The organism is Chimaeribacter sp. YP20170169 (genome assembly GCF_056739715.1).
Genome location: NZ_CP176824.1, coordinates 173,015 through 286,356, shown reverse-complemented (window position 1 = coordinate 286,356; position 113,342 = coordinate 173,015). Strand labels below are relative to the sequence as shown.

Here is a 113,342-nt window from a genome sequence, read left to right as displayed (position 1 = left end):
CCGCCCTGCTCTGGTTTGGCTTCTTTATGCCGATGAACAGCAAAATCGTCACGCTGGAAAAACACATTGCTAGCCAACAGAGCAACCTCGACTGGATGCTGGCACAGGCTGAGGCATTGCCCCCGCCACTTGGTCCCAAGCCCAGTAAAGAGGCGTTGAGCGGCATCGTCACCCAATCGGCGGCCCGTAGCGGCATTACCGTGACACAACAGAATGCCACGGCAGAGGGACTCACTGTGACCCTGAACCCTGTCAGCTTCCCCACCCTGTTGCGCTGGCTTGGGCAGTTGGCCACAGAGCAGCACGTTGAAGTCGTGAAAATTAATCTTGAGGCGGGCGACCGTGCGAACCAACAGGTCAACGTGCGCCAGCTGACGCTACGGTAAAGGCATTCACAGTATGATGAGCACAGCACTTCTCTCTGCCCTGCCGGGCTGGTATCTCCACGGTGGCGTGGTCCTGCTGGGGCTGCTGCTGGGGAGTTTTATGAATGCGGTGATCTACCGCCTGCCGCTGATGATTACCCAACCGGAACAAAACCCGACGCTTAATCTGGCGTTCCCTGGCTCCCACTGCCCCACCTGTCAGGCACCACTGCGTGCTTGGCACAACATCCCCGTATTGAGCTGGATTTTGCTGCGCGGACACTGCCACGCCTGCGGCATCCGCATCCCTGCGCGCTACCCTTGCGTCGAATTGCTCTGTGGCCTGCTATTTTTGGGCGCATCCTACCTGTTCTATACGCCCTTCGACCTGCTCTGCGCACTGGCGGTCATCTGGTTTCTGCTGGCGTTAAGCCTGATTGATATCAGCACTTACTTGCTGCCAGATACCCTGACCCTGCCATTGCTGTGGCTGGGCCTGCTCGCCCATTCGGTTGGCGGCACCCTGCCTTTACAAGATGCTCTCTATGGCGCGGTGGCGGGTTATCTGGCGCTATGGCTACTCTATTGGGGCTTCAAACTGACGACAGGCAGAGAGGGGATGGGCTATGGCGATTTCAAACTGCTGGCAGCGCTGGGAGCTTGGCTGGGCTGGCAGGTACTGCCTATGCTCTGCCTGCTGGCGGCACTGGTCGGGATAGCCGCGGCGCTGGCGTGCCGTCTACTACAGGGTAAGACCGGCATCTTACCGTTTGGCCCCTGTCTGGCGCTGGCGGGCATGGTTATCTATATCTGCCAGGCAGGCAGCGCCTGACTGGCGTTTTGCTGAAAGATTACTGGGCTTCTTCGCGGATTTGGGATTGGATGTAATTTTGGATACCGACACGATTAATCAGATCCAGCTCGGTCTCCAGCCAATCGATGTGATGCTCCTCATCCGTCAGGATCTCAATCATCATATCGCGACTGACATAATCATGGATGGAGTCGGCATAGTTGATGGCTTCACGTAGGTCATGGGCGCCATCCAGTTCCAGCTTGAGATCAGATCGCAGCATCTCTTCGACATCTTCACCAATGTTCAGCCGGCCAAGATCCTGCAAATTGGGCAACCCTTCCAAAAACAGGATGCGCTCAATATAGCGATCGGCATGTTTCATTTCGTCGATGGATTCGTGGTATTCCACATCATTGAGGCGCATCAGGCCCCAGTTTTTGAACATGCGGGCATGCAGGAAATATTGGTTAATCGCAACTAGTTCATTGCCAAGAAGTTTATTAAGGTGGGTAATGATCTTTGCATCGCCTTTCATAGTGAACTCCTCCATTCCAGTATCTAAAGCGTAGATCCGGGATAGAGTAAGTCAACGCACTGGCGCTTATTTAGGCGATATTTTCAAATTCTGGGATCGATTGCAGCTCGTCCTCCATAATTTGCCTGGCTACGCGAACACACTTGCCGCACTGGGTACCGACCGGAACCAGGGTCTTAAGTTGTTGGAATGTGCGGGGCTGGTATCGACGAACCGCTTGGCGAATCGTCTTATCACTGACCGCATTACACAAACATACGTACATAAAAACCACTCAATGAACACTCTTTGATCATATCGTAAATGCGAATCGTTATTATTGCAAATTCGTTTTTGCCGTATAGCTCATAAACTTATCATTGTATTTAGTGAGGTTTTTGGCGAAAAGGGAGAGGGAAATGCGGGGAAAAGTGATATCAACTCAAGGTGGCAGGTAAGAGAATAGCCATAAAAAAAGGGTGCCGAAGCACCCTTTTTCTTGCAGAAAATTATCAGCGATTAAGCGATAACTTTAGCAACAACGCCCGCACCAACAGTACGGCCGCCTTCACGGATTGCGAAACGCAGACCGTCGTCCATCGCGATCGGGTGGATCAGGGTAACAACCATCTGAATGTTGTCGCCCGGCATTACCATCTCAACGCCTTCCGGCAGTTCGATGGTACCAGTCACGTCAGTAGTACGGAAGTAGAACTGCGGACGGTAGCCTTTGAAGAACGGAGTGTGACGACCGCCTTCTTCTTTGGACAGGATGTACACTTCAGATTCGAACTTGGTGTGCGGCTTGATGGTGCCCGGCTTAGCCAGTACCTGACCACGTTCGATCTCTTCACGTTTGATACCACGCAGCAGAACACCTACGTTCTCGCCTGCACGGCCTTCGTCCAGCAGTTTGCGGAACATTTCAACGCCGGTACAAGTGGATTTCGCGGTGTCTTTGATACCAACGATTTCAACTTCTTCACCCACTTTGATGATGCCGCGCTCTACACGACCGGTCACAACGGTACCACGACCGGAGATGGAGAACACGTCTTCGATCGGCAGCAGGAACGGCTTGTCAATCGCACGCTCTGGTTCCGGGATGTAGCTGTCCAGTGCTTCGGCCAGTTCTACAATCTTGTCTTCCCACTCTGCTTCGCCTTCCAGCGCTTTCAGAGCAGAACCACGGATTACCGGAGTGTCGTCGCCCGGGAAGTCGTACTGAGACAGCAGCTCACGCACTTCCATCTCAACCAGTTCCAGCAGCTCTTCGTCATCAACCATGTCACATTTGTTCAGGAACACGATGATGAAAGGAACGCCTACCTGACGACCCAGCAGGATGTGCTCACGGGTCTGCGGCATCGGGCCGTCAGTCGCAGCAACAACCAGGATCGCGCCGTCCATCTGAGCAGCACCGGTGATCATGTTTTTCACGTAGTCGGCGTGCCCTGGGCAGTCAACGTGTGCGTAGTGACGGCTCGGGGTATCGTACTCAACGTGAGAGGTGTTGATGGTGATACCACGTGCTTTTTCTTCCGGCGCGTTATCGATCTGGTCGAAAGCACGAGCCTGGCCACCGAATTTCTTAGCCAGTACGTTGGTGATTGCAGCAGTCAGGGTAGTTTTACCGTGGTCAACGTGGCCGATAGTACCAACGTTAACGTGCGGTTTTTTACGTTCAAATTTTTCTTTAGACACGGCTATATTCCTTAATCTTGTGCTCTCCCTCGGGGGAGAGCACGGGATCATTGTGTTAAACCCGAAGGCTTATTTACCACGGGCTTCGATAACGGCCTGAGCGACGTTGTTCGGTGCATCATCATACTTCAGGAATTCCATGGTGTATGATGCGCGACCTTTGGTCAGAGAACGCAGCTGAGTTGCATATCCGAACATTTCAGACAGCGGTACTTCAGCGTGGATCTTAACGCCAGTAACTTCGGATTCTTGACCGCGCAGCATACCGCGACGACGGCTCAAGTCACCAATCACGTCACCAGTGTTCTCTTCCGGCGTTTCTACCTCAACCTTCATGATTGGCTCAAGCAGAACTGGTTTTGCTTTCTTAAAGCCATCTTTAAAGGCGATAGACGCAGCCAGTTTAAACGCCAGCTCAGAGGAGTCAACGTCATGGTAAGAACCGAAGTGCAGACGGATACCCATGTCAACAACCGGATAGCCAGCCAGCGGGCCTGCTTTCAGCTGTTCCTGGATGCCTTTATCAACGGCAGGGATGTATTCGCCAGGAATTACACCACCTTTGATATCGTTGACAAACTCGTAGCCTTTCGGGTTGGAACCCGGCTCCAGCGGGTACATGTCGATAACAACATGACCGTACTGACCGCGACCACCAGACTGCTTGGCGTGTTTACCTTCGATATCGGTAACTTTGCTGCGAATCGCTTCGCGGTAAGCAACCTGAGGTTTACCGACGTTCGCTTCAACGTTGAATTCACGCTTCATGCGGTCAACGATGATGTCGAGGTGCAGCTCACCCATACCGGCGATAATGGTCTGGTTAGATTCTTCGTCAGTCCATACGCGGAAGGACGGGTCTTCTTTCGCCAGACGGCCCAGAGCCAGACCCATTTTTTCTTGGTCAGCTTTGGTTTTCGGTTCTACTGCGATGGAGATTACCGGCTCAGGGAATTCCATACGCTCCAGAATGATCGGCGACTCTGGGTCACACAGGGTGTCACCAGTAGTTACGTCTTTCAGACCGATAGCAGCGGCGATGTCGCCCGCACGAACTTCTTTGATCTCTTCACGTTTGTTAGCGTGCATCTGAACGATACGACCGAAACGCTCACGTGCAGATTTCACGGAGTTCAGTACAGTATCACCAGAGTTAACCACACCGGAGTACACACGGAAGAAGGTCAAGTTACCCACGAACGGGTCGGTAGCAATTTTGAACGCCAGTGCAGAGAAAGGCTCATCATCGCTAGCGTGACGCTCAGCCGGGGTGTCCTTGCCGTCGTCCAGCATGCCGTTGATGGCAGGAACGTCGGTCGGAGCCGGCAGGTAGTCAACTACCGCGTCCAGCATCGCCTGAACACCTTTGTTCTTGAATGCAGAACCACAGGTAACCAGGATGATTTCGTTGTTCAGCACGCGCTGACGCAGAGCAGCCTTGATCTCTTCCTCGGTCAGCTCTTCGCCGCCCAGGTATTTTTCCATCAGCTCTTCAGATGCTTCAGCTGCGGATTCGATCAGGTTCTGGTGCCATTCGTCAGCCAGGTCCTGCATGTCGGCCGGGATGTCTTCGTATTCGAAGGTCACGCCCTGGTCTTCATCGTTCCAGTTGATGGCTTTCATTTTCACCAGGTCAACAACACCGGTGAAGTTCTCTTCAGCACCAATCGCCAGCTGCAGCGGAACCGGGTTCGCGCCCAGACGGGATTTGATCTGACCAACAACTTTCAGGAAGTTAGCGCCCATGCGGTCCATTTTGTTAACGAACGCGATGCGCGGAACTTTATATTTGTTAGCCTGACGCCATACGGTTTCAGACTGCGGCTGAACACCACCGACCGCACAGTAAACCATTACCGCGCCATCAAGAACACGCATGGAACGTTCTACTTCGATGGTGAAGTCAACGTGTCCCGGGGTGTCGATGATGTTGATACGGTGAGCATCAAATTGCTTCGCCATACCAGACCAGAAAGCGGTCGTTGCCGCAGAAGTGATGGTAATACCACGCTCCTGCTCCTGAGCCATCCAGTCCATGGTAGCGGCGCCGTCATGAACTTCACCGATCTTATGGTTTACACCGGTGTAGAACAGAATACGTTCGGTAGTCGTGGTTTTACCGGCGTCGATGTGAGCACTGATACCGATGTTACGATAGCGTGCAATGGGTGTTGTACGAGCCATTTGATTCCTCTATCACTAGGACGTTCAAGTTTAGTTAACCCAAGCGGGTTGGCTTCTTGAAGCGCCCGCTTGGTTAGCATAACTACTGCGTGGTGATTACCAGCGGTAGTGGGCGAACGCCTTGTTGGCTTCTGCCATACGGTGAACGTCTTCACGTTTCTTCACAGCAGTACCTTTGTTTTCTGCTGCGTCAGAGAGTTCGTTCGCCAGGCGGAGAGCCATGGATTTATCACCGCGTTTACGAGCAGCTTCAACGATCCAACGCATTGCCAGGGCATTACGACGAACCGGACGGACTTCAACTGGTACCTGATAAGTAGAACCACCAACGCGGCGAGACTTAACTTCTACAGTCGGGCGCACGTTGTCCAGAGCTACTTCGAAAGCTTCCAGGTGGCCTTTACCAGAACGCTGAGCCAGGGTCTCCAGCGCGGTATAGACGATTGCTTCAGCAGTAGATTTCTTACCATCTACCATCAGGATGTTTACAAATTTGGCCAGCAGCTCAGATCCGAACTTAGGATCCGGCAGAATTTTACGTTGACCAATGACGCGACGACGTGGCATGGAATAGCTCCGTTGTTAATTCAGGATTGTCCAAAACTCTACGAGTTTATTTTGACATTAAAGTTAAAAATGTTTGGCCTTACTTAACGGAGAACCATTAAGCCTTTGGCTTCTTAACGCCGTACTTAGAACGAGCTTGCTTACGGTCTTTAACACCGGAGCAGTCGAGCGCACCGCGAACGGTGTGGTAACGCACACCTGGCAAGTCTTTAACACGACCGCCACGGATCAGGATCACGGAGTGCTCCTGCAGGTTGTGACCTTCACCGCCGATGTAGGAGGTGACTTCAAAACCGTTAGTCAGACGAACACGGCACACTTTACGCAGTGCGGAGTTCGGTTTTTTCGGGGTGGTGGTATATACGCGGGTACATACACCACGTTTTTGCGGGCAGGCTTCCAGCGCCGGAACGTTGCTTTTCGCAGCCTTCACAGAGCGTGGTTTGCGTACCAGCTGGTTAATCGTTGCCATTAAAAAAGCTCCTGGGTTTGCTTCGTAAACACGTAATAAATCGCCTCGTATGCCAGAAGGCAAAGTACGAGGACGCAGAATTTTATTGCTGACTAAGAAAGGTGTCAAGAAATATACAGTGCCACCCGCAATCACCCTGCGATTTGCTGAACGTGTTTAACGGTCAGTGTGACGAAAATAGTATAGTCGACGAGCGCGATTTTGTCTGAAATTTGACCAGTCAGCCCGCGGGCTTCCACATCCTCTTTCAGTGCAAAGAGGGAGATGGGGGCGGCCAGCAGCAAATCAAGGGCAGCACTGCCCGTTAACCCGGCCAGCACGCCATCCTGCATCAGCAGCAGGTCATCACCCTCGCCTGCCAGCCGCAGCAGCGCTGGCACATCAGTGTGGAACGGGGAGTGGGAGAGAGTCAACAGCATGGGGCATCCGTTAAAAAGTCATCACAACATCGTAACTGGCCAGCCGCTCGCGCAGCGCATCCGGCGGCAGAACCTCGGCCTCCAGCACCCACGGCAGGTCAGGCGCGATGCCGCGCGCCTGCAGTGAGGCTTCACACAGGTAGCAGTGCTCCACGTCATACAGCGGCAGCACGCCAAAGGTGGCGATGTAGTTACGCGCCAGGATCTTCTCCGGCGCCTGATTGGGTAGCAGTTGCAGTACGCCATCGGCGATGAAAAAGACGCCGATCTGCTCACTCAGGGCCGAGGCCGCCAGCAGCGCATCCAGCCCCTCACGTCCGGCAGCATTGCCGTGCGGCCCTTGGGTAAAAATAAAGGCGACGCGTTTCATCTCATCCATCAAAATTGTACCATCCGGTCGCAGCGCAGGGAGGCCTCTGCCAGCGCGCCCAGACCGCTCAGGGTAAAGCCACTCTGCAAATTGGCATGGCCGAGCGACAACTGCCGCGCCTCGTTCTCATCCGTCACGCCACGGCGCAGCGCCGCTGCCACACAGACATTCAACGCCACCTGATGCTCAACGGCCAGCCGTTGCCAGGCGCGCACCAGATCGAACTCATCACTGGCCGGTGCGGTCAGCTGATTGGCGTTCAACACCCCTTCACGGTAGAAGAAGATGCTCTCCAGATGGTGGCCCGCCGCCAGAAGCGCACGGGCGAACTGGTAGGCGGCACTGGCCTGCTGGGTGCCGTAGGCTGGCCCGGTGACCAAAAGGGCATAACGCAGCATCAACGGTCACTTCCCAACAGGTCGCCGCTTTTGAACTGGCGGATGTAGAGATAGACCGTATGCTTAGAGATATTCAGCCGGTCAGCCACCTGGTTGATGGCGTCCTTGATGTCGAAGATCCCCTTCTCATACAGGTTCAGCACCACCTGCCGGTTTTTGGCGTTGTTGGAGACATTGCGATCCGCATTGACCTCCTCAATGGTGAACTCCAGCGTCTGCGCCACCAGATCATCCACCGAAGAGGCAAAGTTCACGGAAGAGCTAATCTCATGCGCCTCGGGCGGGATAAAGGTCTGGATAATCTGCGAAAACGGCACGTCGAGGTTCATGTTGATACAGAGTAGGCCAATCACCCGCTGCTCATGGTTGCGAATGGCGATGGTGACGGATTTCATCAGCACGCCGCTCTTCGCCCGCGTAAAGTATGCTTTGGAGACGCTGCTGTCAGCGCCAGCCATATCGTGCAGCATCCGCAGCGCCAGATCGGTAATCGGCGAGCCGATCTTACGGCCGGTATGCTCGCCATTGGCAATGCGCACCGCCGAGCACTTGAGATCCTCAAGCGAGTGCAGGACGATCTCGCAATGCCCGCCAATCAGCATTGCCAAGCCATCCACCACTGCCTCATAGGATTTCAGGATCTCGTGGTCCGTGGCGGTGAAGGGCCGTTGTTCCAGCAAATCAAGGTCGCTGATTTCGCCAGGTAAGAGCGAATTAGACATCGAAGATACCATCCTCTGCGTAGAGAGAGCCGGGCCGGCGCGGGGCCAGCAGACTCATCACTCACTATCTTTAGGTCGTCAGTCTAGCAAATCTGCCGGGGTAACGAGCCTGGAATTGCTAAAGACGTTATGACGGGGAGCGAAAGGCGTCAAGTTATCCTGGCACCCAATGGCGGGCGGTGGAAAAAAGGCATAAAAAAACCGCCGCCAGTAGGCGACGGTTCTATGGCGCAGCGGGAAGGCTTACTGGCCTTTCGCGCCTGCGGCGGCAGCGTCTTCTGCCTTGTCTGCGCCAGCGTCATTTTTTGGCGCGGCTTTCACGTCCAGCAGCTCAACGTCAAACACCAGCGTGGAGTTCGCCGGGATGCCCGGAACGCCCGTTTTGCCGTAAGCCAGCTCCGGTGGGATGACCAGCTTGATCTTGCCGCCTTTCTTGATGTGCTTCAGGCCTTCGGTCCAGCCTGGGATCACACCGTCCAGACGGAAGGAGAGCGGCTCGCCACGGGTGTAGGAGTTATCGAACTCGGTGCCATCGGTCAGGGTGCCCTTGTAGTTCACCACTACGGTGTCGCTGTCTTTCGGCGCATCACCGGCACCCGGTTTCTCTACTTGGTAGAGCAGGCCGGATTCAGTTTTCTTCACGCCCTTCTCTTTGGCGAACTTATCGCGGTAAGTCTGCCCCTTGGTGGCATTCTCCTGCGCGTCTTTCTCCATCTTCGCCTGAGCGGAAGCCTTCACGCGGGCCTCGAATGCCTGCAGGGTCTGCTCGATCTCCTGGTCAGAGAGCTTGCTCTTGTCAGCAAAGGCGTCCTGCACACCGGCGATCAGCTGCGCTTTGTCCAGCGCGATACCCAGCTTCTCTTGCTCTTTCAGGGAGTTGTCCATGTAACGGCCGAGGGAGGCACCCAGCGCGTAAGCGGACTGTTGGTCCTCATTTTTGAAGGCGCCGTTGACGGCCGGTGCGGCGGACGCAGCCGGGGCCGCGGTATCCGTTGCTTTTGCCGCTTCCGCAGCCATCACCTGGGTAGCGCTCAGTGCCATTGCCATCGTTGTAGCCAACAGCGTTACTTTAAAAAGTGATTTCATCCATTTCTCCAATGGCTTAGGGAGTCTGGCCCCAAGCAACGATTACCAAAATTCTTTTGCTACTATAACTGTCTGCGCAACGGCAAAACAATCTCTATACTCAGCAAATGCGTTATATTCCGACCTTATTTGCGTCAGGAAGTTTCGTTGCCTGCTGACTATTCTTCCCGCCGGCAACCGTGCAAACCAAGCAATGTGCCGCCGATGGCGGTAGAATCCGGCCCTTTCGCCTTCCGCCGGATTGGCGAGTTACAGAGGATAGCAATATGGAACAGAACGCGTTCGAACAGCGGCTGGAGATGCTGGAGAGCCGCCTGGCCTTTCAGGAAGTGACGATTGAGGAGCTCAACCTGATTGTCACTGAGCACCAGATGGCGCTGAGCAAGCTGCGCGAGCACCTGCGTCTGCTAACCGACAAGCTGCGCGCTGCCCAGCCCTCCGCCGTCGCCCACCCATCTGAAGAGACGCCACCGCCGCACTACTGATCGACGGGCGCAAAAAAGGCGGCCCAAGGCCGCCTTTTTACCACGAGGGTTGGGCTTAGTGGCAGCCGCAGCCGCCGGTGCCGCAACCACCTTTACCGTGGTCATGGTCGTGGTCATGGCCACCGCAGCAGCTGTCGCCGTGCTCATGGTGATGGTGGTCGTGCTCGCCGTGAACGTGGCCGTGGGCCAGTTCGTCAGCGGTGGCTTCACGGATGGCAACCACTTCCACGTTGAAGTTCAGGTTCTGGCCCGCCAGCATATGGTTGCCGTCCACGGTCACGTGGTCGTCTTCCACTTCGGTGATCTCCACCGGGACCTGGCCCTGATCGGTATCCGCGATGAAGCGCATGCCAACTTGCAGTTCGTCCACGCCCATGAAGACGTCTTTCGGTACGCGCTGCACCAGGTTCTCGTCATAGGTGCCGTAAGCTTCGTTCGCGCCAACGTGCACGTCAAAGCGGTCGCCCACGTCGTGGCCTTCCAGCGCCTTTTCCAGACCTGCGATCAGGGAGCCATGACCATGCAGATAGTCCAGCGGCGCACTCACCGGAGACTCATCAACCAATACACCGTCTTCTGTACGTACCTGGTAAGCCAGGCTGACCACCAGGTCTTTTGCTACTTTCATGATATCTCCTACCGTTGGAAAGCAAATTGGCGCAGATTGTAGCGGAAATCTGCGGCTCTGTACGCATCAGCATAAAAAAACGCAACGCGCCGCGTCACTCTGGGTGGAAAATGCCGATCACCTGCTCCTGCGGGCGGACATGCTGCTGGACCTGCTCTTCCGTCTGGCGTTGGTGGTGGCCGCACTTCACGCACTCCACCACTTCCACCTGGTCCTCGCGCCATAACATCAGGCTATCCAGCGCCTTGCACTGTGGGCAGACCGCCCCGGCAATGAAACGCTTACGTGTTGCTGACATGCTGTTGACTCCAGAATGAGTACCGCACCATCCGCTCTGTTTTCACTACCCGGATGAACCACGGCCGGAAAGGGATCTTTCCAATGAATAAAGCGCCAGGCTCACGCCTGACGCTTCGCGCTTTCTACCAGTCTAGAACGGATGGGCGCTCACCTCAATCGCAGTGTGGCTACTCATGCTCATCCCAGCCATCCAGCCGGCGGCTTTCGTTGTGCATCTCCCGCTCGAAGATCTCCTCCAGCTCGCGCCGCGCCTCACGGATGCGGGAACTTTGCGCCACTTCGCCCTGCCGCTGTGGCATCAGCTCGCGCAGCATTCGCATATCGAGCCGGCGGAAGTGGTGCTGCGCCCGGTAGGCCTGATGCGGATGCATACCGAGGGTGGTCAGCGCCTTGCGCCCCAGCTCCAGTGCGCTGGAGAAGGTCTCACGGGAGAAGTGGGCGACGCCCGCCTGCAACAGCTCATGCGCCTCCACCCTGCCGCGCGCGCGCGCCAAAATTTCCAGATGGGGGAAGTGTTGCTGGCAGAGCCGCACCACCGCCATCGTATCCTCCGGCTCATTGCAGGTGATGACGATGGTGCGCGCCCGCTCCGCACCGGCGGCACGCAGCAGCTCCAGCTCCGTCGCGTCGCCATAGTAGACGTGGTAACCGTAGCTGCGCATCAGGCTGACAACGCTGATGTCGCGCTCCAGCACGGTGATGCGTGCCTTGTTGGCCATCAGCAAACGACCAATTACCTGGCCGAAACGGCCGAAGCCCACCACGATCACCCGTGGCTCGTCATCCTCGACGTGGTGCTCCTCATGCCCCTCCTCCGAGGTGTTGTAGCGCCGCGCCAACAGGCGGTCGATGCCCTGCATCAGCAGCGGCGTGGTCACCATCGACATGGTGACCACCACCAGCAGCAGCGACAGCTGGTCAGGCGTAATGACCCGCTGCGCCGCGGCGGCAGAGAAGATCACAAAGGCAAACTCGCCACCCTGACTCAGCACGCCAGCAAACTGCAACCGCACCGAGCGGCGCAGGCCAAACAGCCGCGCCAGTCCATACAAAATGGCGCTCTTAACAAAGACCAGCGTCGCCACGCCCGCCAGTACCATCAGCAGGTTGGTGTAAAGCACGCCGAGGTTGAGGGCCATGCCGACCGAAATAAAGAACAACCCGAGCAGCAGCCCCTTGAACGGCTCGACGGCGATCTCCAGCTCATGCCGGTACTCGCTCTCCGCCAGCAGCACGCCGGCAATAAAGGTGCCGAGTGCCATCGAGAAGCCGAGCGCATCCATGAATAGCGCCGCGCCCAGCACGGTCAGCAGCGCGGCGGCGGTGAAGATCTCCCGCACCCCGGCCGCGACGATAAAGCGCAGCAGCGGCCGCAGCAGGTAGCGCCCGCCAATCAACATGCCGCCGAAGGCCACGATCTTCATGCCGATCTTGGCCCAGTCCGTCTCCGCCTCACCGCCGACGCCCGCCAGCAGCGGGATCAGCGCCAGCGCCGGGATCACTGCCATATCCTGGAACAGCAGCACCGAGAAGCCAAGCTGACCGCCCTCGTTGCGCTTCATCCCTTTGTCTTTCATCAATTGCAGCGCCATCGCCGTCGAGGACATCGCCAGACCAATGCCGCCGACCACCGCCGCCTGCCAGGCGAAGTCCGACAGGTAGAGCAGCGCGAACAGCACCGCCGCTGTCAGCCCCACCTGCCCGGCACCGACGCCAAAGATCGAGCGCCGCAACTGCCACAGCTTGGCCGGATTCAGCTCCAGACCAATCAGGAACATCAGGAACACTACCCCCAGCTCGGAGAAGTGCAAAATCTCCTGCACGTCGCGGATCACGCCAAAACCCCACGGGCCGATGGCGATGCCAGCGATCAGGTAGCCGAGCACCGCACCGAGACCCAGCCGTTGGGCGATCGGCACCGCTACCACGGCAGCGCACAGGAACACCAGCGCCGCCCCTAAAATGTTCGATGCTTCCATTCACCCTCCTTCCTGTGGCAACGGCGTCCGCAACCAGTCGCGATAGGCGTCGGCATAGCTGGCCATCACCTCTGTCGACTGGCGGCGCGCCCAGTAGATCACCATCGGCGACATCCAGTGCATCCGGCACATGGCGGCGGTCAGCTCAAACGGCCGCAGGATCTCCGCCATCGGGTAGCGGTTGTAGCCCTGCTTGCCGTAGGCGCCCTCCGGTTCGCCGGTGGTGAGCACCGTGCGCCAATACTTGCCGGCCAGCGCGTTGCCGCCGATGCCGCTGGCGAAACCGCGCGCCAGCACGCGATCCATCCACTCCTTCAGCAGCGCCGGGCAGCTGTAGGTATAGAAAGGGTGTTGAAACACAATGACGCTGTGCTCGCGCAGCAACTGCTGCTCGTATTGGATATCAATGAAGAAATCTGGATAGTGTGCGTAGAGATCGTGCACGGTGACATGCTCCAACCCGGCCGCAGAGGCGAGCAGCCTCCGGTTGGCCACCGAGTCCTGGGCTTCAGGGTGGGCATACAACAGCAAAACCTTGGGCGGCGGCGACATCATTCCCTCCAAAGCGTCGTCAGGGTGCGGATTTTCCGTTACCATGCTCCGCAAGATTCAAGGACGCCAGGCGTCTGGTGACTTAACGTTTTGGCCATCTTAGTTGTCGTCAATTTAACATATTCTGAACATACGGCGCTTTATGATTGTTTTCTCCTCGCTACAAATACGACGCGGTACGCAAGTCCTGCTGGATAACACCTCCGCGACGGTGAACCCAGGCCAGAAAGTCGGGCTGGTGGGCAAGAACGGCTGCGGTAAATCTACCCTGCTTTCGTTGCTGAAAAGTGAAATGAGCGCCGATGCCGGCAGCGTCAATTTCCCCGGCAACTGGGCGCTGGCCTGGGTCAACCAGGAGACGCCGGCGCTGGATGTACCCGCGCTGGAGTATGTGATTGACGGCGACCGCGAGTTCCGCCAGCTAGAGGCCGACCTGCGCGCCGCTGACGCGCGCAACGACGGCAACGCCATCGCGCTGGTGCACGGCAAGCTGGACGCCATTCAGGCCTGGACCATTCAGGCGCGCGCCTCCAGCTTGCTGCACGGCCTTGGCTTCTCGCAGGGCCAGCTCCAGCAGCCGGTGAAAGATTTTTCCGGTGGCTGGCGGATGCGCCTTAACCTGGCACAGGCACTGATCTGCCGCTCCGATCTGCTGCTGCTCGATGAGCCAACTAACCACCTCGATCTGGACGCGGTGATCTGGCTGGAGAAGTGGCTGAAGGGTTATCCCGGCACGCTGATCCTGATCTCGCACGATCGCGACTTCCTCGACCCGATCGTCGACAAAATCCTGCATATTGAGCAGCAGTCGTTGAACGAGTACACCGGCAACTACTCCTCCTTCGAGCGCCAGCGCGCCACCAAACTGGCGCAACAGCAGTCGCTCTACCAGAGCCAGCAGGAGAAAGTGGCCCACCTGCAAAGCTACATCGATCGCTTCCGTGCCAAGGCCAGCAAGGCCAAGCAGGCGCAGAGCCGCATCAAGATGCTCGAGCGGATGGAGCTGATCGCCCCAGCGCACGTCGATAACCCGTTCCACTTCAGCTTCCGTGCGCCAGAGGCGCTGCCCGATCCGCTGCTGCGCATGGAGAAGGTGAGCGCTGGCTATGGCGATCGCACCATCCTCGACGCTATCAAGCTGAATCTGGTGCCCGGCTCGCGCATTGGCCTGCTGGGGCGCAATGGTGCTGGCAAATCGACGCTGATCAAGCTGCTGGCCGGCACCCTCGCGCCGCAGCAGGGCGAGATTGGTCTGGCGAAGGACGTCAAGCTGGGGTACTTCGCCCAGCACCAGCTGGAGTTTTTGCGCGCCGACGAGTCGCCGCTCCAGCACCTGAGCCGGCTGGCGCCGCGCGAGCTGGAGCAACAGCTGCGCGACTATCTGGGTGGCTTCGGTTTCCAGGGCGACAAAGTGACCGAGCAGACCGCCCGCTTCTCCGGCGGCGAAAAGGCGCGGCTGGTGCTGGCGCTGATTGTCTGGCAGCGCCCCAACCTGCTGCTGCTCGATGAGCCGACCAACCACCTGGATCTCGACATGCGTCAAGCGCTAACCGAAGCGCTGATCGACTTCGAGGGCGCGCTGGTGGTGGTCTCGCACGATCGCCACCTGTTGCGCTCCACCACGGACGATCTCTATCTGGTGCACGACGGCAAAGTCGAGCCTTTCGAGGGCGATCTGGAGGATTACCAGCAGTGGCTGAGCGACCTGCAAAAGCAGGAGAGCCAGCAGGACGCACCTGCCAAAGAGTTGGGCAGCAATAGCGCGCAGGCACGTAAAGACCAGAAGCGGCGCGAGGCGGAACTGCGTAGCCAGACCCAGCCACTGCGCAAGAAGTTGCAGCAACTGGAGAAGCAGATGGAGAGCTACAGCGCGCAGTTGGCGGAGGCGGAAACCACGCTCGGTGACACCGCACTCTACGATCCGGCCCGCAAGGCCGACCTGACCGCCTGCCTGCAAAAACAGGCGCAGGCCAAGGCCGGGCTGGAAGAGGCTGAGATGGCGTGGCTGGAGATCCAGGAGCAGCTTGAGCAGTTCAGCGCCGAGTGATGTACGGGTGGGCCTCCCCGGCCCGCCCTGTTGCGCATGGCGAGAAATAAACCCGGTTCCTTTGGCCGGGGCACTTCCCGCCCCGGCGTTGTGCGATATGATAATCTTCACCCAGCCGCTGACGGCGTGATAACCCCCACTGTCCATCCTGACCCATGAAGAAAACGATGTCCGCCATGCACGATACTTTTCAGGCCATGCGCGGGGCGCGTAACCCGCACCTGCAAACGCTGCTGCCCCGCCTCTACCGGCGGCAGGCGCGTCTCCAGCCGCACTGGCAGCGGCTGGAACTGCCGGATGGCGATTTCGTCGATCTGGCCTGGAGCGAACCGCCCGAACAGGCGGTCGGTAAGCCGCGCGTGGTGCTGTTCCACGGGCTGGAGGGGAGTTTCTACAGCCCCTATGCCCACGGCCTGCTCCACGCTTGGCAGCAGCGCGGCTGGCTGGGCGTGGTGATGCACTTCCGAGGCTGCAGCGGCGAGGCCAATCGCCTGCAACGCATCTACCACTCCGGCGAAACCGAGGATGCGCGCTTCTTCCTGCGCTGGCTGGAGGAGCAGCACGGCCCGGTGCCAACGGCGGCGGTGGGCGTCTCGCTCGGCGGCAATATGCTGGCCTGCTATCTGGGCGAGGAGGGTGAGCGCGCGCGGCTGGCCGCGGCGGTGGTGGTCTCGGCACCGCTGATGCTGGAGCCTTGCTCACAGCGACTGGAGCAGGGCTTTTCACGCGTTTACCAGCGCTATCTGCTGGAGCAGCTCAAGCGCAACGCCGCCCGCAAGCTTCAAGCCTATCCCAATACCCTGCCGGTCAACCTCCAGCAGCTGAAGGGCCTGAAGCGGCTGCGCGATTTTGATGACGCCATCACCGCGCGCGCCCACGGTTTTGACGACGCGCTTGACTACTACCGCCGTTGCAGCGCGATGCCGCTGCTGCCGCGCATCACCACCCCCTTGCTGATCATCCATGCCAAGGATGATCCCTTTATGACCGACGCGGTGATCCCCGATGCCGGCCAGCTCCCTGCCAACGTCCAGTACCAGTTGACGGAGCATGGCGGCCATGTCGGTTTTGTCAGCGGCACCCTGAAGCGGCCGCAAATGTGGCTGGAGCACCGTATCCCGGCCTGGCTGTCCCCCTATCTGGAGCCTGAAGCATGATTATTCCTTGGAAAGAACTCGACAGCGACACCCTGAGCAACCTGATTGAGGCGTTCGTCCTGCGCGAGGGCACTGATTACGGCGAACATGAACGGACGCTGGAGCAGAAGGTCGAAGATGTACGCCGCCAGTTGAAAAGTGGTGAAGTGGTGCTGGTATGGTCGGAGCTGCATGAGTCGGTCAATATCATGCCGCGCAACCAGTTCCGTGGCGATCGGGGCGAGCAGGCCGAGTGACCAAGGCTGAGTGGCCGAGGGCCTGCCCCTAGGCGCGTCCGCATAATTATGGTAACTCTATAATTAATTATGCTGATTGCACGGTATGCAGGCATCACCTCTCATGGAGTCTTGAAACTATGTCAGCCCAACACCCGGTCATCGCCGTCACTGGCTCCAGCGGAGCCGGCACCACCACCACCAGCCTGGCGTTCCGCAAAATTTTCCAGCAACTGAACATCCGCGCCGCCGAGGTGGAGGGCGACAGCTTCCACCGCTACACCCGACCTGAGATGGACATGGCGATCCGCAAGGCGCGCGACCTGGGCCGGCATGTCAGCTACTTTGGCCCAGAGGCCAATGACTTCGGTTTGCTGGAGCAGACCTTCATCCAGTATGGGCGTGAGGGCAACGGGCAGGCGCGCAAGTACCTCCACACCTATGACGAGGCAGTGCCCTACAATCAGGTGCCGGGCACCTTCACCCCCTGGCACCCGCTGCCGGAGGAGACCGACGTGCTGTTCTACGAAGGGCTGCATGGCGGGGTAGTGACCGAGCACCACGACGTGGCGCGGCATGTGGATCTGCTGGTCGGCGTGGTGCCGATCGTCAATCTGGAGTGGATCCAGAAGCTGATCCGCGACACCAATGAGCGCGGCCACTCGCGCGAGGCTGTGATGGACTCGGTGGTGCGGTCGATGGAGGATTACATCAACTACATCACGCCGCAGTTCTCCCGCACCCATATCAACTTCCAGCGCGTGCCGACGGTGGACACCTCCAACCCGTTTGCCGCCAAGGCGATCCCATCGCTGGATGAGAGCTTTGTGGTGATCCACTTCCGCGGGCTGGGGGCGATCGATTTCCCCTATCTGCTAGCTATGCTGCAAGGCTCATTTATCTCTCATATCAATACATTGGTGGTGCCGGGCGGCAAAATGGGGCTGGCGATGGAGTTGATCATGGCACCGCTAGTGCAGCGGCTGCTGGAGGGGAAAATCATCAAGTAAGCGGGGACGGCGGGCCGCCCCCTGGGCGTCACTCGACGCTGACAATCTCAAAGCTGTGGGTCACTGACGCGGCCTTGCCGATCATCAGTGACACCGAGCAGTACTTCTCTGCCGAGAGGTTGACGGCGCGTTCCACACTCTTCTCCGTCAGCCCCTTGCCGCTCACCACAAAGTGTAGGTTGATGTGCGTAAAGGTGCGCGGCACCTCGTCGCGGCGCTCTGAGGTCAGGCGCACCTCACAGTCGCGCACATCCTGCCGCGCCTTCTGTAGGATGGAGACCACATCAATCGCGCTACAGCCGCCCACGGACATCAGCACCATCTCCATCGGGCTGGGTGCCTTGTCACCGGCATTGCCATCCATCAAGATCTGGTGGCCCGATGCGGACTCCCCCAGAAACGTCAGCCCTTCCACCCACTTTACCCGTGCCTGCATAGCCTCATCCTCCGATTATTTTCTGAAAATAGCCTAACCCCTCGCAGCCAAACAGGCAATCGGGCCGATCTTCATCATGCTGAAGCGAGACAACAGAAGACACTCGGTTCAGGCTGTGATAAAACAAACCCGAAACAAAATGTTCTGTATGGAGCAAGGTCAGGTTTTCAATGGAACGACGAGGCCGCCGTTTGGCGACTTTTCAGCCTCCGCCTTGCAGCATTATCAGACAGTTAATACTCTTGAAAGAGGCGTATTTTCAAAACGCCGTACAGGGAACTCTGAGCCCTGTGATTTTGGGCAGCGATTACAACAGAGGATAAAAGCAAATGGTTCTCGGCAAACCGCAAACAGACCCTACTCTCGAATGGTTCCTGTCTCACTGCCATATTCATAAATACCCTTCCAAAAGTACGCTGATTCACCAGGGTGAAAAGGCTGAAACGCTCTACTACATCGTGAAAGGTTCGGTCGCCGTGCTGATCAAGGATGAAGAGGGCAAAGAGATGATCCTCTCCTACCTCAACCAAGGGGATTTCATCGGCGAACTTGGCCTGTTCGAAGAGGGCCAGGAGCGCAGCGCGTGGGTACGCGCCAAAACGGCTTGTGAAGTGGCGGAGATCTCCTACAAGAAATTCCGTCAGCTGATCCAGGTCAACCCGGACATCCTGATGCGCCTCTCCTCCCAGATGGCGCGCCGCCTGCAAGTTACCTCCGAAAAGGTGGGCAACCTTGCCTTCCTGGATGTGACTGGCCGTATCGCCCAGACCCTGCTCAATCTGGCGAAACAGCCTGATGCCATGACCCACCCCGATGGTATGCAGATCAAGATTACCCGCCAGGAGATTGGTCAAATCGTAGGTTGCTCCCGCGAAACCGTCGGCCGCATCCTGAAAATGCTGGAAGATCAGAACCTGATCTCCGCCCACGGCAAAACGATTGTCGTCTACGGCACTCGTTAATCCCGGATCAACACGGCGCAGCTGCGGCCCCCCCGCACTGCGCCGTTCTTCCCTGATTGAACATGTGGCGCCGTCTTATTTACCATCCTGAAGTCAACTACGCCCTGCGGCAAACGCTGGTGCTCTGCCTGCCCGCGGCCATCGCGCTGCCGTTCGGCCAGCTCCAGGTCGGCTTGCTCTTCTCACTGGTGCCCGCCTGCTGCAACATCGCCGGTCTCGACACGCCCCATCGGCGCTATGTAAAACGTCTGGCCATTGGCGGTACGCTGTTCGCCGGATGCAGCCTGATACTGCAACTGCTCTTGCTCTACGCCCACTGTCCGCTGCCGCTGATTTTGCTGGCGCTGGCGCTGCTGCTCGGCGTGACAGGCGAGATCAGCCCGCTGCATGGCCGGCTGCTCAACGGCACGCTGGTGGCGGCCATCTTTACCCTTAGCATGGCTGGCACCACGCCGCTCTGGCAGGCACCGGGGCTGTTCGTGCTCGGCACGCTCTGGTATGGGCTGTTTACCTGGGGCTGGTTCCGGCTGTGGAAAGAGCAGCCAATGCGTGAATCGCTCAGTCTGCTCTACCGCGAACTGGGTGACTACGTTGATGCCAAGTACAGCCTGCTGACCCAGCATCTAGATCCAGACACTGCCCTGCCCCCGCTGCTCAAGCGCCAGCAGAAGGTGATGGAGTTGATTGTGCAGGTCTATCAGCAACTGCATATGCTCTCCGGCGAGCGCCACCCGCACTATCGGCGGCTGTTCCGCGCCTTCCAGGTGGCGCTCGATCTCCAGGAGCACATTACCGTCAGCCTGCACCAGCCAGAGGAGGTGCAGAAACTGGTGGCGCAGAGCCAAGCAGAGGCGATTATCCGCCGCAATGCGGAGGTGATCGCCAAGCGGCTGCGGATGATTGCCGATGACCTGCTCTACCACCGCCGCTCCGCCCGCTTTGAGATGGGCGGCGAACTGGCAGCGCTGGAGAAGATTGCCAACCGCTACCCTGATAACCCGGTCGGCCAGTTCTGCTACTACCACTTCAACCGCATCGCGCGCCTGTTGCATACCCAGCGGCCGCTCTATCGCCGTAACCTGATGGAGAGCCGCAACCGCCTGCCCTTCTGGCCAGCGCTGAAGCGCTATCTCTCCTGGCGATCGATGTCGCTGCGCAACGCCGCACGCGTCGGCGTGATGCTGGCGCTCGGCAGCTCGATTGGCCTGTTCTTTGACCTGCCGAAACCCTATTGGGTGCTGCTCACCGCGCTGCTGGTGATCCAGAACGGCTACAACGCCACGCGCGTGCGTATCCAGCACCGCGCCATCGGCACGTTGGCCGGGCTGGTGCTGGCCGCTGGCGTGCTGCACCTGCAACTGCCGCAAGCCGCGATGCTGGGCCTGTTGGTGTTGATCATGCTGGCCGCCTATCTGGTGCTGCGCAATAACTACGGGCTGGGCATGGTGGGGCTGACCATCACTGCGGTCTACACGCTGCAACTGGTGACGCAAAATGGCGCTAACTTCCTGATTCCACGGTTAGTAGACACGCTGATTGGTTGCGCGCTGGCCTTTGGCAGCACCATCTGGCTCTGGCCACAGTGGCAGAGCGGCAAGCTGCGCGACAACGCCTGGCAGGCGTTGGAAGCCTATCAGGAGGCGATCCGCCTGCTGCTCAGCGCCAACCCAGATCCGGCAAAGCTGGCCTATACCCGCATCATGGCCAATCAGACGCACAACACCCTCTACACCGCCCTCAATCAGGCGATGCAGGAGCCGGGCTTCAACTCCCACTACCTGGCTGACATGCGGCTCTGGGTGATGCACAGCCAGTCAATTGTTGAGCACCTGAACGCGATGACTATCCTGGCACGCGATCACTACATGCTGACCCCGGCGCTGGCGCAGGAGTATTTGGAGACCTGTGAGATTGCGCTCCAGAGCTGCCAGCAGCGGCTGATGTATGACGGCCCGGCCGACGGCAACCCCTCGTCAGACCCGATGTTCCGCGCGCCGGACAGCGCGCCGGAGATGCCAGTGACCGAGATGGAGCGCCCGTTGCGCCGCATCCTCTCGCACCTCAACGCGATGAACACCATCTCCAGCCTGGCCTGGCGACAGCGCCCGCACCACGGCATCTGGCTGGCGCGCCGCGTGAAGCGCGATCAAAAAAGCCGCCCGGAGGCGGCTTCAGAGTAGCGGGGACTTTAGCCCGCCAGCGTGGCGATGGCCTTCTCCAGCCGCGCCATGCCCTCATGGATGTCATCAAACTCGATCACCAGCGACGGCGCAAAACGCAGCACATTCGGCCCGGCGTTGAGCATCATCAGCCCCTGCTCCGCCGCGGCCGTCAGTACATCGCGGGCCCTGTTCTGGTACGGCTCGCTTAGCTCCGCGCCCAGCAACAGCCCCATGCCGCGCACCTCTTTGAAGATCGCATACTTCTGGTTGATCGTCTCCAGCGCCTTCAGGAAGTGCTGGCGACGCTCCTCAATGCCCGCCAACACCTGCGGGGTGTTGATGGTATCCAGTGCCGCCTCGGCCACCGCACAGGCCAGCGGGTTGCCGCCGTAGGTGGTGCCGTGGGTGCCGACCGTCATTGCCGAAGCGATCTCCTCGGTGGTCAGCATCGCGCTGACCGGGAAACCGCCCCCCAGCGCCTTGGCGGTGGTCAGGATGTCCGGCGTCACGCCGTAGTGCATGTAGCTAAAGAGCTGGCCGCTCCGGCCCATGCCACTCTGCACCTCATCAAACACCAGCAGTGCCTGATGCTGGTCACAGAGCGCGCGCAGCCCTTGCAGGAACGCGGCGTCCGCGGGCGTCACACCGCCCTCGCCCTGAATCGGCTCCACCACGATGGCGCAGGTGTGGTCATCAATGACCGCTTTTACCGCATCGAGATCGTTGTAAGGCACATGGACGATGTCCGCCGGTTTCGGGCCAAAGCCGTCGGAGTACTTGGGCTGGCCGCCCACCGACACGGTAAACAGCGTGCGGCCGTGGAACGCGTTATGGAACGCGATGATCTTGCTCTTATAGGGGCTGTGGCGGTGGGAGGCGTAGTAGCGCGCCAGCTTGAAGGCAGCCTCGTTGGCCTCTGCCCCGGAGTTGGCGAAGAAAACGCGCTCGGCAAAGGTGGCGTCAATCAGCTTCTGCGCCAGACGCAGCGCCGGCTCATTGGTGAAGACGTTGCTGACGTGCCAGAGCGTTTCGCCCTGCTGGTGCAGCGCCGCCACCAGCGCCGGGTGGCAGTGGCCAAGCGCGGTCACCGCGATGCCGCCAGCGAAGTCCACATACTCCTTGCCCTGCTGATCCCAGACCCGGCTGCCCTTGCCCTTCACCGGAATGAACTGTGCCGGTGCATAAACAGGCAAAATCACCTGATCAAACGTGTCACGACCCACTGCTGATTTATCTGTCATACCGCTCTCCCTCTGCCATCAGACCAGCCGCCACGACCCGATGCCGCCACAGCTCATGAAATTATAATCAGGAAATATGCATAATAAATCATTTGCAGGCAACCGGAAATCGCCTGCGATGGCAAATTGTTGCCGTCAGCGGGCGAGGAAGTTGCCCAGCAGCTGCAAACCCTGTTCGCTCAGGATGCTCTCTGGGTGGAACTGCACCCCCTCCAGCGGCAGCGTGCGGTGGCGGATGCCCATGATCTCATCCTGCGCGCCGTCGCGCTCCGTCCAGGCGGTGACGCGGAAGCAGTCGGGCAGGCTCGGTGGATCAATCACCAGCGAGTGGTAGCGGGTAACGGTCAACGGCTGGTTGAGCGACTGGAACACCCCTTCGCCATCATGGCGGATGGACGAGGTCTTGCCATGCATCACCTGCCGGGCGCGGACAATGCGCGCGCCGAAGCTCTGGGCCATCGCCTGATGCCCGAGGCAGACGCCCAGAATCGGCAGCTTGCCGGCAAAGTGGCGGATGGCGGCTAGCGAAATGCCCGCCTCATCCGGCGTGCAGGGGCCGGGCGAGATCACCAACTGCGCGGGTGCCAGCCGGGCGATGCCATCCAGGTCAATGTGGTCGTTGCGGATAACCTGTACCTCAGCGCCAAGCTGGCAGAAATATTGGTACAGGTTATAGGTGAAGGAGTCGTAGTTATCGATCAACAGCAGCATGGGCAGATCCGGCAGAACATCACCAGGCAATTCTACTCATTTTCGCCGGGTTCGCTCACGACTTTATTGAAAATGGCGGTCAAATCGCTGAGATCACCAAACGCTGCCTTCTCATTGGCCGCTACCCAGCCCTCATGATCCGCGCGCGACCAGTCAATGACATAACCGGCGTGAATCACCAATTGCTCGAAGAAGATGCGTTGCGCCCGGCCATTACCCTCGCGGAACGGGTGCAGCACGTTCAACTCGCAGTAGTAGTACGCCAGCCGCTCCACCAGTTTGTCACGTGGCAGGTCAGTCAGGTACTCCTCATCCTCCAGCGCCTGCATCAGCGCGTTGCCCTCTTTCTCAATGTAGGCGAAGTGACAGAAGCGGGTATCCTGCTTATAGATATCCATTTCGCGCAACTCGCCAGCCCACTCATAGAGATCCTGGAACAGCGTCTGGTGGATGGCGCAGAGGTGCGGCAGCCCACACTCGCGCGGCCCGAGCGGGATGGTCGCGGCGCGCAGTGGCGTCAGCGCCAGTTCCGCCTCCAGCAGGATGGCGGCCTTGCGGATGCCCAGCTTGTTTTTTAATACCTGGGAATTGGCATAGAGATAGGGATCGGCACCATCGCCAAATTTATCGTTCATAGTTGGCCCTCACTTCCTCCAGACGCGCCAGTGCCTCGTCGGCGGGCAGCGTAACCGCCTTAATCTGGTGGCCATCAAGGGCCGTGCTTGCCTGAAAATTGGCATTTTTCCGCTGATCAAACAGCTTCTCTTTTTGCCTGAGCGTCATCTTTTTCGCCACGGTAGACCTCCTTTTGGCCGGTTAATGCGTCCGGTAAGGACAGGCACTGTTTCGCCTGCCTGCGGCTAAGTATAGACATTGGCATTCGGGACGCAGGGCGACGGATAAAAGGTCGGGGCGAAACGGGGCCAGCCACGGCTGGCCCCGTGCGGGTTAAGGCAGGATTTTGGCGGAAAGCAGAGTGATTGGTTTGGAAGGCACGTTCTGGTAAGGGCCGACGTTTTCGGTCTTCACCTGGGAGATCTTGTCTACCACCTCTATCCCCTTGACCACCTTGCCAAATACGGCGTAGCCAAAATCGCGCTGGCCATGATCCAGGAAGGCGTTGTCCGCCACGTTGATAAAGAATTGGCTGGTGGCGCTGTCTTTATCGGCGGTACGCGCCATGGCGATGGTGCCGCGCAGGTTGCGCAGGCCGTTGTCCGCTTCATTCTTGATCGGGGCGTTGGTGATCTTCTGCTGCATGTCAGCGGTAAAGCCGCCGCCCTGAACCATAAAACCTGGGATCACGCGATGAAAAAGGGTGTTGTTATAGTAACCACTCTGGACGTAATCGACGAAATTCTTCACGGAAACCGGGGCTTTCTGGCTGTCCAGCTCCAGCTCAATATTTCCCGCTGACGTGGTAAGCATGACGTGTGTCTCGCCTGCGGCCTGCGCCAATGGGGCAAGCGCCGTCAGGGAAAACAGCGTGGCAAAAGCCACTAAAGTACGTTTGAACATGAACGGGTTCCTTTTTCCGGGTACAAACAACACAAACGCGTTGATTCTAAAGAGGCCCCCAAAGGGGCGCCAGCGCTTTACCTTTATTTACTTTAACAAAAGGTGACGGCTAACGTGTCGCCGCCTGACACGACCAGCTGGGAACCGATGCAGGGTTATCGTTTGCCTGCACAAAATTGGCGACATTTGGCAAATCTTTGCCATTTATTGCAGCTATTACACAATAAGTAAGATATGCATCACAAATAATTCGCTGCCCTGTGTTACGATTCTGCGCTTCACGCCTGATCTCTCAGGCGGATTGCCAGTTCCCCCCATATTTTTACGTTTAACTGACAACCAGGCACGTCTATGACTAACAGCAATCGAATCAGGCTCACATGGATTAGTTTCTTCTCCTACGCGCTTACTGGCGCATTGGTAATTGTCACCGGGATGGTGATGGGAAATATCGCGCAGTATTTCAACCTGCCGGTTTCCAGCATGAGTAACACCTTCACCTTCTTAAACGCCGGTATCCTGGTATCCATTTTCCTCAACGCCTGGCTGATGGAGATCATCGCCCTGAAGCGCCAGCTGATCTTCGGCTTTGTGCTGATGCTGGTGGCGATTGTCGGCCTGATGAACAGCCATAGCCTGGCGGTCTTCTCCGGCTGCATGTTTATCCTTGGCGTGGTCAGCGGCATCACCATGTCGATCGGCACCTTCCTGATCACCCACCTGTATGAGGGTCGCCAGCGCGGTTCGCGCCTGCTGTTCACCGACTCCTTCTTCAGCATGGCTGGCACCCTGTTCCCAATCATCGCCGCCGCCCTGCTGGCGCGCAGCATTGCCTGGTACTGGGTCTACGCCTGCATCGGCGTGCTCTATATCGCCATTTTCATCCTGACGCTGGTGTCGGAGTTCCCGAAACTGGGCAACGACGCGCCGAAGTCCGTGCAATCCGTGAAGAAAGAGAAGTGGGGCATTGGCGTGCTGTTCCTCTCCATCGCCGCCCTGTGTTACATCCTTGGCCAGCTTGGCTTTATCCAGTGGGTACCGACCTACGCCGCCAAGCAGTTCAATATGGACATCACCCAAGCCGGCAGTCTGGTGAGCAACTTCTGGACGGCGTACATGGTGGGCATGTGGGTCTTCAGCGTGGTGCTGCGCTTCTTTGATCTGCAACGCATCGTCACCGTGTTGGCGGGTGCCTCGACCCTGCTGATGTACCTGTTCATCAGCACCTCCGACGCCTCGATGCTGCACTACACCATTCTGGGTCTGGGCTTTGTCTCCAGTGCCATCTACACCACGCTGATCACTCTCGGCTCCCAGCAGACCAAGGTGTCATCGCCGAAACTGGTGAACTTCATCCTGACCTGCGGCACCATCGGCACCATGCTGACCTTCGTGGTGACCGGCCCGATCGTTGCCAAGAGCGGCGAGCACGCGGCACTGGCGACCGCCAACAGCCTCTATCTGGTGGTCTTCGTGATGTGCCTGCTGCTTGGTTTCGTGACCAAGCACCGCCTGCACGGCCACACGGCGGAAGCCAGCCACTAAGGCCGTCGCTTCCCCAGCAAGGGCGCCCCAGGGCGCCCTTTTCTATTTTGCGGACATAAAAAAACCGCCGGAAGCGGCGGTTTTCAGCAGACGGGCCAGTTACGGCTGGGCGACAAAGCCGATGGCGTCATAGACGCGCGTCAGCGTCTCCTGCGCACGGGCGCGCGCCTTGGCTGCGCCATCACGCATGATCTGTTGCAGCAGCGCCTCGTTGTCGCGGAAGTGGTGATAGCGCGCCTGCAGGTCAGTCAGCATCCCGGAGACAGCATCCGCCACCGCACCCTTCAGATGGCCATACATCAGCCCCTCAAACTCCTTCTCCAGCTCAGCCACCGGCTTGCCGGTCACGCCAGAGAGAATGTCTAGCAGGTTGGAGACACCCGCCTTGTTAGCAACGTCATAACGCACCACTGGCGGCTCATCGGAGTCGGTCATCGCACGCTTGATCTTCTTCGCCACGGCTTTCGGGTCTTCCAGCAGGCCGATGACGTTGTTGCGGTTGTCATCTGACTTGGACATCTTCTTGGTCGGCTCCTGCAACGACATTACGCGCGCGCCAGATTTCGGAATGAACGGCTCCGGCACCTTGAAGATATCGCCATACAGCGCGTTGAAGCGCGCCGCCACGTCACGGCTCAGCTCCAGATGCTGCTTCTGGTCTTCCCCCACCGGCACCTGATTGGTCTGGTAGAGCAGGATATCCGCCGCCATCAGCACCGGGTAGTCAAACAGGCCGGCGTTGATGTTCTCGGCATAGCGCGTTGACTTGTCCTTGAACTGGGTCATGCGGCTCAGCTCGCCAAAGTAGCTGTAGCAGTTCAGCACCCAGCTCAGCTGCGTGTGCTCCGGCACATGGGACTGGACAAAGATGGTGCTCTTTTCCGGGTCGATGCCGCAGGCCAAGTAGAGCGCCAGCGTATCCAGCGTGGCCTTGCGCAGCGCGTTGGCGTCCTGGCGCACCGTGATGGCGTGCAGGTCAACGATGCAGTAGATGCACTCATACTCATCCTGCATGGTTACCCACTGACGCAGCGCACCCATGTAGTTACCAATGGTCAGTTCACCGGACGGCTGCGCGCCGCTGAATACGATGGGCTTACTCATGTTATGCTTCCTGATTCTTGAATGATGACAGCCCAAGAGTGGGCAATAAATCGGCAAAATGGTCGATGACGCAGTCAGGCTGGCTCAGCGCAATCGGCTCACCGTAGTTATAGCCATAGCTCAGCGCAATCGCCGGGCAGCCGGCCGCCTTGGCCGCCTGAATATCATTGCGCGAGTCGCCAACAAACGCCATCTCTGACGCCCGTACCCCCAGCTTGCCCAGCATCAGATAGAGCGGGGCCGGGTGCGGCTTCTTCGCCACTACGTCATCGCCACCGATAACCAGCGAGAAGTACTCCGCGATGCCCAATGCCTGCAACAACGGCGCGACAAAGGGCGTAGGCTTGTTGGTGATGATGCCAAGCGGCAGGCCGCTACGCGCCAGCTGCGCCAGGGTGTCACGCACGCCCGGAAAGAGCTGACTGCCCGACTCGGCAGTCTGGGCGTAAAAGTGGTCAAAACGGGCGCGCAGCGCGGCCAGCTCGTGGCCGCCCTCACCCTGCGTCGCCCAGTGGAGCGCGCGCTCCACCAGCACATCCGCACCATTGCCGATCCAGGTGCTGACGCGAGCCTCGCCAGCGGCCGACAGCCCGGCCTCCACCAGCGCCTGATCAATCGCCTGCGCCAGCCCCGGCGCGCTGTGGATCAGCGTGCCATCCAGATCGAACGCCAGCGCGCGCAAGCCGCTGAAATCAGCCATGGGCCACCTTCGCCAGTTCGCCACGCATCTGCTCAATCACTTCACGGTAATCCGGCGCGTTGAAGATGGCGGAGCCAGCGACAAACATGTCCGCGCCCGCGGCAGCGATCTCGCCGATGTTCTCCACCTTCACGCCGCCGTCCACCTCCAGCCGGATGTCAAAACCGCTCTCATCAATGCGGCGGCGCACCTGGCGCAGCTTGTCCAGCGTATGGTGGATGAAGGACTGGCCGCCGAAACCGGGGTTAACAGACATCAGCAGGATCACGTCCAGCTTGTCCATCACATAGTCCAGGTAGCTCAGTGGGGTGGCCGGGTTGAATACCAGACCGGCCTTGCAGCCATGATCTTTGATCAGTTGCAGGGTTCGGTCGATATGCTCGGAGGCTTCTGGGTGGAAGGAGATGTAGCTGGCGCCAGCGGCAGCGAAATCCGGCACCAGACGGTCTACCGGCTTCACCATCAGGTGAACGTCAATCGGGGCGGTAATGCCATAGTTGCGCAGTGCCTGGCAGACTGCCGGGCCGATGGTCAGGTTAGGGACGTAGTGGTTGTCCATCACGTCAAAGTGCACCACGTCAGCGCCGGCAGCCAGCACCTTCGCCGTATCCTCACCCAGGCGGGCAAAGTCTGCCGACAAAATCGACGGCGCAATCAAAAACTGTTTCATCCGCATCTCCAAACGGTAGGGGTTAATCGTCATTGGGATCGCGACACACCCGGCGGAACCGCGCTCCCCTTAGCGTTTATACAGTGCCAAAAGCTCATCCACTTTGCTACGCCCGAACGCATTGCTGCTGATGGTGCGCCGCACCTGCACCACGTGCATCTCCGCCGCCTGTTGATACCAGTCACGCGTCAGCGCCGTATCATGGTTGGAGATCAGCACCGGGATCTGCCGCTCATCGGCCAAGTGGTTCGCCAGCCGCGCCAGCTCCTGCTGGTCTGCCATATCGAACCCATTGGTGTGGTAGGCCGTAAAGTTGGAGGTGGCGGAGAGCGGTGCATAGGGCGGATCGCAATAGACCACGGCCCCCGGTTGGGCATTGGTCAGGGTCTGCGTGTAGCTTTCACAGACGAACGTGGCGTTGCACTCATTGGCCTTGCGGGCAAAGAACTCCAGCTCGTCCTGCGGGAAGTAGGGTCGCTTGTAGCGCCCAAACGGCACGTTGAACTCGCCGCTCAGGTTATAACGGCACAGGCCGTTGTAGCAATGGCGGTTCAGGTAGAGGAACAGCTGCGCCCGCTCATAGGGGTCACGGCTGAGGTTGAACTGCGTGCGCAACTGGTAGAACGCGTCGGCATTGTTGAACTCGTCGCTGAAGAGCTCGCGGGCGTCCCGCACGAAGTCGCCGGTACGCGTCTTGACGATGTTGTACAGGTTGATCAGGTCACTGTTGATATCCGCCAAGATATAGGCGTCATAATCTGTATTGAGGAACACAGAGCCTGCGCCGACAAAGGGTTCAATCAGGCAGTCGCCTGCGGGCAGGTGGCGTTTGATCTCCTCAATCAGGGGATACTTGCCACCAGCCCATTTTAAAAACGCGCGGTTCTTCTTCATGCCGTCGGTTAGCTACTTATACAATTCAGAGCCGCGGATTGTACTCTAGTTTCAGACAGCACATCAGCGCACAACTAAGGTTTATTTCTTCAGGTCCTGCTGTACCTGGCGTACAGGCTTGACCCACGGTTTCTTGGCTTGCACGTCCGCTGGCAGACGGGCGATGGCCTGCTTGGCTTCCGCCGAGGAGGCATAGTTGCCGCTGATCAGGACATACCACGGTTTGCCGTCACGGGTGGTCTGGTAGACCTGGTAGTGGGTCAGCTTCTGCTGGCGTGCGAAGGCATTCAGCGTGTCCGAACGGGAGGCGCTGCTCAGCTGCAAGGTGTAGTGGCTGGCAGGCGCACCCTGGATCGCGCCACCGCTGGCGACAATGCCACCGGAAGCGGCGCTGCTGCTACGGGCTGGGGCGCTTTTCGCTGGCGCGCTCTGCGGCGCGGCGGCATGGCTCTGTGGGCGGCTATGGGTGGCGGCTGGCTTGGCCGGGGCCACCTGCGGCGCCGGGGCCACCTGCGGCGCCGGGGCAACGGCGGAAGGTGCCAGCGTCGCCGGATCTGTCGGCAGGGTGGAACCACCCTGCACCATCCCATCGGAGGCGGCATTCACCTGATCCTGCTGCTGGGAGAGGGCATCGGTCATGTTGCCCGGCAAATCGACACGCTGCTGGTCAGCCGGGGCCTGCACTGGTTCGGCCTGTGTCGGGGTCGAGGCGATGGGCGGCACGCTAATGTCCTGTGGCTGGCCGCTGGCCGGGGCGTTGGCGGCGGCAGACGACGCACTGCCATTTTCCGTAGGGTTGCCACCCAAGGTAATCTCTTTTGCGTTGCCAGCTTGCTGGCTGGACTCCTGCGGCGTCGGGGCCTTCAGGGCGGAGCCGATGCCGAGGATCAGCAACACCAGCACCAGAATGCCAATGGCAATCATCAAGTGCTGGCGCGAGATGGCAAAGCGGGGGGGTTGTGAGCGGGAGGCAGAGCGCCGGCGGGTGGAGCGGCGGTCGCTGGTATCCGGTTTCAGGTCGTCTTCGGTGTTAAACTCATCCATCGTCATCCTCCAACTCAGAGGTAAAAGCCTGGCCACTGGCGGGCTGGCTGATTAACCTGTGTGCGTTATCATGAAACCCGCCAGAATGGCGGGCATACCGGTAAGGGTCATGGCGCTTAGGCCGGCAGGCAGTCGTTAATCGATGCCAGCACCACGTCATGCGCTACGCCGCCGCGCACTTCCGACTGACCAATGGCCGTCGGCAGCACCAGACGCAACTCGCCGGCCAGCACTTTCTTGTCACGCATCATGTGCGGCAGATAGGCGTCGGCGTGCATCTCACGCGGGCCGGTGACCGGCAGGTTGGCGCGCAGCAGCAGCGCCCGCAGGCGGGCCACATCCGTCTCGCTGAACTGACCGAGGCGGCGTGCGGTGTGGGCGGCCATCATCATGCCCGCGGCCACGGCCTCGCCATGCAGCCAATTGCCATAACCCATTTCTGCTTCAATAGCATGGCCGTAAGTATGGCCCAAATTCAGCAACGCGCGCTGCCCGCTTTCACGTTCATCGGCGGCCACCACTTCGGCCTTCAGTTCGCAGCAACGGCGGATGCAGTAGGCCAGCGCTGTCATATCCAACGCCATCAGCGCATCGATATTTTGCTCCAGCCACGCAAAGAAGTCGGCGTCGAGGATCACGCCATATTTAATCACCTCCGCCAGACCGGACGACAGCTCGCGCGGCGGCAGGGTGTGCAGGCAGTCCAAATCGACCACCACCGAAACCGGTTGGTAGAACGCGCCGATCATGTTTTTGCCGAGGGGATGGTTCACGGCAGTTTTGCCGCCGACCGAGGAGTCAACCTGCGCCAACAGCGTGGTCGGCACCTGGATAAAGCGCACACCGCGCTGGTAGCAGGCGGCGGCAAAGCCGGTCAGGTCGCCAATCACGCCGCCACCGAGGGCAATCAGCGTGGTGTCGCGCCCGTGCGGCTTTTCAAGCAGTGCGGAGAAGACCTGCTCCATGACAGCCAGTGACTTGTACTGCTCGCCATCCGGCAGGATTACCTGGTCAACCCGTACGCCCGCCTGTTCCAGCACGCCGCGAACGCGATCCAAATAGATCGGCGCCAGCGTCTGGTTGGTCACCAGCATGGCCTGCTCACCGGCTTTCAGCGGGATAAAAGAAGCCGGATCGTTGAACAATCCGGCGGCAATCGTGATGGGATAACTGCGATCCCCTAACGTTACGGTAATCTTCTCCATGTCGCGCTCAGTGACCTTTTTGACCTGTACCTGCGGTTAACCTTTACCCTCAGACGGAAGAGGAAGCGAATTAATTGCTTTCCAGCATGTTGATGATCTGGTTGGCCACTACTTTGGCGCTCTGATCATCAGTGCGGATGGTAACGTCAGCAATCTCTTCATACAGCGGGTTGCGCTCTTTAGCCAGGGCTTCAAGCACTTCACGCGGGGGTGCATCCACTTGCAGCAGCGGGCGCTTTTTATCACGCTGGGTGCGGGCAAGCTGCTTTTCAATGGTGGTTTCGAGATAGACCACAACGCCGCGCGCGGACAAACGGTTACGGGTTTCACGTGATTTCACCGAACCCCCGCCTGTCGCCAGCACAATGCCCTGTTTTTCCGTTAACTCATTAATGATTTTTTCTTCGCGATCGCGGAAACCTTCTTCGCCTTCCACGTCGAATACCCAGCCTACATCGGCCCCGGTACGTCGCTCAATTTCTTGATCGGAGTCGAAAAACTCCATATTGAGTTGCTGAGCTAACTGACGGCCAATAGTGCTTTTGCCGGCACCCATAGGCCCAACCAGAAAGATATTGCGTTTCTCTGCCATGTTTTTCGGTATTACTAAGACATTCGTTAATGTTAACCCGCCCCGCCAATCAAATCAGCGGCGGGACCTAAACTGAAACCTCATGAGCGATAGTGCGAGATCAGACGAAAAATTATCTCAACACTCTTGGTAGTTTGGCAACCGAATAAATCGCTACTGTGCCGCAGGAGGGAAACCGTACGTTTTTATCGGCATTTCGCATTGGGTAAGAATCTCGGTGCGCAATTCGGTAACCCTTGTATGCTAAATCGATGGCAGCGTCAAACGCAGATCTCTTTACCGACACAAAAAGTTGCACAACCTGCGGGTGATTGCCCCTGAAATGCGCAACAGGCCGCATCCCCCCTCCCCGGCCCCTCCAACATTCAGCTGGAACCCATCAGCGTGGGGGTGACAAAAATCACCAGCTGATGGCGGCGCTGCTTTTTGTGGTCATGGGCAAAGAGCGCGCCCACCCAAGGGATGTCACCCAGCCCCGGCACGCTATCCCTCGTCTTTTCATGATGTTGCTGGAAAATGCCCCCCAGTACCACGGTCTCGCCGTTCGCCACGGTCACCTGGGTCTTGATCTCCTGCTTGTCTATCGCCAGCGCCTCCCCCTCCGCCTGCTTGAGAGTACGGCCCGGCATATTCTGGGTAAGGATCAGGTTGAGCGTGATCTTGCCGCTGCGCTGGATCTTGGGTGTCACCTCCATGCCGAGCACCGCCTCCTTGAACTCAATGGAGGTAGAACCACTCGCCCCGCTGGAGACCTGATAGGGGATCTCGGTGCCCTGCTTGATGCTGGCGGTCTGCTGGTGGGCGGTGAGCAAACGCGGGCTGGCGATGATCTCCACCTGATTTTCCTGTTGCAGGGCGCTCAATTCCAGGTCAAGCAGCCGCCCGTCGATGCGCGCCAGAGTGAAACCGGCGGCAGCCGTGCCCTCTGCCACCGGCAGGCCAACCGAAAAGTTGTTCAGGCGGAAGTGGGTGGCCGCCCCTTCGGCAGCCCCCAACCCCCAAGTGACGCCCAGTTCGCGCAGGCTCTCATCGCTGATGGTGACGATATGCGCAGTCAGTTGCACCTGCTGCAACGGGTGGTCGAGCGCCTTGATCCAGTCGGACAACGCCGCCAGCCGTGCCTCGCTGTCATGGATAAGCAGCGAGTTGGTGCGCGCGTCCGTCACGATGCTGCCGCGCGGCGACAGCAGGGTGGCACGCTGGGCATTCAGGCTGGCGGCCACCTCCGATGCCTCGGCGTTCTCCAGCATCACATTCAGTGCGCTGAGTGGCGCGCTCTCCTCCTGGCGTTGCTGCGCCTCGCGCTGCTGTTGCTGGCTCTCCGCCAGCTCACTCTGTGGGAAGATCATCAGCACGTTGCCGTCACGCGTCTGGCTGAGCTTGCCCATCTTGAGCACCAGCGCCAGTGCCTTCTCCCAAGGCACCGCTTTCAGGCGCAGTGACAGCGCCCCGGTGACGCCGGGTGCCAGCACCAGGTTGAGCTGCTGGTGATCCGCCAGCGCCTGCAATACCACGCTGACAGGCGCGTCATGGAACGTCAGATCCAGCGGTGCCGAAGGTGCACCCGCCTCTACCGAGGCACTTGTCAGCAGCAGGCCACACAGCGCGCCGCACCCTGCCCTTCGCCAACCGGCCAGTTGGCGCGCCAGACATCGCCGCCCTGCCGTATTCACTCCTCGTTGCATCAGATCTCCTTATCATTATTAGCCTTAACAGGAACCAGCCACAGCAGCACCGGCGGGCGGCCCTTGCACGCCTCGCCCTCCGCCGCCAGCCGGATATGGTCTTCAGTGACCGCCTCGGTGCGCCAACCCTGCCCGAGCGGCTGGCCCGGCGTGGCCCGTAGCCAATGGCCGTTGGCGTCTCGCAGCCAGCCATCGCGGCGTGCCGGGTCACCCAGGATGCCGCCGGGGTGCCAGTGCGCGCTGTCGGCACAGGCTGGCTCCGCCGGTGGTGCAAAGGGTCGCGCCCGGCCAGCGCCGGGGTGCAGATCAGCACCAGCGCACCCAGCCCGGCCGCCCATGTTTGCCATGCCATTCATGCCTCCTTAATGGCGATCAGCAGTCGCGCCTCCAGCCCGCTGGCGGTCGCCTCCAGCGTCAGTGCCCCGACCTCGGCTGGCGGCCACGCTGCCAGCGCCTCAAGCATCTGTTTAAGGCCGTCATAGCGGGCACGTAGCGCCAGATTCCAGCGCCCGGCCATGCCGTCAGGCTCCCAGTGCAGCAGCGTGCTGCCTGACTGCCGCAGCGGCCCGGCCAGCCACGCCGCCGGATCGCTGGCGGGCTGCGTCGGTTCCGCGATGGCCGTCAGCAAAAGGGTAACGCTGTTCAAGAGCGTTTCCGCCGGCAATGCCGCCAGCCCGGCCTGCTGGCGGGCCATCGCCTGTTGGCTCTCAGCCAGCGCCTGCCGCGCCGCCTGTTGCTGCCGCCACTCAGGCCACAGCACTGCCCGGCCCGCGATGCTCATTAACAGCATTAATAGCAGGAAGAGGATGAGCGCCTGCCGCCGGGGCGACAGGGCGTGCCACACCATCAGGGTGGGAAGAGAAAGGGACATTTTCCGGCCTCCAGGTGGCCTGTAGATCAAAGTGGAGCAGCCCATCTGGCTGCTGATGCACCGCCAGCACGCGAACCTCATGGACTTCATGGCTCTGGCGCAGGGCCGCGACAAACTGCATCACCGGTTCATAATGTCGGCTGCGTCCCTGCCAGCGGAGGGCTTCGCCCTGCTCCTGCCAGACAACCAGCCAGACGTCCGGCGGCAGCATCGCCTCCAGCTCCTGTAGCAATCGCACATAGCGACGCCCAGCCTGCCGCTGCAACGCGGCCCGACGGGCACTCTCCGCCTGTTGCCGGAATGCCGTAACCAGCGCCTGCCGTGCCGCGTAATGGGCGGTGAGCTGGCGCAGTTGGCTGGCGGCGGCCTCTTGCCGCTCAAGGGCGTGTCGCGTCTGCTGGTGCAACGCCTGCCACGCGACCAAAGTGGCGATCAGACACACCAGCGCTGCAGCCACGCCCGCCGCGGCCACCCGGCGCTGGGATACCTGCCGCTGCCGTTGCCGCCACGGCAATAAGTTCACCTGCATCACGGGCAATCCTCCGGGCGCACTGCCAACCCGACGGCGAGCACAAAGGCCGCCGCGGGCGTGCCGATAGGCAGGATGGTATCCGGCAACGTCGCCAAGGGTGACCACGCCTGCACACCCGGCGGTGCCTCATCGAGCACGCTGGAGAGGGCCACCGGCGCGCCATGCAGTGCCGCGGGCAGCAGCGTCTCCCATGGGGTATCCACTGCCGCGACGCCAAACTGGAAGGGATGGCTGCGTGGCGTGGCCCACAGCCAGCCGTGCCAAAACCGGTGAACCACTACGTGCCCGGCGGGCAGGCCAGCCAGCCGGGCGCTGGCCTGTAGCGCACAGGGCGCGATCTCCAGCACCTCTACCGCCAAACCGGCCGCGGCCATCACCTCCAGCCAGGCAGCCACGTCAACCTGTGGTGCGGCGGTCACCACCACCTGCTGCGGCTGGGAGGAGGGGCTGCGGTAGTCCAGCGTCAGTGCCTCGCGTGCCAGTGGGAACTGTTTCGCCGCTTGATTAAGCAGAAAGGTTTCACGATATGGCGCCCGCAACTGGGCATCTGGCGCAGGCAGGGTGCGCTGCAGCACCCGTTCTGCTGGCAGTGCCAGACGCAGCGAATAGCGCCGCGGCAACGCCTGCCGCCAGCGGCACAAACTCGCCACCAGCGGTGCCGTGGCGGGTAGTCCACCACCGGGCACGTCTTCCCCCGGCAATGCCTGCTGCCAACACCCCTTCACTTGCCAGCCACGGCGGCGCGGCACCACGGCCAGCGCGTACCAGCCGTGCGGCTGGATATCCAATCCGATTTGCCATCTCTCCCCGGCCATTGCGATCCCTCTCCTTAATCCCCTTTAACAAAAGAACGTATCCATCATCTGGGGTTGCCTTTATACTACGCCGCGATTGTTTATAAACTGCCCAAACGACATTAAGTGGGAAATCTAAGGTGAAGTTCGTAAAGTATTTTTTAATCCTTGCAATGTGTTGCATTGTGCTGGGAGCCGCCTCGATCTACGGCTTGTACAAGTACATTGAGCCGCAGTTGCCGGATGTGGCGACCCTGAAAGATGTGCGCCTCCAGACCCCGATGCAGGTCTACAGCGCGGAAGGTGATCTGATCGCCCAGTATGGTGAGAAGCGCCGTATCCCGCTGACCCTTAGCCAGATCCCGCCGGAGATGGTGCATGCCTTTATTGCCACGGAAGATAGCCGGTTCTATGAGCACCACGGCGTCGATCCGGTTGGCATCATCCGTGCCGCCTCGGTCGCGCTGGTTTCCGGCCATGCGTCGCAGGGGGCGAGTACCATTACCCAGCAGCTGGCGCGTAACTTCTTCCTGAGTCCAGAACGCACCCTGATGCGTAAGATTAAGGAAGCGTTCCTGGCGATCCGCATTGAGCAGCTGCTGACCAAGGATGAGATCCTGGAGCTATACCTCAACAAGATCTACCTTGGTTACCGTGCCTATGGCGTGGGGGCGGCGGCGCACGTCTATTTCGGCAAGGAGGTCAGCCAGCTGACGCTCGGTGAGATGGCGGTGATCGCCGGCCTGCCGAAAGCGCCCTCTACCTTCAACCCGCTCTACTCCCATGACCGGGCGCTGGCGCGTCGCAACGTGGTGCTGGCGCGGATGCTGGATGAGAACTACATCACCCAGCAGCAGTACCAGCAGGCGCGCGGCGAGACGCTGGAGGCGGATTACCATGCGCCGACCATCGCTTTCTCCGCTCCCTACCTGACGGAGATGGTGCGTCAGGAGATGGTGCATCGCTATGGCGAGAACGCCTATAACGATGGCTACAAGGTCTACACCACCATCACCAAGAAGAACCAGCTGGCGGCGCAGGAGGCAGTGCGTAACAACGTGCTGGCCTATGACATGCGCCACGGCTACCGCGGCCCGGCCAATGTGCTGTGGCGCACCGGCGAGCCAGCCTGGGAGCAGAAGCGCATTCTCGATTCGCTGAAGAGCCTGCCGGTATACGGCCCGCTGTTCCCGGCGGTAGTGACGGCGGCGCAGGCGGATCAGGCCACGGCGCTGATGGCGAACGGCGACAGCATTACGCTGCCGATGGCGGGCATCCGCTGGGCACGCGCTTTCAAGTCCGACAATGTGCAGGGGCCGACGCCGAAACGCGCAACCGATGTGCTGCAAACTGGCCAGCAGATCTGGGTACGCAAGGTGGATGAGGCGTGGTGGCTGGCACAGGTGCCAGACGTCAACTCCGCGCTGGTCTCCCTCAACCCGGCGGACGGCGCGGTCAAGGCGCTGGTGGGCGGCTTTGACTTCAACCAGAGCAAGTTCAACCGCGCCACGCAGGCGCTGCGCCAGGTCGGCTCGAACATCAAGCCGTTCCTCTATACCGCTGCGATGGACAAGGGCCTGACCCTGGCGACCATCCTCAATGACCTGCCAATCTCACGCTGGGATGCGGGCGCTGGCACCGACTGGCGGCCGAAGAACTCCCCGCCGGTCTATGACGGCCCGATCCGTCTGCGTCAGGGGCTGGGTCAGTCGAAGAACGTGGTGATGGTGCGCGCGATGCGCGCGATGGGCGTGGACTACGCGGCCGAGTACCTGCAACGCTTTGGCTTCCCGGCGCAGAACATCGTGCACTCGGAGTCGCTGGCGCTTGGTTCTGCCTCCTTCACCCCGCTGCAACTGGTGCGCGGCTACGCGGTGATCGCCAACGGCGGTTTCCTGGTCGACCCTTACTTCATCAGCAAGATCGAGGACATGGGCGGCAACACCGTGTTTGAGGTCAAGCCGAAAGTGGCCTGCCCAACCTGCAACCTGCCGGTGATCTACGGCGATACGCAGCGCTCGGCCGTGCTGTCGGATGACAACGTGGAGAACGTGGCGGTGTCGCAGTCGCCGAACGCGAACGCCACCGTGCCGATGCCGCAGCTGGAGCAGGTCAGCCCCGGCCAGAGCGCGCCAGACGCAGGCCAGCAGTACGCCCCGCACGTGATCAGCACACCGCTGGCGTTCCTGATCCATGACGCGCTGAACAGCAATATCTTCGGCGAGCCGGGCTGGATGGGCACCGGTTGGCGGGCAGGCCGCGATTTGCAGCGCCATGACATCGGCGGCAAAACCGGCACCACCAACAGCTCGAAAGATGCGTGGTTCTCCGGCTATGGCCCAGAGACCGTCACCTCGGTGTGGATTGGTTTCGATGACCACCGCCGCGATCTGGGCCGCAGCTCCGCCTCTGGCGCGATCCCCGACCAGATTGCCGGGGCCGAAGGCGGCGCGAAAAGCGCCCAGCCGGCGTGGGATGAGTATATGAAGGCAGCACTGGAAGGGATGCCTGAGCAGCCGCTCGCGCCGCCGCCGGGCATTGTCAGCGTCACCATCGACAAACGCACCGGCAAGCTGGCAGATGGCGGTGCGGGCAGCCGTCCGGAGTACTTCATCGACGGCACCCAGCCAACGGAACATGCCGTGCATGATGTCGGCACCACGCTGACGGACAACGGCCAGACGCACGAACTGTTCTGATAGGGCGTGCAGGCAATAAAAAAGCCGGTCACTGACCGGCTTTTTTTATGGCGGCGTTCAGAGCGCCTGTTGGAAAAATTGCTGCGCCAGGAACAGCGCGCTGACGTTGCGCGCCTCGCGGAAGTCCGGCTGTTGCAGCAGCTCCATCATGCGTGCCACCGGCCAGCGCACCTGTACCAGCGGCTCCGGCTCATCCCCCTCCAGCTTTTTGGGGAACAGATCCCGCGCGACCACAATGTTCATCTTGCTGGAAAAGTAGGAGGGCGCCATCGTCAGCTTGCTCAGCACATCAAAGCGGTGCGCGCCGTAGCCAATCTCCTCCATCAGCTCGCGGTTGGCCGCTTCCAGCACCCCCTCGCCCGGATCAATCAGCCCTTTGGGAAATCCCAGTTCATAATCTTCAATGCCCACCGCATATTCGCGGATCAGCAACAGGTCATCGCCGATGACCGGCACAATCATCACGGCCTCACGCTCGGAGGGACGCATCCGCTCATAGACCCGCTGTTGGCCATTGCTAAATGCCAGATCCACCGACTCCACATTGAAGAGCCGTGAACGCGCCACGGTTTCGACTTTCAGGATTTTTGGTTTTTGCAGAGGTTTTTCCATGTCATCCCCAAGAATAGAAGCCTGCGTCAGGCATTGGCCATCGCCATCCCCTGTTTGGTTTACTTTATTATTAACAGAGGCCAGCGGAATGCCACAGGCTTTTTTCCGTGCGGAATGCCCTTTTTTTCATGACATTTATCAGGTAAAAAGGGGAGACTTTGTTGGTTTGCAAGATCTTTTTCTGCAAAGTGGTTACGCTTACGGCAGTGAACGGGCAAAATAGGATTATACCGATACTGGCCCCTGGACTGGGTTGTTATCATCCAATCAGGTCTATATTTGCCATATCACCCATGCGCCCTGTAGCTCTTGGTTATGCCTTTGCGCGATTCTCTCTGGTGGTACGTTAAGCGGCTCGCATGTCACGACACACACTTAATTTACTGTTTCTAAAAGCGTTGGCAACGGTCAGCGCCGCCCTGATGGTGAATGGATGAGCACAATAGTCCTAATATTGGCTGTACTGTTTGCCATGCTGATCATAATCGGGGGTTTTTTGAGAAGCATCTCTCGTCGCCAGACCCCCTTCGCAGCCTCTTTACCCTTCATGAAGCCTAATCAACGCAAACTGACACCCGATGAACGCCAGGCCGTGGAGCGCTACCTGAGCCAGAGCGATCGCCTGAGCCTGACCTCGCTCTCCGCCAGCAACAATATTTTCTCCCTGCGTGACAAGCTGACCCTGACGCCAAAGAGCGACATCGTCTACTCGCTGACCAAGGCCATCACCCGCTATGGCGTGGCAAGCGACGAGCCGAACAAGTGGCGCTACTACCTCGATACGGAGGAGGTGCACCTGCCGCCGTTCTGGGAGCCATACATCACGCAGGATAACCAGGTGGAGATCATCAAGACCCAGACCATTCCGCTGGTGATCTCCCTCAATGGCCATACGCTGGTCAACCATACCTATGACCGCCGCCCGGCCACCACGCCGATGGTGACCGCCCCGGCGCAGAATGCCTCGATCCGCAAGGAGGAGAGCGAGCATATTGAGCTGCTCACCATCCGCCGCGAGACGCTGGAGGAACATGCGCTTTACCAGTCCAACGGTGTCCGTGAGGCGCTGGCGCTCTCCGGCGCGATGGTGCTGCTGTTTTTCAGCCTGACCAGCCCGATGGTGTTCCTGCCGTGGCTGATCCTGCTGGCGCTGGTGCTCAGTGGCTGGGCTGGCTGGCGGCTGTTGCGCCGCATCCCGGATCGGGAGTTGCAGGAGATCCACTGCCTGCGCGGCACGCCAAAGCGCTGGGGGCTGTTTGGTGAGTCCCATCAGGGCAACCTCAACAACATCTCCCTTGGCATCATCGACCTGATCTACCCGGCGCACTGGCAGCCCTATGTGTCACGCGACCTCAATCAGGTGACGGATGTGGACATCTACCTCAACCGCCAGGTGGTGCGTCAGGGGCGTTACCTGTCGTTGCATGAGGAGATCAAGAACTTCCCGCTGCAACACTGGGCCAGAAGTCTGGTGCTGATGTGCGGCTCGCTGCTGGTACTGCTGATGCTGACCAGCTACATCTCCCTGAGCCTGCCGCTGAAGCTGAGCCTCGCCTGGATCCAGGGCGCGAGCAGTACCCAGGTCAACAGCGTCCATGCGCTGGAAGAGACGCCGCTGCGCATCGGCGACACCCTGCGCATTCAGGGCAGTGGCATGTGCTACATCCCGCCGAAGGCCTCGACCAGCACGCGGCCGGCCTTCATGCCATTTGATTGCGCCGGCATCTACTGGAACAACGCCACCCCGCTGCCGCTGCCGGAGTCAGAGACCATCGAGAAGGCATCGGCGCTGCTGGCGACGGTCAATGACCAGCTGCACCCGAGCGGCGCGCCTGACCCGAATATCAACCCGCAGCTGGCGACGGCGATTGAGAAGTCAGGCATGATCCTGCTGGATGATTTCGCCGATATCGTGCTGAAAACGCAGGATTTGTGCAGCAACGATGAGGATTGCGTGCGGCTGAAGAACGCGCTGGTCAACCTTGGCAACGCCCAGAACTGGGGGGCGCTGGTGAAACGTGCCCTGTCGGGCAGCATGAAGGGGATCAACGTGCTGCTGCGCCCGGTCAGCGCCGAGTCGCTGGAAAATCTGGTGAACAGCGCCGCCTCCTCCTTCTACTTCCAGGAGACGCAGCGCGCCGCGCAGGCGCTCAACAGCCCGCCGCCGGGCGGCTTCCTGATCACCAGCGACGAGGGGCGCCAGCTGGTCAGCTACGCCCAGCCAGCGCTGGCGCTGTATGACCTTAGCCCGCAGGATCAGTGGCGCGAGCTGCAACGCCTCTCCGGGCAGCTGCTGCACACGCCGTTCCGCGCCGAGGGGATCATCACCAACCTCACCATCGACGCCAACGGCACGCGGCACATTTCGCTGCATAGCGAGCCAGACATGATCACGCTGTGGCGCTACATGGGCACCAGCCTGCTGCTGCTGGTGGTGGCGGTCAGCTTTGTCACCAACGCCGTGCTGCTGGTCAAGCGGCTGCGTCGCCACCAGCGCCGCCTCAGTGACATCCAGCACTACTACGACAACTGCTTCAACCCCACGCTCGACACCATGCCGCTGCGCCCGTTTGGCTGATTGAGTGAAGACGCCGGGCAGAGATGCCCGCGTCTGTGCTAGGCTAACGTTTTACCGGCGCGTATGCCGGGGCGCCCTGCCCCCTCCAGCCTCTGCCGCCCGCCTTGATTCACCCACACAGGACAACCCTATGCCGCCGGAGTTTGACTGGACCTGCATCGATACCGTTTTGCTGGACATGGATGGCACGCTGCTTGATCTGGAGTTCGACAGCTACTTCTGGTTGCAGCATGTGCCGCAGGCGCTGAGCGAGCGGCGTGGCATCCCGCTGGAGCAGGCGCACGCCTACATTGAGGCGCAATACCTGGCGGTGCAGCACACGCTGAACTGGTACTGCTTCGACTACTGGAGCACCACCCTCGATCTGGATATCGCGGCCATGACCCACGCCGTCGGCCACCGCGCCAGCGTACGTGAGGACACCCTGCCCTTCCTGCAGGCGCTGCGCGAGCAGGGGAAACAGACGATTTTGCTGACCAACGCCCACCCGGTGAGCCTGGCGGTCAAAATGGCGCACACCGGATTGGATGCGCACCTTGATTTATTGATCTCCACCCATACATTTGGGTATCCCAAGGAGGATCAGCGCCTGTGGCAGGCGGTGCAGCAGCATACCGGCTTTGACCCGGCGCGCACGCTCTTTGTCGATGACAACGAGCCGATTCTGGATGCCGCCAGCACCTACGGCATCCGCTACTGTCTGGGGGTGGAAAACCCAGACTCCAGCATGGCGATGAAGCGCTTTCTGCGCCATCCCTCAATGCATGACTACCGCACGTTGTTGCCGGCCTTTGTCTGCCGGTGACAGACCGTTCAGGAGGTTGCGATGAAGGACACCCAGCAGGATGGCGATGCTGTCCGTTTGGATAAATGGCTGTGGGCCGCACGCTTCTATAAAACCCGTGCCCTGGCCCGTGAAATGATTGAAGGCGGCAAAGTCCACTACAACGGACAGCGCACTAAGCCGAGCAAGCAGGTTGAGGTGGACGCGGAGATCAAGCTGCGTCAGGGAAATGACGAGCGTACCGTGATTGTGCTGGCGGTGACCGCCCAGCGACGGGGCGCGCCAGAGGCCCAGCTGCTCTACCAAGAGACCGAGGCCAGCATTGAAAACCGGGAAAAAGTGGCGTTGGCGCGCAAGACCCACTCGCTGACCATGCCGCATCCGGATCGGCGTCCGGATAAGAAAGAGCGCCGCACCCTGATTAAATTTAAATTTGGCGAAGGCGAGTGACCTTCGCCGCACAGAGAGACGACTATGGCTAATCAAGATTCCAAGGCGACGCACGACCAACTGCATCGCTACCTGTTCCAGAACTACGCGGTGCGCGGTGAGCTGGTCACGCTGAGCGAGACCTACCGCCAGGTGCTGGAAAACCACGACTACCCGGCGCCGGTCAATACCCTGCTCGGCGAGCTGCTGGTGGCCACCAGCCTGCTGACCGCTACCCTGAAGTTTGACGGTGACATCACCGTGCAGATCCAGGGCGACGGCCCGCTGAAAATGGCCGTGGTCAACGGCAACAACCGCCAGGAGCTGCGCGGCGTGGCTCGGGTGCAGGAGGGCGCGGAGATTGCGCCGGAGAGCGGCCTGAAGCAGATGATCGGCAACGGCGTGATGGTGATTACCATCACCCCAGCCGAGGGCGAGCGCTATCAGGGCGTGGTGGGTCTGGAGGGCGATACCCTAGCCGAATGTCTGGAGGGCTACTTCATGCAGTCCGAGCAGCTGCCGACCCGCCTGTTCATCCGCACCGGTGAAAGCGACGGCCTGCCAGCGGCGGGCGGAATGCTGCTGCAGGTACTGCCCGCGCAGAACGCCACCAATGATGATTTCGATCACCTGACCCAGCTGACCGCCACCATCAAGGGCGAGGAGCTGTTTGAGCTGCCGGCCCACGACGTGCTCTACCGCCTCTACCATCAGGAGGAGGTCACGGTGTATGAGCCGCAAGATATCATGTTCCGCTGCACCTGCTCGCGCGCCCGTTGCGCCGACGCGCTGCGTTCACTGCCTGATGAGGAGCTGACGCAGATCCTGGAAGAGGAAGGCCAGATCGACATGCACTGCGACTACTGCGGCAACCACTACGTCTTCGACAAAGTGGACGTCGCTGGCCTGCGCACGTCAGGCAGCGAGCCGGGCCCGCACGTCCATTGATCCCACAGGGCAGCCAGCCGGCTGCCTTTTTTTATGCGTTCGCTTTGGGATATTGCGCACGTTTCATTTTATGACGTGTGCCATCTCCCATAATTGTTAAAAATAAGCGTTAACTATTATTTTTTTTGAAGTCTATCGCGTTTAATACAGATCCTAACCCTACACACTGTGTTAGTAACGTATAGCAACTAAGGAGTAGTGAAATGCGTGATCACGGTATATCCCCCGATACCTTGGCCGCCTACGGCATCCATAATGTCAGCGAAATCGTCTATAACCCTGATTACGCACGCCTGTATCAGGAAGAGACGGCGCCAGGGCTGGAAGGCTATGAGCGCGGCATCGAGACCAGCCTGGGTGCCATTTCCGTTGACACCGGTATCTTCACCGGCCGCTCGCCGAAAGATAAGTACATCGTGCGTGATGACACCACGCGTGACACCGTTTGGTGGGCAGACGAAGGCAAAGGCAAGAATGATAATAAACCCCTGAGCCAGGAGACCTGGGATGCCCTGAAAGCCTGCGTCACTGAGCAGTTGTCAGGCAAACGTTTGTTTGTGGTAGACGCCTTCTGCGGCGCCAACCCGGATAGCCGTCTGAAGGTGCGTTTTATTACCGAAGTGGCCTGGCAGGCCCATTTCGTTAAAAACATGTTCATACGTCCGACGGATGAAGAACTCACTGATTTTACGCCTGACTTTATCGTCATGAACGGCGCCCGCTGTACCAACCCGAACTGGCGCGAGCAGGGGCTGAACTCCGAGAACTTTGTTGCCTTCAACCTGACGGAGAATATCCAGCTGATTGGCGGGAGCTGGTACGGCGGCGAGATGAAGAAGGGCATGTTCTCGGTGATGAACTACCTGTTGCCGCTGAAAAATATCGCCTCCATGCACTGCTCCGCCAACGTTGGCGAACAGGGCGACGTGGCGGTCTTCTTTGGCCTTTCAGGCACCGGCAAAACCACCCTTTCCACCGATCCGAAACGCCAGCTGATTGGCGACGACGAGCATGGTTGGGATGATGACGGCGTCTTCAACTTTGAGGGCGGCTGCTACGCCAAAACCATTAAGCTCTCTGAAGAGGCCGAGCCGGAGATCTACCACGCCATCCGCCGCGACGCGCTGCTGGAGAACGTGGTGGTGCGCGAGGATGGCTCCATCGATTTCGATGATGCCTCCAAAACCGAGAACACCCGCGTCTCCTACCCGATCTACCACATCGACAACATCGTTAAGCCGGTTTCGAAAGCGGGCCACGCCACCAAGGTGATCTTCCTGACCGCGGACGCCTTTGGCGTGCTGCCACCGGTATCGCGCCTGACGGCCGACCAGACCCAGTACCACTTCCTCTCTGGCTTCACCGCCAAGCTGGCCGGTACTGAGCGCGGCGTGACCGAGCCGACGCCTACCTTCTCCGCCTGTTTCGGCGCGGCCTTCCTGAGCCTGCACCCGACCCAGTACGCGGAAGTGCTGGTGAAACGGATGCAGGCCGCGGGTGCCCAGGCCTACCTGGTGAACACCGGCTGGAATGGCACCGGCAAGCGCATCTCCCTGAAGCACACCCGCGCCATCATCAACGCCATCCTCAGTGGCGAGATCGACCAGCAGGAGACCTTCACGCTGCCGATCTTCAACCTGGCGGTGCCGGTGTCAGTGCCGGGTGTGGATGAGCAGCTGCTCGACCCGCGCAACACCTATGCGGATGCGGCCCAGTGGCAGGCAAAAGCACAGGATCTGGCGCGTCAGTTCATCGACAACTTTGATAAGTACACGGACACCCCGGCAGGTGCGGCGCTGGTCAGCGCTGGCCCGTCACTCTGACGTCCCCCCAGGCGCGCCCCGCGCGCCTGATTTTCACGCTGGCGGCCGCCACGGCTGCCAGCGGTGATCCAGATATCCCCAATTAAATAAGTCTCTCTTATGGCTACTCTGACAATCCGCAACCTTGATGATGAAGTAAAAGAGCTGCTGCGTCTGGCGGCGGCCCGCAATGGCCACTCAATGGAGGAGGAGGTACGCTCCATCCTGCGGCAGGCGATGCTGGGCGGCACGCCAAACTATGGCCTTGCGAGCCGCATCCACCAGCGTTTCGCCGCCCTGAGTGAAGGCGACCTACGCGCGCCGGTGCGTGACCAGCTACCCCGGCAGTGGGAGATTGAGTGATGATTGTGCTGGATACCGCCATTGTCATGGAGTTGATCCGGCCGGAACCGCACCGCCAGGTGATGCAGTGGCTGGATATGCAGGACGCCAACCAGCTGGCGCTGACGGCGGTGACGGTCACGGAGCTGTTCAGCGCCGTGCAGGCGCTGCCCGACCCGCAGCGCCAGCGCCGGGTGCAAGAGGCGCTGCTGGCGCTATTGAATGAGGAGTTCGCCGAACGGCTGCTGCCCTTTGATGCCCACTGCGCCCTGCGCGCCGCCGCGCTTCAGGCGGAGCACCGGCGGCAGGGCGTCAGCCTGGATCAGGCCACGCTCTATACCGCCGCTATCTGCCTGCACCATCAGGCACAGCTGGCCACCCGCCAGCCGCTGGATTTTGCGCACTGCGGGCTGGTGACCGTCAACCCATGGGGCGAACAGGGGAAACCGCGCTTCCATGAGGAGGCGGCTGAATACTTTGTGATGAGCCGGAAGTAGCGGGTGTAAGTCGCCCGTCAAGGCAGGCTAAGCGCGCCGGTTCCGCCTCTGCGGAACCGGGCGTTCAGGGACGGGAGGCCGTCGGCGGGGTGCCGTCAGCGGCTTTTGGCGGGGTGCCATTGCCGTTGCCGTTCTCTTTGCCTTTGAGCGTGGGCAGCGGCAGGTAGGCGCGGATGCGCAGGCCACCGCGCTCGCTGCTGCCAATGTCCAGCACACCCGCATGGGCGTCAATGATGCGCTGGACAATCGCCAGCCCCAGCCCGGTGCCGCTGGTGCTGCGGGCGCTGTCGCCACGCACGAAAGGCTGGAACAGGTGCTTGAGTTGGTCAGGCCGGATGCCGGGGCCGTCATCCTCCACCTGGAACCAGGCGAGCTGCAACTCATGGCCGCTGCTGACCTTGATCCAGCCGTTGCCGTAACGGGCGGCGTTGATCACCATATTGACCGCGGCGCGCTTGATGGAGAGCGGATGCACATCCACCAGCAGTTCCGCCGGCGCAAGATCACTCTCAATCACACGCTCATAGCCACTTTCAGCGGCGATCACTTCACCGAGAATGGTGTTCAGGTCGCTTAGCTCGGTCTGCATCTCCTGCCCGGTACGCAGGTAGTCGATGAACTGCTCGATAATGGCGTTGCACTCTTCAATGTCCTTGTTGATCGACTCTGCCAGATAGCCATCCTCATCGCCCATCATCTCCGTTGCCAGCCGGATGCGCGTCAGCGGGGTGCGCAAGTCGTGGCTGACCCCAGCCATCAGCAGGGTACGGTCATCCGCCAACTGCTTCACGCCAGCCGCCATCTGGTTGAAGGCGCGCGTCACCGAGCGCACCTCCGAGGCGCCATACTCGCGCAGCGGCGGTGGGATGATTCCCTTGCCGACCTGCAACGCCGCGTGCTCCAGCTCCACCAGCGGCCGGTTCTGCATCCGGATGAACAGCCAGGCACCGCCAATCGCCAGCAGCATAATCGCCAGCGTATAGCGGAACAGCGGCGAGAAGTCCCCCTGATGGATCTCCGTCAGCGGCACCCGCACCCAGATATCGGGCGAGAGCCAGGTCTTGAGCCAGACCACCGGGGTATTCTTGTTCATCTCCACGCGCACGTCCGTCGGGCCGCCCAGCTGCTGCGCCATCTGCTGGCTCAGGAACTGGTAGTGCTGCGCCCAACGCAAGCCGCTCTCCTGAGCGGCGGCGTTGGTGTAGAGCGAAATGCCCAGCTCACGGTAGATCTCGCGGCGGAATGCTGGCGGCACCTCTAACAAGGTGCCGTCCTCCAGTTGCAGCCGGTCGGTCATCAGCATACGTACTTCGTATGCCAGCACCTTATTGAACTGCTGCAAACTGGGCAGGATGGCGAAATTCAGGACGACCAGATAGGTCGTCACCAGGCTGACGAACAGCAGGGTGACGATTAATAGCAGGGTTCGGGCAAAGGAGCTACGCGGTGAAAAGCGCAATCGCCTCATGCTTTACTGCCGTCCGGGACGAAGACGTAGCCCAGGCCCCAAACGGTCTGGATATAGCGCGGATGGGCCGGATCCTCCTCCACCATGCGGCGCAGGCGGGAGATCTGGACGTCAATCGAGCGCTCCATGGCGCTGTATTCGCGGCCGCGGGCCAGGTTCATCAGCTTGTCGCGGGAGAGCGGCTCACGCGGGTGGCTGACCAGCGCCTTCAGTACCGCGAACTCCCCGCTGGTGAGCGGCATCGGCTCATCTTCACGGAACATCTCACGCGTGCCGAGGTTCAGCTTGAACTTGCCGAAGGAGATCACCGCCTCTTCCTGGGAGGGCGCGCCCGGCAGCTCGTTGGCCTGACGGCGCAGCACCGCACGGATACGCGCCAGCAGCTCACGCGGGTTGAAGGGTTTCGGGATGTAGTCATCCGCGCCAATCTCGAGGCCGACGATCCGATCCACCTCTTCGCCCTTGGCCGTCACCATAATGATCGGCATCGGGTTGCTCTGGCTACGCAGACGGCGGCAGATGGAGAGGCCATCCTCACCCGGCAGCATCAGATCCAGCACCATCAGGTGGAAGGATTCACGCGTCAGCAGGCGGTCCATCTGTTCGGCATTCGCCACACTGCGAACCTGGAAGCCCTGCTCCGTCAGGTAACGTTCCAGCAGCGCGCGTAAACGCATGTCATCATCCACCACCAGAATCTTATGATTCTCTTGCATGTCTTAACTCCCAAAGGCTGTGTGCCTGAACCCGGCGGGCATCAATTAACCCAGATAACATTTCATGTGAATGGCAGGTTTCAGCCTAGCCAACTTATGTTTTCAATACGGTTGTATTGTTAAGAATCAACGCCCGCTCAGACAGTGTTTTATGGTATATATTCTAGACGAAATTGTTACAAAGATTATTGTTTTCCTCACTTATCAACACTTTTGCCTGCCCCCTCGCGCTGCCGTTTCAAGCAAACCCAAAGGGACGAGTGATAAGCTCCCGCCTTTATACCCTGTAATGCAAGCAGATTTTAACGGGTTTATGGCCGCCATAACAGCCGGCGAAAGCCGTGACAATGGCCGCCGCCAGACGTTATAAAGAGCCGATGAGCCAAAACGAGAGCACTCCCCAGATGAAGAGCGACCTGATTACCCGCGAAGGGTACAACAAGCTAAAGCGTGAGCTGGACTATCTGTGGCGCGAGCGCCGGCCAGAGATCACCGAAAAGGTTGCCTGGGCCGCCAGCCTCGGCGACCGCAGCGAAAACGCTGACTACAAGTACAACAAGCAGCTGCTGCGTGAAATTGACCGGCGGGTGCGCTTCCTGCGCAAGCGGCTGGAGGCGGTGCGGGTGATTGACTACTCGCCGCAGCAGGATGGCCGGGTGTTCTTCGGCGCCTGGGTGGAGGTGGAGAATGAGGAGGGCGAGGTGAAGCGCTTTCGCATTGTCGGCCCGGATGAGATCTATGGCCGCAAGGATTACGTCTCCATCGACGCGCCGATGGCGCGCGCGCTGATCAAAAAAGAGGTGGATGATGAGGTGAATGTCCCCACCCCGCTCGGGGTCAAAGTGTGGTGCGTCAACCGCATCGACTACCTGCCCGACGAGCCGGAGAGCGATGCCACGCCCGGTAACCTCGGTTAACACGGTAAATGTTCCGAAACCGCCCCACCCCGTCGCAGAATGCCGCGCACGGCTGGCATTTTGGCGGCGCACTCCGTATAACAGTGCCCTGATTGACTAACGCCACACGATAGATACTCATGATGAATAATTCCCTGAGCCGCATTATTGCAACTGAATTGCAGGCCAGACCGGAGCAAGTTGACTCCGCTATCCGCCTGTTGGATGAAGGAAACACCGTGCCGTTTGTCGCACGTTACCGTAAGGAAGCGACCGGCGGTCTGGACGATACACAACTGCGCCAGCTGGAGAGCCGCCTGGGGTATCTGCGTGAGCTGGAAGATCGCCGCCAGAGCATCCTGAAGTCTGTTGAGGAGCAGGGCAAACTCACCGGCGAGCTGGCGGCCGCCATCAACGGCACGATGAGCAAAACCGAACTGGAAGATCTCTACCTGCCGTACAAACCCAAGCGCCGCACGCGCGGGCAGATCGCGCTGGAGGCCGGGCTGGCCCCACTGGCGGAGCGCCTGTGGCAAGATGCGCAGCAGGTGCCGGAAGAGGCCGCCGCCGCCTTCGTTGATGCCGACAAGGGCGTGGCGGATGTGAAAGCGGCACTCGACGGCGCACGCTATATCCTGATGGAGCGCTTCGCGGAGGACGCCGCCCTGCTCGGCAAGGTGCGTGACTATCTGTGGAAAAACGCCCATCTGGTCTCCCGCGTGGCGGAGGGCAAACAGGAGGAGGGCGCGAAGTTCCGCGACTATTTCGATCACCATGAGCCGATTGCCCAGGTGCCCTCCCACCGCGCGCTGGCGATGTTCCGTGGCCGCAATGAAGGGGTGCTGCAACTCTCGCTGAATGCCGATCCGCACAGCGAGGAGCCGCCGCGTGAGAGCTATGCCGAGCAGATCATCATCGATCACCTTGGCCTGCGCCTGAACAACGCCCCGGCCGACGGCTGGCGGCGGGCGGTGGTCAACTGGACTTGGCGCATCAAGGTGCTGCTGCACCTCGAAACCGAGCTGATGGGCAGTGTGCGCGAGCGCGCGGAAGAGGAGGCGATCAACGTCTTCGCCCGCAACCTGCATGACCTGCTGATGGCCGCCCCGGCTGGCCCGCGTGCCACCATGGGTCTCGATCCGGGCCTGCGCACCGGCGTCAAAGTGGCGGTAGTCGATGCCACCGGCAAACTGGTGGCAACCGACACCGTCTACCCGCATACCGGCCAGACCGCGCGCGCCGCCGCGGCGGTCGCGGCGCTATGCGTGAAGCACCGGGTGGATCTAGTCGCCATCGGCAACGGCACGGCCTCGCGTGAAACCGAGCGCTTCTTCCTCGACCTGCAAAAGCAGTACCCGGAAGTGACGGCGCAGAAGGTGATCGTCAGCGAGGCGGGTGCCTCGGTCTACTCGGCGTCAGAGCTGGCGGCCCAGGAGTTCCCGGATCTGGATGTGTCGCTGCGTGGCGCCGTCTCCATTGCCCGCCGCTTGCAGGACCCGCTGGCGGAGCTGGTGAAAATCGACCCGAAATCGATCGGCGTTGGCCAGTACCAGCATGATGTCAGCCAGACCCAACTGGCGAAAAAGCTGGACGCGGTGGTAGAAGATTGCGTGAACGGCGTCGGCGTTGACCTGAACACCGCCTCGGTGCCGCTGCTGACCCGCGTCGCCGGTTTGACGCGGGTGATGGCGCAGAACATCGTCAACTGGCGTGATGAGCATGGTCGCTTCAACAACCGCGCCCAGCTGCTGAAGGTAAGCCGCCTCGGCCCGAAAGCCTTTGAGCAGTGCGCTGGCTTCCTGCGCATTAACCACGGCGACAACCCGCTGGATGCCTCCACCGTTCACCCGGAGACCTACCCGGTGGTTGAGCGCATTCTCGCCGCCACCGAGCAGTCGTTGCAGGCGCTAATGGGCAACCCGACCGCGCTGCGCACGCTGAAAGCGGTGGACTTTATCGACGACCGTTTCGGCGTGCCCACTGTCAGCGACATCCTGAAGGAGCTGGAGAAGCCGGGCCGCGATCCGCGTCCAGAGTTCAAAACCGCCACCTTCGCCGAGGGCGTGGAGACGATGAATGACCTGACGCCGGGCATGATCCTGGAAGGCTCAGTCACCAACGTCACCAACTTTGGCGCGTTCGTGGACATTGGCGTCCATCAGGATGGTCTGGTGCACATCTCCTCGCTGGCGAATAAGTTCGTCGAGGATCCGCACAGCGTGGTGAAGGCTGGCGACATCGTCAAGGTGAAGGTGCTAGAGGTCGATTTGCAACGCAAACGCATCGCCCTGACCATGCGTCTGGACGAGCAGCCGGGTGAAACTGCCGCCCGCCGTGGTGGTAGCAATGCTGCCAACGGCGCACCGGCGCGCCAGCCCGCGCGCGGTGCCAAACCCCGCGCCAGCCAACCATCAGCCAACAGTGCCATGGGCGATGCCCTGGCCGCGGCATTCGGCAAAAAACGCTGATGCCCGCCTACGCCCGGCAGCCTCCCTGCCGGGCGTAGGCCCCTCTCTCCTTCCTGCGATCCCCCTCCCAGCCCTACGCGATTGCCTGCCTAAAAATTGACGGTTTTTTGATCTGGATTAGGGAGCGACCACCCCGTTCTGGTGTTTTATTGCACGCGAGAACAATTCTTACTTTCGTTTATCCTACTCCCGCCCCCGTTGGCCGCCGCGCCACCCGGCGGAAAATTGAGGTACTTATGTCCCTACTTCCACAGCACAGCTACCGGGTCACGGGTTTTGCCCCGCAGATCCCTCCCGCCTACCGGCAGAAACTGCTGGCGCTCGGCATCCTGCCCGGTTCGCACTTTAGTGTGGTGCGCGTCGCGCCATTGGGCGATCCGATCCAGATTGAGACTCGCCACGTCAACCTGATGCTGCGCCGCCGCGATCTGGCTAGCCTGCTGCTTGAGGCTTGCGCCTGATCCCTCTACCCAGATAGCACACCACTGCCATGAAAACCCTGACCATCGGCCTGATCGGCAACCCGAATGCCGGCAAAACCACCCTGTTCAACCAGCTTACCGGCGCGCGCCAACGGGTCGGCAACTGGGCCGGCGTCACCGTAGAGCGCAAGGAGGGGCGGTTCCTCACGGCCCACCATGCCGTCACACTGGTTGACCTGCCCGGCACTTACTCCCTGACCACGCTGTCGGAACAGGCATCACTGGATGAGCAGATCGCCTGCCGCACGGTACTGAGCGGTGAGCTGGATCTGCTGATCAACGTGGTGGACGCCGCCAATCTGGAGCGCAATCTCTACCTCACCCTGCAACTGCGTGAGTTGGGCGTGCCCTGCATCGTGGCGCTCAACATGCTGGATATTGCCCAACACCAAGGGATTGAGATTGACCCGGCGGCGCTGGCGGTGCGGCTCGGCTGCCCGGTGGTGCCGCTGGTCTCCACCCGCGCGCGTGGTGTGGCGGAACTGAAACAGCAAATCGACCAGTTGCCGATGCGCTGTGCGCCCTTCCGGGTGGACTACCCGCCCGCGCTGTCGGCGGCGGCAGTGGCGCTGGCGGCCGCGTTGCCGCACGGCCAGCCCCTCAGCCAGCGTCACTGGCTGGCGCTCCAGATGCTGGAGGGGGATATTTTTTGTCTGGCCGCCGCCGATACCGCCGCGGCTGCCCTGCCGGAGAGTTGCCGCCAGCTGGAGGAGGACCCGGCGCTGTTGATTGCCGATGCGCGCTACCGCTGCATCACCGAGCTGTGTCAGGCGGTGGGCAACAGCCAGCACGCCGCGCCCGACAGCCTGACGCAACGGCTGGATCACCTGCTGCTTCACCGCCTGCTGGGGATCCCGCTCTTTTTGCTGGTGATGTACCTGATGTTCCTGCTGGCGATCAACCTAGGCGGCGCGCTACAACCGCTGTTTGACCTCGGCTCGGTGGCGCTGTTTATCCACGGCGTGCAGTGGCTGGGCATGACGCTCGGCCTGCCCGAGTGGCTGACGCTGTTTCTGGCTCAGGGGATCGGCGGCGGCATCAATACCGTGCTGCCGCTGGTGCCGCAGATTGGGCTGATGTACCTGTTTCTGGCCTTTCTGGAGGACTCCGGCTACATGGCGCGCGCCGCCTTTGTGATGGATCGGCTGATGCAGTCGCTCGGCCTGCCGGGAAAATCCTTCGTGCCGCTGATTGTCGGCTTCGGCTGTAATGTGCCTGCCATTATGGGTACTCGCACGCTGGACACGCCGCGCGAACGGCTGATCACCATCATGATGGCGCCCTTCATCTCCTGTGGCGCGCGGCTGGCGATCTTTGCCGTCTTCTCCGCCGCCTTCTTTGGCCGACATGGCGCGCTGCTGGTCTTCTCTCTCTACCTGCTGGGCATTGCCGTCGCCATCCTGACCGGGCTGTTGCTGCGCCATACCCTAATGCGCGGCGACGCCTCCCCCTTTGTGATGGAGCTGCCGGTCTACCATGTGCCGCACCTAAAGAGCCTGCTGCTCCAAAGCTGGCAGCGGCTGAAGGGCTTTGTGCTGCGCGCGGGACAGGTGATTGTGCTCGCCAGCCTGCTGATTGGCGCGCTGAACAGCTTCACTTTGCGCGGCCAGCCAGCGGACTCCCTCAACGTCTCGGCGCTGGCGACGGTCAGCCAGATCGCGACGCCGCTGCTGGCACCGATGGGCGTGCAGCCAGACAACTGGCAGGCAGCGGTGGGGCTGGTGACCGGCGCGCTGGCGAAGGAGGTGGTGGTCGGCACACTCAATACGCTCTATACCGCCGAAACGTTGCAGGAGGCACCCTTTGATCCGGCTGCCTTCTCTCTGCAAGAGGAGCTGGCACAGGCGCTGGCGGAGACCTGGCAGAGCGTACGTCAGACCTTCAGCCTTGGGGTGCTCGCCAACCCGATTGGCGCCAGCATGGGCGATGGCGAGATGAAAGTGGGTGCGATGAGCACAATGGGCGAGAAATTTGGCAGCCTGGCTTCCGCCTACAGCTACCTGATCTTTGTGCTGCTCTACCTGCCGTGTGTCTCGGTGATGGGAGCGATCGCCCGTGAGAGCAGCCTCGGTTGGATGGCGTTTGCCGTGGGCTGGGGGCTGAATATTGCCTATTCGCTGGCGACGCTGTTCTACCAGATGGCGACCTTCAGCGCGCACCCGGTTGCCTCCCTCTGGCGGATTGCCTTGGTGCTGTTGGTGAACGCCCTGCTGTTTGCTGGCCTGCGCCGCCTGCGCTACCAGCCGCGTTACCAGCCAACTGCCCTGCGGAGTGCCAGCCATGACGCTGATTGAGCTATACCACACCCTCTGCCTGCATGGCACGATGTCACAGGCCGAGCTGCTACGTTTGAGCCGGCTATCGCCGCCAGCACTGGCCGCCCTGCTCGGACAGTTGGAGAGGATGGGGAAAATTGAGCAACTGGCAGTCGACTGTGGTATCGGCAGCTGCCAGCGCTGTGATATCTCTGCTGGCTGTACGCCGCGCTATTATCGCGCTCACGCTGCCAGCAAAACATAATTAATATAAATAGAGATACAATTAATTATTCATTTAATCGAAGTCCCAATTTCCCAAATTTCGCAATTAAATTTGAAGTCCCTCACAAATAAATCAACAAATCCTCGGCAACGGCTTTCGATTAATCCACGGTCAGGGAGGGCCGTTGACTTGATTTATAGCGCGGCGTAGCCTTTTTCGTGGGAGCGCTCCCATAAAAAAGGTGGAACATGGAAAATATAAACTCTCTCCTTAACGCTATTTATCAAGACACACTGACACAGCAGGATGCCGCTGAATTAAACGACCTGATCTTATCCGCCAAAGCGGTGATTCGTCAGGCGCGCAAAGCGCATTGGGATGAACAGGACGTGGTATTAATTACCTATGCCGATCAGTTCAGCGAAATCGGCCAGCCGATGCTGAAAACCTTCACCCATTTCTATAACCGCTGGTTGAAAAACACCTTCTCGCTGGTTCACCTGCTGCCCTTCTACCCCTACTCCTCGGACGATGGGTTCTCGGTCATTGATTATCATCAGGTGAACCCGATAGCGGGTGATTGGCAGCATATCGGCGAGCTGAACCAGAGCACCCGCCTGATGTTCGACTACGTCTGCAACCATATCTCTGCCCAGAGCGCTTGGTTCCAGGGCTACCTTGCCCAGCAGCCGGAGTTCGACAACCACTTCATTGAGATGGACCCGGCGACCGACCTGCATCAGGTAACCCGGCCGCGCACCAGCCCACTGCTGACGCCCTTCACGCTGGCGAATGGCGAGACTCGCCATATCTGGACCACCTTCAGCGCCGACCAGATCGACCTGAACTTCGCCAATCCGGCCGTGCTCAAGCGGATGGTCAACGTGCTGCTCAGCTACCTGGCGCACGGGGCCGAGTATGTTCGCCTTGATGCGGTGGGCTACATGTGGAAAGAGCCGGGCACCTCCTGCATCCACCTGGAGAAGACGCACCAGCTGGTCAAGCTGTTCCGCGCCATTGCTGACGTTGTGGCGCCGGGCACCGTGCTGATTACCGAAACCAACGTGCCGCACCGCGACAACATCAGTTACTTCGGCAATGGCCAGGATGAGGCGCAGATGGTGTACCAGTTCCCGCTGCCGCCGCTGGTGCTTCATGCCATCCACTGTGGTGAGGCCACCACGTTGAGCCGTTGGGCCGCAGCCCTCGACATCCCGGCACCGCACTGCACCTTCTTCAACTTCCTCTCCTCCCACGACGGCATCGGCCTCAACCCGTTGCGCGGCCTGTTGCCGGAAGATCAGATCCTGGCGCTGGCTCAGGCGATGGAACGGGAGGGCGCGCGCGTCTCTTACAAAAACAACCCGGATGGCAGCGCCAGCCCCTATGAGATCAACGTCACTTACCTGGATGCATTGAACCACCAGAAGGATAGTGATGCGCTGCGGGTACGCCGCTTCATGCTGGCCCATGCCATTCTGCTCGCCTTCCCCGGCGTGCCAGCCATTTACATCCAGAGCCTGCTTGGCTCGCGCAATGACGATGCGGGCGTGGAGCGCACTGGCCATAACCGCGCTATCAACCGCCAGAAATATGTGCTTGATGAGATTGAGCCACAAATTTCTGGCGGCAACTCGCTGCGTAGCCAAATATTTTCTGGCCTGCGCCGGCTGATTGCGTTGCGCAAGAAATTAGCCGCCTTCCACCCTGATGCCGCTATGCAGGTGGTGGAGTTACATCCTGCGTTATTGGCTTTCCGTCGTGGTGAAGAAAATAACGGCGACCTGCTGTGTTTGTTTAACGTCAGTAACAAGGCGGTTAAGGTTTCGTTGCCGGAAAATAACCTCACCGATGTTATTAGCGGTGAAATATTCTCCTCCAGCCAAAACTTCACCGTGCCGCCCTACGGTTATTACTGGCTCAAGTAATATCACCCAGCAAAGGAAATCATGATGAATAATAAAAACAGTCTGCTTATTTCAGCCTTGCTCTGCTCGCTGGCTTTAACCGGTTGCAAAGAGGATAAACCGGATTCAGTGACCATTGAATTTATGCACTCCTCCGTTGAGCAGGAGCGCCAGGCGGTGATCAACGAGTTGATCGCCCGTTTCGAGGAGCAGAACCCCAACATCGACGTCAAGCCAGTGCCGGTGGAAGAGGATGCCTACAACACCAAGGTCATTACTCTGGCACGTAGCGGCGCCCTGCCGGCGGTGATTGAGACCAGCCATGACTACGCCAAGGTCATGGACAAGGAGCAGTTGATTGACCGTGAGGCCGTCAATGCGGTGATCAGCGGTATCGGCCCGGACAACTTCTACCCCGGCGTGCTGCGCATCGTGAAGACCGAGGATGGCACCAGTGCCACCGGTGTGCCAATCAGCGGCTGGATCCAGGGCATCTGGTATCGCAAACAGGCGTTGGCTGACGCCGGCTTCAGCGAGCCGACCAACTGGCAGCAACTGCTGACCGTCAGCACCGCCTTTACCAAGCCGGAGCTGAAAAAGTATGGCATCGGCCTGCCGACGGCGGAGAGCGTGCTGACCGAACAGGCCTTCTCGCAGTTCGCCCTCTCCAACGGGGCCAACGTGTTTGATGCCGACGGCAATATCACCATCGATACCCCGGCCATGAGCGAGGCGCTCAACTTCTACAAGACGCTGGCAAAAACCACCCTGCCCGGCTCCAACGACATCATGGAGGTGAAAGACGCCTTTATGAACGGCACCGTGCCGATGGCCGTCTACTCCACCTACATCCTGCCGGCGATCTACAGCGAGGGTTATGCCCAGGACATCGGCTTCTCCGTGCCGAATGAAAAATCGCAGGCGGTCTACGGCACCGTCACCGCCCTCACCATCTCCGCCGGGCTGAAAGAGCCACAGCGTGATGCAGCGAAAAAATTCATCAGCTTTATGGAGCAGTCCGACAACGCCACCCGCTGGGTGCTGATGTCACCGGGCGCCGCCCTGCCGCTGACCAAGCTGGTGACTGACAACAGTGAGTGGCAGAACAACCCCGTGGTGAAAGCTTTCGGCCCGCTCTCTCTGGAGCTGGTGCACCAGTACGCCAACGTGCAGGTGTTTGGTTCGGTCGGTGAGAAGAACTTCACCCGCATGGGCGACATCTCTGGCTCCGCTGCACTGAGCGAGATGGTGAACGCCGTGACCGTCGGTAACAAGGATGTGGCCGCCACGCTGGCCGATACCCAGGCGCGCATTACCAGCCTGATTCAGAAACGCTGAGTGAACAACGAATGAAGAGTGCTTCCCAAACCCTTCCCCTGCCGGCAAAACGCGCAGGGCTGGGGAAACGTTTAAAAACGGATACGGCCTTCGCGTGGTATCTGCTGGCGCCGAGCATGATCTTGCTCGGCCTGCTGGTGGTCTACCCGATGGTGGCAAACCTGCAACTGAGCTTCCTGAAGTTGCCGCTCAACCCACTGCTGGAGGATCGCTTTGTCGGTATCGACAACTACCTGAGCATCCTGAGCGACCCGGAGTTCTACCACTCACTGTGGGTCACCTTCTGGTACACCGCGCTGGTGGTGCTGGGCAGCACCGGGCTGGGGCTGGCCGTGGCGCTGTTCTTCAACCGGGAGTTCCGCTTCCGCAAGACAGCGCGCTCGCTGGTGATCCTCTCCTACGTGACGCCCTCCATCTCGCTGGTGTTCGCCTGGAAATATATGTTCAACAGCGGTTACGGCATCGTCAACTGGGTGGGTGGCGACATCCTGCACCTGTTTGATCGGGCGCCGCTCTGGTTCGACAACCCGCAGAGCAGCTTTGCGCTGGTGGTGCTGTTCGCTGTCTGGCGCTACTTCCCCTATGCCTTTATCTCGTTTTTGGCCATTTTGCAGACCATCGACAAGTCGCTGTATGAGGCGGCAGAGATGGACGGCGCCAACCTGTGGCAGAAGTTCCGCATGATCACCCTGCCGGCCATCATGCCCGTGCTGGCAACGGTCGTGATCCTGCGCGCCATCTGGATGTTCTACATGTTCGCCGACGTCTACCTGCTGACCAACAAGGTCAACATCCTGGGCGTGTACCTCTACAAAACCGCCTTTGCGCTGAATGACCTGGGTAAAGCGGCGGCGCTCTCGGTGGTGCTGTTCGCCATCATCTTCATTGTGATCCTCCTGGCGAGAAAACGGGTGACTCCAAATGGCAACAAATAAACGCAGGCTGCTGCGCAGCACTGGCTTCTATCTGGCGCTGGTCGCCTTTCTGGCGGTGGTGCTGTTCCCCTTCTTTATCATGCTGATGACCTCGTTCAAAAGCACCAAGGAGGCGATCTCACTGCACCCGACGCTGTTGCCGACCTCCTGGACCTGGCAGCACTATGCGGACATCTTTAACCCGACGATCTTCCCGTTCGTCTCTTACTTCAAAAATAGCCTGAGCGTGTCGCTGCTCTCCTCCGGCATTGCGGTGCTGCTGGGGATCCTGGGGGCCTACGCCCTGTCGCGCCTGCGCTTCCGTGGCCGTATCACCATCAATACCAGCTTCTACACCGTCTATATGTTCTCCGGCATTTTGCTGGTGGTGCCGCTGTTCAAAATCATCTCGGCGCTGGGGCTGTATGACACCCTCACCGCGCTGGTGATCACCATGGTGGTGCAGACCCTGCCGACCGCCATTTTCATGCTGAAGAGCTACTTCGACACCATTCCAAAGGACATCGAGGAAGCCGCGATGATGGATGGCCTCAACCGCCTGCAAATCATCTTCTACATCACCGTGCCGCTGGCGATCTCCGGGATCATCTCGGTGTTCGTCTACTGCTTCATGGTGGCGTGGAATGACTACCTGTTCGCCTCAATCTTCCTGTCCGACGCCGGCCACTTCACCCTGCCGGTCGGCCTGAACGCGCTGTTCAGCACACCGGACTACATCTGGGGCCGCATGATGGCCGCCTCGCTGGTCACGGCACTGCCGGTGGTCGCGATGTATGCCCTGTCGGAAAAATTCATCAAAGGCAATTTAACGGAGGGTGGCGTCAAAGGCTGACGCTGCCAGAACCTTAAGAGGAGTAATCATGAAGAAGTTAGTCGCCGTCGCCCCGCGTGTTGCGGAACTGGTGGAGTATCAGGATCGCCCGTTGCAGGCCCATGAAGTCCGTATCCGTGTGCAGTTTGGCGCGCCAAAACATGGCACCGAGGTCGTGGATTTCCGTGACGTCAGCCCGTTTATCGACGAGGCGTTTTCGCCGGAGTGGAACATGTTCATGCCACGCGGTGAAAACGAGCCACGCGGCATTGAGTTCGGCAACTTCACGCTTGGCAACATGGTGGTGGGCGTGGTGGAGGAGCGCGGCGCGCAGATCACCCAGTACCAAGTGGGCGATCGCGTCTGCACCTACGGCCCGTTGCAGGAGACGGTGATCGCCAATGGCGTGGACAACTACAAACTGCGCCACATGCCGGAAGGCGCGGCCTGGCAGAACGCCGTCTGCTATGACCCAGCACAGTTCGCCATGAGCGGCGTGCGTGACGGCAATGTGCGCGTTGGTGACGTAGTGGTGGTGATTGGCCTCGGTGCCATTGGTCAGATCGCCGTGCAGTTGGCGAAAGGCGCAGGCGCGGCGCTGGTGATTGGCGTCGATCCGCTGTCACACCGCGGCGAGATCGCTTGCAAACATGGCGCAGACGTCGCCCTGGACCCGACCACCTGCGATCTGGGACTGGAGATCAAACGCCTGACCGACAAGCGCGGCGCAGACGTGATCATCGAAACCAGCGGCAACGCACAGGCGCTACAAGCCTCGCTGCGCGGCCTGGCCTACGGCGGCACCATCTCCTACGTGGCGTTCGCCAAACCCTTCCCGGAAGGCTTCAATCTGGGCCGCGAGGCGCACTTCAACAATGCGCGCATTGTCTTCTCCCGCGCGTGCAGCGAACCCAACCCAGACTACCCGCGCTGGAACCGCAAACGCATTGAAGACAGCTGCTGGCAGCTGCTGATGAACGGCTACCTCGACTGCCGTGACCTGATCGACCCGGTTGTCTCGTTCAGCGAGAGCGCCGAGAGCTACATGCGCTTCGTCGATCAGCACCCGGAACTGAGCATCAAAATGGGCGTCACCTTCTGATAAATGGAATTCACAGGACATTCTGCAATGAAAATCGGTACACAGAATCAGGCTTTCTTCCCGGAAAACATTCTGGAGAAGTTCAAATTCGTCAGGGCGATGGGCTTTGATGGCTTTGAGATTGACGGCAAATTGCTGGTGAATAACCTCGCCGAGGTCAAGGCGGCCATCGCCGAGACGGGCCTGCCGGTCATCACCGCCTGTGGCGGCTACGACGGCTGGATTGGCGACTTCATCGAAGAGCGCCGCCTCAATGGTCTGAAGCAGATTGGCGATATTCTGCGCGCGCTGGCAGACGTGGGCGGCAAGGGCATCATCGTGCCAGCCGCTTGGGGCATGTTCACCTACCGCCTGCCGCCGATGACCTCACCGCGCAGCACCGCTGGCGATCGTCTGGCCGTCAGCAGCTCGCTGAAAGTGCTGGATCAGGTGGCTGCCGAAACCGGCACCACGGTTTTCCTGGAGCCGCTGAACCGCTATCAGGATCACATGATCAACCTGCTGGCTGACGCCCGTAGCTATATCGAAGAGAACCAGCTCCAGCACACCAAAATCATCGGCGACTTCTACCACATGAGCATCGAAGAGGATGACATCAGCGCCGCGCTGCACCAGCACCGCGATCTGCTGGGCCATGTGCACATCGCTGACAACCACCGCTACCAGCCGGGCAGCGGTTCGCTGGACTTTGCCCGCCACTTCAACCAGCTCAAGGCCGATGGCTATGACGGCTATGTGGTCTATGAGTGCCGCGTACGGGCGGCCGATCCGGCCAAAGCCTATCAGGATTCCCTCGACTATCTGCGCGCCTTGCGCTAATCGGCAGGAAAAACATGCAGTTGAGTGCTCATTCTTCGCGACCCTTGCGGGTCGCGATTATTGGCGCGGGCCAGGTGGCGGAGAAGGTGCACGCCGCCTACTACGCCACCCGCCGCGATGTGACGCTGGTGGCCGTCGTGGATACGGACGCGTCGCGCGCCGCCGACTTCGCCGCCCGCAATAACATTCCACACAGCTACACCGATGCCGGTGAGATGTACCGTCTGGCGATGCCGGATGCGGTCAGCATCTGCTCCCCCAACCGTTTCCACAGCGAACAGGTGTTGCAGGCGCTGCGACATGGCTGCCATGTGATGTGCGAGAAGCCGCCCGCCATGCTGCCCCATGAGGCGCTGGCGATGGCCGAGGCCGCCGAGCGCGTAGATCGGGTGCTGGCCTATGATTTCCACCACCGTTTCGCCGACGACTGCCGCCAGCTGCGGCAGAAGGTGGCAGAGGGGATGCTGGGCGACGTCTACGTCACCCATGCGCGCGCACTGCGCCGCTGCGGCGTGCCGGGCTGGGGCGTCTTTATTGACAAGGCGCAGCAGGGCGGCGGGCCGCTGATCGACATCGGCATCCATATGCTGGACGCCGCCATGTACGTGCTGGGCTTCCCGCGCGTCACGCGGGTCAGCGCGCACCAGTTCTGCAAAATCGGCAACCGTAAAAGCAACGGCCTGTTCGGCAGCTGGCAGCCAGAGAAGTACACCGTGGAGGACGCGCTGTTCGCCACCCTCGAGCTAGAGCAGGGCGGCATCCTGCGGCTGGACACCTCGTTTGCGCTGAACATCCCGGAAGAGTCGGTGATGAACGTGCAGTTCTGCGGCGCAGACGCTGGCGCGACGCTGTTCCCGGCACACATCTACACCGACGAGGGCGGCAAATTGCTGACGCTCTACCAACGTCAGGAAGCGGACAGCCTGCGGCACCACAAGAGCATGAAAGCCTTTGTGGATCGCGCGCTTGGGCTGGGCGGTGAGGGGCTGGCCGATGGCCGACAGGGCTACGCCATCCAGCAACTGGTGGCAGCCATCTATCAGGCGGCCGAGCGGGGCGAGAGCGTAACCCTATGAAACAGCATTCACTCCCCTCCCCGCACGCCCTTTTGCGTGAGCCGGGTTTTGATCTGCACCACCTGAACAAGTACGCCAGCCTGATGACCTGTGGCAACGGCTATCTGGGCATTCGTGGCGCGCATGAGGAGGCGTACACCGAGCAGGTGCGCGGCATGTATGTGGCCGGTTTTTACCACCGTGCCGCGCCGCAGGAGATCGCCGAGTTGGTCAACCTGCCGGACGTCACCGGCTGCAAAATCCAGATTGGCCGCACGCCTTTCTCACTGTTGACCGGCATCCTGCTCTCCTACCAGCGTGAGTTCGACACCGAGCTGGGCGAAATCCGCCGAGAGTTGGTGTGGCAGTCACCGGAGGGCGGCCGTTTCCGGCTGCAAAGCGCCCGTTTTGTCGCGCGCCAACCGCATCAATTGGTGGCCGCTACCCTGACCCTCACCGCGCTGGATCAGCCGGCCGACCTGCTGCTCGCTACCGGCATTGACGCGACCCAGACCAACAGCGGCCGCCAGCATCTGCTGGAGGAGAGTGTGCGGGTGCTGGATCAGCGCTATTTGCAGGGCTGCTACCGCACGCCGGAGCAGGACATGGCAGCGATCCTCACCAGCCTCTGCCAGCTCTCCACCGACGCGGTGATCAGTTACGCCGCCAAGAACCGCCAGTTGATCCAGCAGTTCCGCACCACCCTGCCCGTGGGCGTGCCGGTAACGCTGGAGAAGATCAGTTGGGTCGATGTCTGCCTGCCGGGCGACGCAGAGCCAACTGACTGGCAGGCACACTGTCTGGCCCAGTTGGCCGGACAGGCGGCCAAGGGCTACGACGCGCTGCGCGCGGACAGCCTGACGCAATGGCAAGCGTGGTGGCGACAGGCGCGGGTTGAGGTCGAGAGCGACGACGCCTTCGACCAGCTGGCGCTGGATATTTCGGCTTACCACCTGGCGGCCATGACCCCCAGCCACGACGAGCGGTGCAGCGTCGCCGCCAAGGGGCTGACTGGCGAAGGCTACAAGGGCCACGTCTTCTGGGACACCGACATTTTCATCCTGCCCTACCACCTACTGACCCAGCCGGAGACGGCGCGCTCGCTGCTGCGCTACCGCTACCACCGGCTGCCGCAGGCGGAGCAGAAAGCCGCCCAGTGCGGTTACCGGGGTGCGCTGTTCCCGTGGGAGAGCGCCTTCACCGGTGAGGAGGAGACGCCGCCGTTCGGCCTGATCAACATCCGCACTGGCCAGCGCCAGCCGGTGGCCTCCGCGTTGGCGGAGCACCATCTGGTGGCGGACATCGCCTACGCGACCGTGGGGTATCTGCACGCCACCGGCGACGAGGCGTTCCGCCAGCGCGAAGCACAGGCGCTACTGAAGGCGTGTGCCCAGTTCTGGATCAGCCGCGCCACCGAGGTCAACGGGCAGTGGGAGCTGCATGACGTCATCGGGCCGGATGAGTACACCGAGCACGTCAACAACAACGCCTACACCAACTATCTGGCGCACTACACGGTGGATCAGGCGCTGCGCGCCCTGCCCGAGACCCCGGAGCATGTGGCGTTCCGCGCACAGGCGCAGGACTTCCTCGCGCGCTGCCTGCTGCCGCAGCCGGATGGGCAGGGTGTCATCGCGCAGGATGACAGCTTCATGGCCAAGCCGACCATCGACCTGACGCGCTACCAAGCGGTGGCAGGCACCCAAGCCATCATGCTCGACTACTCGCGCGCCGAAGTGAACGAGATGCAGGTGCTGAAGCAGGCCGACCTGATCATGCTGTTCTTCCTGCTGCCGTCGCTGTTCAGCCATGAGGTGCAGCGCGCCAACCTCGACTACTACCTGCCGCGCACCATCCATGACTCCTCGCTGAGCAAGGCGATCCACGCGATTGTGGCCTGCCGCACCGGCCGGGCTGACCTCGCCTGGCCGCTCTACCGGCAGGCGATGGAGATTGACCTCGGCCCGGATCCACACAGCTGTGACGACGGCATCCACGCCGCTGCCATCAGCGCCATCTGGCTGGGAGCAATCATGGGCTTCGCCGGGTTGGAGTATCAGGAGGGGGAGCTGGCGCTGGCGCCACGCCTGCCGCCGCACTGGCGCGGGTTGCACTTCCCGCTCTGCTGGCACGGCCAGCGGCTGCATATCCACCTCAGCCGTCAGGCGCTGCACATTGACGTGGCGGGCGACGCGCCTGTCGCCATTCGGGTGCAGGGCGTACTGCACCACGTCACGCGTGAGCTGACGCTGCCGCTTGAACAATAAGGAAAAAACATGTGTGACCAGCCTTACCCTCAGGCGGTGATTTTTGATCTGGACGGTGTCATCACAGACACCGCCGAGTTCCACTTTCAGGCGTGGCAGCAGCTGGCGCAGAAGCTGGGCATTGAGATCGATCGCGCCTTCAATGAGCAACTCAAGGGCGTCAACCGTGCTGACTCCCTCGCACGCATCCTGCGTCATGGCGGGCAGGAGCAGGTCTGGCCGCCGGAGGCGCGCCAGCAATTCATGACCGAGAAGAACGATCTCTATCGCCAGTTGCTGGCGAACCTGACGCCGGCAGACATCCTGCCGGGCATCCTGCCGCTGCTGGCGGCGGTACGCGCCGCCGGCTGCCGCATCGGGCTGGCATCGGTCTCGGAGAATGCGCCGCAGGTGCTGGCCTCGCTTGGGTTGAGCGATCGCTTCGACTTCTGCGCCGACGCCCGCGCCCTGAGCCACTCCAAGCCACACCCGGAAATTTTCCTCACTGCCTGCCAGGGGCTGGGGGTCGATCCCCGCCAGTCCATCGGCATTGAGGATGCGCAGGCCGGCATTACGGCCATCAATGCCAGCGGCATGTACTCCGTCGGCATTGGCGCGACGCTGACAGAGGCCGACTACCGGCTGAACCACACCGACGAGCTGGCGTGGCCGGATCTGCTGGCCCATTGGCAGGCGGCCCAGGTCTGCCCTGACACCTTGATTACCAGGAGCTGAACATGGCCCATATTTCGTTAAAACATATCCAGAAGATCTACCCGAACAATGTCCATGTGGTGAAAGATTTTTGTCTGGAGATTGAGGATAAAGAGTTCATCGTCTTCGTTGGCCCCTCTGGCTGCGGCAAGTCCACCACGCTGCGGATGATCGCCGGGCTGGAGGAGATCAGTGAAGGCGACCTGCTGATTGATGGCGAGCGCATGAACGACGTTGCGGCCAAAAACCGTGGCATCGCGATGGTGTTCCAGAACTATGCGCTCTACCCGCACATGTCGGTCTACGACAACATGGCCTTTGCGCTGAAGCTGATGGACATCGACAAAGCGGAGATTGAGCGGCGCGTGGCCTATGCCGCGCAGATTCTGGGGCTGAAGGATCTGCTGCAACGCCGCCCAAGCGCCCTCTCCGGCGGCCAGCGGCAGCGCGTGGCGCTTGGCCGCGCCATCGTGCGCGATGCCAAAGTGTTCCTGATGGATGAACCGCTCTCCAACCTCGACGCCAAGCTGCGCGTGCAGATGCGCGCCGAGATCAGCAAGCTGCACCAGAAGCTCAACACCACCATGATCTACGTTACCCATGACCAGACCGAGGCGATGACCATGGCGACGCGGATTGTGGTGATGAAGGATGGCATTGTGCAGCAGGTCGGTAGCCCGAAAACCATCTATAACCGCCCCTGCAATATGTTCGTCGCCGGCTTTATTGGCTCGCCAGCGATGAACTTCGTGCGCGGCGCACTGGATGGCGCGCACTTCGTCACTGAAAGCCTGCACATTCCGGTGCCAGAGGAGGCGCTGGCGCGCCTGAATGCCGCCGGTTACCAGCGCAAGCCGTTGATCCTGGGCATTCGTCCGGAGTCCATTTTCCTGGCGAAACCGGGCGCGCAGCAGGTGGAAGCAACCGTCACCGTCGCCGAACTGACCGGCGCGGAGTTTATGCTCTACTGCCAAATTGGCGGCCACGAACTGGTGGTGCGTACCGATGCGCAGTGCGACATCCATGCCGGGACCCATCTGGGGCTGACGATGGATATGGGCCTCGCCCACTTCTTCGACAGCGAGACGGAGCAGGTGATCCCAACGCGGGATTGAACCGCGAATGGCAGAAGGGAAGGCGCGATGCCTTCCCTTTTTTTATGCGCTTAACCGGGCGGCGCGGTAGAGCCTGCCTGACGCAGATCGGTCGTCACCCGCCGATGCTGCTGCGGCAGGCTCTGCCCGGCGATGCAGGCAAACAGCACATCACACCCCTGCCAGCCGAGTTGGGCGGTCGGCACGTCAATGCCGGTCAGGGGCGGCGTTAGCAGGGGTGAAATGCTGCTGTTGCTGTAGCCCATAACCGACAGTTGCGCCGGAATGGCACAGCCGCGCTCCTGCGCCGCCCGGTAGAGGCTGAGGATCTTTAGTGCATCCGTCGCCAGCACGGCGGTCGGCAATACCGGCAGCGCAAACAGCCGGCAGGCCGCCTGATAGGCCTCCTCCACGCTATTGCCGCCATCCAGCACCCAGCCGGGCGCAATCGGCAACTGGGCGTCGGCCATCGCCTGACGATACCCCGCCAGCCGGTCAATCGAGACATGGTAATTCAATGAGGCGTGCAGGCAAGCGATGGCGCGGTGCCCCTCGGCAATCAACGCCTGCGTCATGCGGTAACTGTCGTGGAAATTGTCGGTATCGACCGAGAAAATGTGCTGGTACTGCCCCTCAACGCGGCCAATCACCACCACCGGGATGGCATAGCCGTCCAGCTGCTGGAAAAAGGTCTCATCCGCCGGCGAGCTGAGCATGATGATCCCCTTCACCATCTTCTCACGGATCTTCACCAGACACTTTTGCAGATCCTCCTCGCTGTTTTTCGAGGTTTGCAGGATCAGGTCGAAGCCCTCCTCCTCCGCCCGCGAGGCGATGGCGTGGACGATCTCGGCAAAGAAGGGGTTGCCCAGCGTGGTGCGCGTTGGACGGGTGGAGATCACCATGATGGCATCGAAGCCGGAGGAGGTCAGCGCGCGCGCCAGTTTGCTCGGCTGGTAGTTCAGTTCCGCGATGGCCTGCATCACCTGGTCACGGGCTTGCGCCGAAATGTTGGATTGGTTGTTGAGAACCCGCGAAACGGTCGATTTGGAGACCTTCGCTAGCCGTGCAATGTCATAAATCGTCGCTGCCACTGCGGAGTAACCTTATGGAATAAGAGGAGATTGGATTATACGCGCTGGCAGGAGAAGAGGCATGGGAAAAGGCGCCACGACGGCGCCCGGAAAGCGGTTATTTATACACTTCAGCAATGGCACTGACTTTGCCATGTTCACGGCCAGCAATCACCACAAAGTATTTGCCGCCCTTCTCATCCGCCAGTTTGGAGAGTTCCTCTTTGGCATCCATCGGCGATGTCGTTTCAGCAGTGGTGCTTACTGTCCCCACTTTCTCATACTTGGTCGCCTCCTCCTTGGAGATCTCTTGCGCTGCCAGTGCGCTGAAAGAGAGCGTGCCAGCCAGCACGGTGGCGGTAATCACAGACGTTTTCATCTTGGAAATCAATTTCATAACCCTACCCTCGCTAGAATGTTGAGTGTTTAAGAAAACAGTCAGAAACAGGCAAAGGACCGAAGGGGAAAGCATCATCCTAATGCGAATGAACCCCGCCATCATGCGGACGGGCACCATCTATTCATCAGGCGACCCGCAGCTTCATGTTGTCTGTCAGTCACTTACCCGATTAATTATTAGCGAGTTTTTGAAATTATCCATTCTTTGGCGCAAGAAAAGCGTCGGACGTGAGGAAGTCCAGCACAATGTCGCTGAACGCATCGGGGTGGGAGACAAAGGGCGCGTGGGCCGCCTTCTCCATGATCACCGAGCACGACTGCGGCCAGATGGCATCAAGCTGCGGCACGATTTTGCGCGGCACCAGCCCATCCAGATGCCCATAGATGCGCAGGAATGGGCAGCACAGCGAACGCAACGGCGCGCGCAAATCGGCCTGTTGCAGGATCGCCAGCCCGCCATTGAGCACCTCCACAGAGGGCATCGGCTGCGCCAACACCACCGCCTTCAGCAGGCGTGCATCCTGCCGCGCACTTTCGGTGCCCAGTGTCTGCAACGCCAAAAAGCGCTCCACGGTGCGCTGGAAATTCTCGCTCAGCTGGTGCTGGAACCCCTGCAACACCTCCGGCTTGATGCCCGGCCACCCCTCGCTTGCGGCAAAGCAGGGTGAGGAGGCGACGGTCACCAGCGCCTCAACCTGCTCCGGCGCGTCCAGCGCCACCTGGCTGGCTACCAGCCCGCCCAGCGACCACCCCATCCAAATGGCGCGGGCCGGTGCGGCAGCCCGTACCTCTGCCGCCATCTCCGCCAGCGAGAGCGCCGGATAATCGCTGCTGCGCCCATAGCCCGGCAGATCAACCAGATGCAGACGGAAATGCGGCGCGAGTCGCACCAGCGTCTGTTGCCATACCTCGGCATTCAATCCCCATCCGTGAAGCAGCACAAGATCGCGATCGCCTTCGCCAATTGTCTGCCAGTAAAGCTGCGCCATAGGTTATTGTCCTGTCGTTATGCTCTGCAAGGAGGCAAAAATGAGTATGCTAACAATCGGCGGCCTCTGTTGGCTATGTGAAATGCCGCTGCACCTCAGCCGTCACGGCTTCTGCGCCTGCTGCCTGCGCCATCTGGTGATGCCGCCGGCCTGCCCACGCTGCGGGCTACCCGCCACGCCCGATCTCCCCTGCGGCCGCTGCCTGCGCCGCCCGCCGCCGTGGCAGTCGCTGCTGGCCGTCACTGACTTCGCCCCGCCGCTCAGCACCCTGGTGCACCGGCTGAAATTCAGCGGCGCGCCGGAACTGGCGCTGGTGCTGGCGCGCCTGCTGCTGCTACGTTGGCTGGCGGCACGGCGTGAGGGGCGGGCGCTGCGCCCGGATCGGCTAATCAGCGTGCCGCTGCACCGTCGACGGCAGTGGCGGCGCGGCTATAACCAGTCAGACCTGTTGGCGCGCCCGCTGGCACACTGGCTGGGGTGCGACTGGCAGCCGGATACGTTGATGCGCTGCCGCGTGACGCCCTCGCAGCGCGAGCTGACCGCCGTCCGGCGGCGGCGCAACCTGCGCGGCGCGTTCCGCTGTGCACAAGATCTAGCGGGCCTGCATGTGGCGCTGGTGGATGACGTGGTGACCACCGGCAGTACGGTGGCGGAGATTTGCGGTTTGCTCAATCGTGCGGGAGTGGCATCGATTCAAATCTGGTGCCTGTGCCGCACCTTGTAGTGATATGGGTATTGGGCGTATTATAACCTACTAGAGAAGTCAACTATTGAGTGAATGCTATGATCCGTATTACCGACGCAGCCCAAGCGCACTTTGCCAAACTGCTGGCAAATCAGGAAGAAGGCACTCAGATTCGCGTATTTGTCATTAACCCAGGTACGCCAACCGCCGAGTGTGGGGTCTCCTACTGCCCGCCGGACGCCGTGGAAGCCACTGACACGGAACTGAAATTCGAAAAGCTCTCCGCTTACGTGGATGAGCTGAGCGCGCCCTACCTGGACGAGGCGGAGATTGACTTCGTCACTGACCAGCTTGGCTCGCAGCTGACGCTGAAAGCGCCGAACGCCAAAATGCGTAAGGTCTCGGACGACGCCCCGCTGATGGAGCGCGTGGAGTATGAGCTGCAATCCAAAATCAACCCGCAGCTGGCTGGCCACGGTGGCCGCGTATCGCTGATGGAGATCACCGATGAGGGTTACGCCATCCTGCAATTCGGCGGCGGCTGCAACGGCTGTTCAATGGTCGACGTCACCTTGAAAGAGGGGATCGAGAAGGAGCTGCTGAACACCTTCCCGGAACTGAAAGGCGTGCGTGACCTGACCGAGCACCAGCGCGGCGAGCACTCCTACTATTGATCTGCATCCAGCCGATCGTAAAAAGGGCGCCTTATGGCGCCCTTTGGTTTTTCTACAGCGGCCGATTTACACCGACACCTTGCGCCGCCGCTTATCGAGATCCTTCAGTAGCCGGTTAACACGCTGGTCAGCAAACATCTCCTCCAGCGTCACGGTGAGTTTGCGCCGCCAGTTGGGGTATTGGTCGGTGGTGCCGGGGATATTGACCGGCATCTCCATATCCAGCCAATCCTCCGGTTGCAGCCCCAGCAGCGCGCTGGCGCTGTCTGCGATGTAGCGCTGCATACCGCGGTTTAACGTCTGTGACATCGCCATCATCGAGGCTTTGTGGCCCAGTTTTTTCGGCACGCAGCCATACTGGTGCAGGCCATTGAGCAGCCCCTGGCGCGCCTTCTCACGATCCATCAGCAGCCCGGCGAACACCACTTTATCCGGGTAAAGCCCCAGCTTGTGGCCCAGCATCAAATCACCGCTCTGCCAGAAACCGCGCAGCGTCGGCAGGTCGTGGGTGGTGGCGGTGGCCATCGCCTGTACCGGGTAGGATTGCGGCGCGCGGTAGATGTTGTCACGGTCATGCTCGAAGTAGAGCACCTTGTAGGAGTAGACGCCGCTGTCACGCAGGCGCGCGACAATCTCCACCGGCACCGTGCCCAGATCCTCACCAATCACCATGCAACGATGGCGTTGGCTCTCCAGTGCCAGCACCGCCAGCAGGTCGTCCACCGGGTACTGCACATAGGCACCCTGCGCCGCGCCTTCGCCATAGGGTATCCACCAGAGGCGCAGCAGCGCCATCACATGGTCAATGCGCAGCGCGCCGCAGTCAGTCATGTTGGCGCGCAGCAGATCGATAAAGGGCTGGTAGCCGCGCGTCATCATCACGTTCGGGTCCATCGGCGGCAGGCCCCAGTTCTGCCCAAGCGGGCCAAGGATGTCAGGTGGCGCGCCGACTGACGCCCGCAGGCAGTAGAGTTCGCGGTCACACCAGGTCTCCGCGCCGCCCTCCGACACGCCTACCGCCAGATCGCGATAGAGGCCAATCGGCATCCCCAGCGCTTCGCTATGGGCATAGCAGGCCGCGAACTGGCTGTGCGCCAGCCACTGCAACCACTGGTAGAACTCCACCTCCGCCCGGTGGGAGAGGTAGAAGGCCTCGGCGGCCTCCACGCCGTCACGGTACTGCTCCGGCCAGGCTGGCCACCCCCAGCGGCCCTCCTCCTCCTGCATCAACCGCTCATGCAAGGCATCGAAGGCCGCCTGCTGGCGCAGGCTACTGCCGCCCTGTGCCACAAAGTGCAGGTAGGCGCGCTTGCGCGCATGGCTGGCGGGCAGGTTCTCAAACAGTGGAAAGGCCTGCCGCAGCGCGGCCAGCTTGAGCGCCGTGACCGTGCTGTACTCCACCCACTCGGCGGCGCGCGCCCTTTCCAGCGCCGCTTGGGTCTCCGGCGTGTGCCACCAGCGCTGGGCCGCCTCGCTGTGGCGGAACTCGTCCACCGCGTTAACGTCGATATACACAATGTTGAGCCAGCGACGGGAAGAAGGGCTGTAGGGGCTGGCGCTCTCCGGCATTGCCGGGTAGAGGGCATGGATCGGGTTGAGGCCAATGAACGCCCCGCCGCGCCGCGCTGTCTCCTCCAGCATCAGCCGCAGGTCACCGAAATCCCCGATCCCCCAGTTGTTTTCCGAGCGCAGGGTGTAGAGCTGCACACAGGCGCCCCACAGTTTTTTGCCGGTCAGCAGCGCCTCTGGCTCATAGCAGCGTTTTGGCGCGACGATGATGCGGCACCCCCAGCGCTGCCCCTTTTGCTCCAGCGTCAGCTGGTGGTAACCCGCCGGTAGCCGCGCCGGCAGCGAGATGGACTTGCGCCCGCTGGCGCGTCCCTCCACCCGGCTACCATCCTCCTGCTCCAACACCCAGCTGAAATCCCCCTTGCCCGCCAGCGGCAAAGACATCGGGAGACCGAAGGTAAATACCTTGACCGGCGGCAGCGGCCCGACGGCCGACGGCGGCCCCTCCTCGCGCCCCATCGCCGTCAGCAGTTTCAGCTTGGTGGCTGCAGGGATCGCCTGGAGTTTGCCGTGAGCGTTGATAAAGCTGGCGGAGATGCCCGCCAGCGTCGCCGCGTGATCGATCTGTTTCTCGTCCATGCGCGCCCCTTACCGTTTGGCTTGCCAGATACGCTGCTGGTAGTCACGGATCGACCGGTCTGAGCTGAAGATCCCAACCCGCGCGGTATTCAGAATCGCCCGGCGGGTCCACTCCTCCTGATCGCGATACAGGGCATCCACCTTCTGCTGCGCCTCGCCGTAGGCCGCGAAATCAGCCAGCACCAGATAGGGATCGCCGCCGCCCAGCAAACTGCCGAGTAGCATGTCGAATGCCTGCTTGTCACCGTTGCTGAACTCGCCGCTTTCCAGCGCTTTCAATACCGCGTTCAGGGTCTTGTCCTTCTTGCGCCACTTCACTGGATCGTAGCCACTGGCCTTCAGCGCCTTCACCTGCTCCACGGTATTGCCGAAGATAAAGATATTCTCCTCGCCCACCTGCTCGGCAATCTCCACGTTGGCGCCATCCAGCGTGCCAACCGTCAGCGCGCCGTTGAGCGCCAGCTTCATGTTGCCAGTACCGGATGCCTCCTTACCGGCAGTGGAGATCTGTTCGGAGACATCGGCCGCCGGGATCATCAGTTCCGCCACCGACACCTTGTAGTCCGGGATAAACACCACTTTCAGCCGATCTTTCACACGCGGATCGTGGTTGATCTTCTCTGCCACCTTGTTGATCGCATAGATGATGTTTTTCGCCAGGTAGTAACCCGGCGCGGCTTTGGCCCCAAACAGGAACACGCGCGGCAGGCGGTCATACTGTTTGTTGTGCAGGATCTCCTGATAGAGCGCGATGATGTGCAGCAGCGTCAGGTGCTGGCGTTTGTACTCATGCAGGCGTTTGATCTGGATGTCAAAAATCGCATCCGGGCTGATGACAATGCCGGTGCTCGCCTTGACGTAGGCGGCCAATGCCTCTTTGTTGCGGTGCTTGATTTGGCGGAATTTCTCCCGGAAAGCGGCGTCGTCGGCATAGGGTTCCAGCCCCTTCAGCGCGTCAAGATCGGTCACCCACTCGGTCTGGAGCGTCTCATCAATCAGCGCCGAAAGTGCCGGGTTGCACTGCTTCAGCCAGCGGCGCGGCGTGATGCCGTTGGTGACGTTGTGGAACTTCTGCGGCCACAGCTGGTGGTACTCCGGGAAGAGATCCTTCACCACCAGATCCGAGTGCAGCGCCGCCACGCCATTCACCGCAAAACCGGCCACCACGCAGAGGTTCGCCATGCGCACCTGTTTGTCGTGACGCACCGCCAGCTTGGCCCACACCGCCTCGTCGCCCGGCCACTGCTTCTCCACCTGCTTTTTAAACTTGTCGTTGATCTGCTTGATGATGGCGAAGTGGCGCGGTAACAGGCTGCGCACCAGTCGCTCATCCCAGCACTCCAGCGCCTCTGGCATCAGCGTATGGTTGGTGTAGGCGAAGGTGCGGCTGGTGATGGCCCACGCCTCATCCCAGCCCAGCTGGTGCTCGTCCAGCAGGATGCGCACCAGCTCCGGGATGGCGATGGTCGGGTGGGTATCGTTGAGTTGGATCACCTCGTAATCCGGCAGCTCCGCCAGCGCGCGGCCCGCCAAGTGGTGGCGGCGTAGGATGTCGGCCACCGAGCAGGCGCACTGGAAATATTGCTGCATCAGGCGCAGGCGTTTGCCGGCCTGATGGTTGTCATTCGGGTAGAGCACCTTGGTCAGCTTCGCGGCCTCAATGCCGCGCTGTTCGGCATGTAGGAAGTCGCCGTCATTGAATTTGCCCAGGTCGAACGGGTGCGGGTGGGTCGCCTCCCACAGGCGCAGCGGCTGGCTCATGCCGTTGCGGTAGCCGATCACCGGCAGATCCCACGCCTCACCGCGCAACGTCAGCTCCGGGCGCCACACCACCCGGCCATCGGCCTGCTTCTCTAGCGTGCCGCCGATCCCCACGTCCACCGCCAGCGCCGCATTATGGGCAAACCACGGGTAGCTCTCACGCTGCCAGATATCTGGCTCCTCATGCTGGCGGCCCTCGACAAAGCTCTGGCGAAACAGGCCGTATTGGTAGTTCAGGCCATAGCCAATCGCCGGCTGGTTAAGGGTCGCCATTGAATCGAGGAAGCAGGCCGCAAGCCGCCCCAGCCCACCGTTGCCGAGCGCCGGATCTACCTCCTGCTCCAGGATGTCACTCAGCGATACGTTGAAGCCCTGCAACGCCTCGGCGATGTCGTCATACCAACCCAGGTTGATGAGATTGTTGCCGGTCAGGCGGCCAATCAAAAACTCCATGGAGATATAGTTCACATGCCGCTGTACCTGGGCGGCTTTTTCCGGCAGCGGTTGCGCCGCCGTCTGCTCGGCAACCGCCGCGCTGACGGCCTGCCACCACTGATGAGAAGTCATCTCTTCGGCAGCATGCAGGCCAAAATGATGCCACTGGCGTGCCAGGGCCGCCAAAAAGACATCCTTCTTAAAAGTGGGCTGTGACATAAGCAACTCTCATTCCTGTAGTTGAACAATGGGATAAGGCGATGTGGATGGGTGTGGCGTCCCGCTATCCTGCCGAGCGCACGCGGTCAGGGCATCATCCCGGCGGGGGCTTAGCTGGGGATGAGAAGCAGGGCGTAGCCGTAAGTAGCCGTAATTTGTGATCCACTGCAACTAACCATCACCAGAAAAGGGGCAGTTATTGCATTAGAAAGTGGCTTATCAGACCTTAGCGGCTAATGATTAATTACGAGTTGTAAAATAATCATGAGTTATGAATTGCACCCTTTTTCTCCCTCCCCTTCGTTGCCAGAAAAGATGGAGACGTCATGCTAATCCCGTCCAAACTCAGCCGCCCGGTGCGGTTGCAAAATACTGTGGTGCGCGAACGTCTGTTGAACAAACTGGCCAGCGCGGCAAATTACCGGTTAGCCCTGGTAAATTGCCCGGCTGGCTACGGAAAAACCACGCTGGTGGCGCAGTGGGCCGCCGACATCGCCGAACTGGGCTGGTATTCGCTGGATGAGAGCGACAACCAGCCCGAGCGCTTTGTCCACTATCTGGTCGCCGCCATCCAGCAAGCCACCGGCGGCTATTGCAGCAAAAGCGAGGCGATGAGCCAGAAACACCAGTACGCCAGCCTCTCCGCCCTGTTTGCCCAACTCTTCATCGATCTGAGCGAGTGGCACCGCCCGCTCTATCTGGTGATTGATGACTACCACCTGATCACCAATGAGGCGATCCACGAGGCGATGCGCTTCTTCCTGCGCCACCAGCCGGAGAACCTGACGCTGGTGCTGCTCTCACGCTCGCTGCCGCCGCTCGGCATCGCCAACCTGCGGGTGCGCGACCAGTTGCTGGAGCTGGGCAGTGCCCAACTGGCCTTTACCCATCAGGAGGCCAAGCAGTTCTTTGACTGCCGCCTGCACGTGCCGCTCGAGCAGGGTGACAGCAGCCGCCTGTGTGACGACGTGGAGGGGTGGGCGACCGCCCTGCAACTGATCGCCCTCTCCGCCCGGCAGTCCGGCGCGTCGGCCCAAAAATCTGCCCAGAAGCTGGCGGGGCTGAACGCCAGCCACTTGAACGACTATCTGGTGGATGAGGTGCTGGACCGTATCGACGTCGATACCCGCCACTTCCTGCTGCGCTGTTCGGTGCTGCGCTCAATGAACGACGCGCTGATCGTCCGCCTGACCGGCGAGGATTACGGCCAGCAGCGGCTGGAGGAGCTGGAACGGCAGGGGCTATTTATCCATCGCATGGATGACAGCGGCGAGTGGTTCTGTTTCCACCCGCTGTTCGCCGCCTTCCTGCGCCAGCGCTGCCAGTGGGAGCTGGCGCTGGAGCTGCCGGCCATCCACCGCAGTGCCGCCGAGGGCTGGCTGGCGCTGGGTTTCCCGGCGGAGGCGATCCACCATGCGCTGGCCGCTGGCGACGTCGAGATGCTGCGCGACATCCTGTTGCAGCACGGCTGGATGCTATTCAACCAGAGCGAGCTGGCCCTGCTGGAGCAGTGCCTGAATGCCCTGCCCTATGAGCGTCTGGTACAAAGCCCCAAGCTGGCACTGTTGCAGGCGTGGCTAGCGCAGAGCCAGCACCGCTTTGCTGAGGTGGACACCCTGCTGGCCCGTGCCGCCGACGCGATGCAGGCACAACACCTGGCGGTGGACAGAACCCTCGCCGCTGAGTTCGACGCCCTGCGGGCGCAGGTCGCCATCACCTCTGGCCAGCCGGAAGAGGCCGAACACCTCGCTGGCGAGGCCCTGAAGTTCCTGCCGCTCTCCAGTTACTACAGCCGCATCGTTGCCACCTCCGTGACCGGTGAGGTACACCACTGCAAAGGTGAACTGGCGCGCGCGCTGCCGATGATGCAGCAAACGGAGCAGATGGCCCGCCGCCATGAGGTTACCCACTACGCCCTGTGGGCACTGCTGCAGCAGAGCGAGATCCTGATTGCCCAAGGTTTCCTGCAAGCCGCCTTTGAGATGCAGGACAAAGCCTTTGAACTAGTGCGCGAGCAGCACCTTGAGCAGTTGCCGCTGCATGAGTTTTTACTGCGCCTGCGCGCCCAGCTGCTCTGGTCATGGGCGCGGCTGGACGAAGCCGAAGGCGCGGCGCGCCAGGGGCTGGAGGTATTGAACAACTACCAGCCGCAGCACCAGTTGCAGTGTCTGGCGATGCTGGCGAAGTGCTCGCTGGCGCGCGGCGATCTGGACAATGCGCACCGCCATCTGCAGAGTTGTGAAACCCTGCTGCTGGGCGGTGCCTATCACCGCGACTGGCTGACCAATGCCGACAAGGCACGGGTGATCTACTGGCAGATGACCAATGACGTCGCGGCCGCCGCCAACTGGCTGCGCCACGCCGAAAAACCGGGCATGGCGGACAACCACTTCCTGCAAGGGCAGTGGCGCAACATTGCCCGCACCCAAATTTTGCTCGGCCAGTACGATGAGGTGGAGGTGGTGTTGGATGAGCTAAATGACAACGCCCGTCGGTTGAAACTCTACAGCGACCTTAACCGCAACCTGCTGATTATCAACCGCCTTTACTGGCTAACTGAACGCAAGGTTGAGGCCCAAAAGGCGCTGATGGAGGCATTGACGCTCGCCAACCGCACCGGCTTTATTAGCCACTTTGTGATTGAGGGTGAGTTGATGGCCCAGCAGTTGCGCCAGCTTATTCAGCTCAATGCCCTGCCGGAGCTGGAGCAGCACCGGGCGCAACGCATCCTGCGAGACATTAACCAGCACCATCGCCACAAGTTCGCCCACTTTGACGAACACTTTGTGGTGAAATTGCTGACCCACCCTCACGTCCCGGAGCTAATCCGCACCAGCCCGCTGACCCAACGTGAATGGCAGGTACTGGGGCTAATCTACTCCGGCTACAGCAACGACCAGATTGCAGGTGAACTGGATGTGGCAGCCACCACCATCAAAACCCATATCCGCAACCTCTACCAGAAGCTGGGCGTCACCCACCGTCAGGAGGCCGTGGTACAGGCACAACGCCTGATGCAGCTGATTGGCTACAGCGCCTGACCGACAATTCTGTTTTGCCGGTCTGTTTTGCTTGATAGCTACGCTCTGCCCGACAGTGGGCCGCCCTCGGCGGCCCACTCTCCTCTTAAGACTCCGACTGGCCGTAGTAGGCGGTGGCACCATGTTTGCGCAGGAAGTGTTTCTCCAGCAAAAAGGTATCCAACGGGCGCGGTGTCGGGTTAAGGCTGTGGGCAAGCCAGGCCATTTTCGCAACCTCCTCCAGCACCACCGCATTGTGTACCGCCTCATCCGGCGATCGCCCCCAGCAGAATGGGCCATGCTGGCTGACGACCACACCCGGCCTGAGCAGCGCCTCTGTCGGCCCGACGGTTTCAATGATCACCTGCCCGGTCTGCTGCTCATACTCCCCCTCTACTTCCCAGCGCCGCAGGGGGCGGGTGCAGGCGATCTCCCCAAAAAAGTAGTCGGCATGGGTGGTCCCCAACGCCGGGATCGCCCGCTCTGCCTGCGCCCAAGCAGTGGCATAGGTGGAGTGGGTATGCACGATGCCGCCCAGCGACGGATAGTGGCGATAGAGCGCCAGGTGGGTCGCGGTATCCGAGGAGGGCCGGTAGCGCCCCTCTACCACCTTGCCCGCCATATCCACCACGACCATATCCTCTGGACGGAGATGCTCATAGCGCACCCCGCTTGGCTTGATCACCATCCACTGCCGTGTGGGATCAATCCCGCTGACATTGCCCCAAGTAAAGGTCACCAGCCGATGGGCTGGCAGTGTCATGTTGGCCTCAAAGACTTGCTGTTTCAGTGCGTCCAATTCACTCATTTCTCGATCTCCAGTCCGGCGGCGCGCATCTTTTCACACACCCACTGCCGCGCGGCTTTGACCTCCGCAATTGGGTCAGGGGCGCTCTCGCTCCACATCTCAATCAGGTAAGGCCCGCGGTAGCCGCTGGCCCGCAGGGTGGCAAAACAGCGGGTGAAATCCACCACGCCCGCGCCAAACGGAACGTTCTTGAACTCCCCTGGCCGGGTATCTTTCACATGCACGGCGACGATATGGCCCGCCCCTGCCTCCAGCTCCATCTGCACGTCATGCTCCCACGCGGAGAGGTTGCCAATGTCCGGGTAGAGCTGGAACCAAGGGTTGTTCAGGTAGTGCGCATACCCCAACGCCTTGCTGATAGAGTTCATCAACGGGTAGTCCATGATCTCCATCGCCAGCGTCACCTGCGCCCGGCTGGCCAACTCTACCGCCTGCACCAGCCCCTCCCGGAAGCGCTCACGGGTGTGGTCATTCGCCTGCTGGTAGTAGACGTCATAACCAGCCAATTGGATCACCCGGATGCCGACATCCTGCGCCAGCCGGATCGCTTGTTGCAGGATCTCCAGCCCCTGGCTGCGTACCGTATCCTGCTCCGCGCCAAGCGGAAAGCGCCGGTGCGCGCTCAGGCAGAGAGAGGGCACCCGCACGCCGGTGTCTGCGATGGCTTTTACCAGCGCCAGCCGCTCCGCCGGTGTCCAGGAGAGCCGCGCCAGTCGGCGATCGGACTCATCCACTGACATCTCAACGAAATCAAACCCCAGCTCTGCCGCCAGTTGCAGACGCGCGCGCCAATCTTCTCCGCCCGGCAGCGCCTTTTCATAGATCCCTAGCGGGACTGCGCGGTGCAGCATGTCCCCTCCTGCCCCCAAAGCTGCTGGATGGTGCGTTTAAATTGGCGCGCCGCGGCCACCGGGTCGGCGGCGTCCCGGATACTGCGCCCGGCGATAAACACATGCACCGGGATTCCCTGGAACAGCGGCAGATCCTCCAGCGCCAGCCCGCCGGTGACGGTCACGTTGAAGCCCATATCGGCCAGCCGCCGGACGGCGTTAATGTCCGCGTCACTCCAGGCCGCCCCTGCCGCTTGCGCATCGCGGCTACGGTGGTAGACCACCTGACGGATGCCGGCGTCCCGCCAGTCGGCCGCCTGCTCCCACGTCCAGAAGCCCGTCAGTTCAATCTGCACATCCCCGCCATACTCCTTGGCGACCGCCAGCGCGCCCTTCGCGGTATTGATGTCAGCGCAGCAGATCACGGTGATCCAGTCGGCATGGGCCTCAAAGCACATGCGCGCCAGAATCTGGCCGGCATCCGCGATTTTGGCGTCAGCCAGCACGATTTTTTCCGGGTAGAGGGCCTTCAGGTCACGCACCGCCCGCACCCCCTCTGCCACGCAGAGAATGGTGCCGACCTCAATGATATCGACCTCTGGGGCAATCAGCCGGGTCGTACGGTAGGCGTCGCTCAGGGAGTGGTTATCCAGCGCCACCTGCAACAGGGGTAAAGCATGAGTCATGGTACTGCTCCTTTATCGGGCGGCCGCGGCCGCAGAGGTTTCATCGATTAGCGCCAGCACGTCCTCTTCGGTGCGGCAGGCGCGCAAGCGGTCAAAATTGGCCTCATCCTCAAACAGGTTCACCACCTGCATAATCCCAACCTCTTGGTGCGTTTGGGCATTTACTGCCGCCAGCGTGATCAGGATATCAACCGGGTCATTCTCTTCATGGTTGAACACCAGCGGCGTTTTGAGCGTCACCAAGGCAAAGCCCGTGCGCTTCACCCCCTCCTCCGGCCGGCCGTGGGGCATCGCCAGTCCGGGGGCAATCACAAAGTAGGGGCCGAAACGCGCCACGCCATCCAAAATCGCCTGATAGTAGCGCGGCTCTACCACCTCGGCGCGCACCAGCAGATCCACGCCGATTTTTACCGCCTCCTGCCAGGTGGCCGCTTCCGCCTGTAAGGCGATGGAGTGGTTCTCCGCCAAAGAATCTCGCAGTTTCATGGTTGCGCCCTCACACCAAATCGGCCGGGAAGTGTTCACCAATCACCGCCATCAACTTCGGCCCAAAGTCCTCGGCAGAAAGCATATTGCGAACCCCCACCACATATTTATTGCCGCTGACGGTGATCTCATCCGCCACGTGGGTGGAGGCGATGATGATGTCCGCGCTGCCCAGCTCCGATTTGTACTCACCGACCGCGCAACTATTGACGCTATGGTTCACCCCTTGCTGCGTCAGGAACTGCCCAACCTTGAGCTTCATGATCATGGAGCTACCCTGTCCGTTACCACACACTGCCAGAATGCGTACTGTCATCGTTGTGTCTCCTTAATGTGCCGAAGAGTGTGTAACCTTGTGTTGTGCGTCCTCCTCGGCGCGCAGTGCGCGGCCAGCGAAGAACATATAAAGCAGTGCAATTAGCACGATAACGCCCATAAACCACAGTCCGGTGGCCAAGCCCTGCATCAGGGGTGGCGCCAGGATTGACCAGTCCGCCATGCCCATCCAGGCACTGAGGCCGGTCAGTTTTACCGCCCAGACGCAGCCGAATATCTCCACCATGCCCATCACCAGACAGATCTTCAGCGCTGCGCGCCAGCCGCCAAAGTGGTTGGCAAACACGCCAATGGTGGCGTTGGAGAAAAACATCGGGATAAAGCCGGGAATGATCATGATGGAGGAGCCGATCGCCAGCAGGATGCCAACCGCAATCAACTGCCCGATGGTGCCCCACATAAAGCCCCACACCACCGCGTTCGGCGCGAAGCTGTAGATGGCGGCGCAGTCGATGGCCAGCACCGCGCCAGGAATCAGCCGCTGTGAGATGCCGTTGAATGCCTCGGTCAACTCGGCAACAAACATGCGTACACCCTGCACGATGATGAAAATCGCCACCGCGAACATCAGGCCGGTTTGCAGGATGTAAATGGACCAGTGAGTCTTGCCGGCCATCGCTTGCAGCGTATCAAGGCCGAAGGAGCAGAGGATGATGCCGAAGAACAGCGTCATCACAATGGCCGTGGAGACGATGTTGTCATGGAAGATATTGAGCCAGCCGGGCAACTTGAGATCCTCCACGCTCTCCTCTTTTTTGCCCAACCAGGGCGCTGTCTTATAGGCCAGCCAGGCGGCAAACTGCTGCTGGTGCCCGATGGAGAAGCCGCAGTCGTCGGTCACCTCCTGCGTCGGTTTGTACATCATGTTGGAGGTGATACCCCAGTAGAGGGAGACCAGCAGCGCGGTACACAGAATGGTTGTCCACATGCCGTAGCCGAGGATATAGAAGAACACCGCAATCAACCCGGCCTGCTGGAACATGATGTGGCCGGTGAGCATGATGGTGCGGATGCCGGTCAGGCGGCGCAGCAGCACGTAAATGATGTTGAGCGCCAGTGCCAGCAACACGGCATAGCCGACCCAGCTATAGGCGTCGCCCATCCGTTCGATGGTCGCCATCATGGAGGCATAAGTGTCGGAGATGGCGCCGTTGATGCCATACACCTCGGACAACTTGGCCACCACCGGCTTGAAGGTGCTGGTCAGGATGCCAGAACCGGCCTGCAACAGCATAAAGCCGATGATGGTTTTCAGCGTGCCTTTGATAATGACCGCCGCACTCTTACGCAGCAGTAAATACCCCAGTAGCGTAACCAGCCCCAGCAGCAGCGGTGCGTTGGTCATTACCTGGTTAAAGAAGATTGTAAACAGGGTGTAGAGGGTTTCCATAAAGCTCTCCATGAGAAAGCATTCAGTAGACGTTCGTTGTCTGGCAGAGCGCTCGATCCTTCTCAGCCAGAGGCGGACCACACATAAAGTCCGGGCACTCTACCGCTCAACAATCATCACCAAAAGATCATTTGTGATTATTTGTGAGCGCGCTCGCAAGACCCATTTCCCCCTGCCACGCCCCACCTTGATAAACCAAGGAAAACCCTTCATTAAATAACTGTTTTACATGGTTAAAAGAGGCATTATCTTTTAAAGTTATCAATCATCTCTTTCTGGGAGAGGGCGCGAAAAAAGCCGTTAGCCGCATTGTAAGCGGCAAAAAACGGTGCTAGATTCCTCGCAAAATAATCAGATTCAATCTTTTTATGATTGAATTTGATTACCGTGCTGTTAGGCTTTGACCAACCTGATGAGGTGATGCGATGAGTAAAGTAATGACGATCAGCCGCGAGTCCTGGATCCTGAGTACCTTCCTGGAGTGGGGCAGCTGGCTGAATGAAGAGATCGAGCAGGAGCAGGTCGCGCCCGGTACCTTTGCCATGTGGTGGCTGGGCTGTACCGGGATCTGGCTGAAATCCGAGGGCGGCGCCAACCTGTGCGTGGATTTCTGGTGTGGCACCGGCAAGCAGAGCCACCGCAACCCGCTGATGAAGGAGGGTCACCAGATGCAGCGTATGGCGGGGGTGAAAAAGTTGCAGCCCAACCTGCGCACTACCCCGTTTGTGCTGGATCCCTTTGCGATCCGCCAGATCGATGCGGTGCTCGCCACGCACGATCATAACGATCACATTGATGTGAATGTGGCGGCCGCAGTGATGCAGAATTGCGATCCCACGGTGCCCTTCATTGGGCCGCAGACCTGTGTCGATCTCTGGATCAGCTGGGGGGTGCCGGCGGCGCGCTGCATTGTAATGACGCCCGGCAGCGTCGTGCGGATCAAGGATGTGGAGATCCATGCCCTTGAAGCTTTTGACCGTACGGCACTGATTACCCTGCCAGCGGAGCAGAAGGCGGCGGGCGTGCTGCCGGATGGCATGGATGCCCGTGCCGTCAACTATCTGTTCAAAACGCCGGGCGGCACGCTCTACCATAGCGGCGATTCGCACTACTCCAACTACTACGCCAAACATGGCAATGAGCACCAGATTGATGTGGCGCTAGGCTCCTACGGTGAAAACCCACGCGGTGTGACGGACAAGATGACCAGTGCAGACATTCTGCGCATGGCGGAGGCGCTGAATGCCAAGGTGGTGATGCCGTTCCATCATGATATCTGGTCCAACTTCCAGGCAGACCCACAGGAGATTCGTGTGCTGTGGGAGATGAAAAAAGACCGGCTGCGTTATGGTTTCAAGCCCTATATCTGGCAGGTGGGCGGCAAATTCACCTGGCCGCTGGATAAGGACAATTTTGAGTACCACTACCCGCGCGGGTTTGAGGACTGCTTTAGCCAGGAGCCGGATCTGCCCTTTACCTCGTTCCTGTAAGTGATGCTGAAAGGGTGCCGGGCGCATGGGCGGCCAGCGAATTGTGAATACTCATGCGTGTGATGCTCGCGTATAATCACCGGATAATCACTATCCCCGCGGAGCAATCATGACAGAGGCACAACGACACAACGCAATTCTTGGGCTGCTTCAGCGTCAGGGACAGCTCTCAGTGGCGGAGGTGATCGCGCAATTTTCTATCTCCCCTGCCACGGCGCGCCGTGACATCACCAAGCTGAATGAACTGGGCAAATTGCGCAAAGTGCGGAATGGGGCGGAGGCGATCACTGCCCCCCGGCAGGCCTGGACGCCGCTGAATATCCATCAGGCGGAGCATCTGGATGAGAAGGTGCGGATTGCCAGGGCGGCGGCGGCGCTCTGTCGCCCTGAGCAGAGTGTGGTGATCAACTGCGGCTCCACGGCGTTCCTGCTGGGCCAGGAGATCTGTGGCAAGCCGGTACAGGTGATCACCAACTACCTGCCGCTGGCTAACTACCTGATTGAGCAGGAGCATGAGAGCGTGGTCATCATGGGCGGGCAGTACAACAAAAGTCAGGCGATCACGCTGGCACCGCAAGAGGGGGACGCCACCCTCTATGCTGGCCACTGGATGTTTACCAGCGGCAGCGGCCTGACGGCGGACGGCCTCTATAAAAGCGATATGTTGACGGCGATGGCGGAACAAAAAATGCTGAACTACATCGGCAAGCTGGCGGTGCTGGTCGATAGCAGCAAGCTCGGCCAGCGGGCGGGTATGCTGTTTAGCCGCACCGAGCAGATTAGCGTCGTGATTACCGGGCGTGACGCGGCACCGGCCATTGTCGAGCAGCTGCGGGCGCAGCAGGTTGAGGTGATGCTGGTATAACGGCCCGCTGGCCTTTTCTGTTTACCCTTACCCTTTAGCGGGTCTTGGCAGCGAAGAAATTGGGTACACTGGTCGTGAGTTCCCTTTTTCGCTTTTTAGAGGCATCCGCTGTATGGAACAGTTCGAAGCAATCAGCGTTGAGCAGGCGCACACCCGTCTTAATCAGGGTGAGGCGGTGCTGGTGGATATCCGCGATCCGCAAAGTTTTGAGACGGGGCATGCACCCGGTGCTATTCACTTGACCAATGCCAATCTGGGCACGTTTATCGAACAGACCGCGCCCTCCACGCCCGTCATGGTGATGTGCTACCACGGCATCAGCAGCCGCAATGCCGCGCAGTACCTGCTGACCCAAGGCTATAACGCGGTCTACAGCATTGATGGCGGTTTTGAAGCCTGGGCGCGTAGCTTCCCGGACGCGGTAGACACCGGCCACGGCTAACCCTGCCAACTGGGTATACGGCACCCGCGCCCGCAGGTGCCGCACCGCCCGGCAACCTTTACGGCAGCCCCTTTTGCTGTCGTATTACCAGTGGCGTTTCTAGCGACTGATTTGGCCCGATGCCTCTGCCATGCCCTTTGTCTGAAGCAGCTGTATGGCTGGTAGCGTGTCTGGCTCGGTGTATCTGCCAACCCCTGTCTAGAGCCGCCGCCCATCCGGTGGGGTGCCCGAATGGGCTGGTTTTCCATGCCCTCTATCTGGAACCACCGCATGGCTGGTAGTGTTTCTGGCAACTGATTTGGCCCGGTGCCTCTGCCATGCCCTTTGTCTGAAGCAGCTGTATGGCCGGTAGCGTGTCTGGATCGGTGCTCTCTGTCTGGAGCCGTATGCCCGGCGGAGTTTTCGAGCCGGTGCATCTGCCAGCCTTCCGTCTGGGACCACCGCTCGCGAGGCACTTGTTGGCCATCTCGTCGTGCTGAATGCAGCGCTCTATATTGCGTCATGACATGATGACCGGTGATGGGTTCGCGGGCGACTTTGGACATCAAGCAAATCACTCACGCCTCGCTATGTTGCCGCGCGCTGCGGCAGCCTGCTCCTTTGTGCCACCGTCTGGCCGGTGGCGTTTTTAGGTGACACACTCCCTCTGGCCTTTATTGCCCTGCCCGCTTTCTCCTGAATTAACTGGCTGCTATGGTCGCTAGCGCTACACGACCTGTGGCTGGCTCTCCATTGATCACGATATTTTTATGGCTTGTGCTTCTGGCATCACGATAGAAATGTGAGCCACGGCATAAGGTGGAAAGCGTACAATACAGCCTGACGGCGGGCAGTTATACTCTGCCAGGCCAGGGGCCTGATGGTGAATCATGGCCTGGAATCAATCTGTTAAACCATTGCCGCGAGGGGTTGTAAATAAACTATGGTAAGAATAATGGCGTTCTCCAACCCGCGGGCGGCGCAGGCATTTATCGACTACATGGCCACGCAGGGCATCAAGCTGGAGATGCGGCCACAGGGGCAGGAAGTTGAACTGTGGCTGAATGAAGAGTCACGGCTGGGGGAGGTGGAGCAGCATCTGGCGGCATTTTTGCGTGAGCCGTTCCACCCGCGTTACCAGGAGGCAAGCTGGCGCGCTGGCCAGTCCAACCACACGCTCTCCTATCCGCGCTACAGCTATCTGGCGCGCATCCGCAGCCAGGCCGGGCCGCTGACACTCTCCGTGATGGTGCTGAGCATCCTGATCTACCTGCTGATGCCGGTGGTGGGCGGCGACCGCCTGATGAACTGGCTCGGCTGGCCAGCGGACAGCAGCCAATACTGGCAACTGTGGCGCTGGGTCAGCCATGCGCTGCTCCACTTCTCGCCGCTGCATATCCTGTTCAACCTGCTCTGGTGGTGGTATCTGGCCGGGCCGCTGGAGAAGCGTTTCGGCAGTGGCAAGCTGGCGACCATCGCGCTGGTGTCGGCCTTCTTCAGTGGCTGGGCGCAGTCGCTCTATAGCGGCATCTATTTTGGTGGCCTCTCCGGCGTGGTCTACGCGCTGATGGGCTATGTCTGGCTGACCGGCGAGCTGGCACCCAAGGCGGGCATTGCGCTGCCGCGCGGCCTGATGGTGTTCTCGCTGGTTTGGCTGGTCGCTGGCTATTTTGATATTTTTGGCTTGGCAATTGCCAACGCCGCCCACGTTGCCGGGTTGATCCTCGGCCTGATGATGGCCCTTAAGGATGTACGCAGCCTGCGTGGGCCGCGCTAATCCTGGCCGGATGTTTTCAGAGGTGTAATGTGAAGCAAACGCAGCGTCATGACGCAATTATTGAAATGGTGCGTCAGCAGGGATATGTCAGTACCGAGGAGCTGGTGGAGCACTTCGCCGTCAGCCCACAAACTATCCGCCGCGATCTGAACGATCTGGCAGACCAGAATAAGATCCAGCGCCACCACGGCGGGGCGGCCCTGCCCTCCAGTTCGGTCAATGCCGCCTACCATGACCGCAAGGTGATGTGGTCAACGGAGAAGGCGCGCATCGCCGAACGGGTCGCCAGCCAGATCCCGGATGGCGCCACCCTGTTCATTGATATTGGCACCACGCCGGAGGCGGTGGCCCATGCCCTGCTCAACCATAAGAACCTGCGGGTGGTGACCAACAACCTGAACGTCGCTACCCTGCTGACCGCCAAGGAGGACTTCCGCCTGATTTTGGCGGGTGGCGAGGTGCGCACCCGCGACGGCGGCATTATTGGCGAGGCGACGCTCGACTTTATCTCCCAGTTCCGGCTCGATTACGGCATTCTTGGCATCAGCGGCATTGATATGGATGGCTCGCTACTGGAGTTTGACTACCATGAGGTGCGCACCAAGCGCGCGATCATCGAGAACTCCCGCTGCGTAATGCTGGTCACCGACCACTCCAAGTTTGGCCGCAACGCGATGGTCAACTTGGGCAACATGAATCTGATCGACTACCTGTTCACCGACCAGATGCCGCCCGCCAGCGTAATGAAGATTATTGAGCAGCACGACGTGCAGCTCGAACTCTGCTGATCCGTCCTCCCGCCTGATTTTTCCCCGGCTTTTCCCCCTGTCCCGGCCCTGTGCCGGGGCAGGTTCGAACCTGCGCCTTTCTGATTACCTTGACTGCTCAATGGGTTAACCCGCGCTTTTGCGCCAAAAATGTTACCCACATCACGCATAAATGTTTTTATTTGGTTAAGTCTTGGCTTATTTGATGGTTTCCGAGTACAATTATGAGCGAAAACGAACATTAAAGAACTGTTGCGAACATCTGGAGGAAGATGACGTGGAAACCAAAGACTTGATCGTGATCGGTGGCGGCATCAACGGTGCTGGCATCGCAGCCGACGCTGCCGGACGCGGGCTATCCGTACTGCTGCTGGAAGCGCAAGACTTGGCCTGTGCCACCTCTTCTGCCAGCTCAAAACTGATCCACGGCGGGTTGCGCTACCTGGAGCATTACGAGTTCCGTCTGGTGAGTGAGGCGCTGGCGGAGCGTGAGGTGTTGCTGAAACTGGCCCCGCACATCGCTTTCCCGATGCGCTTCCGCCTACCACACCGCCCGCACCTGCGCCCGGCCTGGATGATCCGCACCGGCCTGTTCCTTTACGACCATTTGGGCAAACGCACCAGCCTACCGGCGAGCAAAAGCTTGCGCTTTGGCGCGGACTCGGTGCTGAAACCGGAAATTACGCGCGGTTTCGAATATTCCGACTGCTGGGTGGATGACGCCCGTCTGGTGGTCTTGAACGCGCAGGAAGTGGAGCGCCGTGGCGGTGAGGTGCGTACCCGCACCAAAGTGACCTCCGCGCGCCGCGAAAATGGCCTGTGGGTGGTGGAAGCGCAAGACGTCGAGAGCGGCAAAACCTTTACCTGCCGCGCGCGTGGCCTGGTCAACGCCACTGGCCCGTGGGTGAAAAACCTGTTCGACGATGGCCTGAAGCTGAAGTCCCCGTATGGCATCCGCCTGATCAAGGGCAGCCACATTGTGGTGCCGCGCGTGCACAACCAGAAGCAGGCCTACATTCTGCAAAACGAAGATAACCGTATCGTGTTTGTGATCCCGTGGATGGAGGACTACTCCATCATCGGCACCACCGACGTGGAGTACAAAGGTGATCCGAAGAAAGTGCAGATCGATGATAAAGAGAAGGATTACCTGCTGAAGGTGTACAACACCCACTTCAAGAAGCAGCTGACCCGTCAGGACATCGTCTGGACTTACTCCGGCGTGCGCCCGCTGTGTGATGATGAGTCCGACTCACCGCAGGCCATCACCCGTGACTACACGCTGGATGTGCAGGATGACAACGGCCAGACGCCGCTGCTGTCAGTGTTCGGCGGCAAGCTGACCACCTACCGCAAGCTAGCGGAACATGCGCTGGAGAAGCTGGCGAAATACTACCCGAAAGCTGGCCCGGCCTGGACCAAAAATGGCTCGCTGCCGGGGGGCGACATCGGCAACGACCGTGACGCCTATGCCGCTGCCCTGCGCCGCGAGCGCAACTGGTTGCCGGAGTCGCTGGCGCGCCGCCTGACCAACACCTACGGCAGCCACAGTGAATTGATTCTGGCCGGTGCCAACAGTCTGGCCGATCTGGGCGAAGATTTTGGCCATCACTTCACCGAAGCGGAACTGCGCTATCTGGTGGAGAAAGAGTGGGTGCGTGAACTGGATGACGCCATCTGGCGCCGTACCAAGATGGGGATGCGGCTGGACAAGGCGCAGCAGCAGCGCGTCGCCGAGTGGCTGGCCCGCCACACCACGCCCGAAAAGAGCCTGTCACTGGCCTCCTAAGCCGGGCAGATAAAAAAAGGGAGAGACCGAGGTCTCTCCTTTTTTGTTGGGATAGTTATAGCTTGATCGGCTTAATGTTCCAAATCTCGTCGGCGTACTCCTTGATGGTACGATCCGCAGAGAAGTAGCCCATGTTGGCGATGTTCAGCAGGGCGCGGCGCGTCCACTCCTCCGGCTGCTGGTACAGCTCATCCACCTTGTCCTGTGTGTCCACGTAGCTGCGGTAGTCGGCCAGCAATTGGTAGTAGTCGCCCAGGTTGACCAGCGAGTCGAACAGGTTGCTGTAGCGTTTTGGCTCCTCGGAGCTAAAGACGCCGGTGGCAATCTGCGTCAGCACCTGATGCAGCTCATGATCCTGCTCGTAGTACTGGTGCGGGTTGTAGCCGGTGCGACGCAGCTCCTCCACCTGCTCGGTGGTGTTGCCGAAGATGAAGATATTCTCCTCGCCGACGTGCTCCAGCATCTCGACGTTTGCGCCGTCGAGCGTGCCGATGGTGAGCGCACCGTTCAGGGCAAATTTCATGTTGCTGGTGCCGGAGGCCTCGGTGCCCGCCAGTGAAATCTGCTCCGAGAGATCCGCCGCCGGGATGATGAGCTGTGCCAGGCTGACGCTGTAGTTCGGGATGAACACCACCTTCAGCTTGGCCTGTGAGCGCGGATCATTGTTGATCACCTTCGCCACGTCATTGATCAACCGAATGATCTGCTTCGCGGCGTAGTAAGCCGAGGCGGCCTTGCCGGCGAAGATCACCGTGCGCGGCACCCAATCTTTCTCCGGCTCCGCCAGAATGCGGTTATAGCGGGTGATCACATGCAGCACGTTGAGCAGCTGGCGTTTGTACTCATGGATACGCTTGATCTGCACGTCAAACATCGAGGCGGCGTTGACCACCGTGTTGAGCTGCCGGGCGATGTAGATTGCCAGCCGGCGCTTGTTCTCCAGCTTGGCCTTCTGCAACGCCTGCAAGAAGCTGGGGTAGTCAGCGTTCTGTTTCAGTTCGGCCAACTGGCTGAGATCGGTGCGCCAGGTCTGGCCGATGCTGTCATCGAGTACCGAGGCCAGCGACGGGTTGGCCAGCGCTACCCAGCGGCGCGGCGTGACGCCGTTGGTTTTGTTGCAGAAGCGATCCGGGAACAGGCGCGCGAAGTCCGCGAACAGCGACTGCACCATCAGTTCCGAGTGCAGCACCGACACGCCGTTGACCTTGTGGCTGGCGATCACCGCCAGCCACGCCATGCGCACCCGGCGGCCATGCCCCTCATCAATGATCGACACCCGCGCCAGCAGATCGACATCATCCGGCGACTGTTCGGTCACGAACTTCAGGAAGTTATCATTGATCTCGAAGATCAGTTGCAGGTGGCGCGGCAGGATCTTGCCGAGCATGTCCACCGGCCAGGTCTCCAGCGCCTCGCTCATCAGCGTGTGGTTGGTGTAGGAGAAGACCTGGCTGGTCACCTCCCACGCTTTCTGCCAGCTGAATTTGTGCTCGTCGATCAGCAGCCGCATCAGCTCCGGGATCGCCAGCACCGGGTGGGTGTCATTCAGGTGGATGGCGATCTTCTCCGCCAGGTTCTCGAAGGTCTGGTGCATCATCCAGTGGCGGTTGAGGATGTCCTGCACGGTGGCGGAGACCAAAAAGTACTCCTGTCGCAGCCGCAGCTCGCGGCCCGAGTAGGTAGAGTCATCTGGGTAGAGCACCCGCGACACGTTCTCCGAGTGGTTTTTGTCCTCCACCGCCGCGAAGTAGTCGCCTTGGTTGAACTTGCCGAGGTTGATCTCATTACTCGCCTGCGCACCCCACAGCCGCAGGGTGTTGGCGGCGTCGGTGTCAAAGCCGGGGATCACCTGATCGTAGGCGCAGGCCAGAATCTCCTCCGTCTCCAGCCAGCGGGTTTTGGTGCCCTCCTGCTGGATGCGGCCGCCGAAGCGCACTTTGTAGCGGGTGTTGTGGCGCGGGAACTCCCACGGGTTGCCATACTCCAGCCAGTTGTCCGGCGACTCCGCCTGCTGGCCGTGGACAATCTTCTGCGCGAACATGCCGTACTCATAGCGGATGCCGTAGCCGCGCCCCGGCAGGCCGAGGGTCGCCAACGAGTCGAGGAAGCAGGCCGCCAGCCGCCCCAGACCGCCGTTGCCGAGGCCGGGGTCGTTCTCCTCCTCAATCAGCTCCGCCAGATCCAGCCCCATCTCGCTCAGCGCCTGCTTGAGATCGTCATAGATGCCCATCGATAGCAGGGCGTTGGAGAGGGTACGCCCCAGCAAAAACTCCATCGACAGGTAGTAGACTTGGCGCACATCCTGCGAAAGCTGGGCGCGGTTGGAGCGCAGCCAGCGCTCCACCATCCGGTCGCGCACCGCATAGAGTGAGGCGTTCAGCCAGTCGTGCTTGTTGGCGATTGAGGGGTCTTTGCCAATCATGAACATCAGTTTGTAGGCAATGGAGTGTTTCAACGCTTCGACACTGATGGTCGGCGAAGTGTAGTTAAAAGGTGAAGTCATAGCGTTTCCCATCCACGTGAGTAGTGCCACCACTTAATAAAGGTCGGCCACGATCTGCCGCAGCCGGGAGATAGCGCGCCGGCCTGTGGGGCCGGCGCAGGGGTCGTATCAGCCCAGTAATCGTTGGTACAACGCCTTGTAGGACTGCGCCGCCACCTGCCAGGAGAAGTCGAGGCTCATGGCGTGCTGCTGCACGTGCCGCCAGTGCTTCTGGCGCGTCCAGAGCACCATCGCGCGCCGTACCGCTTGGCTGAGCGATTGTGCCGTGGTGTCCTCGAACACAAAGCCGCTGGCGGTGCCGTCCGCCAGATTCTCCAGCGAGCAGTCCACCACGGTGTCAGCCAGCCCACCGGTGCGGCGTACCAGTGGCAGGGTGCCATATTTCAGGCCGTAGAGTTGGGTCAGGCCGCACGGTTCGAACCGGCTCGGCACCAGAATCACATCCGCGCCGCCAATGATGCGGTGGGAGAAGGCCTCGTGGTAACCAATCTGCACCCCCACCTGGCCGGGGTAGTCGGCGGCGGCGGCGAGGAACGCCTGTTGCAGCACCGCATCGCCCGCGCCGAGGATCACCATCTGCCCGCCCTGCTCCAGAATGCCCGGCAGTGCGCCGAGCACCAGATCCAGCCCCTTCTGGCTGGTCAGGCGGCTGACGACGGAGAAGACCGGCTTGTTCTCATCCACGTCCAGCCCCATTACCCGTTGCAAATAGGCTTTGTTGATCGCCTTGGCGCGCAGGTTGTCGCCGCTGTAGCGCGCCGACAGCAGGATGTCCGTCTCTGGGTTCCAGATCGCCTCATCCACCCCGTTGAGGATGCCGCTCAGCCGGCCCTCACTTTCGCGCTCCTGCAACAGCCCCTCCATGCCGTAGCCGTAGGCCGGCAGCGTGATCTCATGGGCGTAGGTCGGGCTGACGGCGGTGATGTGGTCGGCGAAGAACAGCCCGGCCTTCAGGTAGGAGATCTGGCCGTAGAACTCCAGCCCGTAGACGCCAAAGAATGACTCCGGGATCTGCAACTCGTGCAAATGGCTGGCGGAGAACAGCCCTTGGTAGGCAAGGTTGTGCACCGTGAAGACCGTCTTCACCGGGTGGCCGCGCGCGGCGATATAGGCGCAGGTCAGCCCGGCATGCCAGTCGTGGGCATGGACGATGTCGGGCTTCCAGAAGTTGTCCAGACCCAGCGCCAGCTCGCTGGCGATCCAGCCGAGCAGGGCAAAGCGCCGGTGGTTGTCCGGATAAGCGTAGAGCGACTGGTCGTGGTAAGGGCTACCGGCGCGGTCATAGAGCGCTGGGGCGTCAATAACGTAGATCCCCACGCCGCGATAGAGGCCGTAACGCACCTCCACCGGCCCGGCAAAGGTGTCCAGATGGCGCACCACATGGGTTTCCGGGATACCCTGCATAATGTCCGGGAAACCGGGAATAAGTACGCGGACGTCAGTCCCTTCCGCGATTTGGGCGGCGGGTAACGCGCCGGTAACATCCGCTAGCCCGCCCGTTTTCAGCAGGGGAAAAAGCTCTGAACACACATGTAAAACCTGCATCGTCGCTCCTGATTGTCGGCTCCGGCGCCTCTGCGCCGGACATCAACTTAAGACATCTGGGGGGCGAAAAAGCCCGCGGACAGATCCTATTGCCGCGGGCAGACTTTCACCCAAGCTGTGCGTCCCGCGGCACTATTGGCCGCGTTCGCCCTCCAACTTGGCCAGCATCGCCCGGGTAACTAACACCACTCCACCTTCTGACAGATAAAACCGCCGGCGATCCTCATCCGGGTTCTCACCGATCACCATGCCCTCCGGGATATGGCAGGCGCGGTCGATGATGCAACGCCGCAAGCGGCAGGATCGCCCAATATTGACATCCGGCAGCAGCACCGAGGAGTCAATGGTACAGAACGAATTGACCCGGACACGCGGGAACAGCACCGAGTGCAGCAGCACCGAGCCAGAGACGATGCAGCCGCCGGAGACCAGCGAGTTCATCGTCATGCCGTGGCTGCCGGAACGATCCTGCACGAACTTCGCTGGCGGCAACGGCTCCATGTGGGTGCGGATCGGCCAGCGGCGGTCATACATGTCCAACTCCGGGGTGACGGAGGCCAGATCCAGGTTGGTGCGCCAGTAGGCATCCAGCGTACCCACATCACGCCAGTAGGGCGGTGCGCCGGGCGTGGAGGTCACGCAGGAGAGCGTGAACGGGTGCGCCCAGGCCTTGCCCTGGTCGGTGATTTTCGGGATCACGTCCTTGCCGAAATCGTGCTCGGAATTGTCCAGCGCCCGATCCTCTTCCAACAGGCGGAACAGAAACTCGGCATTGAAAATGTAGATGCCCATGCTGGCGAGCGCCATATCCGGGTTGCCGGGCATCGGCGGCGGATCCTTGGGCTTCTCGATGAAGTCGCAGATGCGCCCCTCCTCATCGACATGGATCACGCCAAAGTCACGCGCTTCCGCCAGCGGCACCGGCAGGCAGGCAACGGTGCACTCCGCCTCCTTCTGCACGTGGTCGATCAGCATCCGCGAGTAGTCCATTTTGTAGATGTGGTCACCGGCGAGAATGACGATATATTTCGCCTCATAGCGCCGGATAATGTCGATGTTCTGGTAGATGGCATCCGCCGTGCCCTTGTACCAGTTGTCATCTTCATTACGCTGCTGTGCGGGCAGCAGATCCACAAACTCATTCATCTCCTCATTCAGGAACGACCAGCCGCGCTGGATATGCTGCACCAACGTATGGGACTGGTATTGGGTCAGCACGCCGATGCGGCGGATCCCGGAGTTCAGGCAGTTGGAGAGGGCAAAATCGATAATACGGAACTTGCCGCCAAAGTGGACGGCGGGTTTTGCACGGGTAGAGGTTAAATCTTTCAGCCGCGAGCCACGGCCCCCGGCCAGGATCAGCGCCGCCGTTTCGGTGGGCAGTTGCCTGGCCAACATCAAGGCATCTTTATTTTCTAACTTCACCATGGCTGACTCCTTTTATTCCCGCACGAAGACGCAGGTTGCGCGTGCGGGGGCATGCCAGAGCCCATGCTCCGGCCGGTTTTCATCCTGATTGAACGGGTCAACCGCCACCCAGGGGCCCGGCGGCAACGGAACGTCGTCGGCACTCTCTGAGGCGTTAATGACCACCAGCCACCGGCGTGACAGCAGGATCTGCAGATGCTGCTGCGGCCCCCGCTCCCAGCGCTGCACGGTCATCGGCTGCCCCTGACCATTTAGCCACTGCACGTCATCGCCAGCGTCATCCCACCAGCTTTCCCGGCTGAGGGCCGGGATTTGGCGGCGCAGGCGTAGCAGCGCAGCGGTAAAGGCGGTCAGGGAGGCATCCGCGTCGGCCCAGTTAAGCCAGGTCAACTCATTGTCCTGGCAGTAGGCGTTGTTATTGCCCTGCTGGCTCTGTCCCTGTTCATCACCGGCCAGCAGCATGGGCGTTCCATGCGCCAACAACAGCGTGGTTAACAGGGCCTGTTGCGAACGGCGGCGACGTGCACGCACCTCCTCGTCGGCATCAAGACCCTCATGACCGTGGTTATTGCTGTAATTTTCACTGGCCCCGTCCCGGTTGTGCTCACCGTTTGACTGGTTGTGTTTGTGGTTAAAACTCACGGTGTCCTGCAAGGTAAAGCCATCGTGGGCCGTCAGCATATTGATGCTTGCTGCAGGCCGCCGGCCGTCGTGACCAAAGAGATCGCTGGAGCCGGCAAAACGGGTCGCGAACCGCCCCAGCGGCAGGTGGCCCTGCAACCAGAAACGGCGCATGTCATCGCGGAAATGGTCGTTCCACTCGCCAAACGGCGCGGGGAAGTGGCCGAGTTGGTAACCGCCGAGGCCAATGTCCCACGGCTCGGCAATCAGCTTGCACTGGGAGATGACCGGGTCGGCCAGCATCGCCTTCAGCAGCGGCGCGTCCGGCGCGAAGGCGGGCGTGCGCCCCATCACCGGTGCCAGGTCAAAGCGGAAGCCGTCGACGTGGTACACCTCCAGCCAGTGGCGCATACAGCCAATCGCCCAGGCGACCACCTCCTCATCCACCAGCCGCACCGCGTTGCCACAGCCGGTCATGTTGTCGTAGTCGCCGTTGCCGTGCAGCCAGTAGTAGCTGCGGTTGTCCAGCCCGCGCAGGGAGAGCGTCGGGCCAGTGAGATCAATCTCCGCCGTGTGGTTGAAAACGATGTCGAGGATCACCTCAATGCCGTGGCGGTGCAGGGTTTTCACCGCGTCACGGAACTCATCCATCGCCGCCTGCGGCGTCGGCTGGCTGGCGTAGGTCGGCTCCAGCGCATAGAGCGCCAGCGGGTTGTAGCCCCAGTAGTTGCTCAGCCCCTCGCGCTGCAAACGCGGCTCGTCGGCGAAGTGCTGGATCGGCAGCAGCTCCAGCGCGGTGATGCCAAGCGAGGTGAGGTGCTCCAGCATCGCCGGGTGGGCGAGCGCCGCATAGGTGCCGCGCTGCGCCTCCGGGATCGCCGGGTGCCGCTTGGTCAGCCCGCGCACATGGGCCTCATAGATCACCGTCTGGCCCCAGGGGGTGCGCGGCGGGGCGTCATCCTCCCAGTCATATTCCAGGGAGACCACCACGCTCTTGGGCGCGACGGCGGCGCTCTCCTGCGCATCGGGCTGGTCGCCGCCGCCATACAGGCGCGGGTCGTCGGGCACGTCGCCCTCTACCCAGTGCGCGCAGGGGTCAACCAGCAGCTTGTTCGGGTTGAAGCGATGGCCGTTCTGCGGATCAAACGGCCCGTGGGCGCGGAAGCCGTAACGCAGCCCCGGCCGGCCATCGGGCAGGAAGCCATGCCACCAGTTGCCGGTGCGTCCCGGCAGCGGCAGACGCTGCTCGTTGCCGTCGTCATCGAACAGGCAGAGTTCGATGCGCGTGGCATGGGCGGAAAAGACGCTGAAATTGATGCCGTGGGCATCGGCCTGTGCGCCTGGCGGTGTGGATGTTCCCTGCCCCAACTCCGTCATGCGCCCTCCCTCACCAGATAGAGGGTCGCCAGCGGCGGTATCGTCACTTGCAATGAGTGCGGCCGATGGTGGCTGCCCTCTTCGCGGCTCTCAATCACCCCCTCGTTGCCGACATTGCTGCCGCGGTAGAAGTGGGAGTCGGTGTTGATCACCTCGCGGTAGCGGCCCGGCCGGTCGATGCCGATGCGGTAGCCGTAGCGCGGCACCGGGGTAAAGTTGCTGATGGCGATCAGCTCATTGCCAGCGCGGTCGCGGCGGGCGAAGGCGTAGACCGAGTTCTCATGGTCATCCACCACCAGCCACTCGAAGCCCTGCGGCTGGTAGTCCAGCTCATACAGCGCCGTCTGCTGCTGGTAGGTGTGGTTCAGGTCGCGCACCAGCCGCTGCACGCCGCTGTGCCAGCCGTCGTGCCCCTCCAGCAGGTGCCAGTCGAGGCTCTGGTTGAAGTCCCACTCGCGCCCCTGCGCGAACTCGCAGCCCATGAACAACAGCTTCTTGCCGGGGTGCGCCCACATAAAGCCGTAGTAGGCACGCAGGTTGGCGAACTTCTGCCAGGCGTCGCCCGGCATCCGGTCGAGCACTGAGCCTTTGCCGTGCACCACCTCATCGTGGGAGATGGGCAGCACAAAGTTTTCAGTGTAGGCGTAGAGCATACCGAAGGTCAGCTGGTCGTGGTGGTACTTGCGGTGCACCGGATCGAGCTTCATGTAGTTCAGGGTGTCGTGCATCCAGCCGAGGTTCCACTTGTAGTGGAAGCCGAGGCCGCCAGCGTCTGGCGGGTTGGTAACGCCGGGGTAGTCGGTGGACTCCTCCGCCAGCGTCACTGCGCCCGGCAGGGCCTTGCCGAGCGTCTCATTGGTGTAGCGCAGGAAGGCGATCGCCTCTAGGTTCTCGCGGCCGCCGTAGTAGTTCGGCACCCACTGCCCCTCGGCGCGGCTATAGTCGCGGTAGATCATCGACGCCACCGCATCCACCCGCAGGGCGTCGATGCCGTAGCGCTCCACCCAGTAGAAGGCGTTGCCAGCGAGGAAGTTACGCACCTCATGGCGACCATAGTTGTAGATCAGGGTGTTCCAGTCTTGGTGGTAGCCCTCGCGCGGGTCGGCATACTCATAGAGCGAGGTGCCGTCAAAACTCGCCAGCCCGTGGTCATCGCTTGGGAAGTGGCCCGGCACCCAGTCGAGGATGACGTTGATGCCCGCCTCATGCGCTTTTTCAATGAAGGCGCGGAACTCATCCGGCGAGCCGTAGCGGCGCGTCGGCGCATACATGCCGAGCGGCTGGTAGCCCCAGCTGCCATCAAACGGGTGCTCATTGATCGGCAGTAGCTCGATGTGGGTAAAGCCCATCTCTTTGACGTAGCTGACCAACTGCTCGGCCAGTTCGCCGTAGCTCAGCCAGAAATTATTGTCGGTGTGGCGACGCCAGGAGCCGAGGTGCACCTCGTAGATGGAGATGGGCTGGTCGAAGTCATTGGCGCGCTGGCGGGCGGCGTTGCGCGGCACCGAGGCCGGCAGCTTGCTGACGCGTGAGGCAGTCTCCGGGCGCATCTGCGCCTCGAAGGCATAGGGGTCGGCCTTCAGCCGCACATGGCTGTGGCAGTCGATGATCTCATACTTGTAGAGTTGGCCGGGTTTCACGTTCGGCAGGAACAGCTCCCAGATGCCATTCTCCCGGCGCAGGCGCATCGGGTGGCGGCGGCCATCCCAGAAGTTGAACTCCCCCACCACCGAGACTCGCACCGCGTTGGGTGCCCAGACCGCAAAGCTGACGCCCTCGATGCCATCCAGCGTGGTGGGGTGCGCGCCGAGCCGCTCATAGGGGCGCAGGTGGGTGCCCTCGGAGAGCAGCCAGATATCGAGATCCTGCAACAGCGGGCCAAAGCGGTAGGGGTCTTCAATCACTACCGTCTCGTCACCCCAGGTGACCTGAAGCTGGTAGTGGAAAGCATTCTTTCGCCGCGGCAGCAGCCCGACAAAAAAACCACGTTCATCCCGGCGATGCAGGTTGACCACTTTCCGGTTGCTTTGGGCATCAATCACCCATACATCCGTTGCCTCCGGCAACAGTGCCCGGACTTCCAACCCGGCCGCAACTTTATGCATTCCCAGCAGCGAAAAGGGGTCGGTATAGTGTCCGGCAATAATCTTGTTGATCACATGTTGATCGGGAAGAACTGACATGGCATTTCATCCTGTAATTAATGGCAACAATAAAATCAATAAATTCATTTAAGTACCAATCGATCGTCCTGACCCATCATTTGTCCTTTTTATCCTCAAAAGCGTGAGCCAGCCCGTTTATTTACTCTTTGTCATCTTCATTGCGCATAATTTGAGGGTAAGGGGGTCTCCGGCCAGCCTTTGCCGGGGTGCGCTTTCACAGCTAAGCATAGTCAATGGTTTTAAAGAAACTCAGCGAAGCGGCAGGATTTTTATCAGCAAAGAAAAAAGCAGAAAATGGCGCGAGCGCGTGGCGCGCGAGGGCGATCACAAAATAAAGAAAAGGGCGCATTACGCGCCCTTTCGAAAGATTACAGCAGGATGCGCAACATGCGGCGCAACGGTTCGGCGGCGCCCCATAGCAGCTGGTCGCCGACGGTGAAGGCGGAGAGGTACTCCGGCCCCATGTTTAGCTTGCGCAGGCGGCCGACCGGGGTGTTGAGGGTGCCGGTAACGGCGGCGGGCGTCAGCTCGCGCATCGACAGCTCGCGGTCATTCGGGATGACGCGCACCCAGTCATTGTGGGTCGCCAGCATGTGCTCGATGTCCGGGATCGCCACGTCCTGCTTCAGCTTGATGGTGAAGGCCTGGCTGTGGCAGCGCAGCGCGCCGATGCGCACGCAGAGGCCATCCACCGGGATCAGGGTCTGGGTGTTGAGGATTTTGTTGGTCTCCGCCTGCCCTTTCCACTCCTCTTTGCTCTGGCCGTTCTCCAGCGCCTTGTCGATCCACGGGATCAGGCCGCCCGCCAGCGGTACGCCGAACTGGTCGATCGGCAGGCTGCCGCTGCGGGTCAGCGCCGTGACCTTGCGCTCGATGTCGAGGATGGCGGAAGCTGGGTCTTGCAGCTCTTTCGCCACTTCACTGTGCAGCATCCCCATCTGGGTCAGCAGCTCACGCATGTGGCGCGCGCCGCCGCCGGAGGCCGCCTGATAGGTGGCAACCGAGACCCACTCCACCAGATCCTGCGCGAACAGGCCGCCGAGGGACATCAGCATCAGGCTGACGGTGCAGTTGCCGCCGACGAAGGTTTTGATGCCGCGATCCACGCCCTGACGGATCACCTCATGGTTGACCGGGTCGAGGATGATGATGGCGTCATCTTTCATGCGCAGCGAGGAGGCGGCGTCAATCCAGTAGCCCTGCCAGCCGCTTTCACGCAGCTTCGGATAAATTTCGTTGGTATAATCGCCGCCCTGGCACGTCACGATGATATCCAGCGCGCGCAGGGCCTCCAGGTCATAGGCATCCTGCAGGGTGCCGGTCTGGCCAGTGAAGGCCGGGGCCGCCTGGCCATGCTGGGAGGTGGAGAAGAAGACCGGACGGATGGCGTCAAAGTCGCGCTCTTCAATCATGCGTTGCATGAGTACCGAGCCGACCATGCCGCGCCAGCCAACGAAACCTACATTTTTCATAATTACTGCCCTGCGGTAAGAGGTAGTGATAACGCGTGGCGCGCGCCGGGCGGCATTTTTGCCGGGCGCGCGCGCTCTGACTCACACCTTACAAAATGTATAAGAAGTCGCAAGTGAATTTATTCGATGTCATCGCCAGGGTTAGCAGCGTTGCTAATATAGAGCCAGTTTATCGGCAAAACTGGCGTTGAATCGTGGCCTGCTGGTTTATTTGCGAAAAAAAGAGAAAAACATTCTGCCGGCCATGCCGGTCACTTTTTTGAGGTAACAATGACTGAGATGATCTCGGCAACGGTGTTGCTGTTTTTAATTATGGATCCGTTGGGCAACCTGCCTATTTTCATGTCAGTGCTCAAGCACCTGGAGCCAAAGCGCCGCCGGGTGATTGTGATCCGCGAGATGCTGATCGCGCTGCTGCTGATGCTGCTGTTCCTGTTTGCCGGCGAGCGCATTCTGGCCTTTTTGAGCCTGCGCACCGAGACGGTCTCCATCTCGGGCGGCATCATCCTGTTTTTGATTGCCATCAAGATGATCTTCCCCGCCCATGAGTCCAACAGCACCGGTCTGCCAGCGGGCGAGGAGCCCTTTTTGGTGCCGCTGGCGATCCCGCTGGTAGCCGGCCCCTCCATTTTGGCGGCGCTGATGCTGCTCTCGCACCAGTATCCGAACCAGATCTCTCATCTGGTGCTGGCGCTGATGATTGCCTGGGGCATCTCGGTGGTGATTCTGATGCTCTCTGACCTCTTCCTGCGCCTGCTGGGCGACAAGGGCGTCAGCGCACTGGAGCGGCTGATGGGCCTGATTCTGGTGATGCTCTCCACCCAGATGTTCCTTGATGGCATCCGCGCTTACCTCAAGCTGTAGGCGAGCGGGCAATAAAAAAGCGGGCCAAGGCCCGCTTTTTTTACGCCTGTGGCTATCACACCACGTTGGAGAGCAGCAAACAGCCCACCAGCCCGCAGACCGAAATGATGGTCTCCAGCACCGACCAGGATTTGATGGTTTCCATGATGGTCAGGTTGAAGTACTCCTTGAACAGCCAGAAGCCGGGGTCATTCACATGGGAGAAGATGACGCTGCCGGAACCGACCGCAATCACCATCAGCTCCGGGCTGACGCCGGTGGAGGCGATCAGTGGCGCGGCGATGCCGCCGGCAGTGATGGCCGCCACGGTGGCGGAGCCGAGCGCGATGCGCAGCACAGCGGCGATCGACCACGCCATCAGCAGCGGTGAGACGTTGGTGCCGGTCATCAGGCCAGCGATATATTTATCTACGCCGCTCTCCACCAGCACCTGCTTGAATGCGCCGCCGCCGCCGATGATCAGCAGCATCATGGCGATCAGTTTGATGGAGTCGCTCAGCGTCTGCATCACGTCATCCATGGAGCGGCCACGGTTCAGGCCAAAGGTGAAGATGCCGATCAGCACCGCAATCAGCGTTGCCATCACCGGGTCGCCGAAGAACTCGGCGTAAGGCAGGATGGCGTGGCCCTTCGGCAGCACCATCTCCGCCACAGCGCGCGCGGCCATCAGGATCACCGGCACCAGCGAGGTGGCGACGCTGACGGCAAAGCTTGGCATCTCCGCTTCGGTGAACTCTTTCGGGTTGTACATGCCCTGCGGCACTGGCTTATCAATACGCTTCAGGAAACGGGCGTAGACCGGGCCAGCCAGGATCACGGTCGGGATGCCGAGTAGCGAGCCATAGAGCAGCGTCTTGCCCATGTCCGCGTGGAACAGGGTGGCGATGGCGGTCGGGCCGGGGTGCGGCGGCAGGAAGCCGTGGGTGACGGAGAGCGCCGCCGCCATCGGCACGCCGACATAGAGCAGCGGGATGCGCGCCGAGGCCGCGATGGTGAACACCAGCGGCAGCAGCAGCACGAAGCCCACTTCGTAGAACAGCGCGAAGCCGACGGTAAAGCCGGTCAGCACCACCGCCCACTGGATGTGCTCACGGCCAAATTTGTTGATGAGCGTGGTGGCGATGCGCTGCGCGCCGCCGCAGTCCGCCAGCAGTTTGCCGAGCATGGCACCGAAGCCCATGATCAGCGCCAGACTGCCGAGGGTGCCGCCGACACCAGCCTTGATGGCAGCGATCACTTTGTCCACTGGCATCCCCTGCATCACCCCCACGGCCAGCGCGACCAAAATCAGGGCGATGAAGCCATTGAGCTTCAGGCGGATCATCAAAATCAGTAACAGGATGACGCCAATGGCGACGATGAGTAAGGGCATAGTATGTACCTTTTTACCGCATTCTCCCCGCCGGAACGGGGCGCGTTCGTTGTCAGTTTGCCGTCTGCCGGCCGGGCAGAACGGTGCAGGGATCGCGCGCGACGCGCGGGATAATCGGTTTTCGATGTTGTTCAAAGGTGAAAAAAGGAGAGTGTTCTATCCTGTGATAGTAGTCACATCTCCCCATGTTACCGGTATCATGATACCGGTAACATGCTAAGATACGAACACACCCCCCAGGCGAAATTCACATTTTGAGATAGAGATCAAACTTATGGCAGGACACAGCATTATCTTGATGGGCGTCTCTGGCAGCGGCAAAACCACTGTCGGCGCCCGCGTCGCCCGTGAAATCAATGCCAAGTTTATTGATGGCGACGATCTGCACCCGCGCGCCAACATTGACAAGATGGGCGGCGGCACGCCGCTGAACGATGAAGACCGCGCGCCCTGGCTGGAGCGCCTGAGTGACGCCGCCTACAGCCTGGCGCACAAAAATGAGAATGGCATCATCGTCTGCTCCGCCCTGAAGCGCCGCTACCGCGACCGCCTGCGTGAAGGCAATGAGAAGATGCTGTTCCTCTATCTGAAAGGCAGTTTTGACACCATCCTGACGCGCATGAAGGCACGCTCCGGCCACTTCATGCCGACCGAACTGCTGAAGACGCAGTTTGACGCGCTGGAAGAGCCAGCCAGTGATGAGAAAGATGTGCTGTTTGTCGATATCGACGGTGACATTGATGAGGTGGTGCGCCGCTGCGTCACGGCGCTGAAGGATTACCAGCGCTAAGCCTCAGATGCTGCCGCCCGGCGAGAGGGTAAAGCCGACGTCCACCATGCGCGGCGTCACGCTCTCGCCGCGCAACCGCGCCAGCAGCCGCTCGGCGCCGATCTGCCCCATCCGCTCGCGCGGCGTCACCACGCTCGCCAGCCTCGGCTCCATCGCCTGACCAATGTCATGGCCGTGGAAGCCCGCCACCGCCATATCCTGCGGGATACGCAGCCCCTGCCGCTGGCACTCAAACACCGCCCCCACTGCCAAATCATCATTGGTGCAGAAGACGCTGTCGATCTGCGGGTGGCGCGCCTGCGCCTCGCGCAGCAGCTCGCCCCCGGCAGAGTAGGAGGAGGAGCGGTGGGTCATCATGCTCGCTGGCGTCAGCCCCGATTCACGCATCGCCTGCTCATAACCCTGCTGCTTGATCAGGGTGCGTTCATCCTGCCGCGCCCCGAGGTAGACCACGTGGCGATGGCCGCGCGCGATGATCTGCTGCGTCATCTGGCGCGCCGCCTCAAAGTTATTGAACCCCACCGCCAGATCGAGGCAGGGGGTGACGCAGTCCATCAGCTCCACCACCGGGATACCGGCCACCTCAATCATCTTCAGCGTGCGCAGGGTGTGCTGCCGCTCCGAGAGGATCAGCCCGTCAATATTGTAGGAGAGCAGCGACATCAGCCGTTGCTCTTCGCGCTGCTGCTGGTAGCCGTAGTGGGCCAGCATGGTCTGGTAGCCGTGGGCATCGGTGACGCTCTCAATGCCGCGCAGCACTTCCGCAAATACCTGATTGGTCAATGAGGGGAGCAGCACGCCGATGGCGCGGCTTTTGGCGTTCGAAAGGATGTCCGGCGCGCGGTTGGGAATGTAGCCCAGCTCATCCAGCGCCGCGGAGATTTTGGCCTGCAACGCCTCGGAAACCTGTCCCGGATTGCGCAGGTAGCGGCTGACCGTCATCTTGGTGACGCCGACCTGGTCGGCAACGTCCTGGAGCACTGGCCTTTTTTTCTTCATTATCAACGCGCTGGCTAAAAGTGGGCGAAACGCTAGTGTAACAAAATTTTCATGCCGGCGATATTCACCGCCCGGATCAGGGCGTGATGAGCCGGCCACGGATGCGGGTCGCGGCGTCATGCCCCAGCAGCCGCTCCACCCCCTGTTGCGCCAACGCCTCCAGCGAGTAGGCGATGGCTGGCATCGGCGGCGCACCGGGCGCGGCCTGCGAGCCGTCAAGGCTGAAGACCATCACTTCACGCGGCACCGCCCGTCGTTGGGCGGCGAGGATCGCCATCGCCTCACGCCCTTGGTGATCGTCGGGCACCAGCAGCGCGTTGCAGCCGGGATCCTGGCTGAGCAACGTCGCGATGGCCGGGGCGAGCGCTGGCGGCGCGTCCAGAATACGCTGGCGATGGTAGGGGATCAGGTGGCTCTCCAGCGCCTGCCGGTAGCCGAGCAGCACGCTGTCAGCCGCCTCGCCCGCCGGGTGGTTGAGCAGCGCAATGTTGCGCCGCCCCTGTGAAATCAGGTAGCGGGTGGCGGTCTCGGCGGCGAAGCAGTGATCGAAGCCGATGCTGTGGGCATTGGCGGCGGGCGTCAGGCACTCCAGCAGCAGCACGCCCTCCGGCAGCGGCGGCAGGGCAAAGCGCGCGCCGACGATCACCCTGGCGTCGCACAGGCCGCGTCCCAGCTCCCGTAGCGCGTGCGCCACGCCGTCAGCATCATTGGCGAAGCGCAACAGCAGGTGCTTACCGTGGCGGCGCAGCTCCCCCTCCAGCGCATAGAGGTAACCGGTGCCGAGTTGCATCGGCTCGGTGGCGCAGATCACCCCGACGCAGCCGGTGGCGTGGTTGCTGAGCGACTGGGCGATGGCATTGGGCTGGTAGTCCAGCGTCTCCACCGCGCGCAGCACCGCCTCGCGGCTCTCTGGCCGGACGCCGCGGCTGCCATTCAGCACCCGCGACACCGTCGCCTTGGAGACCTGCGCCAGCCGCGACACGTCGTTGATATTCGCCATGATCCCCCTCCCGCCCCGGCGCTACCGCTGGTAGAGCCTGACCATCTCTTCAATCAGTTCACGCGCCAGAATAGCATTCATCAGATGATCCTGCGCATGTACCATGATCAGGGTCATCGGCATTTTGCCCTCGCCAGCGTCCTCCTCAATCAGCTGCGTCTGCACCCGATGCGCGGCGTGGGCGTAGGTGTCCGCCTCCTTCAGCAGCGCCTGCGCCTGCTCAAAGTTGCCCTCGCGCGCGGCGTAGAGCGCCTCGAAGCAGAGGCTGCGCGTCTGCCCGGCGTTGACGATAATCTCCATGACGGTGGTTTCCAGATCTCTCATGCTGCGTCTCCCTCAAACCCATTGTTGGTGGCGATGGCGGCAAACCATTCGCCGCTCTTTTTCACACGGCGCTGCTGGCTGGTGAGATCAAGCTCGACCAGCCCATAGCGGTTTTTGTAGGCGTTACACCATGACCAGTTATCGATAAAGGTCCACATGTGGTAGCCCAAGCAGCGGCTGCCCTCACTGATGCCGCGGTGCAGCCAGATCAGGTGCTCGCGCACAAAGTCGATGCGGTAGTCATCCTGAATGCGCCCCTGTTGCAGGAAGCGCTGCTCGTTCTCGACGCCCATGCCGTTCTCTGAGATAAAACAGCGCGGGTTGCCGTAGTGGAGCCGCAGGTTGGTCAGAATGTCATAGATGCCTGGCTCATAGATCTCCCAGCCGCGATAGGGGTTCATCTTGCGTCCCGGCATCTCGTAACTGGCGAAGAACCACTCCGGCATGAAGGGGTTGTCCGGGTTGACCAGCGTGTCCCGGCATTTGATGCGGCGCGGCTGGTAGTAGTTGATGCCGAGCAGATCGACCACCCCGTCGGCCAGCAGCTCGCGGTCGCCCGGCTGGCTCACCGGCAACTGGCCATGCTGCGCCAGCAGGGAGACCAGCTCCTCCGGGTAGTGGCCGCGCAACGCCGGGTCAAGGAAGCTGCGGTTGAACATCAAATCGGCGATGTGCGCCGCCGCCACGTCCGCCGGGTTCTGCGAACGCGGATAGGAGGGCGTCAAGTTGAGGATGATGCCAATCTCCCCGGCCTGCCCGCGCTGGCGGAAGCGGCGCACCGCCCCGGCGTGGGCCAGCATGGTGTGGTAGGCCACCGTCGCCGCGCGCCGGAAATCCACCACGTTCGGATAGTGGAAGTCATAGAGGTAGCCCCCCTCCACCGGCACGATCGGCTCGTTGAAGGTGAACCAGTGCGTCACCCGATCGCCAAACAGCGCGAAGCAGGTGTCGGCGTAATCAACGTAGGCCGCCACCACCTCGCGGCTCTCCCATCCCCCCTCCTCTTGCAGGCACATCGGCATGTCGAAGTGGAACAGGTTGATGAACGGCGTGATGCCCTGCGCCAGCAGCTCATCAATCATCTGGTTATAGAATGTCACCGCCTCGGCATTCGGCTCGCCGCGCCCAGTTGGCAGCAGCCGCGCCCAGGAGATTGAGGTGCGGAAGGTGTTATGGCCAAGCCGCTTCAGCAGCGCAATGTCCTCGCGCCAGTGCTGGTAAAAAGTAGAGGTATCCTGTGGCCCCACCCGCTGGTGGAAACGCCCCGGCTGCTCGCGGAACCAGCGGTCCCAGATGGTTTCACTCTTGCCGAAATTCAGGCTCTCGCCCTCGGTCTGCGGCGCGGAACTGGCGCTGCCCCACCAGAAATTGTCCGGAAATTGGTATCTCATCGCTTCCCTCTCGTAAACAGATGGTTACTGACTGACGGTCACGCCCGCCTGCTCCTGCCGGGCGCTCTCCTGCTCCTGACGCAGCAGACTGCGCTCATAGGCTTTCAGGAACGGGTAGTACATGACCGCAGAGAGCACCATGCAGAACAGGCACATCACCACCGGGCTTAAGGCCCAGTTGGCCGCCCAGGAGGCACCGATCGGCGCGGGCGTGGTCCAGGGGGTCAGTGACACTACCTGCGCCACCCAGCCCAGCTTGGTGGCAATGTAGGCAAAGGTGGCGTTCAGCATCGGCACCAGAATGAAAGGCAGGAACATCACCGGGTTCATGATGATAGGCGTGCCAAACAGGATCGGCTCGTTGATGTTGAAGAAGCTCGGCACCACGCCCATCTTGCCGATGGTGCGCAGGTGCACCGCCCGGCTGCGCAGCAGCAGGAAGGCCAGCGGCAGCGTGGAGCCGACGCCGCCAATCAGCAGGTAGTGATCCCAGAAGCCCTGCAAATAGATGTGCGGCAGCGCGCCGCCAGCGGAGAGCGCACTCTGGTTGAGCGCCAGGTTGGTCATCCAGAACGGGTTCATGATGCCGGTGACAATCAACGCGCCGTGGATGCCGGCGAACCACAGGATCTGGCAGATCAGCACCGAGATGAGGATCGCCGGCAGTGAGTCCGAGGCCGACACCAGCGGGGCCAGCAGGTGCATGATCGCTTCCGGCAAGATCATGCCGGTCAGTGAAGTGATCAGCAGGTTAAGCGGATGCAGGGTAGCGACGATCACGATCACTGGGATCAGGATCTCAAAGGAGCGCGCCACGCCGGTCGGCACCTCTTTCGGCAGGCGGATGGTGATATTGCGCCGCTTGAGGAAGTGGTAGACCTCGGTGCAGTAGATGCCGGTCAGCAGCGCGGTAAAGATCCCCTGCCCGGAGAAGTATTGGGTGGAGATGGTGCCCTCATGGTAGGGCGCGGCCACCAGCAAAAAGCCGCTGAGCGCCAGCAGGCCGGTCATAATTGGGTCGAGCTGGTACTGCTTGCCGAGGCTCGCGCCGATGCCAACGGCGATAAAGAAGGTCATCACCCCCATGCTGAGGTTGAACGGCAGCATCAGTTCATCGCGGTAGCGCAGCGAGAAGTCGAGCCAGGCGCGCGCGAAGCCCCAGGTGGTATCAGCGGCGAAGGGCGGGAAGATAAACACCAGCATAAACGAGCCGATGATCATAAAGGGCAGTGCGGAGGTAAAGCCGTCGCGGATGGCGATAATATACTTCTGCTGCCCCAACGCCCCAGCCAGCGGGGTTATTTTCTGTTCAATCACCTCAACCATTGCCTGATATAAACTGCTCATAACCCTGCCCTTTTCAGTAAACGCATAAAAAGAATGGGGCATGTTACCGCTATGCTTCATGCCGGATTCCTGACTTGGCCCGGGGGGCCGGGTTCTATTTGAGCCAGACATGGAAACCGGTTTCCATCGCCAACAAAGAAATTTGGGAGCGCTTTCAAAGAATCGCCATCAGAGGCGCAACGGTTGTGAAGCGCCTCACGAATCGTGTTGAAACTTTCGCCAGATGTTCTATGACAGCGGCAGGGTATACGGGCAGGTTATGGCGACGCAGGGGAGTGATTATGCGGGGCGGAGCGCGGCGCACAGGCTGAATGCAACGCTTGCATCCGCGGCGTGGTCAGCTCTCGCCACATCTGTCGGCCGCCAATGCTGACCACCAGCAATAGCAGCAACAGGCTTAGCAGACGCTGTATAAATAGGAAAAGCCGCTCTCTTTTCATCCCACTCTCCATGATAATTAATACGCGCCCAGATAACCCCGGCTGGCAGGACAAAGCTATTTATTTTAACTAACGATTGTATTTAGAGCGGATAACTTAGTTGATGGGAAATAAAATTATCGCCCGTGTTCTGCCAGAATTAATAATATTCACTGTAATTTTAACCGTTATTAATCCTTCTCAATACCCTGTATTTCCTTACGTTATTCAGAAACCATTTCTGATTAAAAACCGTCCTGCACTTTTCGGCTGGATGACTATATCCGGCGCAAAAAACACCTTGGCCGCGTTATTTACCCGGCTAATGATATATCTACTATTAAATGCAGGAGCATCCGTTTAAGAGATTGCTTGCCCTGGCCTTCAGCGGCCAAAGCGCTGCGGCGACCCGTTCCAGTTTATTCACTCTCTGCCCGCGCGCCGAATTGGGCAACGACACCGACGATGACATGCTGGCACTGCGTCAGTCGTTCAGCCTCGGCAACCACCCGCTGGCGCTGGAGTAGGATATGGCCCGGCTGGATGGCAGTGGCGCGCAGCAGTCCGACGACAGCGGGCTGGGGAGCGGCTACAGCCAATTCTTTGGCCTGACGCACCAACTGCCGCTCGACGAGGGCTGGGCCTGGCAGAACAGCCTACGCTATGACCTGCACCAGCTCGATAGCAGCCGCATCTCCTCCACCCACGCTGCCCAATACGACCAGCGTTGGCAGTCGCTGGAGTTTCGCAGTGACGCTGGCAAGACCTTCACCCTGCCGCACGACCTGACGCTGACGCCCTACGCCGGTGTCCGGGTACGCCACACGCTGGAGGCGGCTATCAGGAGCAGGGGGCCTATCGCCTGAACATGGACGCGGTAAGTGAAAGCGCCGTGGACGCGGTTGCCGGTCTCCGGCTGGAAGCTGGTGACCTGTACGGCTGGCGCGTCAGTGCCCTATTGGAGGGTGGGCCGAACCTCGGCTATCACCAGAGCCAGCGTACCGCTTCCCTCGCTAGTCACCGCTTCACGCTGGAAGAGGAGCAGACCGGCGGCGGCCTCAACAGCCTGATGCAGCTGGGCGCGCACTATCAGCACGGCCCCGCTACCGTCGGGCTGGACGCCTGGCGCTGGCAGGAGGAGAGCATTCGCGATAAAGGGCTTTCACTGTCAGTGAAATACAACGTCTAAGACACAGGCCGCCCCGGCAGCGGGGCGGTAATAATGAGTCGTGGGTATCAATCAGGCGAATATCAACGGCGGGCGTATTCATTGTTATTGCCAGCCCAACATGGCGGTAATGTGATTAATCACCGGCCAAACTATCCAGACATAAAAAAGGCGATGCCTTGGCATCGCCTTTTATTACCTGTTGCCAATTATACCGATGGCAGGTCAAACAGCAGGATTTCGCTCTCTTCGTCGGCGTGCAGGGTGAGGGCACTCTCATCCCACAGGGCGAAGGCGTCGCTGGTGCCAGCGCGCTGGCCGTTGATCGTAACGCTACCACGCACCACCTGGATCCAGATACGGCGGCCGCTGGCGATGGTGTACTCGCCCGGCTCACCCTTGGCCAGCGCCCAACGCGACAGGGTCATGTCCTGGAACACCTTCAACGAGCCGTCACGCGCATCCGGGGAGAGCACTAACTGGCGGCCCTGCGGTGCGTCAAAGGCGCGCTGCTCATAGCGTGGCGGCAGGCCCTGAGTATCTGGAATGATCCAGATCTGGTAGAGGTGCAGCGGCGCGTCATCACGGCCATTGTACTCAGAGTGCCTTACCCCGGTGCCAGCGCTCATGATCTGGAACTCACCCGCCTGAATCTGCTCTTTGTTGCCCATGCTGTCCTGATGCTCGACGGTGCCGGAGAGCACGTAGGTCAGGATCTCCATGTCTTTGTGTGGGTGGGCACCAAAGCCTTGCCCTGCGTCGATCACGTCTTCGTTAATCACCCGCAGCGCCGAGAAGCCCATAAACTTCGGATCGTGGTAATTCGCGAACGAGAAGGTGTGCCAGCTATCCAGCCAACCGTGGTTGGCGTGTCCGCGATCTTCTGCCTTACGTAAGTAAATCATGTTCAATCCTCCTCAATGTTTTCACTTAGTCTAGCGGCGGACTGAAAAGATGAAAGTGCAATAACTTAACCTCTCTGTTCAAAAAAAATGAACGAGTGGGGAGATGAAGAAATAGGCGATGTGGCGGATGGCAGGCAAAAAAAAGCCAGCACCCGAGCTGGCTTAAAAAACACTGGAAGCAATGTGAGCAATGTCGTGCTTTCCTGGAAGACACCAGCATGTCAGTGCCATCTCCCCGGAACGCATGACAATAATAATCATTATCATTCGTATCTGTAAAGTGATTTTCGTGCATTTTTTTATCTTGACGAAAAAATTATGCCAGATAATTTAAAGGGTTATTGCCAGCCACCTAGACAAGGAGCCGTACCATGACGATCACTGTCCGTCACACGCAAGTCGAAGATGCCGCCGCCCTGCACCATCTCTACAGCCAGCCGGCGGTCTACCGCGATACGTTGCAACTACCCTACCCCAATGTCGCCCGCTGGGAGGAGCGCCTGCGCAACCCGGCCCCGGATAGCTGTAGTCTGGTGGCGCTGCTCGAGGGCGAGATCGTCGGCCAGTTGACGCTGTTCCAGCAGACCCCTGCGCGCCGCCGCCATGTGGCGACCTTTGGCATGGGCGTACTGCCCACCTGCCACGGGCGTGGCGTGGGCAGTGCGCTGCTTGGCGCGGCAGTGGAGCTTTGTGATAACTGGTTGAATGTGCAACGGATGGAGCTGACGGTCTACACCGACAACCG

108 protein-coding genes (2 of these 108 running past the window's edge) are annotated in these 113,342 nt (G+C 60.5%); 48 read left to right on the top strand and 60 right to left on the bottom strand.

Annotated elements, in window-relative coordinates:
• Positions 1–386 carry the 3' portion of a type II secretion system protein GspM gene (gene gspM / locus ACK3SD_RS01260; protein WP_481126528.1) on the top strand. 73 nt of this gene lie to the left of the window's left edge, so only the last 386 of its 459 coding nucleotides appear in the window; the start codon falls outside the window, past its left edge; the stop codon is at positions 384–386.
• Between the two features lie 16 nt (positions 387–402).
• A complete protein-coding gene (locus ACK3SD_RS01255; protein ID WP_481126527.1) occupies positions 403–1,197 on the top strand; it encodes a prepilin peptidase in 795 nt (264 codons plus the stop codon).
• 19 nt (positions 1,198–1,216) lie between these two features.
• Here the strand turns inward: ACK3SD_RS01255 and bfr are convergent, their stop codons facing one another.
• The 11 genes from bfr to fkpA all read right to left on the bottom strand — a co-directional run bounded on the left by bfr (position 1,217) and on the right by fkpA (position 9,597).
• A complete protein-coding gene (gene bfr / locus ACK3SD_RS01250) occupies positions 1,217–1,696 on the bottom strand; it encodes a bacterioferritin (protein WP_481126526.1) in 480 nt (159 codons plus the stop codon).
• A 70-nt stretch (positions 1,697–1,766) separates the two neighbouring features.
• Positions 1,767–1,961 (bottom strand): bacterioferritin-associated ferredoxin, encoded by a 195-nt coding sequence (gene bfd / locus ACK3SD_RS01245; protein ID WP_137761936.1) that lies wholly within the window; start codon positions 1,959–1,961, stop codon positions 1,767–1,769.
• Positions 1,962–2,194: 233 nt separating this feature from the next.
• Entirely contained in the window at positions 2,195–3,379 is a 1,185-nt protein-coding gene (gene tuf / locus ACK3SD_RS01240; RefSeq protein ID WP_137761935.1) for an elongation factor Tu, read from the bottom strand.
• A 69-nt stretch (positions 3,380–3,448) separates the two neighbouring features.
• The gene (fusA, locus tag ACK3SD_RS01235; RefSeq protein WP_481126525.1) at positions 3,449–5,563 is read right to left on the bottom strand and encodes an elongation factor G; all 2,115 of its coding nucleotides are present in this window, start codon (positions 5,561–5,563) and stop codon (positions 3,449–3,451) included.
• A 96-nt stretch (positions 5,564–5,659) separates the two neighbouring features.
• Positions 5,660–6,130 (bottom strand): 30S ribosomal protein S7, encoded by a 471-nt coding sequence (gene rpsG / locus ACK3SD_RS01230; protein ID WP_005969574.1) that lies wholly within the window; start codon positions 6,128–6,130, stop codon positions 5,660–5,662.
• 97 nt (positions 6,131–6,227) lie between these two features.
• Positions 6,228–6,602, bottom strand: coding sequence for a 30S ribosomal protein S12 (rpsL, locus tag ACK3SD_RS01225; protein WP_004930426.1), 375 nt, complete (start codon positions 6,600–6,602; stop codon positions 6,228–6,230).
• A 131-nt stretch (positions 6,603–6,733) separates the two neighbouring features.
• The gene (tusB, locus tag ACK3SD_RS01220; RefSeq protein ID WP_137761933.1) at positions 6,734–7,021 is read right to left on the bottom strand and encodes a sulfurtransferase complex subunit TusB; all 288 of its coding nucleotides are present in this window, start codon (positions 7,019–7,021) and stop codon (positions 6,734–6,736) included.
• A 10-nt stretch (positions 7,022–7,031) separates the two neighbouring features.
• Entirely contained in the window at positions 7,032–7,391 is a 360-nt protein-coding gene (tusC, locus tag ACK3SD_RS01215) for a sulfurtransferase complex subunit TusC (RefSeq protein WP_137764871.1), read from the bottom strand.
• An 8-nt stretch (positions 7,392–7,399) separates the two neighbouring features.
• The gene (gene tusD, locus ACK3SD_RS01210) at positions 7,400–7,789 is read right to left on the bottom strand and encodes a sulfurtransferase complex subunit TusD (protein WP_137761932.1); all 390 of its coding nucleotides are present in this window, start codon (positions 7,787–7,789) and stop codon (positions 7,400–7,402) included.
• The gene (locus ACK3SD_RS01205; RefSeq protein WP_168195789.1) at positions 7,789–8,511 is read right to left on the bottom strand and encodes a helix-turn-helix transcriptional regulator; all 723 of its coding nucleotides are present in this window, start codon (positions 8,509–8,511) and stop codon (positions 7,789–7,791) included. The genes tusD and ACK3SD_RS01205 overlap by 1 nt, the downstream gene beginning before the upstream one ends.
• Positions 8,512–8,754: 243 nt before the next feature.
• Positions 8,755–9,597 (bottom strand): FKBP-type peptidyl-prolyl cis-trans isomerase, encoded by an 843-nt coding sequence (gene fkpA / locus ACK3SD_RS01200; protein ID WP_481126524.1) that lies wholly within the window; start codon positions 9,595–9,597, stop codon positions 8,755–8,757.
• Positions 9,598–9,863: 266 nt separating this feature from the next.
• Here fkpA and ACK3SD_RS01195 point away from each other — a divergent pair, with 266 nt between their 5' ends.
• Positions 9,864–10,082 (top strand): protein SlyX, encoded by a 219-nt coding sequence (locus ACK3SD_RS01195; protein ID WP_137761929.1) that lies wholly within the window; start codon positions 9,864–9,866, stop codon positions 10,080–10,082.
• 55 nt (positions 10,083–10,137) lie between these two features.
• Here the strand turns inward: ACK3SD_RS01195 and slyD are convergent, their stop codons facing one another.
• The 4 genes from slyD to kefG form a co-directional block, all read right to left on the bottom strand.
• Complete coding sequence (gene slyD, locus ACK3SD_RS01190; RefSeq protein WP_481126523.1) at positions 10,138–10,710, bottom strand: peptidylprolyl isomerase; 573 nt, start codon at positions 10,708–10,710, stop codon at positions 10,138–10,140.
• 94 nt (positions 10,711–10,804) lie between these two features.
• Positions 10,805–11,008 carry a YheV family putative zinc ribbon protein gene (locus ACK3SD_RS01185; protein ID WP_137761927.1) on the bottom strand — a complete coding sequence of 68 codons (204 nt, stop codon included), beginning with the start codon at positions 11,006–11,008 and terminating at the stop codon, positions 10,805–10,807.
• Between the two features lie 169 nt (positions 11,009–11,177).
• Complete coding sequence (gene kefB, locus ACK3SD_RS01180; RefSeq protein WP_481126522.1) at positions 11,178–12,989, bottom strand: glutathione-regulated potassium-efflux system protein KefB; 1,812 nt, start codon at positions 12,987–12,989, stop codon at positions 11,178–11,180.
• On the bottom strand, positions 12,990–13,541 hold the full coding sequence (kefG, locus tag ACK3SD_RS01175) for a glutathione-regulated potassium-efflux system ancillary protein KefG (RefSeq protein ID WP_481126521.1): 552 nt from the start codon (positions 13,539–13,541) through the stop codon (positions 12,990–12,992).
• A gap of 142 nt (positions 13,542–13,683) precedes the next feature.
• Between kefG and ACK3SD_RS01170 the strand changes: the two genes are divergently transcribed.
• From ACK3SD_RS01170 to ACK3SD_RS01155, 4 genes are all read left to right on the top strand, one after another.
• A complete protein-coding gene (locus ACK3SD_RS01170) occupies positions 13,684–15,588 on the top strand; it encodes an ABC transporter ATP-binding protein (protein WP_481126520.1) in 1,905 nt (634 codons plus the stop codon).
• A 176-nt stretch (positions 15,589–15,764) separates the two neighbouring features.
• A complete protein-coding gene (locus ACK3SD_RS01165; RefSeq protein ID WP_481126519.1) occupies positions 15,765–16,745 on the top strand; it encodes a hydrolase in 981 nt (326 codons plus the stop codon).
• Positions 16,742–16,981: a YheU family protein gene (locus ACK3SD_RS01160; protein ID WP_137761923.1), complete on the top strand. Its 240-nt coding sequence runs from the start codon at positions 16,742–16,744 to the stop codon at positions 16,979–16,981. The genes ACK3SD_RS01165 and ACK3SD_RS01160 overlap by 4 nt, the downstream gene beginning before the upstream one ends.
• A 119-nt stretch (positions 16,982–17,100) precedes the next feature.
• Positions 17,101–17,970, top strand: a complete 870-nt coding sequence (locus ACK3SD_RS01155) for a phosphoribulokinase (protein ID WP_481126518.1) — start codon at positions 17,101–17,103, stop codon at positions 17,968–17,970.
• 28 nt (positions 17,971–17,998) lie between these two features.
• Here ACK3SD_RS01155 and ACK3SD_RS01150 read toward each other — a convergent pair whose 3' ends face one another.
• Entirely contained in the window at positions 17,999–18,406 is a 408-nt protein-coding gene (locus ACK3SD_RS01150; protein WP_481126517.1) for an OsmC family protein, read from the bottom strand.
• Positions 18,407–18,735: 329 nt separating this feature from the next.
• On the opposite strand from ACK3SD_RS01150, the gene crp reads away from it, so the two are divergent.
• Complete coding sequence (gene crp / locus ACK3SD_RS01145) at positions 18,736–19,368, top strand: cAMP-activated global transcriptional regulator CRP (protein ID WP_000242758.1); 633 nt, start codon at positions 18,736–18,738, stop codon at positions 19,366–19,368.
• 62 nt (positions 19,369–19,430) lie between these two features.
• Entirely contained in the window at positions 19,431–21,548 is a 2,118-nt protein-coding gene (locus tag ACK3SD_RS01140) for a YccS/YhfK family putative transporter (RefSeq protein WP_481126516.1), read from the top strand.
• An 8-nt stretch (positions 21,549–21,556) separates the two neighbouring features.
• Here ACK3SD_RS01140 and argD read toward each other — a convergent pair whose 3' ends face one another.
• The 5 genes from argD to ppiA all read right to left on the bottom strand — a co-directional run bounded on the left by argD (position 21,557) and on the right by ppiA (position 25,000).
• Positions 21,557–22,771 (bottom strand): bifunctional acetylornithine/succinyldiaminopimelate transaminase, encoded by a 1,215-nt coding sequence (argD, locus tag ACK3SD_RS01135; protein WP_481126515.1) that lies wholly within the window; start codon positions 22,769–22,771, stop codon positions 21,557–21,559.
• Between the two features lie 135 nt (positions 22,772–22,906).
• Complete coding sequence (locus ACK3SD_RS01130) at positions 22,907–23,482, bottom strand: aminodeoxychorismate synthase component II (RefSeq protein WP_481127596.1); 576 nt, start codon at positions 23,480–23,482, stop codon at positions 22,907–22,909.
• 32 nt (positions 23,483–23,514) lie between these two features.
• Positions 23,515–24,117: a putative adenosine monophosphate-protein transferase Fic gene (locus ACK3SD_RS01125; RefSeq protein ID WP_481126514.1), complete on the bottom strand. Its 603-nt coding sequence runs from the start codon at positions 24,115–24,117 to the stop codon at positions 23,515–23,517.
• On the bottom strand, positions 24,107–24,277 hold the full coding sequence (locus ACK3SD_RS01120) for a YhfG family protein (RefSeq protein WP_370465581.1): 171 nt from the start codon (positions 24,275–24,277) through the stop codon (positions 24,107–24,109). Before ACK3SD_RS01120 ends, ACK3SD_RS01125 begins: the two co-directional genes overlap by 11 nt.
• A 153-nt stretch (positions 24,278–24,430) precedes the next feature.
• Positions 24,431–25,000: a peptidylprolyl isomerase A gene (gene ppiA, locus ACK3SD_RS01115; protein ID WP_481126513.1), complete on the bottom strand. Its 570-nt coding sequence runs from the start codon at positions 24,998–25,000 to the stop codon at positions 24,431–24,433.
• Positions 25,001–25,351: 351 nt separating this feature from the next.
• Here ppiA and tsgA point away from each other — a divergent pair, with 351 nt between their 5' ends.
• Positions 25,352–26,545: an MFS transporter TsgA gene (tsgA, locus tag ACK3SD_RS01110; protein ID WP_481126512.1), complete on the top strand. Its 1,194-nt coding sequence runs from the start codon at positions 25,352–25,354 to the stop codon at positions 26,543–26,545.
• Between the two features lie 99 nt (positions 26,546–26,644).
• Here tsgA and trpS read toward each other — a convergent pair whose 3' ends face one another.
• From trpS to ACK3SD_RS01050, 12 genes are all read right to left on the bottom strand, one after another.
• Positions 26,645–27,649, bottom strand: coding sequence for a tryptophan--tRNA ligase (trpS, locus tag ACK3SD_RS01105; protein ID WP_137761914.1), 1,005 nt, complete (start codon positions 27,647–27,649; stop codon positions 26,645–26,647).
• 1 nt (position 27,650) lies between these two features.
• On the bottom strand, positions 27,651–28,349 hold the full coding sequence (locus tag ACK3SD_RS01100; protein WP_481126511.1) for a phosphoglycolate phosphatase: 699 nt from the start codon (positions 28,347–28,349) through the stop codon (positions 27,651–27,653).
• Positions 28,342–29,019 (bottom strand): ribulose-phosphate 3-epimerase, encoded by a 678-nt coding sequence (gene rpe, locus ACK3SD_RS01095; protein ID WP_137761912.1) that lies wholly within the window; start codon positions 29,017–29,019, stop codon positions 28,342–28,344. The genes ACK3SD_RS01100 and rpe overlap by 8 nt, the downstream gene beginning before the upstream one ends.
• Before the next feature lie 69 nt (positions 29,020–29,088).
• On the bottom strand, positions 29,089–29,913 hold the full coding sequence (gene dam, locus ACK3SD_RS01090) for an adenine-specific DNA-methyltransferase (RefSeq protein WP_481126510.1): 825 nt from the start codon (positions 29,911–29,913) through the stop codon (positions 29,089–29,091).
• Positions 29,914–29,994: 81 nt separating this feature from the next.
• The gene (locus tag ACK3SD_RS01085; protein ID WP_481126509.1) at positions 29,995–30,957 is read right to left on the bottom strand and encodes an SPOR domain-containing protein; all 963 of its coding nucleotides are present in this window, start codon (positions 30,955–30,957) and stop codon (positions 29,995–29,997) included.
• A 116-nt stretch (positions 30,958–31,073) separates the two neighbouring features.
• The gene (aroB, locus tag ACK3SD_RS01080) at positions 31,074–32,162 is read right to left on the bottom strand and encodes a 3-dehydroquinate synthase (protein WP_137761909.1); all 1,089 of its coding nucleotides are present in this window, start codon (positions 32,160–32,162) and stop codon (positions 31,074–31,076) included.
• Positions 32,163–32,232: 70 nt separating this feature from the next.
• On the bottom strand, positions 32,233–32,754 hold the full coding sequence (aroK, locus tag ACK3SD_RS01075) for a shikimate kinase AroK (protein WP_072927460.1): 522 nt from the start codon (positions 32,752–32,754) through the stop codon (positions 32,233–32,235).
• Between the two features lie 365 nt (positions 32,755–33,119).
• The gene (hofQ, locus tag ACK3SD_RS01070; RefSeq protein ID WP_481126508.1) at positions 33,120–34,439 is read right to left on the bottom strand and encodes a DNA uptake porin HofQ; all 1,320 of its coding nucleotides are present in this window, start codon (positions 34,437–34,439) and stop codon (positions 33,120–33,122) included.
• Positions 34,439–34,786, bottom strand: a complete 348-nt coding sequence (locus ACK3SD_RS01065) for a HofP DNA utilization family protein (protein WP_481126507.1) — start codon at positions 34,784–34,786, stop codon at positions 34,439–34,441. The genes hofQ and ACK3SD_RS01065 overlap by 1 nt, the downstream gene beginning before the upstream one ends.
• Before the next feature lie 5 nt (positions 34,787–34,791).
• Positions 34,792–35,220, bottom strand: a complete 429-nt coding sequence (locus ACK3SD_RS01060) for a HofO family protein (RefSeq protein WP_481126506.1) — start codon at positions 35,218–35,220, stop codon at positions 34,792–34,794.
• Complete coding sequence (locus ACK3SD_RS01055) at positions 35,186–35,839, bottom strand: PilN domain-containing protein (RefSeq protein ID WP_481127595.1); 654 nt, start codon at positions 35,837–35,839, stop codon at positions 35,186–35,188. Before ACK3SD_RS01055 ends, ACK3SD_RS01060 begins: the two co-directional genes overlap by 35 nt.
• Positions 35,839–36,657, bottom strand: a complete 819-nt coding sequence (locus ACK3SD_RS01050; RefSeq protein ID WP_481126505.1) for a type IV pilus biogenesis protein PilM — start codon at positions 36,655–36,657, stop codon at positions 35,839–35,841. The genes ACK3SD_RS01055 and ACK3SD_RS01050 overlap by 1 nt, the downstream gene beginning before the upstream one ends.
• Before the next feature lie 119 nt (positions 36,658–36,776).
• Here ACK3SD_RS01050 and mrcA point away from each other — a divergent pair, with 119 nt between their 5' ends.
• Positions 36,777–39,335 carry a peptidoglycan glycosyltransferase/peptidoglycan DD-transpeptidase MrcA gene (mrcA, locus tag ACK3SD_RS01045; RefSeq protein WP_481126504.1) on the top strand — a complete coding sequence of 853 codons (2,559 nt, stop codon included), beginning with the start codon at positions 36,777–36,779 and terminating at the stop codon, positions 39,333–39,335.
• 57 nt (positions 39,336–39,392) lie between these two features.
• Here mrcA and nudE read toward each other — a convergent pair whose 3' ends face one another.
• Positions 39,393–39,947, bottom strand: a complete 555-nt coding sequence (gene nudE, locus ACK3SD_RS01040) for an ADP compounds hydrolase NudE (RefSeq protein WP_137761903.1) — start codon at positions 39,945–39,947, stop codon at positions 39,393–39,395.
• 433 nt (positions 39,948–40,380) lie between these two features.
• Here nudE and ACK3SD_RS01035 point away from each other — a divergent pair, with 433 nt between their 5' ends.
• The 7 genes from ACK3SD_RS01035 (at position 40,381) to ACK3SD_RS01005 (ending at position 47,327) form a co-directional block, all read left to right on the top strand.
• Positions 40,381–42,525, top strand: a complete 2,145-nt coding sequence (locus ACK3SD_RS01035) for an intracellular growth attenuator family protein (RefSeq protein ID WP_481126503.1) — start codon at positions 40,381–40,383, stop codon at positions 42,523–42,525.
• Positions 42,526–42,655: 130 nt separating this feature from the next.
• On the top strand, positions 42,656–43,330 hold the full coding sequence (gene yrfG, locus ACK3SD_RS01030; protein WP_481126502.1) for a GMP/IMP nucleotidase: 675 nt from the start codon (positions 42,656–42,658) through the stop codon (positions 43,328–43,330).
• A gap of 21 nt (positions 43,331–43,351) precedes the next feature.
• Positions 43,352–43,759 carry a ribosome-associated heat shock protein Hsp15 gene (hslR, locus tag ACK3SD_RS01025; protein ID WP_137761900.1) on the top strand — a complete coding sequence of 136 codons (408 nt, stop codon included), beginning with the start codon at positions 43,352–43,354 and terminating at the stop codon, positions 43,757–43,759.
• A gap of 24 nt (positions 43,760–43,783) precedes the next feature.
• Positions 43,784–44,686, top strand: a complete 903-nt coding sequence (hslO, locus tag ACK3SD_RS01020; protein ID WP_137761899.1) for an Hsp33 family molecular chaperone HslO — start codon at positions 43,784–43,786, stop codon at positions 44,684–44,686.
• Between the two features lie 203 nt (positions 44,687–44,889).
• On the top strand, positions 44,890–46,509 hold the full coding sequence (pckA, locus tag ACK3SD_RS01015; RefSeq protein WP_137761898.1) for a phosphoenolpyruvate carboxykinase (ATP): 1,620 nt from the start codon (positions 44,890–44,892) through the stop codon (positions 46,507–46,509).
• Between the two features lie 99 nt (positions 46,510–46,608).
• Positions 46,609–46,851: a FitA-like ribbon-helix-helix domain-containing protein gene (locus ACK3SD_RS01010; protein ID WP_137761897.1), complete on the top strand. Its 243-nt coding sequence runs from the start codon at positions 46,609–46,611 to the stop codon at positions 46,849–46,851.
• Complete coding sequence (locus ACK3SD_RS01005) at positions 46,851–47,327, top strand: PIN domain-containing protein (protein ID WP_481127594.1); 477 nt, start codon at positions 46,851–46,853, stop codon at positions 47,325–47,327. Before ACK3SD_RS01010 ends, ACK3SD_RS01005 begins: the two co-directional genes overlap by 1 nt.
• A gap of 64 nt (positions 47,328–47,391) precedes the next feature.
• Here the strand turns inward: ACK3SD_RS01005 and envZ are convergent, their stop codons facing one another.
• Together envZ and ompR are read right to left on the bottom strand one after the other, a co-directional pair.
• Positions 47,392–48,795, bottom strand: a complete 1,404-nt coding sequence (envZ, locus tag ACK3SD_RS01000; RefSeq protein ID WP_481126501.1) for a two-component system sensor histidine kinase EnvZ — start codon at positions 48,793–48,795, stop codon at positions 47,392–47,394.
• Positions 48,792–49,511 (bottom strand): osmolarity response regulator transcription factor OmpR, encoded by a 720-nt coding sequence (gene ompR / locus ACK3SD_RS00995; protein WP_009635740.1) that lies wholly within the window; start codon positions 49,509–49,511, stop codon positions 48,792–48,794. Before ompR ends, envZ begins: the two co-directional genes overlap by 4 nt.
• A gap of 404 nt (positions 49,512–49,915) precedes the next feature.
• On the opposite strand from ompR, the gene greB reads away from it, so the two are divergent.
• The 15 genes from greB (at position 49,916) to ACK3SD_RS00920 (ending at position 67,880) form a co-directional block, all read left to right on the top strand.
• Complete coding sequence (greB, locus tag ACK3SD_RS00990; RefSeq protein ID WP_240775796.1) at positions 49,916–50,428, top strand: transcription elongation factor GreB; 513 nt, start codon at positions 49,916–49,918, stop codon at positions 50,426–50,428.
• A gap of 122 nt (positions 50,429–50,550) precedes the next feature.
• Positions 50,551–52,875 carry a Tex family protein gene (locus ACK3SD_RS00985; RefSeq protein ID WP_481126500.1) on the top strand — a complete coding sequence of 775 codons (2,325 nt, stop codon included), beginning with the start codon at positions 50,551–50,553 and terminating at the stop codon, positions 52,873–52,875.
• Between the two features lie 236 nt (positions 52,876–53,111).
• Entirely contained in the window at positions 53,112–53,336 is a 225-nt protein-coding gene (gene feoA, locus ACK3SD_RS00980; RefSeq protein ID WP_481126499.1) for a ferrous iron transporter A, read from the top strand.
• 29 nt (positions 53,337–53,365) lie between these two features.
• A complete protein-coding gene (feoB, locus tag ACK3SD_RS00975; RefSeq protein WP_481126498.1) occupies positions 53,366–55,651 on the top strand; it encodes a Fe(2+) transporter permease subunit FeoB in 2,286 nt (761 codons plus the stop codon).
• Positions 55,638–55,877: a FeoC-like transcriptional regulator gene (locus tag ACK3SD_RS00970; RefSeq protein ID WP_481126497.1), complete on the top strand. Its 240-nt coding sequence runs from the start codon at positions 55,638–55,640 to the stop codon at positions 55,875–55,877. The genes feoB and ACK3SD_RS00970 overlap by 14 nt, the downstream gene beginning before the upstream one ends.
• Before the next feature lie 209 nt (positions 55,878–56,086).
• The gene (locus tag ACK3SD_RS00965) at positions 56,087–57,766 is read left to right on the top strand and encodes an alpha-amylase family glycosyl hydrolase (RefSeq protein WP_481126496.1); all 1,680 of its coding nucleotides are present in this window, start codon (positions 56,087–56,089) and stop codon (positions 57,764–57,766) included.
• 24 nt (positions 57,767–57,790) lie between these two features.
• The gene (locus tag ACK3SD_RS00960) at positions 57,791–59,083 is read left to right on the top strand and encodes an ABC transporter substrate-binding protein (protein ID WP_481126495.1); all 1,293 of its coding nucleotides are present in this window, start codon (positions 57,791–57,793) and stop codon (positions 59,081–59,083) included.
• A 116-nt stretch (positions 59,084–59,199) separates the two neighbouring features.
• Entirely contained in the window at positions 59,200–60,018 is an 819-nt protein-coding gene (locus ACK3SD_RS00955) for a carbohydrate ABC transporter permease (RefSeq protein ID WP_240775795.1), read from the top strand.
• Entirely contained in the window at positions 60,005–60,850 is an 846-nt protein-coding gene (locus ACK3SD_RS00950; protein WP_481126494.1) for a carbohydrate ABC transporter permease, read from the top strand. Before ACK3SD_RS00955 ends, ACK3SD_RS00950 begins: the two co-directional genes overlap by 14 nt.
• A gap of 28 nt (positions 60,851–60,878) precedes the next feature.
• A complete protein-coding gene (locus tag ACK3SD_RS00945; RefSeq protein ID WP_481126493.1) occupies positions 60,879–61,931 on the top strand; it encodes a zinc-dependent alcohol dehydrogenase in 1,053 nt (350 codons plus the stop codon).
• A 27-nt stretch (positions 61,932–61,958) separates the two neighbouring features.
• On the top strand, positions 61,959–62,750 hold the full coding sequence (locus ACK3SD_RS00940; RefSeq protein WP_481126492.1) for a sugar phosphate isomerase/epimerase family protein: 792 nt from the start codon (positions 61,959–61,961) through the stop codon (positions 62,748–62,750).
• A gap of 20 nt (positions 62,751–62,770) precedes the next feature.
• A complete protein-coding gene (locus tag ACK3SD_RS00935; protein WP_481127593.1) occupies positions 62,771–63,826 on the top strand; it encodes a Gfo/Idh/MocA family protein in 1,056 nt (351 codons plus the stop codon).
• The gene (locus ACK3SD_RS00930) at positions 63,823–66,072 is read left to right on the top strand and encodes a glycosyl hydrolase family 65 domain-containing protein (RefSeq protein WP_481126491.1); all 2,250 of its coding nucleotides are present in this window, start codon (positions 63,823–63,825) and stop codon (positions 66,070–66,072) included. Before ACK3SD_RS00935 ends, ACK3SD_RS00930 begins: the two co-directional genes overlap by 4 nt.
• A 9-nt stretch (positions 66,073–66,081) precedes the next feature.
• A complete protein-coding gene (gene pgmB / locus ACK3SD_RS00925) occupies positions 66,082–66,786 on the top strand; it encodes a beta-phosphoglucomutase (RefSeq protein WP_481126490.1) in 705 nt (234 codons plus the stop codon).
• A 2-nt stretch (positions 66,787–66,788) separates the two neighbouring features.
• Complete coding sequence (locus ACK3SD_RS00920) at positions 66,789–67,880, top strand: ABC transporter ATP-binding protein (protein ID WP_481126489.1); 1,092 nt, start codon at positions 66,789–66,791, stop codon at positions 67,878–67,880.
• A 50-nt stretch (positions 67,881–67,930) separates the two neighbouring features.
• Here ACK3SD_RS00920 and ACK3SD_RS00915 read toward each other — a convergent pair whose 3' ends face one another.
• The 3 genes from ACK3SD_RS00915 to bioH all read right to left on the bottom strand — a co-directional run bounded on the left by ACK3SD_RS00915 (position 67,931) and on the right by bioH (position 70,320).
• Complete coding sequence (locus tag ACK3SD_RS00915) at positions 67,931–68,953, bottom strand: LacI family DNA-binding transcriptional regulator (RefSeq protein ID WP_481126488.1); 1,023 nt, start codon at positions 68,951–68,953, stop codon at positions 67,931–67,933.
• 97 nt (positions 68,954–69,050) lie between these two features.
• Positions 69,051–69,311: a YdgH/BhsA/McbA-like domain containing protein gene (locus ACK3SD_RS00910; RefSeq protein WP_481127592.1), complete on the bottom strand. Its 261-nt coding sequence runs from the start codon at positions 69,309–69,311 to the stop codon at positions 69,051–69,053.
• Between the two features lie 214 nt (positions 69,312–69,525).
• On the bottom strand, positions 69,526–70,320 hold the full coding sequence (bioH, locus tag ACK3SD_RS00905) for a pimeloyl-ACP methyl ester esterase BioH (protein WP_481126487.1): 795 nt from the start codon (positions 70,318–70,320) through the stop codon (positions 69,526–69,528).
• Between the two features lie 46 nt (positions 70,321–70,366).
• Here bioH and gntX point away from each other — a divergent pair, with 46 nt between their 5' ends.
• Both gntX and nfuA read left to right on the top strand, forming a co-directional pair.
• Entirely contained in the window at positions 70,367–71,044 is a 678-nt protein-coding gene (gntX, locus tag ACK3SD_RS00900; protein ID WP_481127591.1) for a DNA utilization protein GntX, read from the top strand.
• Between the two features lie 59 nt (positions 71,045–71,103).
• Positions 71,104–71,679, top strand: coding sequence for a Fe-S biogenesis protein NfuA (gene nfuA, locus ACK3SD_RS00895; RefSeq protein ID WP_137761880.1), 576 nt, complete (start codon positions 71,104–71,106; stop codon positions 71,677–71,679).
• Positions 71,680–71,745: 66 nt separating this feature from the next.
• Here nfuA and malQ read toward each other — a convergent pair whose 3' ends face one another.
• Both malQ and malP read right to left on the bottom strand, forming a co-directional pair.
• Positions 71,746–73,827, bottom strand: a complete 2,082-nt coding sequence (gene malQ, locus ACK3SD_RS00890) for a 4-alpha-glucanotransferase (protein WP_481126486.1) — start codon at positions 73,825–73,827, stop codon at positions 71,746–71,748.
• Positions 73,828–73,836: 9 nt separating this feature from the next.
• Entirely contained in the window at positions 73,837–76,242 is a 2,406-nt protein-coding gene (gene malP, locus ACK3SD_RS00885) for a maltodextrin phosphorylase (RefSeq protein WP_481126485.1), read from the bottom strand.
• 326 nt (positions 76,243–76,568) lie between these two features.
• Between malP and malT the strand changes: the two genes are divergently transcribed.
• On the top strand, positions 76,569–79,283 hold the full coding sequence (malT, locus tag ACK3SD_RS00880) for an HTH-type transcriptional regulator MalT (RefSeq protein WP_481126484.1): 2,715 nt from the start codon (positions 76,569–76,571) through the stop codon (positions 79,281–79,283).
• 85 nt (positions 79,284–79,368) lie between these two features.
• On the opposite strand, the gene ACK3SD_RS00875 is transcribed toward malT, so the two are convergent.
• The 6 genes from ACK3SD_RS00875 to ulaA are packed head-to-tail and all read right to left on the bottom strand — an operon-like array spanning position 79,369 to position 83,798.
• Positions 79,369–80,061 (bottom strand): L-ribulose-5-phosphate 4-epimerase, encoded by a 693-nt coding sequence (locus ACK3SD_RS00875; protein WP_481127590.1) that lies wholly within the window; start codon positions 80,059–80,061, stop codon positions 79,369–79,371.
• Between the two features lie 5 nt (positions 80,062–80,066).
• Positions 80,067–80,921 carry an L-ribulose-5-phosphate 3-epimerase gene (locus tag ACK3SD_RS00870; RefSeq protein ID WP_481126483.1) on the bottom strand — a complete coding sequence of 285 codons (855 nt, stop codon included), beginning with the start codon at positions 80,919–80,921 and terminating at the stop codon, positions 80,067–80,069.
• On the bottom strand, positions 80,897–81,586 hold the full coding sequence (locus ACK3SD_RS00865; protein ID WP_481126482.1) for a 3-keto-L-gulonate-6-phosphate decarboxylase UlaD: 690 nt from the start codon (positions 81,584–81,586) through the stop codon (positions 80,897–80,899). Before ACK3SD_RS00865 ends, ACK3SD_RS00870 begins: the two co-directional genes overlap by 25 nt.
• Before the next feature lie 12 nt (positions 81,587–81,598).
• Complete coding sequence (gene ulaC, locus ACK3SD_RS00860) at positions 81,599–82,072, bottom strand: PTS ascorbate transporter subunit IIA (RefSeq protein WP_481126481.1); 474 nt, start codon at positions 82,070–82,072, stop codon at positions 81,599–81,601.
• 10 nt (positions 82,073–82,082) lie between these two features.
• Positions 82,083–82,388, bottom strand: coding sequence for a PTS ascorbate transporter subunit IIB (ulaB, locus tag ACK3SD_RS00855; protein WP_481126480.1), 306 nt, complete (start codon positions 82,386–82,388; stop codon positions 82,083–82,085).
• A gap of 12 nt (positions 82,389–82,400) precedes the next feature.
• Positions 82,401–83,798, bottom strand: a complete 1,398-nt coding sequence (gene ulaA / locus ACK3SD_RS00850; RefSeq protein ID WP_481126479.1) for a PTS ascorbate transporter subunit IIC — start codon at positions 83,796–83,798, stop codon at positions 82,401–82,403.
• A gap of 425 nt (positions 83,799–84,223) precedes the next feature.
• Here ulaA and ulaG point away from each other — a divergent pair, with 425 nt between their 5' ends.
• The 6 genes from ulaG to glpD all read left to right on the top strand — a co-directional run bounded on the left by ulaG (position 84,224) and on the right by glpD (position 90,907).
• Positions 84,224–85,288, top strand: coding sequence for an L-ascorbate 6-phosphate lactonase (gene ulaG, locus ACK3SD_RS00845; RefSeq protein ID WP_481126478.1), 1,065 nt, complete (start codon positions 84,224–84,226; stop codon positions 85,286–85,288).
• Positions 85,289–85,397: 109 nt separating this feature from the next.
• Positions 85,398–86,153 (top strand): HTH-type transcriptional regulator UlaR, encoded by a 756-nt coding sequence (gene ulaR / locus ACK3SD_RS00840; RefSeq protein ID WP_137761870.1) that lies wholly within the window; start codon positions 85,398–85,400, stop codon positions 86,151–86,153.
• 112 nt (positions 86,154–86,265) lie between these two features.
• A complete protein-coding gene (glpE, locus tag ACK3SD_RS00835; protein WP_481126477.1) occupies positions 86,266–86,595 on the top strand; it encodes a thiosulfate sulfurtransferase GlpE in 330 nt (109 codons plus the stop codon).
• A gap of 922 nt (positions 86,596–87,517) precedes the next feature.
• A complete protein-coding gene (gene glpG / locus ACK3SD_RS00830) occupies positions 87,518–88,351 on the top strand; it encodes a rhomboid family intramembrane serine protease GlpG (RefSeq protein ID WP_137761868.1) in 834 nt (277 codons plus the stop codon).
• 29 nt (positions 88,352–88,380) lie between these two features.
• Complete coding sequence (locus tag ACK3SD_RS00825) at positions 88,381–89,139, top strand: DeoR/GlpR family transcriptional regulator (RefSeq protein ID WP_137761867.1); 759 nt, start codon at positions 88,381–88,383, stop codon at positions 89,137–89,139.
• Between the two features lie 256 nt (positions 89,140–89,395).
• Positions 89,396–90,907 (top strand): glycerol-3-phosphate dehydrogenase, encoded by a 1,512-nt coding sequence (glpD, locus tag ACK3SD_RS00820; RefSeq protein WP_481126476.1) that lies wholly within the window; start codon positions 89,396–89,398, stop codon positions 90,905–90,907.
• 55 nt (positions 90,908–90,962) lie between these two features.
• Here glpD and glgP read toward each other — a convergent pair whose 3' ends face one another.
• The 6 genes from glgP to asd form a co-directional block, all read right to left on the bottom strand.
• Positions 90,963–93,410, bottom strand: a complete 2,448-nt coding sequence (gene glgP, locus ACK3SD_RS00815) for a glycogen phosphorylase (RefSeq protein ID WP_481126475.1) — start codon at positions 93,408–93,410, stop codon at positions 90,963–90,965.
• A 108-nt stretch (positions 93,411–93,518) separates the two neighbouring features.
• The gene (gene glgA / locus ACK3SD_RS00810; protein WP_481126474.1) at positions 93,519–94,955 is read right to left on the bottom strand and encodes a glycogen synthase GlgA; all 1,437 of its coding nucleotides are present in this window, start codon (positions 94,953–94,955) and stop codon (positions 93,519–93,521) included.
• 132 nt (positions 94,956–95,087) lie between these two features.
• Complete coding sequence (glgC, locus tag ACK3SD_RS00805) at positions 95,088–96,383, bottom strand: glucose-1-phosphate adenylyltransferase (RefSeq protein WP_481126473.1); 1,296 nt, start codon at positions 96,381–96,383, stop codon at positions 95,088–95,090.
• Positions 96,384–96,395: 12 nt separating this feature from the next.
• Positions 96,396–98,381 carry a glycogen debranching protein GlgX gene (glgX, locus tag ACK3SD_RS00800; RefSeq protein WP_481126472.1) on the bottom strand — a complete coding sequence of 662 codons (1,986 nt, stop codon included), beginning with the start codon at positions 98,379–98,381 and terminating at the stop codon, positions 96,396–96,398.
• Positions 98,378–100,564: a 1,4-alpha-glucan branching enzyme gene (glgB, locus tag ACK3SD_RS00795; protein ID WP_481126471.1), complete on the bottom strand. Its 2,187-nt coding sequence runs from the start codon at positions 100,562–100,564 to the stop codon at positions 98,378–98,380. Before glgB ends, glgX begins: the two co-directional genes overlap by 4 nt.
• A 350-nt stretch (positions 100,565–100,914) precedes the next feature.
• Positions 100,915–102,018, bottom strand: coding sequence for an aspartate-semialdehyde dehydrogenase (gene asd, locus ACK3SD_RS00790; RefSeq protein WP_481126470.1), 1,104 nt, complete (start codon positions 102,016–102,018; stop codon positions 100,915–100,917).
• A gap of 270 nt (positions 102,019–102,288) precedes the next feature.
• Here asd and ACK3SD_RS00785 point away from each other — a divergent pair, with 270 nt between their 5' ends.
• Positions 102,289–102,882 carry a YhgN family NAAT transporter gene (locus ACK3SD_RS00785; protein WP_481126469.1) on the top strand — a complete coding sequence of 198 codons (594 nt, stop codon included), beginning with the start codon at positions 102,289–102,291 and terminating at the stop codon, positions 102,880–102,882.
• Positions 102,883–102,937: 55 nt separating this feature from the next.
• Here the strand turns inward: ACK3SD_RS00785 and gntT are convergent, their stop codons facing one another.
• Positions 102,938–104,254: a gluconate transporter gene (gntT, locus tag ACK3SD_RS00780; RefSeq protein WP_481126468.1), complete on the bottom strand. Its 1,317-nt coding sequence runs from the start codon at positions 104,252–104,254 to the stop codon at positions 102,938–102,940.
• 274 nt (positions 104,255–104,528) lie between these two features.
• Between gntT and ACK3SD_RS00775 the strand changes: the two genes are divergently transcribed.
• Positions 104,529–105,044 carry a gluconokinase gene (locus tag ACK3SD_RS00775; RefSeq protein ID WP_137761857.1) on the top strand — a complete coding sequence of 172 codons (516 nt, stop codon included), beginning with the start codon at positions 104,529–104,531 and terminating at the stop codon, positions 105,042–105,044.
• 3 nt (positions 105,045–105,047) lie between these two features.
• On the opposite strand, the gene gntR is transcribed toward ACK3SD_RS00775, so the two are convergent.
• The 5 genes from gntR to ACK3SD_RS00750 form a co-directional block, all read right to left on the bottom strand.
• The gene (gntR, locus tag ACK3SD_RS00770) at positions 105,048–106,043 is read right to left on the bottom strand and encodes a gluconate operon transcriptional repressor GntR (protein WP_481126467.1); all 996 of its coding nucleotides are present in this window, start codon (positions 106,041–106,043) and stop codon (positions 105,048–105,050) included.
• A gap of 76 nt (positions 106,044–106,119) precedes the next feature.
• Positions 106,120–107,043: a LacI family DNA-binding transcriptional regulator gene (locus ACK3SD_RS00765; RefSeq protein ID WP_481126466.1), complete on the bottom strand. Its 924-nt coding sequence runs from the start codon at positions 107,041–107,043 to the stop codon at positions 106,120–106,122.
• Positions 107,044–107,064: 21 nt separating this feature from the next.
• Positions 107,065–107,367, bottom strand: a complete 303-nt coding sequence (locus ACK3SD_RS00760) for a PTS lactose/cellobiose transporter subunit IIA (protein ID WP_137761854.1) — start codon at positions 107,365–107,367, stop codon at positions 107,065–107,067.
• Positions 107,364–108,758, bottom strand: a complete 1,395-nt coding sequence (locus ACK3SD_RS00755; protein WP_481126465.1) for a glycoside hydrolase family 1 protein — start codon at positions 108,756–108,758, stop codon at positions 107,364–107,366. Before ACK3SD_RS00755 ends, ACK3SD_RS00760 begins: the two co-directional genes overlap by 4 nt.
• 24 nt (positions 108,759–108,782) lie before the next feature.
• The gene (locus tag ACK3SD_RS00750; protein ID WP_481126464.1) at positions 108,783–110,105 is read right to left on the bottom strand and encodes a PTS sugar transporter subunit IIC; all 1,323 of its coding nucleotides are present in this window, start codon (positions 110,103–110,105) and stop codon (positions 108,783–108,785) included.
• A 787-nt stretch (positions 110,106–110,892) separates the two neighbouring features.
• Here ACK3SD_RS00750 and ACK3SD_RS00745 point away from each other — a divergent pair.
• The 3 genes from ACK3SD_RS00745 to ACK3SD_RS00735 are packed head-to-tail and all read left to right on the top strand — an operon-like array spanning position 110,893 to position 111,713.
• Positions 110,893–111,051: a hypothetical protein gene (locus tag ACK3SD_RS00745; protein ID WP_481126463.1), complete on the top strand. Its 159-nt coding sequence runs from the start codon at positions 110,893–110,895 to the stop codon at positions 111,049–111,051.
• A 3-nt stretch (positions 111,052–111,054) separates the two neighbouring features.
• Entirely contained in the window at positions 111,055–111,390 is a 336-nt protein-coding gene (locus ACK3SD_RS00740; RefSeq protein WP_481126462.1) for an autotransporter domain-containing protein, read from the top strand.
• A gap of 2 nt (positions 111,391–111,392) precedes the next feature.
• On the top strand, positions 111,393–111,713 hold the full coding sequence (locus tag ACK3SD_RS00735; protein ID WP_481126461.1) for a hypothetical protein: 321 nt from the start codon (positions 111,393–111,395) through the stop codon (positions 111,711–111,713).
• A gap of 188 nt (positions 111,714–111,901) precedes the next feature.
• On the opposite strand, the gene ACK3SD_RS00730 is transcribed toward ACK3SD_RS00735, so the two are convergent.
• Positions 111,902–112,597, bottom strand: a complete 696-nt coding sequence (locus tag ACK3SD_RS00730) for a pirin family protein (RefSeq protein ID WP_481126460.1) — start codon at positions 112,595–112,597, stop codon at positions 111,902–111,904.
• Positions 112,598–112,968: 371 nt separating this feature from the next.
• Between ACK3SD_RS00730 and ACK3SD_RS00725 the strand changes: the two genes are divergently transcribed.
• On the top strand, positions 112,969–113,342 hold the 5' portion of the coding sequence (locus ACK3SD_RS00725; RefSeq protein WP_481126459.1) for a GNAT family N-acetyltransferase. It continues 121 nt past the right edge of the window; only the first 374 of its 495 coding nucleotides appear in the window; it begins with the start codon at positions 112,969–112,971; its stop codon lies beyond the right edge, outside the window.

Coding starts and splice junctions, on each gene's coding strand:
- ACK3SD_RS01255 (WP_481126527.1), top strand. CDS start 403: ATGAGCACAGCACTTCTCTCTGCCCTGCCGGGCTGGTATCTCCACGGT.
- bfr (WP_481126526.1), bottom strand. CDS start 1,696: ATGAAAGGCGATGCAAAGATCATTACCCACCTTAATAAACTTCTTGGC.
- bfd (WP_137761936.1), bottom strand. CDS start 1,961: ATGTACGTATGTTTGTGTAATGCGGTCAGTGATAAGACGATTCGCCAA.
- fusA (WP_481126525.1), bottom strand. CDS start 5,563: ATGGCTCGTACAACACCCATTGCACGCTATCGTAACATCGGTATCAGT.
- rpsG (WP_005969574.1), bottom strand. CDS start 6,130: ATGCCACGTCGTCGCGTCATTGGTCAACGTAAAATTCTGCCGGATCCT.
- rpsL (WP_004930426.1), bottom strand. CDS start 6,602: ATGGCAACGATTAACCAGCTGGTACGCAAACCACGCTCTGTGAAGGCT.
- tusB (WP_137761933.1), bottom strand. CDS start 7,021: ATGCTGTTGACTCTCTCCCACTCCCCGTTCCACACTGATGTGCCAGCG.
- tusC (WP_137764871.1), bottom strand. CDS start 7,391: ATGAAACGCGTCGCCTTTATTTTTACCCAAGGGCCGCACGGCAATGCT.
- tusD (WP_137761932.1), bottom strand. CDS start 7,789: ATGCTGCGTTATGCCCTTTTGGTCACCGGGCCAGCCTACGGCACCCAG.
- ACK3SD_RS01205 (WP_168195789.1), bottom strand. CDS start 8,511: ATGTCTAATTCGCTCTTACCTGGCGAAATCAGCGACCTTGATTTGCTG.
- fkpA (WP_481126524.1), bottom strand. CDS start 9,597: ATGAAATCACTTTTTAAAGTAACGCTGTTGGCTACAACGATGGCAATG.
- ACK3SD_RS01195 (WP_137761929.1), top strand. CDS start 9,864: ATGGAACAGAACGCGTTCGAACAGCGGCTGGAGATGCTGGAGAGCCGC.
- slyD (WP_481126523.1), bottom strand. CDS start 10,710: ATGAAAGTAGCAAAAGACCTGGTGGTCAGCCTGGCTTACCAGGTACGT.
- ACK3SD_RS01185 (WP_137761927.1), bottom strand. CDS start 11,008: ATGTCAGCAACACGTAAGCGTTTCATTGCCGGGGCGGTCTGCCCACAG.
- kefB (WP_481126522.1), bottom strand. CDS start 12,989: ATGGAAGCATCGAACATTTTAGGGGCGGCGCTGGTGTTCCTGTGCGCT.
- kefG (WP_481126521.1), bottom strand. CDS start 13,541: ATGTCGCCGCCGCCCAAGGTTTTGCTGTTGTATGCCCACCCTGAAGCC.
- ACK3SD_RS01170 (WP_481126520.1), top strand. CDS start 13,684: ATGATTGTTTTCTCCTCGCTACAAATACGACGCGGTACGCAAGTCCTG.
- ACK3SD_RS01165 (WP_481126519.1), top strand. CDS start 15,765: ATGCACGATACTTTTCAGGCCATGCGCGGGGCGCGTAACCCGCACCTG.
- ACK3SD_RS01160 (WP_137761923.1), top strand. CDS start 16,742: ATGATTATTCCTTGGAAAGAACTCGACAGCGACACCCTGAGCAACCTG.
- ACK3SD_RS01155 (WP_481126518.1), top strand. CDS start 17,101: ATGTCAGCCCAACACCCGGTCATCGCCGTCACTGGCTCCAGCGGAGCC.
- ACK3SD_RS01150 (WP_481126517.1), bottom strand. CDS start 18,406: ATGCAGGCACGGGTAAAGTGGGTGGAAGGGCTGACGTTTCTGGGGGAG.
- crp (WP_000242758.1), top strand. CDS start 18,736: ATGGTTCTCGGCAAACCGCAAACAGACCCTACTCTCGAATGGTTCCTG.
- ACK3SD_RS01140 (WP_481126516.1), top strand. CDS start 19,431: ATGTGGCGCCGTCTTATTTACCATCCTGAAGTCAACTACGCCCTGCGG.
- argD (WP_481126515.1), bottom strand. CDS start 22,771: ATGACAGATAAATCAGCAGTGGGTCGTGACACGTTTGATCAGGTGATT.
- ACK3SD_RS01130 (WP_481127596.1), bottom strand. CDS start 23,482: ATGCTGCTGTTGATCGATAACTACGACTCCTTCACCTATAACCTGTAC.
- ACK3SD_RS01125 (WP_481126514.1), bottom strand. CDS start 24,117: ATGAACGATAAATTTGGCGATGGTGCCGATCCCTATCTCTATGCCAAT.
- ppiA (WP_481126513.1), bottom strand. CDS start 25,000: ATGTTCAAACGTACTTTAGTGGCTTTTGCCACGCTGTTTTCCCTGACG.
- tsgA (WP_481126512.1), top strand. CDS start 25,352: ATGACTAACAGCAATCGAATCAGGCTCACATGGATTAGTTTCTTCTCC.
- trpS (WP_137761914.1), bottom strand. CDS start 27,649: ATGAGTAAGCCCATCGTATTCAGCGGCGCGCAGCCGTCCGGTGAACTG.
- ACK3SD_RS01100 (WP_481126511.1), bottom strand. CDS start 28,349: ATGGCTGATTTCAGCGGCTTGCGCGCGCTGGCGTTCGATCTGGATGGC.
- rpe (WP_137761912.1), bottom strand. CDS start 29,019: ATGAAACAGTTTTTGATTGCGCCGTCGATTTTGTCGGCAGACTTTGCC.
- dam (WP_481126510.1), bottom strand. CDS start 29,913: ATGAAGAAGAACCGCGCGTTTTTAAAATGGGCTGGTGGCAAGTATCCC.
- ACK3SD_RS01085 (WP_481126509.1), bottom strand. CDS start 30,957: ATGGATGAGTTTAACACCGAAGACGACCTGAAACCGGATACCAGCGAC.
- aroB (WP_137761909.1), bottom strand. CDS start 32,162: ATGGAGAAGATTACCGTAACGTTAGGGGATCGCAGTTATCCCATCACG.
- aroK (WP_072927460.1), bottom strand. CDS start 32,754: ATGGCAGAGAAACGCAATATCTTTCTGGTTGGGCCTATGGGTGCCGGC.
- hofQ (WP_481126508.1), bottom strand. CDS start 34,439: ATGCAACGAGGAGTGAATACGGCAGGGCGGCGATGTCTGGCGCGCCAA.
- ACK3SD_RS01065 (WP_481126507.1), bottom strand. CDS start 34,786: ATGGCAAACATGGGCGGCCGGGCTGGGTGCGCTGGTGCTGATCTGCAC.
- ACK3SD_RS01060 (WP_481126506.1), bottom strand. CDS start 35,220: ATGAGCATCGCGGGCCGGGCAGTGCTGTGGCCTGAGTGGCGGCAGCAA.
- ACK3SD_RS01055 (WP_481127595.1), bottom strand. CDS start 35,839: ATGCAGGTGAACTTATTGCCGTGGCGGCAACGGCAGCGGCAGGTATCC.
- ACK3SD_RS01050 (WP_481126505.1), bottom strand. CDS start 36,657: ATGGCCGGGGAGAGATGGCAAATCGGATTGGATATCCAGCCGCACGGC.
- nudE (WP_137761903.1), bottom strand. CDS start 39,947: ATGGAAAAACCTCTGCAAAAACCAAAAATCCTGAAAGTCGAAACCGTG.
- ACK3SD_RS01035 (WP_481126503.1), top strand. CDS start 40,381: ATGAGCACAATAGTCCTAATATTGGCTGTACTGTTTGCCATGCTGATC.
- yrfG (WP_481126502.1), top strand. CDS start 42,656: ATGCCGCCGGAGTTTGACTGGACCTGCATCGATACCGTTTTGCTGGAC.
- hslR (WP_137761900.1), top strand. CDS start 43,352: ATGAAGGACACCCAGCAGGATGGCGATGCTGTCCGTTTGGATAAATGG.
- hslO (WP_137761899.1), top strand. CDS start 43,784: ATGGCTAATCAAGATTCCAAGGCGACGCACGACCAACTGCATCGCTAC.
- pckA (WP_137761898.1), top strand. CDS start 44,890: ATGCGTGATCACGGTATATCCCCCGATACCTTGGCCGCCTACGGCATC.
- ACK3SD_RS01010 (WP_137761897.1), top strand. CDS start 46,609: ATGGCTACTCTGACAATCCGCAACCTTGATGATGAAGTAAAAGAGCTG.
- ACK3SD_RS01005 (WP_481127594.1), top strand. CDS start 46,851: ATGATTGTGCTGGATACCGCCATTGTCATGGAGTTGATCCGGCCGGAA.
- envZ (WP_481126501.1), bottom strand. CDS start 48,795: ATGAGGCGATTGCGCTTTTCACCGCGTAGCTCCTTTGCCCGAACCCTG.
- ompR (WP_009635740.1), bottom strand. CDS start 49,511: ATGCAAGAGAATCATAAGATTCTGGTGGTGGATGATGACATGCGTTTA.
- greB (WP_240775796.1), top strand. CDS start 49,916: ATGAAGAGCGACCTGATTACCCGCGAAGGGTACAACAAGCTAAAGCGT.
- ACK3SD_RS00985 (WP_481126500.1), top strand. CDS start 50,551: ATGAATAATTCCCTGAGCCGCATTATTGCAACTGAATTGCAGGCCAGA.
- feoA (WP_481126499.1), top strand. CDS start 53,112: ATGTCCCTACTTCCACAGCACAGCTACCGGGTCACGGGTTTTGCCCCG.
- feoB (WP_481126498.1), top strand. CDS start 53,366: ATGAAAACCCTGACCATCGGCCTGATCGGCAACCCGAATGCCGGCAAA.
- ACK3SD_RS00970 (WP_481126497.1), top strand. CDS start 55,638: ATGACGCTGATTGAGCTATACCACACCCTCTGCCTGCATGGCACGATG.
- ACK3SD_RS00965 (WP_481126496.1), top strand. CDS start 56,087: ATGGAAAATATAAACTCTCTCCTTAACGCTATTTATCAAGACACACTG.
- ACK3SD_RS00960 (WP_481126495.1), top strand. CDS start 57,791: ATGAATAATAAAAACAGTCTGCTTATTTCAGCCTTGCTCTGCTCGCTG.
- ACK3SD_RS00955 (WP_240775795.1), top strand. CDS start 59,200: ATGATCTTGCTCGGCCTGCTGGTGGTCTACCCGATGGTGGCAAACCTG.
- ACK3SD_RS00950 (WP_481126494.1), top strand. CDS start 60,005: ATGGCAACAAATAAACGCAGGCTGCTGCGCAGCACTGGCTTCTATCTG.
- ACK3SD_RS00945 (WP_481126493.1), top strand. CDS start 60,879: ATGAAGAAGTTAGTCGCCGTCGCCCCGCGTGTTGCGGAACTGGTGGAG.
- ACK3SD_RS00940 (WP_481126492.1), top strand. CDS start 61,959: ATGAAAATCGGTACACAGAATCAGGCTTTCTTCCCGGAAAACATTCTG.
- ACK3SD_RS00930 (WP_481126491.1), top strand. CDS start 63,823: ATGAAACAGCATTCACTCCCCTCCCCGCACGCCCTTTTGCGTGAGCCG.
- pgmB (WP_481126490.1), top strand. CDS start 66,082: ATGTGTGACCAGCCTTACCCTCAGGCGGTGATTTTTGATCTGGACGGT.
- ACK3SD_RS00920 (WP_481126489.1), top strand. CDS start 66,789: ATGGCCCATATTTCGTTAAAACATATCCAGAAGATCTACCCGAACAAT.
- ACK3SD_RS00910 (WP_481127592.1), bottom strand. CDS start 69,311: ATGAAAACGTCTGTGATTACCGCCACCGTGCTGGCTGGCACGCTCTCT.
- bioH (WP_481126487.1), bottom strand. CDS start 70,320: ATGGCGCAGCTTTACTGGCAGACAATTGGCGAAGGCGATCGCGATCTT.
- gntX (WP_481127591.1), top strand. CDS start 70,367: ATGCTAACAATCGGCGGCCTCTGTTGGCTATGTGAAATGCCGCTGCAC.
- nfuA (WP_137761880.1), top strand. CDS start 71,104: ATGATCCGTATTACCGACGCAGCCCAAGCGCACTTTGCCAAACTGCTG.
- malQ (WP_481126486.1), bottom strand. CDS start 73,827: ATGGACGAGAAACAGATCGATCACGCGGCGACGCTGGCGGGCATCTCC.
- malP (WP_481126485.1), bottom strand. CDS start 76,242: ATGTCACAGCCCACTTTTAAGAAGGATGTCTTTTTGGCGGCCCTGGCA.
- malT (WP_481126484.1), top strand. CDS start 76,569: ATGCTAATCCCGTCCAAACTCAGCCGCCCGGTGCGGTTGCAAAATACT.
- ACK3SD_RS00870 (WP_481126483.1), bottom strand. CDS start 80,921: ATGCTGCACCGCGCAGTCCCGCTAGGGATCTATGAAAAGGCGCTGCCG.
- ACK3SD_RS00865 (WP_481126482.1), bottom strand. CDS start 81,586: ATGACTCATGCTTTACCCCTGTTGCAGGTGGCGCTGGATAACCACTCC.
- ulaC (WP_481126481.1), bottom strand. CDS start 82,072: ATGAAACTGCGAGATTCTTTGGCGGAGAACCACTCCATCGCCTTACAG.
- ulaB (WP_481126480.1), bottom strand. CDS start 82,388: ATGACAGTACGCATTCTGGCAGTGTGTGGTAACGGACAGGGTAGCTCC.
- ulaA (WP_481126479.1), bottom strand. CDS start 83,798: ATGGAAACCCTCTACACCCTGTTTACAATCTTCTTTAACCAGGTAATG.
- ulaG (WP_481126478.1), top strand. CDS start 84,224: ATGAGTAAAGTAATGACGATCAGCCGCGAGTCCTGGATCCTGAGTACC.
- ulaR (WP_137761870.1), top strand. CDS start 85,398: ATGACAGAGGCACAACGACACAACGCAATTCTTGGGCTGCTTCAGCGT.
- glpE (WP_481126477.1), top strand. CDS start 86,266: ATGGAACAGTTCGAAGCAATCAGCGTTGAGCAGGCGCACACCCGTCTT.
- glpG (WP_137761868.1), top strand. CDS start 87,518: ATGGTAAGAATAATGGCGTTCTCCAACCCGCGGGCGGCGCAGGCATTT.
- glgP (WP_481126475.1), bottom strand. CDS start 93,410: ATGACTTCACCTTTTAACTACACTTCGCCGACCATCAGTGTCGAAGCG.
- glgA (WP_481126474.1), bottom strand. CDS start 94,955: ATGCAGGTTTTACATGTGTGTTCAGAGCTTTTTCCCCTGCTGAAAACG.
- glgC (WP_481126473.1), bottom strand. CDS start 96,383: ATGGTGAAGTTAGAAAATAAAGATGCCTTGATGTTGGCCAGGCAACTG.
- glgX (WP_481126472.1), bottom strand. CDS start 98,381: ATGACGGAGTTGGGGCAGGGAACATCCACACCGCCAGGCGCACAGGCC.
- glgB (WP_481126471.1), bottom strand. CDS start 100,564: ATGTCAGTTCTTCCCGATCAACATGTGATCAACAAGATTATTGCCGGA.
- asd (WP_481126470.1), bottom strand. CDS start 102,018: ATGAAAAATGTAGGTTTCGTTGGCTGGCGCGGCATGGTCGGCTCGGTA.
- ACK3SD_RS00785 (WP_481126469.1), top strand. CDS start 102,289: ATGACTGAGATGATCTCGGCAACGGTGTTGCTGTTTTTAATTATGGAT.
- gntT (WP_481126468.1), bottom strand. CDS start 104,254: ATGCCCTTACTCATCGTCGCCATTGGCGTCATCCTGTTACTGATTTTG.
- ACK3SD_RS00775 (WP_137761857.1), top strand. CDS start 104,529: ATGGCAGGACACAGCATTATCTTGATGGGCGTCTCTGGCAGCGGCAAA.
- gntR (WP_481126467.1), bottom strand. CDS start 106,043: ATGAAGAAAAAAAGGCCAGTGCTCCAGGACGTTGCCGACCAGGTCGGC.
- ACK3SD_RS00765 (WP_481126466.1), bottom strand. CDS start 107,043: ATGGCGAATATCAACGACGTGTCGCGGCTGGCGCAGGTCTCCAAGGCG.
- ACK3SD_RS00760 (WP_137761854.1), bottom strand. CDS start 107,367: ATGAGAGATCTGGAAACCACCGTCATGGAGATTATCGTCAACGCCGGG.
- ACK3SD_RS00755 (WP_481126465.1), bottom strand. CDS start 108,758: ATGAGATACCAATTTCCGGACAATTTCTGGTGGGGCAGCGCCAGTTCC.
- ACK3SD_RS00750 (WP_481126464.1), bottom strand. CDS start 110,105: ATGAGCAGTTTATATCAGGCAATGGTTGAGGTGATTGAACAGAAAATA.
- ACK3SD_RS00740 (WP_481126462.1), top strand. CDS start 111,055: ATGGCCCGGCTGGATGGCAGTGGCGCGCAGCAGTCCGACGACAGCGGG.
- ACK3SD_RS00735 (WP_481126461.1), top strand. CDS start 111,393: ATGGACGCGGTAAGTGAAAGCGCCGTGGACGCGGTTGCCGGTCTCCGG.
- ACK3SD_RS00730 (WP_481126460.1), bottom strand. CDS start 112,597: ATGATTTACTTACGTAAGGCAGAAGATCGCGGACACGCCAACCACGGT.